Genomic DNA, 115,343 nt, shown 5'->3' with positions numbered 1-115,343 from the left:
TGCTCGTCACGCGAGAACACCCAGAGCACCAGCAACATCAGAATGAGGTTGATCTGCCCGTAGAACAGCGTGGTGCGGACCGGTTCGATGAAGGCGCAGGTGAGTGCGATCAGGGCGCTCGCCGTCGCCAGCCGCGCGTTCCATCGGTAGCCGAGCAGCCGCCAGCTCATCATGACGCAGCCGAACAGGACGCCGAGGTTCAGCGTCAGCCAGGTCGGGCTGAGGAATTCCCAGGGTATGAGGTTGGTCGGCAGGAAGACGATCGCCGAGAACGGCGTGTAGGTGTACAGCAGCCCGCGCAGGGTGGGTTCGGAGTAGAGCGGCTGGTCGTGCAGGATGCGCCAAGCGCCGTCGCGATAGACGTGCACGTCGAGCCCGCCGACCAGAATGCCCGCCTTGTCCAGCCACGGATCGACGGTGGTGAAGAGCAGCGTCACCGCGGTGATCGCGCAGGCGAGCAGGAGGAGAAGAGTCGCGTTGCTCCGCGGGAACTCCAGGGGCGGCGCGCTCGGGGTACGTTCTGTTCGCCGCGACGGGAAGTACCTACCGAGTCGCAGCCACTCGTTGCCAAACCTCATCGACCTCGACGATATCGGCTCGTCGGCTCGATGGTGTCGGCGGATGCGGACGCACTTGCGCCGCAGCGCAATTCGACGCGCGGCTTTATCCGGAGCTACAACTCACTCGATCGCCCGGAACGGAATGGTGTCCGCCGGTGCGGCTTTCGGCAGTTCGTCGCGGCGCAGCGGCAACGTCGGCTGCTCGGTGCGGTGCAACGGCAACGTCGGGGCGGGATCCTCCTCCGCGCGCTCCCTGGCGGGGAGCCGGTAGAAGGCGCGGGCGTTGTCCTCCAGGACCGCGTACATGTCGACGCCGACGACATCGCAGATCAGGTCGACGTCGGAGTCGCGGAAGGGGCGTCCGGCGCGGGTACCGGGCAGATCGGTGCCGAACATCAGCGCCTGTGGGTTCACGGCGTGGATGCGGCGCAAGGTGTCGGCGACGTTCATCGCGACCCGCCCGAATCCGGTCGCCTTCACCCGGGCGCCGCGGTCGACGAGGTCGAGCAGGAACGGCAGCCCCTCCTCGGACATCCCGAGATGATCGACCGACAGGGCGGGCAGCTTGGAGATCACCGGCTGCAAGGAGGCCAGCATCTGGCCGTCCATGTACAGCTCGACGTGCCAGCCCGCCAGCTCGTGGGCACGCAGGGCCTGCAACGTCATCTGGGTGATGTCGGCGGCGGCGCGCTTGAGGTTGAAGCGCAGCGCGCGCACGCCGACGCGGTCGAGTTCGAGGATCTCCTCGTCCGAGGCGTCCAGGTCGAGCCGGGTGACACCGACCCACCCTTCACCGAGCTCGGCGAGCGCCGCCTTCAGGTAGGTCTGATCGGTCCCCTGGAACGACGCGCTGACCACGGCGCCACCGCCGACATCGAAGCGGGACATGCGCTTTCGATAATCGGCGATGGTGTACGGGTCGGGCAGGTAGCCCTCGTTCTCGATCAGCGGAAACCGCGGATCGATGATGTGGACATGGGCATCGAACACTTGTACAGAATGCCTCGAGATCTCTTCGCTGTCGCATCCGCTCGCGGCTACCGGGCGGTCGGTAAAGCGAAAGAGGGGCGCTCGTCGGCGCCCCTCTTCGTGATCACACTTTGTGCGGCTCGCTGGCGCGGAGCATGTCCTCGCGCTCGACGACCTTGACCCGCTCGCGACCCTCGGGCTCGCCGAGCGCGCGCTCGTGCGCGTCCAGGCGGTACCAGCCCGCCCAGGTGGTGAACGGAATGCCCTTGCCCTCGAGGAACTCGGTGACGGCCTGCGGGTCCGGGTTCTCGGCCGGGGCGAAGCCGGGGGCGTCGTCGAGCAGGCAGGCGATGGTCTCGTTGGCGTCGCCCTTGGTGTGGCCGATGAGGCCGACCGGGCCGCGCTTGATCCAGCCGGTCACGTAGGTGGCGGGCATGTAGCGCGCCGGACCGTCGGCGTTCTCGTCGGCGATGACGCGGCCCGCCTCGTTGGGCACGGTGCCCGCCTGGTCGTCGAACGGCAGCTGGTTGATGTTCTGCGACAGGTAGCCGACGGCGCGGTAGACCGCCTGCACGTCCCAGTCCTTGAACACGCCGGTGCCCTTGACGTTGCCGGTGCCGTCGAGCTGGGTGCGCTCGGTGCGCAGACCGACGACCTTGCCGTTCTCGTCGCCGAGCACCTCGGCCGGGGACTCGAAGAAGTGCAGGAACAGCTTGTGCGGACGGTTGCCCTGGTCGCGGATGGCCCACTGCTCGAGAGTGTTGGCGACCATGTCGACCTGCTTGGAGTGCCGCCGCGCGGCCTCCGAGCCCTCGTCGTAGTCGATGTCCTCCGGATCCACGATGACCTCGATGGTCGGCGAATGATCCAGCTCGCGCAGCTCCAGCGGGGTGAACTTCGCCTGCGCCGGACCGCGCCGCCCGAACACGTGCACCTCGACGGCCTTGTTCTGCTTGAGGCCCTCGTAGACGTTCGGCGGGATCTCGGTCGGCAGCAGCTCGTCACCGGTCTTGGCCAGCACGCGCGCCACGTCCAGCGCCACGTTGCCCACACCGAGCACCGCGACCTTCTCCGCGTCCAGCGGCCACGAGCGCGACACGTCCGGGTGCCCGTCGTACCAGGACACGAAGTCCGCCGCACCGTAGGAGCCGTCCAGGTCGATGCCCGGGATCGGCAGCGCGCGGTCGGCGTTGGCGCCGGTGGAGAAGATCACCGCGTCGTAGAAGCGACGCAGGTCGTCCAGGGTGATGTCGGTGCCGTAGTCGATGTTGCCGAGCAGACGCACCTGCTCCTTGTCGAGCACCTTGTGCAGGGCGGTGATGATGCCCTTGATCCGCGGATGGTCCGGCGCGACGCCGTAGCGGATCAACCCGAACGGCGCGGGCATGCGCTCGTAGAGGTCGATGCTCACATCGGCATCGGACTTCATCAACGCGTCGGCGGCGTAGATCCCGGCCGGTCCTGCGCCCACGATCGCGATGCGGAGCGGGCGAGTCGCTGCACTCTGTTCGGTCATCTCTTACGCGCACCCTTATGGTCGAAACGTTCAATGGCGTCCGTCTTAGCTTAGGCTAAGTTGACGGACCGCTTGTTTGCACCCGGCGCCACGAGCTCTGGTGATGCTGGCTCGTGGCTCCCACGGTCCCCAGATCGCTACGACGGTGAACTGCCATATGGCTATGGCAGCAGGTCTCGGTCTCGCGATTCTATCGGTGCTGCCGGTTGTCGCCCGCGCCGGTGCGGTGAACTGGCTGTATGCCCGCCTTCGCGGGCTCGACGCCGGACGGGCCCGCTTCCCACGATAGCGGGGCGGAGCGCGCCGCTGTTCGGCGCGCGGGGGCCGGGCGTCGGATACCCCCGCCGACCAGGGATGATCGATCCATGACCGAGCAGAAGTCCCCCGACGAAGGCGAACCGATCGAGGTCGATCAGACCGACAAGCGCTCCATCGCGCCGTTCCTTGCCGCGGCCGTGCTGGCCGTCATCGTGCTGGTGGCCATCGCGCTCGGCGGCGTGCTCTCCCCCGCTGAGAAAAATGTCACAGAGGCGGAGAAGATCGCGGGCGCCGTCGGCAACTTCGTCGAGGGCGCCAACAACACCGATATGGTGCCGCCACCTGGTACCGGCTGCCCCGATTTCGACCCCGCCAAATCGCCGTTGGCCGGGCAGGAAGGCACCGGTAAGGCAATCGAACTCATAGCCGTCACCGATCAGACGCTCAACGGCGACCGGGCCAAGGCCACGGTGACCACCAAGGTCGACGGCAAGGAGTACACCGCGACCTGGAACCTCACCCGCACGGACGACAAATGGCTCGTCTGCAATGTTTGACACGGTGACCTCGGTGCAGGCAATCTCAGTCCCTAGGTCATGAGAACCAGCGCCAAGCCCCGGCTCAGCTGGTCGGCAACCCTCCTCCGCGGTGGGGTGCTCCGGGTGACGACCTGGCCGCGCACCGAAACAGGTGCGGCAAGTGCGGATTCACAGGAGGTTCGAGATGAGTTACGCCGGTGACATCACCCCGCAGCAGGCGTGGGAGGTGTTGCGCGACAACCCCGCCGCCGTCTTGGTCGACGTGCGCACCGAAGCGGAATGGCGCTTCGTCGGAGTGCCCGACACCAGTTCGATCGAGCGCCCCACCGTGCTGATCGAGTGGGTGGACGGCACCGGCGCGCCCAACCCGCAGTTCGCCGAGCAGCTGAGCAAGGCACTGGAGGGTCGCGACGCGGAGGCGCCCGTCGTCTTCTTGTGTCGCTCCGGCCAGCGCTCCGCGCACGCGGCGACCGTCGCCACCCGGCTCGGCATCGAGCCCTCCTACAACGTGATCGAGGGCTTCGAGGGCTCGCTCGACGCGGCCGGCCATCGCGGCGCCACCGGCTGGCGCGCCACCGGGCTGCCGTGGAGGCAGTCGTGATCACCGGCGGCGCGTTCGACAAGCCGCTGCCAGAGGGCGTCGGACCGGCCACCCTCGGCGTGCGCGGCGGCCTGCGCCGCTCCGGTTTCGAGGAGACCGCCGAGGCGCTGTATCTCACCTCCGGCTTCGTCTACGAGAGCGCGGAGGCGGCCGAAGCGGCGTTCACCGGCGAGGTGGAGCACTTCGTCTACTCCCGTTACGGCAACCCGACGGTCGCCATGTTCGAGGAGCGGATCCGGTTGCTCGACGGCGCGGAGGCGGCGTTCGCGACCGCCAGCGGCATGTCGGCGGTGTTCACGGCACTCGGCGCGCTGCTCGGCGCGGGCGATCGGCTGGTGGCCGCGCGCAGCCTGTTCGGCTCGTGCTTCGTGGTGTGCAACGAGATCCTGCCGCGCTGGGGCGTGGAAACGGTGTTCGTCGACGGTGAAGACCTCGACCAGTGGGAGCAGGCACTCTCGGTGCCGACCACGGCGGTGTTCTTCGAGACCCCGGCCAACCCGATGCAGACGCTCGTCGACGTGCGCCGGGTGACCGAGCTCGCGCACGCCGCAGGCGCGAAAGTGGTGCTGGACAACGTCTTCGCGACTCCGCTGTTGCAGAAGGGCTTCGAGCTCGGCGCCGACGTCATCGTCTACTCGGGCACCAAGCACATCGACGGCCAGGGCCGCGTCCTCGGCGGCGCCATCCTCGGCTCCCAGGAGTACATCGACGGTCCGGTGAAGACGCTCATGCGCCACACCGGCCCCGCGCTGAGCCCGTTCAACGCGTGGACCCTGCTCAAGGGCCTGGAGACGATGCCGCTGCGGGTGCGCCACAGCACCGAGTCCGCGCTGCGGATCGCGCGATACCTGGAGACCAACGAATCGGTCAGCTGGGTGAAATACCCGTTCCTGGAATCGCATCCGCAGTACGACCTGGCCCGCAGCCAGATGTCGGGCGGCGGAACCGTGGTCACCTTCGAGCTGAACGCACCGGCCGACGAAGCCAAGAAGCGCGCCTTCGAGGTGCTGAACCGGTTGCGTGTCGTCGACATCTCCAACAACCTCGGCGACTCCAAGACCCTGATCACCCACCCGGCCACGACGACCCACCGCGCCATGGGCCCGGAGGGTCGCGCCACCATCGGCCTCTCCGACGGGGTTGTCCGCATCTCCGTCGGCCTCGAGGACGTGGAAGATCTGCTCGCCGACCTCGATCACGCCCTTAGCTGAGTCCTCCCGCGCCCCGCACGGCGACGACAACGCTGCGCGGGGCGCGAGAACGGCTACGGCACGAAAACTTCCGCGGTCGCAGGGATGGAGGGGCGGTCGGTTCGCACGGTGAGCTGAACCCGTCCGGGGCCGGTGTCCGCGAGGACGATGGTCGGGCTGAGACGCTGCCCGGCGGGGACGAAGCGGCTGGCGCTGCCGCGCTGGCCGGTGTCCAGGTTGTGCCAGTCGACCACCGCGGTGACGTCGCAGGCGAGCAATTGCGGACCCCACGTGCCGATCGGAGAGAATCCCGGGATGAGGCGCACGACAACCGCGTGTGCCGCACCGGGAGCCTCGGCGTACTCGTAGAGCGGTCCGTCGAAGGCGGTGCCGCCGACCGAGAACATGCCGACGCACACACCGTTGCCGAGTGTGAAGACCGGAGCGAGGTTGAAACTGTTCTGCGCGCACGAGCGAGGCTCGACATTCGACCACCCGAGCTGACAGGGGCCGGGGTCGGCTTGGGCGGGCGCTGCGGCGACGGACAAGCCCGCGCCGAGGAGGGCGGCGGCAGCCAGGTAGTGCATCGTGCGCTTCATGCGTACTCCGTTCATTCGATGGACGGTGATCTACGAGCTGTGTTGCGATACCGGCGCTTTGATCCTGCCGGGGTTGTTCAGCGGCCGACCGACGGCCTCTATCGCGTCAGTCGGTCGAGCGACCAGGTCTGTTACCCACCTGGCTAGGGCATGGGTACCCGATTGTGGTGCGCCTCACCGTAGAACGCCTGCCAGGGCTCGAATTCGACTGTCGCAGCTATAAATCGCATCTCAGGCGAACGACGGTCGCCGGAGGTGCCCCTCTCTTTTGGGATGCGACCAGGTCACACGCCTCGCATACCCGCACGCAAGCGCCGCCAGGACTCCACCCTCGCACGCTCGCTGCGCCCACCGAGCGCGTCCATGGCCGATGATGCCGAGAATCACCCGGCGTCATCGGCCGGGCACTCATGGCCGGCGTCTTCGGCACTACTCCGCCAGTACTCTGTTGCGACGGCGTCCCTGCGCTCGAGCAGCAGGTCGGCGATGCTCGCCATAACTGGCGGAAAGCCTGCCTCGGCGGTTCGACGCAACCACGACTCCGCTTCGGCGGCCTCACCCGGCGAAGAGCCGAGCTACGCGACGAGGGCGCCGGTGATCCAGGTGGCGGTGGCCAAGAGGGCGCCGAAAAGTTCGATCAGCATGGAGAGGCCGACGCCCTTCAGGGCGTGTTTGGTTGCCTGCCAGGCGGGTTGGTTCTGGCCCAGGCGTTGGAGTTCGGAGAGGTAGACGCCGAGCACGAAGCCGACGAACAGGCCGACGACCGGGATGACGAAGAAGCCGACGATGCCGAGCACCGCGCCCAGGAACAGCGCGCGGTTGGAGACTCCCGCGTCCTTCATCTTGCGGCCGGGCCAGGTGTACTTGATGACCCCGGAGAGCACCAGGAAGACCGTGCTGATCGCGAAAACGGTCCACGCCGTCGCCCCGCCGGTAATGATCGCCCAGGCCAGGATTACGCCGAAGACCAGGATCACCCCGGGCAAGATCGGGATGATGATGCCGAGCAAGCCCACCAAGATCAGCAGGCCGATGAGGAGTTCGCCCCCGACGCTCACGCCGCGGTCCCCCGCTCCAGCGTGCGCGTGATGCGCTGACACACGAGTCGCTCCCGCATACTGCGGCCTCGTCGGCGCCCGGCTGCCGCATGCGCGTGGCGCGCTGACACATGGTTCGCTCGGTCCACCGCTGGTTCCTCCCGTTGAGCGCATCGGCACGCCCTACTGGATTCTCACCTACGCCGCGGTCCGGTGCACGACGGAGGGTTCCGATCGAGTGGCAGCGTTCCCGGACGGTCGTACCATCGTCTCGATATGAGACACGATTGTCGACGAACGTTGCACCAAAGACCCAGGCCAGCAGTCATTCCGGATTTTGACGCTACATCCCCAGACGAGTATCGTCGGGTCCGCATAATTACTCCATGGGGGGTTGAACACTGTGCCGGACGACCATAGAGCGAATGAGATTCAACGAATCAACGAACAGCTTGCGGAGATGCGAGGGTCCGCACGGTCGCAGGACGGCAGCGTAAGCATCGTAACCGACGTCGGTGGCCGCATCACGGATCTGTGGATCGCGGATTGGGCAATGGAACAGCATGGTCCGCAACGGCTGGCGGAACTCATCATGGACAGACACCGTGTCGCACTCGACAGTGCGCACAGTGCGGCCCTGCGCGCGTTCGACAACACGGAGGGGTCTGGTGGGGCATCCCTTTAGCGTAGATCCGGCGAAGATGCGAGATCTTGCCCGCCACCTCCGTTCTCACGCGAGCACTATTTCGGTAAAGCAGCCGATCGCCAAGGTCAGTCGCGATTTGGCACGACAGAATATGCAAGAATCGAATCTCGCGGTCAAGGTTGAAGAATCTCTGAAAGCTCTGGATTCCGTAATAAAATACCATGTTCGCCGTCTGAACGAACACGGTGATGCGATCGATACCTCGGCAAACGCGTACGAGCAATCCGACGGCGCGTGGGCCAATGGATTCAAGTAGGTAGGGGGAGACGTGCCGGAGCCACTGACTGTACCGGTAGTGCTCAGTTGGGATCTCAGGTACCTCGGCCAGTGTGTCGACATCATGCTCGAGACAGCAAAGGTGATCGACACCGAAGCCGCGGCCGCCGGCGGAAAAATTGAGCAATCCGAGCCCTATTTCGCGAGCGCGGCTGGCAACGCGTCACGCACCCGTGGAGCGGCTGACAAGAGCGACGCCCTGACTACTTCCGATGTCATCGAGGAAATGGGAAAGAGTCTCCGGTTGTACGTAGGCGAATTGGAATCCAATATCGCTGAGATTCGCGAGCAGAAGAAGGAAGCGGAGGATTCCATATGGGATCTCTTCGTGACCGATGATGGGCATGTAAAGTCACGGAAGTCCAACTGGGAGACATACAAGGACTACTTCCCTTTCGGAGAGGCCGCGATCGCCGCCAAAGAATTCTGGACACGACGGTATGACAACCTCATATCAGCAGCTCTGACGTGGGTTCAGCGCGTCGATCAAGAAGGTACGGAACTATACATCGGAAAAATTGAGAACTTGTCGGACCGAGTCAAGCAGGCGTTGACCGCGCTTCCGAGCGACCCTGAGTTGGCCCGGATTCTCGAGGAGTACCAAACGAGTGCGTCGACCGAGCCTCCCCGGTTGTGGCCCGTCGGATTCGTGGCCGACCTACTCGAAGAGAATGGGATCGAAGTTGCCCCGTCCCTGTACACGGCAAACGAAATCGCCGCAATGGAGCAGCTGTATCACACTCAGGGGATAGAGGCTGTGGGGCAGGCACTGAAGATGCCTGACTTGGCGAAGGAAGCGGCCTTGGAGTACTCTCCTGACACTCAGGCAGATGGCCAGGGCGATGCCTTCAGGCATATGTATTGGAATGCGTTGATGTCGCAGAAGTTCGGCGAAGAGTGGACGCAAACATATGCCACCGCACATGAAAAGACTGGTGGAAACACCCCGCAACGTGAGGCAATGGATCTGTGGAACAACGAGCTCGGCAGAAAGATTGGCGCGGCTAACCCCGATGCCACTCCTGAGGAACTGCAGGCCCTCGTCCGTCAGGAAATCGAAGGCGAGAACGGCCGCGCCGTCGTGATTACTGCGAAAGATCAATCCGGCAATCCGCTCCCGTCGGATCAGGTTCAACTTTCTTGGAGTAGGTCGACTGCCCCAGGATTGACTGGACCGCCGGCAGGCGTTGGAATTCCACTTCCGGGGAGCAAGTGACATGCGTCGCGCGTCGAAGACCGCGTGTGCGTGGCCAGGGCTGATGTTGGTGTGCGCTGCGCTGATCTCCGGATGTGGGCCGAATCAGCCGCACGCTGTCCCGAGCTGCCCGTCGTCGTTCGATTTCAGGGCGACACAAGGATCCCTGGGTAACGGCGCCGGGCTACTGAATGCGGCGAGAACTGCGGCGTTGGGTTCGGACCCCGTAGCGATGCGGGATGTCACACGGGCTGCGGGTTTGAAAGACGACTGGGACCGGATGGTCGTAGTCTTTCCTGGCACCAAAACTCCGGCATTGAATGCGGATACCGGTATTTCCGATACTTGCTGGGAAAATCTACCTCCCGCGTACGGCGATGATACACCACATGCCGCGTACTATCTGTTCGTCAAAGCCGAAAGGCCCGTCCAGGCAGTCCATTGGTTTTTTCCGAACGACCGTGCGTTGGACTTCATGACACCGCGCACAAAAGTGGTCTATCCAGAAACTCTGCTCGCGCCGGTTCACGTTGCGGGAGTAGAGCCATTCTTACGACCGGTTCAGAAATGAAATTCCGGCGTGCAGCCCGGTTGGACCGCGACTGAGGTCATGTCGGGCAAGTCGGCGGGCACTGCCCAATCACGTACGAGGCCAGCCAGCCGCTTCCTGCGGCCGCCATTCCCCACCCGCTGAGGCCGCGACCTCACCGACGCCCTGCTCTGACATCCGCGTGGGGACACTGACGCTCGGATCGCTAGCTCCTCGACGCTTCCCGCATCGGCACGCTGCTTGGATTCTCGCCGACCCCGCGCTGCGGTGCACGACGGAGGGTTCCGATCGGCGGCGTTATTGTCATACTGTCAATACATCCGCGGGCGCTGCCCGGGGGACCGCACCGCCCGGCGGTGCGCAGGGATCAACGACGAACCGAGGTAGGGCGTGACCACACCATCCACCGCCACCAAGCAGGGCCCGCTCGCGGGCATCAAAGTTGTCGAGCTGGCCGGTATCGGCCCCGGTCCGCACGCCGCGCTGTTGCTGGCCGACCTCGGCGCCGACGTGGTGCGGGTGCAGCGGCCGAACATGCTGCCCGGGTTCATGGAGCGTCCGCAGTGGCGCGGGCGGACCATCGTCGAGGCGAACCTCAAGGATCCGGCCGACATCGAGAGGGTTCTCGGGTTGATCGAGAAGGCCGACGTGCTGATCGAAGGCTTCCGCCCCGGCGTCACCGAGCGCATGGGTCTCGGCCCCGACGAGGCGCTGGCGCGCAATCCGCGGCTGGTCTACGGCCGGATGACCGGCTGGGGTCAGGACGGCCCGCTGGCCGACCGCGCGGGCCACGACATCAACTACATCTCGCTGACCGGCGTGCTGAACGCGATCGGCCGCAAGGGCGAACGCCCGGTACCGCCGCTGAACATGGTCGGCGACTTCGGCGGCGGCTCGATGTTCCTCGTGTTCGGCATCCTCGCCGCGCTGGTGGAACGGCAGAACTCGGGCAAGGGCCAGGTGATCGACGCCGCGATGATCGATGGCGCGCTTGCCCTTTCGCACATGATCTGGGGTATGCGCGGCGTCGGCCTGTGGTCCGACGAGCGCGGCACCAACCTGCTCGACACCGGCATGGCCTTCTACGACACCTACGAGACCTCCGACGGCAAGTACATGGCCGTCGGCGCGATCGAGCCGCAGTTCTACGCCGAGCTGCTGAAGGGCCTGGAGATCGATCCCGAAGGCCTGCCGATGCAGATCGATCCGAACGGTCAGGACCAGCTGAAGAAGCTGTTCGCGGAGAAGTTCAAGACCAAGACCCGCGACGAGTGGGCGGCGATCTTCGAGGGCACCGACGCGTGCACCACCCCGGTGCTCACGCTCACCGAGGCCACCGAGAACGCGCACATCGCCGCGCGCAACGGTCTCGTCGACATCGACGGCGTGGTGCAGCACGCGCCCGCCCCGCGTTTCTCGCGCACCCCGGCGGCCATCCCGACTCCGCCGCCGACCGAGGCGACGCCGATCGAATCCGTTTGGGCGGACTGATTTTCGTCGACGGATGCCCCGTGGTCCAAATGGCCACGGGGCTTTCGCTTTCCAACGAATCAGTAGCAGGTAAGGGGATTCAGCGGGTCGGCCGCGCGCGGGGTGAGCCCTTCGTAGGCTGAGGCGACCGCCTTCACCGCCAACCGCAGTTCGGCCTCCTGGTGGGTGAACGGCAGCCGCAGGAACCGCTCGAAAGCACCCTGGACACCGAAACGCGGTCCGGCGGCGAGCAATACGCCGTGGTTGGGCGCGGTGGCGGCGAGCGCGGTGGAGACCGGAGCGGGCAGCTGCGCCCAGACCGACATCCCGCCGACGCCCGCGCTCACCCGCCAGTCCGGCAGCTCCTCGGCCAGTGCGGCGAGCAAAGCCGCGCGCTGGCAACGCAATTGGTCGCGGCGACGGTCGAGAATGGTGTCGGCGTTCTCCAGCAGGTGCACCGTGGCGAGCTGGTCCATCACCGGGGTGCCGAGGTCGACGGTGGAGCGGATGCCGAGCAGCTTGGTGATCAGCGTCTGGTTGGTGCGAACCCAGCCGACGCGCAGACCACCCCAGAACGACTTGGAAGCCGAACCGATGGTGACGATCTCGGAATTCTTGGCGAACGCGGCGACCGGGGGCGGCAGGGTGTCCACATCCAGGCCCAGGTCTACCATCGACTCGTCGACGACGACCGTCATGCGGGTCTCGCGGGCGATGGCGGCCAGCTCCGCGCGCCCGTCGGCGTCGAGCAGCATGCCGGTCGGGTTGTTGAAGTCCGGCACCAGGTAGGCCAAGGTGGCGGCGGTTTGCCTTGCGGCGCTGCGGATTCCGTCCAGATCCCAGCCCGAGTGCGGGCTCTCCGGCAGCAGCGGCACCGGGACGGGACGCGCGCCGACATCGCGGATGGCCTCGATGGCGTTCGGGTAGGTCGGGTGATCGATCAGCACCCGCGCGGCCGGCGCCGTGAGCACGTTGAGCAGCAGGCGCAGACCGTGCTGGGCGCCGAGGGTGATGAGGATCTGATCGGGCTCGGTGGGCAGTCCGCGCTCGGTGTACCGGCGGGCCACCGCCTCGCGTAGCGCGAGCACGCCGACCGGATCCATGCCGTGGGTGCCGAGATAGGCCGGAATTCCTTGCAGCGCTGCGGAATACGCGTCCTGCATCTCGGGCGGCGCGGCCATCGCGGCGTAGGTCATGTCGATGGTGGTCAACTCGGGCTGCGCCATCAGCGCCAGGATGCTGCGCGCCGGTTTGGTGCCGTCGTGCGGCACGGCCGGTGGCAGGGCCACGGTGCTGCGCGAACCCTGACGGCTGATCAGGTAGCCGTGTTCGCGCAGCAGCGCGTAGGTGGACGTGATGGTGGTCCGGCTGACGCCGAGGGTGGCGGCGAGGTCGCGCTCGCTGGGCAATGCGACGCCGAGCGGCGCGCGCCCGTCGTGGATGAGCAGCCGGATCCCTTCGGCCAGTGCCAGGTACGCCGGGCGGGCCGCACGCCGCGCCGGATCGTCGTCACCGGCGCTGCGCCAGTTGCCCAAGTCGCGCGCCAGGCTGGCCGCGCCGATCACTCGTGTCGCCATACAGTCCAGTATTGAGGGATTGGATATTTATTGGCAAGGCCAGTTGGCGGAACGTGTCCAGTATGACCGCTCTGCTCACCTTCCTCGTCGTCACCGCATTCTGCTACGCGATCTACCACTACGCGCCGAACAGGACCAAGGACCTGTTCGAACTCGAGCGTTTCCGGCCGCTCGGGTCGCTCACCGACGCCGGCTTCTCGCGCTACGAAGAGCAGCGGCAATACTCGGATTTGGCGGCGATTCACGGCCGCGCCGACGAGCCGCGGCCGAAGGATTCGCAAACCCGGGCCGCCACCGACGGCCGCGCCGGAAAGCGGGAATCAAAGGTTTCGCCGACGACGACGGCGCAGGTTGCCCACCTCCGACGGAGCCCAGGCGTCTGCCGAAGCGACATCCAGGCCAGTTCTCGAAAACTGGCCTGATCGACGGCTGCCGCCGGATTTGTCGGTGCCGCAGTGCACACTGACGGTATGAGTGTGTCCGCTCGCCAGGCCGCCGCGGCGCTGTTCGACACCACGATCGGCGTCTGCGCGATCGCGTGGAGCGGCGACGCCGTGTTCCGCTTCCAACTGCCCGAGGCGGACCAGGCGGCGACCCGCGCCCGCATCACCCGGTGGCGTGCGGGCAGCGAGGTGCCGGAAGGCGAGCCGACCGCCGTGATCGCCGAGGCCATCGCGGGCATTCGCGCGCACCTCGCGGGGGAACTGGACGATCTGCGCTGGATTCCACTGGACACCAGCGCGATCCCGGAGTTCCACCGCGCGGTCTACGCGGTGACCCGCGCCATCGACCCCGGCCACACCCTCAGCTACGGCCAGGTCGCGAACCGCGTCGGCGCGCCCGGCGGCGCACAGGCGGTCGGACAAGCACTGGGGCGCAACCCGATTCCCCTCGTCATTCCGTGCCACCGGGTGCTCGCCGCGGACAACGCGCTGCACGGGTTCTCCGCACCGGGCGGCATCTCCACCAAGGAGCGCCTGCTGGAGATCGAGCGCACGCCGGGGTTCGGGGAGCCGACGTTGTTCTGAGACGGGGCATGCGCCGTGCGGTGGTGTCGGCTCGGCGGGACGGCGGTGCCATGTGCGGGCAACTGCCGCGGCGGTCGGCGGAGTCTGCTGATTACTCGCGGAACTCGCGAATGCCCGCCGGGCTGCGGGCGGTCCCGTCGATTGGTGGCGGTAGCCGCATCGCCGGGTGGGTGCGTTCTGCCGCCGAGAGGTCGGCTTGATGCGCGCGAAAGCGCTGTGCGCCACAGCACGAAACCGAGCAGGCCAAGCGGGCGCCGCTGCGAAGGCTTCCAGGTCAACCCGCGGATTCTCTGCCGGACCCGGAATCGGCCTTCGACCTCGCGGTCCGTCAGCCGGGCGGGAGGCTGCGGCGATCCAGTCGGCGGTAGGTGCTTGCCGCGACACATCACGGAGCAGCTCGAGAGGCGGAATTGCGCGGCATGCTTCGCGGAGACGGGTTCCGGCGGCGTTGTTCCCACCCGCGGCGGATAGCGTTGCGGGTTGCGATGGGTTCGGTGCGCCGTCCAACGGCTGAGCGAAAGGGAGCGCATACATGGAGACGGTCACTTCGGCGGACGGGACGACGATCGCGTTCGATCGCATCGGCGACGGCACGGCCGGGACGGTGATCCTGATCGGCGGCGCGTTCGGGTACCGGACGTTCCCGAAGATGGTGCAACTGTCGGAGGCGTTGGCCGAGAAGTACGGCTTGACCGTCGTCGACTACGACCGTCGGGGTCGCGGCGACAGCGGGGACTCGCCGGGCGTCTACGACGTGACCAACGAGATCGAGGACATCGCGGCGCTGGTCCAGGCGGCGGGCGGGTCGGCGGCGCTGTTCGGGTGGTCTTCGGGCGCGGTACTGGCGCTGCTCGCCGCGGGTTCGGGTCGAGTGCCCGGCGTGACGAAGGTCGTGGCGTTCGAGCCGCCGTTCGTGGTCGATCGGTCCGGGCACGTTCCGCCCGCGGACTTGGACGTCCGGCTGCACGAGCTGATCGCCGCCGACAAACGCGACAAGACGGTGCGGTTCTACATGTCCAAGGCCATGGGCGTGCCGTGGACGATGGTGACGGCCATGCGCGTCACGCCGTTCTGGAAGAACCTGAAGGCGACGGCGAACTCCACCGCGCACGACTGGGCGGTGATGCACCCGTACATGCGCGGTGAGAAGCTGCGCGCGGCCGACTGGTCTGGCGTGACGGTGCCGACATTGGTCATCTCGGGCGCCGACAGTGCCGCGATGCTGAAGAACGGCGCCAAGGCGATCGCGGCGGTGCTGCCCGATGCCGAGCACCGGGAGCTGGCGAAACTCAGCCACGATCCGAAGATCGACATCCTCGCCCCGGCGGCGGGTGAATTCCTCACCAGGACGCAGCACTGAAAAGGGCACAGCATCGCGCAGCCATGAATCCGGCGCAGCGATGAATTCGCGGGCGGGGTTCCGTCTACACGCGTGACGGCCCGACGCGGCCGAGGCAACCCGCTGAGGAGAACCCCATGAAGACCGAAAAGCTCTTGGCCGCAGGCATTCTCGCCACTCCGATGTTCTTCGTCGTGGCGCTGGCCCAAGCGTTCACCAAGGACGGATTCGACCTGCGCGAGCACATGATCAGCCAACTGGCGCTCGGCCCGCTCGGCTGGATCCAGATCGCCAACTTCCTGGTGACCGGCGCGCTGTTCGCGCTCGTCGCGGTGGGGCTGCGTCGCGGTCTCACCACCGGAATCGGACGAACCTGGATCTCGCGGCTGGTCGGGGTGTTCGCCGCCGGGATGATCGGGGCGGGCGTCTTCGTCTGTGACCCGTATCAGGGTTACCCGGCGGGCGCCGCCGAGGCGATGACCTGGCACGGCACGCTGCACGGCGTGTCCGCTGCTGTCGCCGGGCTGGCGCTGGTCGCCGTCCTCGTGATCATGGCGCGGCGGTTCCGCGCCGAGCAGCGCACCGGCGCGGCTGTGCTCAGCATCGTGATCGCCGTGGTGTACGTGGTGCTTCCGGCCTCGATTCCGGCGCTGACCAGCATCACCTTCCCGATCGCCTCGTTGCTGGCGTGGGGTTGGGTCGCGGTGTTCGCGGCGGAGTCGCGTAGTGAGCTGGTCGTGCGGCCCGCAGTTTCGGCCGGGCAGTTGCAGCCTGCCTGACCGACGGGGCTACTTCGCCACCGCTCGGTCCGACCGCCCATCGGAAGTCCGTCGCAATCCCGCTCAGCCGGGGTTGGCGACGGACTTTTGCGTATCGACGAGTCGACGAGTTCGGCCGCTCGGCGAGGGCTTTCGACCGGCCCGAGGGGCGCTTCGGCGGGGCGCTTGCCGAGGGGCGCTCCGGCGGGCCGCTTGTCGAGGCGCGCTTCGGCGGGGCGCTTGCCGAGGCGCGCTCCGGCGGGGCGCTTGCCGAGGCGCGCTCCGGCGGGGCGCTTGCCGAGGCGCGCTCCGGCGGGCCGCTTGCCGAGGGGCGCTTCGGCGAGGCGCTTGCCGAGGGGCGCTTCGGCGGGCCGCCGAAAGCGGGTCCCGAGCGCCCTGCCAGAGATTTTCACGGCTCCGGCGGATGCTCCCGGTAGAACTCGCACGCCTCGCCGGTCAGATACCCGTCCATACAGGCGAAATACGTCTGGATGCAGCTGTTGGTCGTACAGCCGAGTTCGAGCAGTCGCTCGTGGATGCGCCGATTGCGCTCCTGCTCCGGATTCGGAGCGGGCACCGAACTCACCACCGCGCTGGACGGCACGAACTTCCCCGTCTCGGCGCACCCGGACAGCGCCGCGAGCGCGACCCCCGCCGCCCCCAACGCCACTACCCACCGCGCCATCCTCGACACCCTCCTCGCTCACTCTGTGCTGACCGTACCCCCTCACCCCACCCCGCTCGATCCGACAGCCGATTGCGACCGACCCCCCAACCACCATTTCTCTATCGACGGTAGTCAAATGGATCTCACGGGAGAGAAATGGCGCCTCCAACCCCACCCACAGCCACCATTTCACTCCCGTCGATTTCGAGCGCCACGGGTGTGCCACCGGGGACTGCGCAACCTGCCCGGTCGAGGACAAGCGCGCGGGGGCCGAGGCGGCGAGGAACCTCGAACACTCGGGACAAGGGCGCTGCCGAGCAAACGGCAATAGGAACGCCGGCGCTCTGGAGCACGGCAGGCAAAGCGGCCGACAGCCGGACCGTCTGCCACTCTGCAGACTCCGCAAGCAGACGGAAGCACCCGAAGATGGCGGTCGCGCCGGGGCGATCGACGCAGCCCGGCCACCGCCACCGCAACGCACGCCGTCGACGGCCGCCGCGATCACCGCCGGGCCCGCTGCGGCTCCAAGCCTCGACGCAGCCCGCCGCCCTCCCCGCGCCGCACTTAGGTGGACGCACCGTCGATCCTGCCTCGACGCAGCCCGCCGCGATCGACGCCGTACCTACCGCACTTCGGCAGACGCAGCACCACGCCACCTCGACTCGCCTCCGCCTGGCGCGACCGACACCGTCGCTCGCCGCTCCCGCAAGGGTGCAGGTAGCTTCCCGCCGCCCGAACGCGACGCAGGACAGCACGACCGGCGCAGTCCCCCCGCACTTCGGCGGACGTAGCCTGCATGCCGCACCGGGATGATCAGCCCGCCGCCACGCCCTCGCCAGCGCAGCGCGAAGTCCTCAGGCGGACGACTCACCGCGCATCAGCGCCCCCAGCGACTCGCGGTCGGTGACGTCCATCTTGATGCATGCGCGGTAGAGGTGGCCCTCGACGGTGCGGACGGAGACGGTGAGGCGGTCGGCGATCTGGCGGTTGGACAGGCCCGCGGCGACGAGGTTCGCGATTTCGCGTTCGCGGGCGGTGAGGGGTAGAGGTTGGGCCGCCTTGCGCAGGGCGGGGGTGGCGGCGCCGCCGCAGGCCGCGGCGAGGCGGTTGGCGGCGGCCGCGGATTCGAGGAGGCGGCGTCGGTCGCCCGCTCGCTCGTGCGCGGACGCGGCTTGGGCGGCGGCATCGGCGGCCGAGAGCACCGCGCCGATGGCCTCGAATTCGGCTGAGGCGGCGTCGAGTCCGGGCCCGTCGTGGGCGGCGAGCGCGACCGCGTGTTTGGCTTGGATCTGGACGAGCCTGCCGTCCACCCGAGCCGCGAGGTCCGCGAGCCGGCCTGCCACCGAGTGGTCGCCGAAGCGGGCCGCGGTGTGCAGCGCCATCGCCTCGATCGCGTGCTGGTGCGAACGGGCGGCCGAGTCGGCGGCGCCGATCGCCAAACGGACGGCAGGCGTGACGGTGCCCTCGGCGCCGGCGACGCAGGCCTTGGCGATCTCCAGCTGCGGCTCGTAGACCGCGCTGTGCCGACCGCCGCGCCGCGCCGCCTCGGCCACCGATTCGGCGGCGTCGTGCGCGCGCCCCAGTGCCGAATACGCCTCCGCCAGACGGATTCTCGCCGGGAACAACCACGCCGCCGCGCCTTCGGTTGTCAGCGCGGCGAGCGCCTGCTCCAAGTGCTCGATGCCGTCGATGAACCGCCCCTGCGCCACGTCGACGGTGCCCTGCAGGATCTTCGACAAGCCCCACGCCAGATACTGTCCCGGCGCGGTGTACCCGAAATACGGTGTGGCACAGCGCCTCGCCGCCTCGAACTCACCGCTGTAGATGAGCGCGAGCACCTCGCCGTGGGTGGATATGAATCGGTTGAGCCCGTCGATCTCGCGCTCCACCTCGTGCCCCCGCGCGGCGTACTGCCTGGCCGCCTCGGCCTTGCCCATCAGCGCCAGTGCCAGACCACCGCCGAACGAAGCCCACCAGACCGCCCACGCCGGAGCGCCTTTCGTGGTCATCACCGTCTCCGCCTCGGTGAACGCGTCCTCGATGCGGTTCTCGTTCACCGCGCACGCCGAGGCGAGTCCGCCCAGCGTGGCGATGATCTTCGGATGACGCACCCTGGCCCGAATATCGGCGAGCACCTCGTCGGCGCGATCGGCGTCACCCATGGCCCACAACAGGTTCGACACCCGGGTGCTGCCCCAGCGGGCCAGTTGCACCTCGTTGAGCTGATCGGCGTCGAAGCTGGCGAGCGTACGCTCGGCCTCGATCCGGTGCCCCTGCCACAGCAGCGCCCTGGCCAGCAGGTCGGCCGACTCGACGCCGCCGCGCCGCTCCACCGCGGCCCTGGCGAAGCGCTCGCCGAGGGGCAGGTTGGCCAAGTTGATGGCGTCCGCGGCGGCGGCCTCGAACAGCTCCAGATCGGCGGATTTGTCGCTGTCCAAGGCCAATTCGGCCAACCGGATGCGATCGGCGGCGGAATTGATGCGCCGTTCCTTGAGCGAGGAATACAGCTTGCCGCGCAGCCGCCGGGCCGACGCGATGCCGAGCCTGCGCCGGATGACCTCGCCGAACAGCGGATGGTTGTATCGCACGATGAGCTGGTGCGAGTTCTCCACAACCCGGATCACGCCGCGGGTTTCGGCGGCCTCCACCGCGTCCTCGCCGGCCAGTTCGGCGAGCACGTCGAGATCGATCGGCTCGCAGAAGGTGAGCAGCTCCAGCACCCGCAGCACCTGCTCCGGCAACTGCTCGACCCGATCCTCCAGCAGCGCAGCCAGTTCCGAGGTCACCGCGGCGCGCCCGCGCAGCTGCCAGACGCCGTTCACCTGGCGCAGGGTGCCCGCCTCCAGCGCTCCCTCCACCAAATGCCGCAGGAACAGGGCGTTTCCGCCGGAGGACTCCCACATCAGATTGGCGGTGAAACCCTCGAGCTGACCGCCGAGCATCGACTCGACGAGGTCCACGCTCTGCGGCTGGGTGAACGGGTTGAGGTCGACGCGCAGCAGGTGCCCGTCCTTCCACAGCGAGGTCACCGCGTCGGGCACCTGGACCCCGCTGCGCACGGTGGCGACGATGTGGGCGGCCTTGTCGATGGCCAACTGCAGCAGCAAGGTTGCGGACAGTTGGTCCAGAAGATGGGCGTCGTCGACACCGATGATGGTGTGCCCGTCGGCGAGCAGCGCCTCACGCGCGGCGGACATGAACGTCACCGGATCGTGTGCCGTGTAGACACCGACCATGTGCGCGAACACGCCCAGCGGAATACTGCGGGCCGACTCCGTGCCCGCTACCCACCGAATATTTCCGCCGACCGCCGCGGTCGCCTGTCTCGCCAGTGTCGTCTTGCCCACTCCGGCATCGCCGGTCAGGACAGCACCCACGTACGTCGAACCGGTGAGTGCGGACCGGATCGCTTCGAACTCGGTCTCGCGCTCGATCATCGGCCAGTTCCGAGCCATGCTTCAACTGTAGTTCTTCACAGTTCATGATCGAAGATGAACTGCGAATGGCGGACGTGCTCAGCGCGTCGCGGAGCGGAAAAACGCTGTGGTTCAGCCGAGGACGTCGTGCCTGACGATCGTTTGGTCACGACCGGGACCGACGCCGATGCAGGAGATCCGCGCGCCGGAGAGCTCCTCGAGCCGCCGCACGTAGGCCTGCGCGTTGGCGGGCAGATCCTCGAAGGTTCGCGCCCCCGAGATGTCCTCCCACCAGCCGGGCATTTCCTCGTAAACCGGCTTGGCGTGGTGGAACTCGGTCTGGGTGGTCGGCATCTCGTCCACGCGCTTACCATCGATTTCGTACGCGACGCAGATCGGTACCCGGTCCAAGCTGGACAGTACATCCAACTTGGTGAGGAAGTAGTCGGTGATGCCGTTGACGCGGGTCGCGTACCGGGCGATCACTGCGTCGAACCAGCCGCAGCGCCGCGCGCGGCCGGTGGTGACGCCCACCTCGCCGCCCTGCTTGGCGAGGAATTCGCCGTACTGGTCGAACAGTTCGGTCGGGAACGGGCCCGAACCGACGCGGGTCGTGTAGCACTTGAGGATGCCGAGCACCGTGTTGATTTTGTTCGGCCCGATGCCGGAACCGACGGCCGCGCCACCCGAAGTCGGGTTGGACGACGTGACATACGGGTAAGTCCCGTGATCGACGTCGAGCAGGGTGCCCTGAGAACCCTCGAGTAGCACGGTTTCTCCGCGCTCGAGGGCCTCGTTGAGCTGCAAACGAGTATCGGCGATGCGGTGCTTGAAACTCTCCGCCATGGAGAGCACTTCGTTCACAACCTGCTGCGGATCGAGCGCGCGGCGGTTGTAGATCTTCACCAGCACCTGGTTCTTGAACTCCAGGGCGGCCTCGACCTTCTGGGTGAGGATCTTCTCGTCGAGCACGTCCGCGACGCGCACGCCGACGCGCGCCACCTTGTCCTGGTAGCAGGGGCCGATGCCGCGGCCGGTGGTGCCGATCTTCTTGTTGCCGAGGAAGCGCTCGGTGACCTTATCGATGGCCACGTGGTACGGCATGATCAGGTGCGCGTCGGCCGAGAGCAGCAGGCCCGAGGTGTCGACGCCGCGGTCCTCCAGTCCGGCCAGCTCGGCGAGCAACACACCGGGATCCACCACGACACCGTTGCCGATGACGTTGCGCACACCGGGGGTCAGGATGCCGGAGGGGATGAGGTGCAGCGCGAACTTGTCGCCGTTGGGCAGCACCACGGTATGGCCCGCGTTGTTGCCGCCTTGGTATCGGACCACCCATTGCAGTCTGCCGCCGAGCAGGTCGGTTGCTTTGCCCTTACCCTCGTCGCCCCACTGGGCGCCGATGAGGACGATTGCCGGCATGGTGGTGTCTCCTACGGTTCGACGCGCAACACACCCGTGTTGCAGCTACCTGCCGTACTGAGGCGGTGGCCGGAAGCACAGTTTACCGAATGGCCTAGGGCACCCCGGCGGGAAGGCACCCCGCGCCGGTCACAATGCCGACTCGGCCCGGGCGCGGCGGGTTGAACACGGCTATGGTTGCTGCGGGCGGACCGGGGCAGCGTGCCCGCCCGACAGGTGCGAGGGAGCCGGTGGGGTGTGCCCGGCAGGATTCGAGGAGGGTGTACGGCCGTTTGAGTACCCATGTTCTCCGCTGCGATGGCGCGCCCGTCCCGATCGCCCTCGCCGCACTGCCGACTACTCAGACGGCCGCACTTCCGGACACCGCGGTGATCGATGAACTGCTTCCCGTGCTCGCGGCCGACAGTCTGCCGCGCCTTATCGTGCTCGGCGAGGACGCCGCGCTGGCCGCGGTGCTGACCCATCTGATGCGGACCGAGCGGCTGCACGTCGAGATCGGTTACGTGCCGATCGACAAGACCTACGGCTCGCGCGCCTACCAGACCGGCACCGGCAACGCCGCCGCCAAGCGCGCGATCGAGGGCAAGGCGCGCGAGACTCCGCTGATCCGCGACGACACCGGCAAAGTGCTGGTCGGACGGGCGACCATCACCGGGCCCGAGGGCGGCAAGCTGGAGGGCGAGGCCTACGTGGACGACACCCAGCTGTTCTCCGGCAAGGTCACCGCGATGCACATCTCCCCCAGCCTGCACATGCCCGGCGTCCGGGCGACCGTACGGAAGGGCCTGCGCAAGCGCCGGTGGATCGAGGGCAGGGCCGCGCAACTCGGGACCCCGGGCGCGGTGGTGACCCGCGACGGCATCCTCACCGAGCGCACCGTGCCGCGCTCGACCTTCTACCGGCACAACGAAACCTGGCTGTTGGTGCGATGAATTACTCCTTCCCGCAGCGCCGAACGGGTCTCGGCGCGGTTCGGCCGAGTCCGGTCTTCCTGCTCGTCGTCGCGATCACCGTCGCGGGCGGCGTGCTGGCCTGGGCCTCCGACTACGGTTCGACGCGGGCCAAGGTCGGCGTGTTCGTGCTCGTGGTCGCGGGCTGGATCGTGACGCTGTGTTTGCACGAGTTCGCGCACGCGTACATGGCTTGGCGCGCAGGCGATCACGAAGTGGAGTTGCGCGGGTATCTCACGCTGAATCCGCTGAAGTACTCGCATCCACTGTTGTCGATCGTGTTGCCCGTGGTGTTCATCGCGCTGGGCGGATTCGGTCTGCCCGGCGGCGCGGTGTACGTGCACACGCACAGCGTCAGCCCGCGGATGCAGCGGCTGATCAGCGGCGCGGGTCCGGCGGTCAACGCGGCGTTCGCGGTGCTGCTGCTCGTCGTTGTCGAGGTGTTCGGCAGCCAGACCTCGCATCCCGCATTCTGGTACGGGCTGGCGTTCCTCGCCTTCCTCCAGGTCACCGCGGCGGTGTTGAACCTGCTGCCGATTCCGGGGCTCGACGGGTACGGAATCCTCGAGCCCTCGCTGAGTTATCAGACCCGGCGTTCACTGGACCAGCTCAAGCCGCTCGGCATGCTGCTGCTGTTCGCGTTGATCCTCACGCCCGCGATCAACGAGCCGTTCTTCGACGCCATCTACACCATCTGCGAGGTGTTCGGCGTCGAGTCGTCGTGGATCGCGAGAGGCGCTGGGCTGGTGCGTTTCTGGCTCTGAGACGATGGTCGCCCGGCCTTCGCCGAGACCGGGCGACCTGCTCCGCCCGACGCCGATATCGTCCCTACCCGCCCCGGCCACCACACCATACTGGCCGGTGAGACGCGTCGTCGTGCGAAGTGTCCGACCGTGACACCCCTCGTCGTCGCGGTCATGAAACGAGGTTATGGAGCGCGGCGCGCGAGATCCCGAGTAGTGCACTACCCGAAGATCATCACGGCGGCCGCGCGATGGCGTGAGAAGACTTCGCGGACCGCGTCGTTGGCCGAAATCCGCTGAATAGCCGGGTCAATCCGCCGGGCGCACATAGGGATTCGGCACGGTCGGCGGCAACAGCGCGATCGCCGAGATGCGCTTCATGCCACAGACCTGCATCAGATCGACCACGATCGAACGCACCTGCGCGAACACCACGTGCGCCGAAAGGCCAGCGCCCGCAACCAGTTCCGGACGCGCTTCCTTCGCGACGGTGCGCAGCACCCTGGCCGCCTCCGCCTGATCGGGCTGTTCGCCCGGATCGGCGAGCATCATCTTGCGCACCACCTCGACGGCCTGGGCGAGCCGCTCCACCTCGTCGACGAGCCGGGGGTCCAGGATCTCGTCGTCGCGCACCAGAGTGAGCGAACGGCGCAGCAGCACCCTGGTATTGCGGACCGCGTTGTCGAGCGGATCGGCGGTGGCGCGGATGCGCTCGAGACGGGCGCGCGAGTTCCAGTACAGCGGGGAGATGCGGCTGATCTCGCGACCGCCCTCCAAAGTGGAGCGGAGCGAGTCGATCTGCGACTGCGTCGCGCGGGCGGCGGACAGCGCCTCGCGGATCTTCTCCGGATCCTGCTCGATCAGGCCGTCGGCGCAGCGGGACAGCGATTTGCTCATCACCGCAAGGATTTCCGCGGCGTGCTCGCGGGCGCGGCGCACCGGATGCAGCGGGATCGCGGCCACGATCACCACGCCGACCAAGCCGCCGACCAGCGCGTCGATCATGCGGTCGAAGCTGCCGCCCGCCGAAGGGGGCATCAGGGTGGCGACCAGCACGGCCGAACCGGCCGCCTGCATGGTGATGATGGAACCGCCGTCGAGGAACACCGCCAGCGCCATGGCCACGCCGACCACGAGCGCGATCTGCCAGACGCCGGTGCCGGCGCTGGAGATGAACAGGTCGCCGATGCCGATGCCGACCGCGACGCCGACGACCAGCTCGATGGCGCGCTTCAATCGAGCGCCGAACGAGATGCCGATCGATACGACCGCGGCCGTCGGCGCGAAGAACGGCTGCGGATGGCCGATGACATTGTGTGCGACGAACCAGGCCAGCGCCGCGCCCAGCGCGCACTGCACGATCGGCAGCGCCGACAACCGCAGCCGAGCCCACGCGCCGCGCAGCCGGTCCGCGCCGCCCGCCCTGGCGACGCCGAAACGCGATTGGGGGTCGATCAACTACGACTCAGTCGAGGCCGAGCTCCGCCGCGGCGCGGGGGTCGCAATCCTCGAGCAGGTCGAGGCAGCGCGCGTACTCCTCGGTCTCGCCGATCGCCTTGGCGGCCCTGGCCAGCGCGCCGACGCTGCGCAAGAAACCGCGGTTGGGCTCGTGGCTCCACGGCACCGGGCCGAAGCCCTTCCAGCCGTTGCGACGCAGCAGGTCGAGGCCGCGGTGGTAGCCGGTGCGGGCGAAGGCGTAGGCGGCGACGATGTCGTGGTTCACGACTTCGTCGGCCGTCGCCGCGCCGCCCCGTTCCAGCGCGGCCTCGGCGAGGTGCGCCCAGGCGATCGACGCCGCCGGGTGCGCGGCCGCGACCTGCACCGGATCGGCGTTGTCGAGCAGCGCGTCCTCCGCCTCGGAGTTTTCGGGTAGCAGTACCGGTTGCGGACCGAGCAGATCACCGAACGAGGTCATGCGGTTCATTGTGCACGCCGGTAGGGGTGGGGCGCCCGCGGGGCGCAGGTCGCCCGGCCATGCGCGCGGCTTTTGACGGCCCTCGGCCGACCGCGCCTATTAGGCTTGCGTCCGACTTCACAGATCCGCAGGAGCGAGGGGTAGTAGGTGTCCGACCCGAACGACGAGAAGAACCCGGCACGCGACGCCGGTTCCGCCGATCCGGCGGGAGCGCGGGAACCGCGCGACCAGCGTCCCGTCGTGCCGGAACACCCCCGGGGCACCATCCCTACCCAGCCCATGCCCGCCACGCCGCGCGACGCGGAATCGACCTCGGACGCCTCTGCTTCGGCGGCCGAGTCCGCGCGGGACACGGCGGGTGCGAGCCAGTCGCGGATCATCACCGGTGGAGGTTTCGGCGCGGCCTGGGATCAGGACGAGACCCCCGCCCCGCAGCCGACCCGTGCGAGCGGACAGGCGTCCGGGGCTGCGAACGCCGGTCGGCCCGGACCGGCGGACGCCGCGACGACCGAGCTTCCGCAGAGCACCGCCGCCAGTGCGGGTGCTTCGACGCCCGGCCAGGTGCCGTCCGACGCGGACACGCGGCCCGCTGCGACCGGCCGAGCCGACGCTGGTGGAGGAGAGCAAGCCGCGGCGGGCGCGGCAGTGGATCGACCGAGCACGCCCCACGACCGCCCTGCTACCAGCAGCGAACGCTCCGGCTTGCTGGACGCGGCGACCACCGAGATTCCGCGCCGCGACTCGGCCGCATCCGAGCCGGGTCGATCGACCGGCTCGGGCGGGACAACTGTGGCCACAGGAGCTGGGGCTACTCGCCAAGGCGCTTCCGCCGGACAGCAGGGTGGGCCCGCTTCCGCGCCCGGCGCCCCCGCCGCTGCACAGAGCACGCCCGCAGAAGCCAACGCCGCTCAGCGCGGTGCTGCCACCGGTGCGGTCGGAGCCGATGCCGCGCGATCGGACGCTCCCGCCGCAGGCGGAGCCGCTCGGCCCGGAGCTGCCGGAACCGACGCCGCTGGACGCGGAACAACCGCCGCTGGCGGAGCCGTCACGGCACAGTCGAGGCCTGCTGGCGCGGGTGCGGGTACTCCTTCCGGCAGCGCGGATGCCGCCGCGCAGCAAGGTGAGTCCGGCGGCCGGCCGGGCCAGCGCGACACCGCCTCCGCTCAGCAGACCGCCCCGGCTCAGGCAGGCGGCCAGCGGAGTCAGGGCGCGGTCGGCTCCGCCCAAGCCGCGGGCGCCGGCGCCTCGTCCGCCGCACAGCCGGGCGGGCCCACCGGCCAGCAGAGCCATAGCGCGACTCGTCCAGAGGACACAGCCGCCACAGGCGCTCAGCCCGGAGCGAGCGCGCAGCCGCACGGTACTGCCGCCGCCGGTCAGCAGAGCGGCTCCGGCGGCGAGAGCGGAGCAGTCGATCGACAGAGCGCGCCTACCGCCCAGCGCGGAGCTGCCTCGGTCCAGCAGGGTGCGGCCGGGCAGCAGGGCGGACCGTCGACGCAGCAAGGCGGACCGTCGACGCAGCAGGGCGCGACGGCCGCGCAGCAGGGCAGGCCCGCCGGACAGCAGGGTCCGGGCGCAGGCAGCTTGGGGCAGGCGGCTGCTGCTGCCGCTGCTGGCTCGGCTTCGCAGCCGCAGGGTGCCAGCCCGGTGGGCGGCGCGACCTCTGCGCAAGGCGCTGGTGCTCAGCCGGAGGCGGTCGCCGGTCGAGGTCCGGCTTCCGCGCAAGGTGGGGCTCAGCAGGGAGTAGCTGCCGGGCCGGGCACGACGGCACAAGGTGCTCCCGCTCAGCAGACAGCGGCAGCCGGACAGGGTGCTCCCGCTCAGCAGACGGCGGCAGCCGGACAGGGCTCGCCCACGCAAGACACTTCCCCGCACCAGACGGCAGCGGCCGGACAGGGCGCGTCGACGCAAGGCGCTGCGCCCCAGCAGACGGCAGCGACCGGACAGAGCGCGTCGACGCAAAGCGCTTCACCGCAGCAGACAGCGGCAGCCGGACAGGGCTCGCCCACGCAAGACACTTCCCCGCACCAGACGGCAGCAGCCGGACAGGGCGCGTCGACGCAAGGCGCTGCGCCCCAGCAGACGGCAGCGACCGGACAGAGCGCGTCGACGCAAAGCGCTTCACCGCAGCAGACAGCGGCAGCCGGACAGGGCTCGCCCACGCAAGACACTTCCCCGCACCAGACGGCAGCAGCCGGACAGGGCGCGTCGACGCAAAGCGCTTCGACCCAGCAGACGACGACAGCCGGACAGGGCGCGTCGGCGCAAAGCGCTCCCACTCAGCAGACGACGACAGCCGGACAAGGTGCGTCGACGCAAGGCGCTTCGACCCAGCAGACGACGACAGCCGGACGTGGCACGCCCGCGCAAGGCGCGGCTCAGCAGGGAGTTCCTGCCGGGCAGGGCGCCTCGGCGCAAGGCGCTTCCACGCAGCAGTCGCGGAGTGCCGAACAAGTGGCACGCACGCAGGGCACTTCCACCGAGCAGGGGGCGTCGGCTGGTCGGGGTGCACCTGCGCAAGGCGCTTCCGCTCAGACGGCAGCAGGCCAAAGCGCTTCCGCTCAGACGGCAGCAAGCCAAAGCGCTTCCGCTCAGACGGCAGCAGCGGGGCAAGGTGCTTCCGCTCAGACGGCCGCGACCGGACAAGGTGCGCCCGCGCAACCCGGCGCGGCCGATGCCAAGACCGCGGAGATTCCGCGGGATCGGGCGGGTGCGTCGCAGGAGGCTGTGGATCAGCGGCAGGGCGGTGCGCAACCGTCGAGTGCCGACTACGAGACCATGGTGATGCGGCGGGTCGATCTCGTCGGTCAGGACGACGAGGACGAGCCGGAGACGGGTGGGGCGGATGCCCAGACCGTGGTGATGCGGCGGGAGCCGCAAGGCGAGCAGGCCGATGTGGCCGGGGCCGATGCCGCGACCGTGGCGATGCCGATCGTTCCGCACCCGGGCGACGACGATGCGAAGACGATGGCGCTGCCGATTCAGCGGCCCACGGGCACCGATCGAGTGCAGGGGCAGCGACCGCCGCTGTCGAAGCCGCCGACCACCCCGCGTCCCGCGCCGGGGCCGAAACAAGCAGGTCAGCACGGTCCTTCCAGTCCGCCGCCGAGCGGACCCGCGTCGGCCGACGACGTCGAGGAAACCCGGCCGTCGCCGCAGCGACCGACCGCTAACCCGCGTCCGGTCGCGTCCGCGCCGTCGCCCGCCGACATGAACGCGACCCGCCCCGCGCAGTCGCTGACGGACGGCCCGGGTCAGCGGCCGCCGCAGCCGGGCCAGCCGCAAGGCGCCCACCCGCAGGCACAGGCCCAATCGCCGACGGCCAAGGCTCCGGGGCAGCCGCAAGCACACCCGCAGGCGCAACCCCAGGCCAAAGGCTTGGCCCAGCCGCACCCGCAGGCTCAACCACACCCGCAGGGCCAGGCCCCGGGCCAGCCACAAGCACAGCCGCACCCGCAGCCCCTCACCAAGGGCTCACCCCAACCTCAGGCCAACGCCCCGGCGCAACCGCGCCCAATGGCCCAACCCCAGCGCGTCCCCCCGGCCCCACCGACCCCAACTCCATCCACCGACACAACCCCCGCACCCCGCTCCAAGCGCTTGCTACTCGCGGCGGGCGCGGCAGTCGCGGTGCTGGTGCTCGTCGTGGTCGGCATATTCGCGCTCTCGGGCGGGGAAACCGAGGAGGACAAGGTCCGCACCGCCATCGGCGACTACACCAGCGCGCTGCGCGACGGCGATCTCGAGTCGCTGCGCGGCAGCACCTGCGGACCGCTGCACGACTTCTACAAGAACATCCCCGACGACCAGTTCGCCGGCGTGCATCAACTCTCCAAGGAACGCAAGAACATCCCCGTGGTCGACAGCGTCGACGCGATCAGGATCACCGACGACACAGCTATCGCTCAGGCAACGGTCTACACCGAGGCCGATCCGAGCAAGCGTTCGGCGCGTACCTTCGATTTGGAGCGAACCGACACGGGTTGGAAGGTCTGCGATCCGCCCGCGGGTACTCCATAGGCGTCAAGCCGGGTAAGCGGTGCCAGTGCTCACACTTACCTGGTCAACGGACCGGTACGGCCAGTAGCATCACCCGGATCATGGGCAGGGAGCAGACGATGGTGGAGCCGCGAGCCGTGGATACGGCGGCGCTGGCGGGACGACGATTCCAGGTTCGCGACCACTACGAGGTCGGCCGGGAGAAGGTGCGTGAGTTCGCGCGCGCGGTGCAGAACTATCACGACGCGCACCACGCGGAACCGGACGCGCGCAAGATCGGTTACGACAGCATCGTCGCCCCGCCCACCTTCGCCTCCGTGGTCGGCACGGCGGGCACCCGCGCCCTGCTCGCCGAGGTGCTCACCGACTACGACCTGACCCAGATCCTGCAGACCGACCAGACGTTCGAGATCCACCGGCCGATCCTGGCCGGTGACACCATTCGCACCGAGATCCTGATCGAGTCGGTCCGGCAGTTCGGCGACAACGACTTCGTCACCGTGAAGTTCGAACTGGTCAACCAGGACGACGAGACCGCCCAGATCGGCTCGACCACGATCGTGGCCCGCCGCGGCGCCGAGGTGGACCCGAACCTGGTCGAGGCGGTCGACAAGATCTTCATGCACTCGCCTCCGCAGCACCGGACGGGCGAGCTCTCCGACAGCAGCGCGCTCATCCCGATCGAGGCCGAAGCGAACGAGCACCCACCCGTCGCCCCGCCGCGGCCCGTGCACACCGCCCTGGACTTCGTTCAGCTGTCCGTCGGCGACCAGCTGCCGCCAGGAACCGCCACGCTGACCCGCGGTGACCTGGCCAACTACGCGGGTGTCGCGGGCGATCCCAACCCGATCCACTTCAGCGAGCGCGCCGCCGAGCTGGTGGGTCTGCCGACCGTCGTCGCACACGGCATGCTGACCATGGGCTTGGCCGCCGAGTACCTGACGTCCTGGCTCGGCGATCCGACGGCCTTCGAGAAGTTCAGCGTCCGCTTCTCCGGTTACGTTCCGGTGCGACCCGACGCGGCGAGCACGATCGAGTTCACCGGCAAGATCAAGTCGCTCGATCCCGAGCGGCGCGCGGGCACCATCGTGCTCGGCGGCACCTCGGACGGCCGCAAGCTGTTCGGCCGCGCCGTCGCCGAGGTCCGCTTCTCCTGAGTCTCACTCCTCGATGGCGGCGTGCATCAGGTAGACGTTGTAGTCGCTCCAGGTCGTGATGTTGAAGTAGAGGTCCGAGCCGGTCGACCACGGGTGGATGAAACCGCCGTACAGCTCGGGATAGTCCAGCACGGTCACCGTCGGCGTCCCCGCGGACCACACGCCCTGCGGTGAATCCGCTTCGCACAGCACGATGGCGGCGCGCGTGGTGTCGAGGTAGCTCATCTGCCAGACGTCGCGCGACGCGTCGTAACGGACGGAGAGTTCACCGGCGGGCGCGTCGACGATCGGTGTCGCACCGCCCGATCCGCCGACCGGCGTCCACTGCCCGTCCCGCCAGTACTGGTAGGCGGTGGTGTTGAGGATCTGGTCCTTCGCGACCCTGGCCAGGCCGACGGCGCCGAGCCGGGTGTTGGGCGTACCGAACATGTACACGTGGTCCCCTTGCGGAACCATCGCGCTCACTTGGAAATTCGACAGCCCGAAGATGTTGTCCCAGCGCGCGTGCGGGTCCTTGGTCCAGGTCTGGCCGTGATCGTCGGAGTAGGCGATGCCACCGTAGTTGGTGTAGAAGGTGCCGGGCAGGCTGTGCCAGGTGCGAATCGACATGTAGCTCAGGTACTGCCGGTCGCCGAGCGCGAAACCGGAGGTCGGGATGGTGGTGATCTCGACATTGTCGAGCTTGCGGCTGGACAGCACCTCGGCGGCGTGGCAGCGGTCGTCGGTGACCATCCGGTCGTAGACCATGCCGTCGGAGAGCTCGCGATCGGTGCTGAAGGCGAGCACGTTGCTGCGCCAGTCGCCGCCCATGCCGCCGGGCGGATGGAAACCACGCCCTACCGTGTCGCCGAACGCGACGGCGATCTCGCCCGGCGCGCTCTCCCACATGATGCCGAGATCGGTGCCGTCCACCTGCCAGCGCTTGTCGGTGCGGTTCACCGAGTTGGCGCCGGTCTGCTTGGCCACCTCGCGCACCTCGGCGACCCGCGGCGCCGGACGCGCGGGCGACTGCGCCGCGGGTTCGGCAGGCGGGTCGACCCGCGGCGGTGGCGGCGGGACCGGACCCGGATCCGGGCCGGGGCCCGGCACCCCGAAGTGGAAAGGCTTGGGGCTCAAGAGGATTTCGGGAATCCCGAGCTGCCCCGCCAGGCTGGGCGGAGGCGGCGGACCGTCGGTGAGATCGGGGCACGGGTTGACGCAGGGGTCTTCGGGCAGCGCCATGTCGGTGCGCACCGGCGCGGGATCGGGCTGGCGCGGCGGCAGCACGGTGATCACCGGATACGGGATCGGCACCTCGAGTGTCTTGGGAACCAGCGGCTCGTGCACGGGCCGAGGATCACTCGCGCACGGCCCACTACCCGGCGCACCCGCCGCGAGACCCGGCTCGGGCGCCGCCAGGGCGAGCGACCGATCGCCGTACATCAACGCGCCGGCGCCGAACACCACGGCGCCCACCGCGGCCATCAGCCGCCTGGCCATACACAACCCCTCGACGTTCCACGCTCGGCAAGATCGGATCGACCCTACCGGCCGACCCCCACAGACCAGGCGGTGTTTTCCGAAACCCCCCGCATGAACAGGAGTGTCGGGGCCGAGTTCAGCCGCGCGCCGCGTCCGGCTCGCCTATCGACAGACCACGCCCGGCGGCCGCACGTCGGCAGCGCCTTCGCCGAGCGGTGCGCGAACTGTTGACGGACTCCATCCGGCGGCGCACGTTGGGTAGGTGAGGAATTCCGTGATAAGCCGATGCGCCGCCGCGATCTTCGGCGCCGTGACCATGCTGGGGATGGCCGCACCCGCCATCGCCGAATCGACGCCGTTCTCGGTCGTCTCCGGTCCGAGGGACGCCGATCCAGGGCCGACGTACCGCCCGGGACCGAAGGGCGACAACGTCCCGCCGCCGAAGGACGACGAGCGCCCGCGCCGGTACTACGCCAACTGCGATCAGGTGCGCGCCGAGGGCGCCTGGCCGCTGTACCGCGGCGAACCCGGCTACGCGTCGTACCTGGACTTCGACGGCGACGGCATCGCCTGCAACTAGCGAAGTACCTCCGGGACGGGAGCTACTGCAACGCCTGGAACGTCAGGATGGTTGCGCCGATGCGGATGACGTCGCCGTCGGCCAGCAACGCACCGCTCTCGATCGCCTCCTCGTTGATGTACACGCCGTTGGCCGAATGCAGATCCTTGATCAGGAGTCCGGCCCGGCTCGGCATGATGTGCGCGTGGTAGCGGCTGGCCTTGGGGTCGTCGAGCACCAAATCGTTGTCGGTCATCCGGCCGATCCGCATGCCGCCCAAGGCGATCGGCTGCACTCGCCCGTCCGGCATGCGCAACTGACCGCTGCGCACCGAGCGCGGGAGTTCGGTGACGGTCTCGGTCATCGCGGCGGCCAAGCGTTCGGTGCGCTTGAACTCCATGGTGTTCAACGGTTCCTGGCGCAACACCCGCTGCTCCAGTTCGACGAGCGCGGGACCGGGATCGATGCCGAGTTCGTCGGCCAGCACCGTGCGCACCCTGCGGCACGCGTCGAGCGCGTCGGCCTGACGTCCGGAGAGGTAGAGCGCGGTGATCAGCTGACCCCACAGCGGTTCCCGCAGCGGATGCTCGTTGGTGATCGAGACCAGCTCGCTGATCACCGAAGACGCTCGCCCGCAGGCGATCTCGGCGTCGATACGGGCGGACACGGCAAGCAGCCGTTCCTCGTCCATCGCGGTGGCGAAGCCGTCGGCGAACTGGAGACCTGCCAGGTCGGACAGCGCCCGGCCGCTCCACTCGCGCAGCGCGTTGCCGAACAACTGCGCGGCCGCCGCGTGATCGCCGACGCCGGCGGCCTTGGCGGCGGCATCCCTGGTCGCCTCGAAACGGCCTATGTCGCAGGCCTCTTCGGGGATCTCCAGGCGGTAGCCCGATGACTCGGTGCGCAACACCTGCGCCGGGTCGACACCCGAATTCCGCAGCGCCTTGCGGATATTCGAGACGAACACCTGCAGGCTCGCCGCGTAGGAATCCGGCGGATCCTCGTTCCACACCATGTCGGCCAGTGCGGCCGAGGCGACCGCGCGCCGCCGATTGACGGTCAACGCGGCAAGCAACGCTCGCGGCTTGGGCCCGCCGACCGCCACCGGCTCACCACCGACGAGCAGCCGGACGGGCCCGAGCACACGCACATCAAGACTCATGAGCTCGGGCCCCCGAAGAGAAGAGGGGTCAGGCGCTGATCGACCGCCCCGCAGACTTCAGATCATTGCACGCCTCGAGGACGCGCGCCGCCATCGAGGTCTCGGCCTTCTTCAAGTAGCTGCGCGGGTCGTAGGCCTTCTTGTTGCCGACCTCGCCGTCGATCTTCAGCACGCCGTCGTAGTTCGAGAACATGTGCGCGGCGACCGGACGGGTGAACGCGTACTGGGTGTCGGTGTCGACGTTCATCTTCACCACGCCGTAGCGCAGCGAGTCCTCGATCTCCGACTTCAGCGAGCCCGAGCCGCCGTGGAAGACGAAGTCGAACGGCTGCGCGTCCGAGCCCAGGCCCAGCTTGGCGGCCGCGACGCGCTGGCCCTCGGCGAGCACCTCGGGCTTGAGCACCACGTTGCCCGGCTTGTACACGCCGTGCACGTTGCCGAAGGTGGCGGCGAGCAGGTACTTGCCGTTCTCACCCGCACCGAGGGCGTCGATGGTCTTCTCGAAGTCCTCCGGCGAGGTATAGAGCTTCTCGTTGATCTCGGCCTCGACGCCGTCCTCTTCACCGCCGACGACGCCGATCTCGACCTCGAGGATGATGTTGGCCGCGGCGGTCGCCTTGAGCAGCTCCCTGGCGATCTCCAGGTTCTCGTCGATCGGGATCGCGGAGCCGTCCCACATGTGCGACTGGAACAGCGGGAGGCCGCCGCCGTTGACCCGCTCCTGGGAGATGGCGATCAGCGGACGGACGAAGCTGTCCAGCTTGTCCTTGGGGCAGTGGTCGGTGTGCAGCGCGATCGTCACGTCGTACTTGGCGGCGACCACGTGCGCGAACTCGGCCAGCGCGACGGCGCCGGTGACCATGTCCTTGACGCCGAGACCCGAGCCGAACTCCGAACCACCGGTGGAGAACTGGATGATGCCATCGCTGCCCGCGTCGGCGAAGCCCTTGATGGCCGCGTTGATGGTCTCCGACGACGTGCAGTTGATGGCCGGGAAGGCAAAGGAGTTCGCTTTGGCCCGACCGAGCATCTCGGCGTAGACCTCCGGAGTCGCGATGGGCACTGTGAAGACCTCCGTGTTCGTGCGGCAAAGGACAATTCTGTCAGGCCACACCATAAGGCAGGGGCGTTTCGCGACCTATCCGGCCCAGCAGCCTGGCCAAGCAGCCCGGCCCTGCACAGCCCAGCAGCCCGGCCCAGCACAGCCCAGCAGCCCGGCCTGCAGGGGCGACCGGGGACGTCCCCGCACCGCGGGCCCCCACGGAGCGAGTCTTACGAGCGACCGTTCGCGGCCGTCTCGCTTCCGAGCGGTCGAAGCGCATGCGACGCAGTCGCGAGTCTCGACCGCTCGGAAGCGAGACATGAAGGCCGCGAACACGCGCGCGCCAGCGCGCCGACAACACAGTTAATCGGGGGTAATTTATCGCTCGACGGTGGATTCTCAGCGTTACCCGGTACTGTGGGCCGGGTAATTGCGCTGGCAGCTTCCGACGCGGTGGCAAGCAATGTATGGCCAGCCGCACCCCGGGACAGGAGGCCGCGTGATTCTGCAGGCAGCGACCGAATCGGTGTCGACCAACCTCGCACTGACCCAGTTGCTGGACCCGATGTACCTGCTCCAGGAGACGTGGCTGAAGAACGCGGTGCTCCCCGCGATCCTCGTGATCGTCTTCATCGAGACCGGTCTGCTTTTCCCGCTTCTCCCCGGCGACTCACTGCTGTTCACCGGTGGTCTGCTGGCGGCGCAGGATCCGCCGGTGGTGTCCATCTGGGTGCTGGTGCCCGCCGTCACGTTCATCGCCTTCGCCGGTGACCAGTGCGGTTATTGGATCGGACGAGCCATCGGCCCGGCGATCTTCCGCAAGGAAGACACCCGATTCTTCAAGAAGTCCTATGTGACCGAGACGCACGAGTTCTTCGAGAAGCACGGCCCGAAGACCATCATCCTGGCCAGGTTCGTGCCGATCGTGCGCACCTTCATGCCGGTGCTGGCGGGTGTGTCCAAGATGGATTACCGCAAGTACGTCGCGTTCGACATCATCGGCGCCGTCCTGTGGGGCGGCGGCGTCACGATCCTCGGCTACTTCCTCGGCGGCGTCGCGTTCATCCGCGACCACGTCGAGGCGATCTTCCTGCTCATCGTGTTCGTCTCGATCCTGCCCGGGATCGTGGCGGTGGCGAAGAAGGTGCTCAACCGCGACGCCGAACAGCCCGAGGTCATCGAGCCCGAGCTGACCGCTTCGACGAACGAGACCACCCGCTGAGGCCGGTGTCCAGCGCGTCGTCGCCCCTCGCGGTGGGCAGTTTCGATCCGCTGATCTCGGCGGGCCCCGCGCTCGTCTGGACGGTGGTGCTTACTTTCGTCTTCCTGGAATGCGCCCTGATCGTCGGGCTGTTCCTGCCCGGTGACTCGATGCTGATCACGGCGGGCATCGTGATGGCCTCGCACGCCACCGGCGAAGCGCAGGTGTGGGCGCTCTCGGTGGGCGCCATGGTCGCGGCGATCACCGGCAATCAGGTCGGGTACGTCATCGGGCAACGCACCGGCCATCGCTTGGTGGCGCGCAAGGACGGCCGATACATCAACACGCGCAACCTCCAGCGGGTGTCCGAGCTGCTCCAGCGGCACGGGTTCCTCGCGGTGCTGGTGGCCCGGTGGATCCCGTGGGTGCGGACGCTGTGCCCGATGGTCGCGGGCGCCGCGCAGATGGATCACCGCAAGTACACGATCGCCAGCACCATCGGAGCCATCATCTGGGCGCCGGTGCTGCTGCTCATCGGCTTCTACGCGGGCAACTTCCTCGAGCGCGTGCCGTGGCTGATGCCCGGCGTGATCTGCACGCTGGTGCTCGGTCTCGTCATCGGCACCATTCTCGGCATCCGGCACTACCGGATGGAGATGGCGAAGCCCGCGGAGGAGTTCGACGTGGACGTGGACGCGCCGACCGTGGTGCTGCCGCGGGTCGAGTACTGATCGAGCGCCGGGCGCGGGATCCGGCGCTCGGCGTCGATACTCAGAGTCCGGCCGCGCTCACCTGGTAGGCCGCCTCCATCAGCATCCATCCGGACAGCTGCACCGACAGGTCGCGCTCGGGCACCTTCGAGGAGGTCACCGAGCCGCCCGACGTGAAGTAACCCGCCCCGGCCGGGCCGCCGGGCAGCTGAGCGGGTCTGCTCCAATCGGCCCCGAACAGCGGCTCCCCCTCGACCTCCAGACGATTCGCCCAGGCCGCAGTCGCCGACGCCCGGACGATCGCGGCCGCCGCGCGCCGATCCGCGACCTGCTGGCGGTCGTCGCCGGGCAGCATGACCGCGACGTACGCGAGGTAGCGGGCGAGGATGCCGTTGAACAGTCCACCGTCACCACCGCCGCCGCCCTTGATGACGCCGCCCGCGGTCATGTGGTCCTCCACCGCCACCAGCAGCCGGTGCACCCGCTCCAGGTGACGTTCCTCGCCGGTGTGAATCGCCAGCTCGGCCTCGACGCCGAGCACGACGCCCTGGCAGTAGGTGAACGTCGGGCGTTCGATCACGCCGGACGGCAGGTGGATGCCGTCGAGGATCAGGCCGGTGCCGGAATCACGCAGGGTCGCGTCCAGCCAGTCCGCCATCTCCTGCGCGCGGGTGTGCCGGCCGAGGCGGCTGAGCGCGATCGCCGCGGGACCGTTGGCGGGCGCGTTGTAGTAGTCCGAACGGACCCGCCACGGGATACCGCCGCCGACCTCCGGATTCCACGCTTCGTACAGCTTCTTCTCGAGCGCGACCAGCGCGCCGCGCGCCTCGGTGATGCCCTGGGTCCGCTCCGCCCGCTCCAACGCGATGGCGAGCCAGGCCATGTCGTCGTAGTAGTTGTTGGTCCAACCGGTGATGTTGCGGATGCGATGCGAGCGCACGAGTTCGCCGATTCGCCTGCGCCGCACCGGCATCGGCGATCGGTTCGCCGCGTCCACCGCGCAGTCGATCAAATGCGCCTGCCACCAGTAGTGCCAGGACACGAACGCGCGCTCGCGCTTGGTGGCAGGCCAGCCGACGACGCCGAGTTCCGTTCCGGGACAAGCCCATAACGCTCGCAGGTGCCGAGAGACGATCGCGGACTCCGCCATATCCGCCCGCTCCGACCAGAGCGCGGGCGTCGGTGCAGCATCCTGCCCAGTCCGTGGGCTCCGCGAGGTCATACCTCAATGGTGCCAGTTGGAAGCCGATTCTCGCCGCCGAATTGTTACCCGGCCGACGCCGAATCGTGCACCGCGAAACCGTTCACCACGCGGTCGCGAGATCGGCGTGCTCGCGAATCCAGGCGTGCATGGCGATGCCTGCGGCCACACCCGCGTTGATGCTGCGAGTGGAACCGAACTGGGCGATCGAGACCGTCATCGCCGCCGCGTCTTTCGCGTGCGCGGTGACGCCGGGTCCTTCCTGGCCGAACAGCAGCAGACAGTTCCGCGGCAACCGTGCGGTCTCCAGCGGCACCGAGCCGGGGACGTTGTCCACCGCGACCACGGTGAGACCGGCGCGCTCGGCGAACGCGAGCAGCTCGGCGATGTCGGTGTGGTGCTCGATGTGCTGGTAGCGGTCGGTGACCATCGCGCCGCGACGATTCCACCGCCGCCTGCCGACGATGTGCACCGCGGCCGCGGCGAACGCGTTGGCGGTGCGCACCACCGTGCCGATGTTCGCGTCGTGTCCGAAATTCTCGATCGCGACGTGGAAGGGGTGCCTGCGTGCGTCGATGTCGGCGACGATCGCGTCGCGCGACCAGTAGCGATAGGCGTCGACCACATTGCGGCGGTCGCCGTGCGCGAGGAGTTCGGGGTCGAGTCGCGGGTCGTCCGGCGGCGGGGCGCCGTGCTCCGCCAGCCACGGACCGACCCCGTGCGGGTGCTCGCCCCACTCGGTGGGGCCTGGTAGATGCTCCCCCTCGGGCGGGCGCGCGGTGTCCGACGACGACTTACTCACCTGGACGATGCTATGTGTAGCCGACCAAAGGTCACCTTCAGCGGGCCACACCCGGTCGCGGTCACCTTCTGTCCAGCCGAACCAGTAGCCGACCAAAGGTCACCTTCAGCAGGTCACACTCCGTCGCGGTCACCTTCGGTCGGTGGTCAGTACGACGACGACGAGTTCGCGGCGACGATCGAGATGACGATGACGGCGATGATGCCCACCAGGTAGACGAGCATGATGATGGTGCCGACGATGCCGCAGACGTAGCCCGCCTTGACGTTGCCGCGCCCGCCGATCGCGCCGCCCGAAGCGTCGATCTCGTCGAGCGCGCGCTTGCCCATCACCCAGGCGAACGGCGCGCACAGCTGGCACAGCACCAAGCCGAGAATCCCGAGGACCAGGATGGTGGTGGATTGCGGGTGGTCCGGCGGCGGACCGTACGGGTTACCGTAGGGTTGCTGCGGATAACCGTACGGCGGTGGATAACTCATGCGGGTGATGCTAGTTCCAAAACCCGCCGGGCGGCTCCGATGGTGTAGCTGTCCACACCCTCGATCCGGCGGTCAGCTCCATCGAGAACGCCGCCGTCGGCGCGAAACATGGAGTCCATGACCGAGACGCAAGCCGAACCCACCCTCGTGCTCGACAAGCCGACCGCGCCGCCCGCCCGATCCGTGCTTTCGGACGTCCTTCGCGCGCCGATCCAGGCCAGGACTTGGAAGGAACTCGCCTTCCTGATCACCGCGTTCGTGCTCGGGTGCCTCGCCGTCTGCTACCTGTTCTTCGGCTTCGGCGGCGGGCTCTACGCCTCGATCTTCCTGGTCGGCATCCCGTTGCTCGCGCTCGTCCTGCTCGGCGGCCGCGTCTGGGGCCGGATCTACCGCGCGCTGTGCCACCACCTGCTCGGCACTCCGGTCGAGGCGCCGCCCGCGTTCACACCGCAGCGCGGGCTGTTCGGATTCCTGAAGAGCGCGTTCACCGACCGGGCGAGCTGGCGGGCGATGCTCTTCCTGCTCGCGCAGTTCGTGCTCGGTGTGGTGATCGGCTACCTGGTGCTGGTCACCGTTGCGGTGGTGGTGTTCATCGCGATCTCGCCGATTCCGTGGGCGCTGTTCGATCCGGTCAACATCGACGAGAACGGGGTCGAGCGCCATTCGCTGATGCAGTTCGGCTCGTTCTACGTCGACACCTGGCCGCGCGTGCTCCTGATCTCCGCGCTCGGCATCGTCTGCTGTTTCGCGCTGCCCTGGTTGGTGCGCGGCGTCTGCCACCTGCACCGGCTGCTCACCGTCTGGCTGCTCGCGGCCACCGTGCGGGATCGACAGCTGGTCGAGCTGCGGGCCAGCAGGCGCGCGGCGGTCGAGGACGCGGCCGCCACGCTGCGCCGCGTCGAGCGCGACCTGCACGACGGCACCCAGGCTCGGCTCGTCACCATCGCCATGGCACTCGGCCGGGCCGAGGAACGCATCGCGGCGGGCGGCGACGCCACCGACCTGATCGCCGACGCGCACGCCAGCTCGAAGGAAGCGCTGACCGAACTGCGCGAGCTGGTTCGCGGCATCCATCCGCCCGCGCTCGAGCTCGGCCTCGCGCCCGCGCTGGAGACGCTCACCGCACGCAGCGCGGTGCCGGTGGAGTTGCGGGTGCACCTGCCGCAGCGGCCGAGCCCGGCCATCGAGGCCATCGCCTACTTCTCCGTCGCCGAACTGCTCACCAACGTGGTCAAGCACGCGCACGCCGACCGCGCCTGGGTCTCCGTGCTGCCGGACAGCGTGCGCACCATCGCGGTCACCGTGCGGGACAACGGAATCGGCGGCGTGCTGCCGCCCGCCGAAGGCGCGCGGGCGGCGGGCAGCGGGCTCGCGGGTCTCGCGGCGCGGGCGCGCGCGGTGGACGGGACCCTGACGGTGCACAGCCCGACGGGTGGGCCGACCGTGGTGACCATCCTGCTGCCCAAAGGAGATCCGCAGTGAGCACGCCGTTGCGCATCGTCATCGCCGAGGACAGCGCCATCCTGCGCGACGGACTGGCCGGGTTGCTCGTCGAGCGCGGACACGAGGTGGTCGCGATGGTCGGCGACGCCAGCACGCTGAGCGACGTTGTCGGTGAACACAATCCCGACGTGGCGGTCGTGGACGTGCGGATGCCGCCCACCTTCACCGACGAGGGACTGCTCGCCGCCATCGAACTGCGCAGGAAGTACCCGATGACGGGCGTGCTCGTGTTCTCGCAATGGATCGAAACCCGCTATGCCACCGAGCTTCTCGCCGGTGGCGCGAGCGGCGTCGGTTATCTGCTGAAGGATCGGGTCGCCGACGTGCGCGATTTCGTCGACGCGCTGTACCGGGTGGCGACCGGCGGTACGGCGCTCGATCCCGAGGTGGTGAGTCAGCTGATGGGTGCGTCCCGCCAACAGGATTCGCTGGCCCGCCTCACGCCGCGCGAGCGCGAAGTGCTCGAGCTGATGGCACAGGGCCTGTCCAACAACGCGATCGCCGACGCGCTCACCGTCACCGAGCGGGCGGTGGAGAAGCACATCGGCAATATCTTCGCGAAACTCGATCTGCCGCCGTCGGATACGCATCATCGGCGGGTGCTGGCGGTGTTGCGGTTGAAGGGCTGAGTCAGCGCGCCATCGTGCAGGCCGCGGCGATTTCCTTGGTGTCCCAGTAGAACGGTCGTCGCGAAGAAGCGCTCCAGCCCCGCGTGGCCCCGCCAGATGCCGCCGTACGGCATGCCCTCGGCCTGATGGAGCACCACGTCGTCGGCGAAGAACGGGGCCAAGGTGGTGAACGAGGCGCGGCCGGGGCCGCCCGCGGCGAAGTAGGCAGCCTCCGCGGCATACATTCCGGTGAGGACGTCCGTGGTCGTTGTTTCTGGGGTCGTCGCGCTCGGCATAGGGACAGCGTCGCGCGCGGGGCGGGTCGGCGCCGGCGGAGATCGGACCGGGGCGTTACGGGCGCGGATGTCGACGGTCGGTACCGAGCGTCCGCGCAGGGCCGGCCCGATATTCGCAAGGTACCGAATCGGAGGCCGGTGGCCGCCTATGCTTGAAATGCGAGGTCAGTCGGGGTGTAGGCCGACCGATCCAGCCGGACGAAGTCACCGCGCGCCGCCGGAGCGAAGGCGGTGGCACGCGCCGATCGGAGTCCGCCCACAGCCGCGCAGTGCCGGAACGGAGGTGGCGGTACGCATGGACCACGCACGGATTCTGCGGACGGTGCTCGGCGTCACCGCCGTGTACCTGGTGGTGCTGTGCTTCTGGCTGGGTTGGCTCGTGCACCGCACGCCGCCCGGCACGGTCCCGTTCCAGGTCGTCGCCCTGGTCGGCCTCTTCGGCTCGTGCGTCGGCATCGGCATGCTGCTCGCCGCCCGCCCCTCCCGCGCCGACCGCCGCCTCTGGCGCCACGGGCTCGAAGGATGGGCCACCATCGAAGGCGTGCACCCCCTCGAGCGCACCGATCACTACAGCGAACTCACCGAACTCGACCTCGAACTGACCGTCCCGGGTTCCGAGACCTACCACGGCTCCGTCGTTTTCGACGTCATGCCCGCCGACAAACCGAAACTCGCTCTCGGCGAAACCATTTCGATCCGCGTCGACCCAACGAACCGAGACCGCATCATCCTGGTGCTGTAGAGCGCGAAGGGGTTTGGTTCCCTCGAGTGTTGGGACGCGGCGCGGCTACGAGTGGTTCGGCGGGGTGTGGGCGTGGGGGTCGGCGAGGAGGTATTGGGCTGCGGCGTAAGTGGCGAGGATGACGCCCTCGGTGGCGCGGCGGGAGCGGGGGGTGCGGGCGAAGAGGCGGCGCAGGACGATGAGGCCGTCGGAGAGGGTGAAGAGCAGGGCTCCGAGGCCGAGGCGGCTGCGCGGGTCGGCGTCCGGGATGTTCAGGCCCGCAATCTTTTTCGCGCCGGGGGCGAGGCCGGGATCGGAGGCGAGGACGGCAGCCGTGCCGAGGGTGACGCCGTAGGCGGTGAGCGGGGTCGCGACGGTGGGCGCCTTGGCGCGCAGCAGACCGGCGGCGCCGAGCCAGGCGGCCACCCGTGGCAGGGCGACCGCGGCGGCGGGACGAGCCCCGCGCCGCCACCACAGCGTCGAGTAACCGGCCTGCATGACCGCGAAGGAGGACGCGCCCGCGATGAGGCGGCGATCGTCGTCGGGATCGATGAGCAGGATGTCGCCGACGGTCGCCGCGCCGAGCGAGCCGAGCAGGATGGTGCGCTCGGCGGGCTCGATGTCGACGCCGCTGGTCGCCACGTCGGCGGCGAGCAACGGCATCATCAGCGGTTTGGCGACCCACTGGAGCCGGTCGCGTCCGGTGAGCGCGCCGTAGACGGTCACGGCCGCCGCGGCGAGGAACCCGGCGCGGAACGGACGCGCCGAGCCAGGGAACGATCCGGTCCGCGTCCTGGCCCCGTTGACACCCATGTCAGAAGCTCGCCTCGGCCGGGGCGGGCGGCAACGTCACGACCTGGCCCGCGTAGCTGAGGCCCGCGCCGAAGCCGAGCAGCAGCGCCAGCTGGCCGCCCTTGGCCTTGCCCGTGACCAGCATTTCCTCCATGGCCAGCGGGATCGACGCGGCGGAGGTGTTGCCGGTGTTCTCGATGTCGTTGGCCATCGGGATCTCGTCGGCGAGGCCGAGGTTCTTCTTCATCAGGTCGTTGATGCGGGCGTTGGCCTGGTGCGGGATGAAGACCTCGATGTCCTCCTTGGCCACGCCCGAGGCCTCCAGCGCGTCGGACAGCGCGCGCGGCAGAGTGACGGCGGCCCACCGGAACACCCGCGGGCCCTCCATGCGCAGCGACATCCGGCCGATCGGCTCGACCTCGGGGTCGGTGCCCTGCAGGGCCTGGGCCTTGTTCATGAACTCCAGGAAGTCGACGTCCTGGGCGATCGCCTCGGCGTTCTCGCCGTCGCTGCCCCACACCGTCGGGGAGATGCCGTTCTCCTCGCTCGGGCCGACGACGACCGCGCCAGCGCCGTCGCCGAAGATCATGGCGGTGCCGCGGTCGGTGGGGTCGAGTCCGACGGTCATCGTCTCCGCGCCGATCACCAGCACGTAGTCGGCGGAGCCCGCGCGGATCAGGTCGGCGGCGACGCCCAGGCCGTAGCCGAAGCCGCCGCAGCCGGAGGTCAGGTCGAAGGCCGGGATGCCGTTGATGCCCAGGTCGGCGGCGACGGTGGGTGCGCCGTGCGGGGTCAGCTTCAGCCAGCTGGACGTGCACAGGATGAGCGCGCCGATCTTGGACCGGTCGATGCCGGTGTTGACCAGCGCGCGTTCGCCTGCGGCCGCCGCGATCGACCGCAGCGTCTCGTCACCGCTGATCCAGCGCCGGTTGCGGATGCCCGTGCGCTCGTAGATCCACTGGTCGGTCGAATCGAGAACCTCGCACACCTCGTCATTGCTGACGATGCGCTGCGGTCGGTAAGCACCGATTCCGAGCATCGCAACATTTTCGCGACTCTTGTTTACTGCAATGCTCACCACAGGTGACTCACACGTCCTCTAACTGTCGGACAACCAAACCGTCGTCCAGGCTAACCCAGGGCAAGATCCTTGAGTCCGAGGATGGAGCGATACTCCAGCCCCTCGGCGGCGATCACCTGGTCGGCGCCCGTCTCCCGGTCCACGACGGTGGCAACGCCGACCACGGTCGCGCCCGCCTCGCGCAGCGCGCGCACCGCGGTGAGCGGGGAGTTTCCCGTGGTCGTTGTGTCCTCGACGACCAGAACGCGCTTGCCGACGATGTCGGGTCCCTCGATCTGGCGCTGCATGCCGTGGCTCTTGGCGGCCTTGCGCACGACGAACGCGTCGATGGGACGGCCGGGCGCGTGCAGCACCGCGAGCGCGACCGGGTCGGCTCCCATGGTGAGGCCGCCGACGGCGTCGAAATCCCAGTCCGCGACGAGCTCGCGTAGCAGCTTGCCGATCAGCGGTCCGGCACGGTGGTGCAGCGTCGCTCGCCGCAGGTCGACGTAGTAGTCGGCCTCCTTGCCGGAGGACAGCGTCACCTTGCCGTGCACGACGGCGAGCTCGCGCACCAGCGCGGCCAATTTCTCGCGGTCGGTCGCGGCTTCGCGGTCGGCGCCGAGCACGGAATCAGTGGTTGTCGCCTCGTCGATCATGTCTAAGTCCTTCCGCGTGAATTGAACAGGCCCCGATTCATTCGGACCTGCAGGGTTCGCGGGATGAGTCCGGCCACCGTGGTGATCGCTTTGTACTGCGCTCCGGGCACGCTGATCACCCGGTCCTTGTCCAGATCACTCAGCGAACCGGCGACGACCTGCTCGACGGAAAGCCACAACGGTTTCGGCAGCGAGGACATCTCGATACCGGCTCGCTCATGGAATTCGGTGTGGACGAACCCGGGGCACAACGCCTGGATCCGAACACCGGTTCCGGCGAGACCGCCCGCCAACCCTTCCGTGAAGGATACGACGTAGGACTTGGAGGCCGAGTAGGTCGATCCCCGACCCGGCACCAGACCCGCGACGCTGGCCACGTTGACGATCGAACCTTTCGCCGCGGCGATCATCGACGGCAGCGCCGCGTGGGTGAGCTGGAGCACGGAGGTGACGTTGACGTCCAGCTGCGCCTGCAACTTCTCGTAGGGCAGCGTCCAGAACTCACCGGAGTGCGCGAAACCCGCGTTGTTGACCAGGAATTCGATGCCCTCGGCGGCGCGGGCCGCGACCTTCTCCCGGTCGGCGGCCTGCGCCAGATCGGCGACGAGCACCTCGGAGCGGGTGTCGTACTTGCGCTCGAGTTCGGCCGCGAGCTCCCGTAGCCGTTCGTCGTCCCTGGCGACCAGCACCATGTCGTAGCCGAGCGAGGCCAGCCGCAGCGCGAAGCCGTGGCCGATGCCGGAGGTCGGTCCGGTGATCAGCGCCACCGGACGGGTCGCGCCGGGCAGGCGCGCGGGAACGGAACTGTCGGTCATCGCGGTGTCGGTCCAATCGAGCTGGTCACTGCGGCACGGGGCCCTGATACGGACGGAATCCGGGGTGGAACGGGCCGCCGGGGCGGTCCTGCTCGTCGGGTCGGGAGGCGGGCGGCTCGTCCGCCCAGTCGTCGGCGTCGCCGCGGCGCGATTCCGGACGCCAGTCGTCCTCGGCCTCGTCGTCGTCGGACCAGCGGTCCTCGCGCGTCCGAGCCCTGGCGTCGGGGACGACGGCCAGCGAGGGGCGGCGCGACTGCTCGCCCGCGGTCTCCCGCTCGTCCGGTTCGTAGTCCTCGTCGTAGCGGGACTCGTCGTCGCGGTCGTCGTAGCCGAAATCGCGATCGTCGTCGTCCGCGCCGGGCGGCAGCACACGGGAGGCGCCGCGCACCGGCTCCGAACGCGCCGACTCGGCGCGGTCGCGGGTCCGCGGGTGCGGACGGTCCGGGTCTTGCTCGGACTTGTTCGCGCCGCGCGGGTCGCTGACCGGAGGTAGCACGTGCAGCAGACCGGACAGGCGCAGCACCGCGTCGATGGCGGACTCCCAATCCTTCGCCGCCGTACCGACGTTCAGCATGCCGAGGGTCCAGTTGCCTTCGCTCCAGAGCATCTGCACGGTGTCGGACAGCGTCTCGATGAACGCGACCATCCGCTGATCCACCGCGTGCCTGGCGATCTCCGGGTTCGTCGCGAAGACGACCCGGTCGCCGATGGCGCCGAGCAGCTCCAGATCCGCGTCCTTCGGCGGGGACGCCGTCTTGAGCCGCATGTCGACATCGATGTCCGAACCGATCTGGCGGCGCACCGCGACCAGCGTCGCGGCGTCCTCCAGGTCGAACAGAACGAACTTCTCGCCCTTGCGGATACCGGAGACCACGTCGACCGCCGACAGATAGCCGAGTTTGGCCAGCGCGCCGCGCCGCCACGTCGACGGGAGTGCCGGTTCCACCGACACGTAGGTGTACCCCTGGGCCTTGGCCCAGACCTGGCGCGCGTGACCGGTCCGCTGTCGCTGGACCCGATCGAAATACAGCAGCACGATCGCACCAACGAGTGCGATCGCCGCCAACCCGAACCACATAGCCGTCATCGCGGTCTACCCTAATAGGCCCGGACGGTGGAGGGCCGCCTTTGGTACCGCGACGAGCCGCCGGTCTTGCGCTATCGGACGGAGTCCGGTCTCCGGCACCGCCGGACGGAGTCCGGCCGCAGGCACCGCGCCGCCGCTCATCTTCCGCCGCCGGGCAGCGTGGTGCTGATGATGATCCTCGCGCGGATCGATCCGTCCTGTCCCTTGTCGCCCTGCACCACGACCATGTCGCCCACGGGCAGGTCGGCGGGCTTCGCGCCGGAGAGCGAGATCACCTGGGTGAGTTCGTCGGTCGAGACGTTCACCGTGTTGCCGGAGACGGTGTCGATGGTGAGCTGGCCGCCGTTGTTGGCGCTGATGGTGCCCATGGTCGCGCCCAACTCGTCGATTCCGGGCAGGCCGGGCAGACCACTCGGCGACGGGTCGCGCGGCGACGGGTTCTCCGTCGGGAACGCACGACCGGTGGGGAACGGCGCGGTCGTCGTGCCGCCCGCCGTCGTGGTCGACGAGTCACGACCGCCGAGCACCAGCCCGGCGACCACCCCGGCCACCGCGACGAGCGCGACGACGCCGAGCGCGAGCGCGATCCACAGACCCGTATTGCGTTTGGGCGGCGGCTGATCCATCGGTGGACCGCCCGGCGGCACACCGGCGGGCGGGACGCCCGTGGGCTGGCCCGGCGCGCCCTGCCACTGCGTGCCGTAGGGGCTTTCGTAAGCACCCCACTGGTGCTCCATCGGCGGGAGCTGCTTGGTGGCGTTCGCGGGCGGCGGACCCCACTCGTACTGCTCGGTCGACGGATACCTCGTGGTGTCCCCGGACGGGTCGTAGCCGGACGCACCCGGCGAACCGAGGTGCTCGGTCGGCGCATCCTCCGGCCGCTGTCCCCAGGGATCCTTCGGGTTCGTCATGCCTCCAGGGTATGCGTACCTCCGCATCCGCTCCGGCCATGCGCGAGGTGTTTTCGACGGACTTCGTCCGGCAGCGCCTGGGCTGCGTGTCGACCGTCACGTCCAGGTGACCGAGCCGATTCGGCGAGCCACGCCGAACACCCGGACGCCCCGGCCCGCACCGGGGCCGGGGCGTCCGATCACACTCACCTGCCGACGATCAGACCGTCGCCGTTGCCGCTCACGCCGACCTTGACCGTGTCGCCGTCGGTGACCTCGCCGGCGAGCAGTTCCTTGGCGAGGGTGTCGCCGATGGACTGCTGGATCAGCCTCCGCAACGGTCGCGCGCCGTACACCGGGTCGTAGCCGCGCACCGCGAGCCAGAACCTGGCCGAATCGCTGACGTCCAGCTTCAGCCTGCGCTGCGACAGCCGCTTCTGCAGCTGGTCGAGCTGGATGTCGACGATCCGCTCCAGCTGCTCCTCGTCGAGCGAGTGGAACATGACCACGTCGTCGAGCCGGTTGAGGAACTCCGGCTTGAACGCCGAGCGCACCGCGTTCATGACGAAGTCCTTGTCACCGCCCGCACCCAGGTTCGAGGTGAGGATGAGGATGGTGTTGCGGAAGTCCACCGTGCGGCCCTGGCCGTCGGTGAGCCGTCCCTCGTCGAGCACGGCGAGCAAGATGTCGAACACATCCGGGTGCGCCTTCTCGATCTCGTCGAACAGCACCACGGTGTACGGCCTGCGCCGCACCGCCTCGGTGAGCTGGCCGCCCTGGTCGTAGCCGACGTAGCCGGGCGGGGCGCCGACCAGACGGGCCACCGAGTGCTTCTCGCTGTATTCGCTCATGTCGATCCGCACCATGGCGCGTTCGTCGTCGAAGAGGAAGTCCGCCAACGCCTTCGCCAGCTCGGTCTTGCCGACGCCGGTGGGGCCGACGAACATGAACGAGCCGGTCGGCCGGTTCGGGTCGGCGACGCCTGCGCGCGCCCTGCGCACCGCGTCGGAGACGGCCTGCACGGCCTCCTTCTGTCCGACGACGCGACGCTCGAGCTCGTCCTCCATCCGGAGCAGCTTCTGAGTCTCGCCCTCCATCAGCCTGCCCACCGGGATGCCGGTCCACGCGGACACCACCTCGGCGATGTCGTCGGGGCCGACCTCCTCCTTGAGCATCACCTCGCCGTCGGGCGCGGCGCCGTTGGCCTTCTCGGCCTGCGCGAGTTCCTTCTCCAGCGTCGGGATCCGGCCGTAGCGCAGCTCGGCCGCCTTGCCGAGATCGCCGTCGCGTTCGGCGCGCTCCGACTCGCCGCGCAGGCTCTCCAGCTGTTCCTTGAGCGAACGGACCTGATCGATGGCCTTCTTCTCGTTCTGCCACCGGGTGGTCAGCTGGTTGAGCTTCTCGCGGTCGTCGGCCAGTTCCTGGCGCAGCTTCTCCAAGCGCTGTTTGGAGGCCTCGTCGGTCTCCTTGGTCAGCGCGACCTCTTCGATCTCGAGGCGACGCACCGCGCGCTCGACCTCATCGATCTCCACCGGGCGCGAGTCGATCTCCATGCGCAGCCGCGAGGCCGACTCGTCGACAAGGTCGATCGCCTTGTCCGGCAGGAACCGCGAGGTGATGTAGCGGTCGGAGAGGGTGGCCGCGGCCACCAGCGCGGAGTCGGTGATGCGCACGCCGTGGTGCACCTCGTAGCGCTCCTTGATGCCGCGCAGGATGCCGACGGTGTCCTCCACCGAGGGCTCGCCGACCAGCACCTGCTGGAAGCGGCGCTCCAGCGCGGCGTCCTTCTCGATGTGCTTGCGGTACTCCTCCAGCGTGGTCGCGCCGACCAGCCGCAGTTCGCCGCGGGCCAGCATCGGCTTGATCATGTTGCCCGCGTCCATCGCCGATTCGCCGGTCGCGCCGGCGCCGACGATGGTGTGCAGCTCGTCGATGAAGGTGATGATCTGTCCGGCGCTGTTCTTGATCTCCTCGAGCACGGCCTTGAGCCGTTCCTCGAATTCGCCTCGGTACTTCGCGCCCGCCACCATCGCGCCGAGATCCAGTGCGACAACGGACTTTCCGCGCAGCGACTCGGGCACGTCGCCCGCCACGATGCGCTGGGCCAGTCCCTCGACGATGGCGGTCTTGCCGACGCCGGGCTCGCCGATCAGCACCGGGTTGTTCTTGGTGCGGCGGCTCAGCACCTGGACGACGCGCCGGATCTCGGTGTCGCGCCCGATGACCGGGTCTAGCTTGCCGGAGCGCGCGGCCGCGGTGAGATCGGTGGAGTACTTCTCCAGCGCCTGGTAGCTGCCCTCGGGATCGGGGTTGGTCACCCGGGCGCTGCCGCGCACGGTGGTGAACGCCTCGCGCAGCGCGTCGGCCGTCGCGCCGTGCTTGGTGAGCAGCTTGGTGACGTCCGAGTCGCCCTCGGCGAGGCCGACGACGACGTGCTCGGTGGAGACGTACTCGTCCCCGAGTTCGGTGGCCAGCCGCTGGGCCGCGGTGATGGCGCCGAGCGCCTCGCGCCCGAGGTTCGGCGTCGTGGTCGCGCCGGTCGCCCTCGGCAGCCGGTCGACGATGTCCTGTGCCTCGCGCCGAACCGTCGCGGGGTCGACGCCGACGGCCTTCAGCAGTGGGGCGGCGATGCCGTCGGTCTGATCGAGCAACGCCACCAGCAAGTGCGCCGGACGAATCTCCGGGTTGCCCGCGGCCGACGCCGCCTGGAGGGCCGCGGTCAGCGCCGCCTGGGTCTTGGTGGTGGGATTGAACGAGTCCACAAGTCACCTTCCTCGAGTCGATTCCGCAGCATCGAGTGCCCTTCCCGCGCGCGATCGCGTGCGGGCTCGTGCTGTTCCAATCGGTCCAACGTGCGGGAGGTTGAGTCTGTTCCGCTCAAGTTTAAAAATTTTCCGGCCCGCCACCCGGCCGATTTCCGCGGCTCAACGCTACGCCGCGCCATCGCCGAATGCGATGAATCACGGCGTCGGTGGTGTAGGGATGCATACGAGCACCAAAAGCGGTTAGTTGATGCATCACCCTTCAGCCGAACCGAGGAGCGGAACCGATGCGCGCGATCGTGGTACGGAAGTTCGGAGAACCCGTCGAGCTGGCCGAGATGCCGGTACCCGAGCCGGGCGCGCAAGCGGTCAAGGTGCAGCTCGACGCCGCGGGCGTCAACCCCTTCGACCTGAAGATGGCCAATGGCATCCTGGAAGGCCGGATGCCGCACGACTTTCCGGCGATCCTCGGCGTGGACGGCGCGGGCAGCATCGCCTCGGTCGGCCCCGGCGTCACGAAGTTCACGATCGGCGATCGGGTGGTCGGCAAGTTCCTCGTCCCGCCCGCCGGGCACGGCAGCTTCGCCGAATACTCGGTGCTCCCGGAGGACGCGACGCTGGTACCCATCCCGGAACCGGTCACCACGATGGCCGCCGCGGCGCTGCCGACCGCGGGCGTCACCGCGCAGGACCTGGTCGACGCGGCCCAGATCCGGCCCGGCCAGAAGGTGCTGATCGTCGGCGCCACCGGCGGCGTCGGGTCGTTTCTCGTGCAGCTGGCCAATATCGCGGGCGCGCACGTCATCGCGACGGCGCGCGGCGACACGGCCGACCAGATGACCAGGCTCGGCGCGGCGGAGACGGTGGACTACACCCGCGCGTCCGTCGCCGATTCGGTGCGGTCCACCGAGCCCGACGGCATCGACGTGCTCTTCGATCTGGTCAGCCCGCCCGAAGCGCTCGCGCCGCTGACCGAACTCGTGCGCGCGGGCGGCGCGGTCTACACCACCGTCTTCGCGGCCGACGAGGCCGCGCTGCGTGAGCGCGGTCTACGCGGCGGCAACTTCGAGTCCAAGGGCCGGGCGCCGGAACTGACCCGGTTGCTGGCGCGCGTCGCGGCGGGCGACGTGGTGGTGCCCATCGACGCGACCGTCCCGCTAGAGGAAGCGTCAACCGTGCTCGGCGCCACGGGCGCGCGCGGCAAGACCGTACTCACCATCTGAGCCGCGAGATGAGCGCTCGCCCTGTCGAATTCGGACTTTTCCTGATCCCCGACGCCGACGACTACCACCAGCTCACCCAGGTGGCGGCCTACGCCGAATCCGCCGAACTCGACCTCATCGGCATCCAGGACCACCCCTACCAGCGCCGTTTCCTGGACACCTGGACCCTGATCACCGCGCTCGCGGTGCGCACCGAACGGATCACCTTCTTTCCCGACGTCGCGAACCTGCCGCTGCGCAACCCCGCGGTCCTCGCCAAATCCGTCGCCTCGCTGGACATCATGACCGGCGGGCGGATCCAGCTCGGGCTGGGAGCCGGCGCGTTCTGGGACGCCATCGCGGCCATGGGCGGCGAGCGGCTGAGCAAGGGCGAGGCGGTGCGGGCGCTGGCCGAGGCGATCCACGTCATCCGCGCGATGTGGAGCGACGAGCGCGCCGTCCGGGTGCCCGGCGCGTTCCACCGGCTCGCGGGCGCGCATCCCGGCCCGCGGCCGAGGCACGATCCCGGCATCTGGCTCGGCGCGATGGGACCGCGTATGCAGACGCTGACCGGCACGCTCGCCGACGGCTGGCTGCCCTCGGCCGCCTGGGCGCCGCCGGAGTTCCTCACCGAGGCGGGCAAGCGGATCGACGACGCGGCGGCGGCCGCGGGCCGGGACCCGCACGCGATCCGCCGGGTCTACAACGTCTCGGGCACCATCACCGACAACGGCGTCGACCACGGCTTCCTCGAAGGACCGGTGAGCCGGTGGGTGGACGATCTGACCGCGCTGCACGTCGAGCAGCGCATCGACGGCTTCGTCTTCTGGCCGACCGAGGGCGACCCGGCCGAACAGATCCGCCGCTACGCCGAACAGGTCGCCCCCGCCGTTCGCGCCGCCGTTGCCGGGTGAGCAGGGTTCACGCCCCCGCTGGTGAACTTGTGCGTAAACGGCGCACAAGCGGCCCCTGCCCTCCCGTTGCAGGTACCCGTCCAGAGAACCACACCCTGAGCAGGTACACCCGCCCCCGCCGTTGCCGGGGCGTGAGCAGCTTCACCCTCGCTGGTCGACTTGTGCGTAGACGGCGCACAAGCGGCCCCTGCACTCCCGTTGCAGGTACCCATCCAGAGAACCACACCATGAAAGGTTCGCCCGCCCCCGTTATCCTGGTCGAGGGCCCGACCATGGGGCCGAGCGCAGCAAGGCAACAGCGGGCGCGTGCGCGCCGCGAGAGCCGGCCGGGCCGACATCCCGAGCTGCCGACTTAGCCGAGGGATAACTCGGAGCGGTCGAGAGCGTGCTGCGCATACCCACACGACCACGGACTTTTCGGGGATACTTGTACCCCGATGGACCGCCGGTTACGGGCACGTCCCTGCGCAGCAGTCGATAACGGATGCGCAGCTACAAGCGGGAAGGAAGGGAATCTCGTCGTGGATGCGCGTTCGGCAGCGCTGGTCCGCGCCAACTTCCGTTCGGTGAGCGAGTCACCGGGCGGACCCGAGCGGTTGATCAGTGCGTTCTATGGTCATCTGTTCGCCGAGAACCCGCGTTTGCGCGAGCTGTTCCCGCCCGCGATGGACATGCAACCGAAACGGCTGGCCACGGCCATCCAGTTCGTGCTCGACCACCTGGAGGACTGGGACCGCGCGCAGAAGTTTCTCGAGCAGCTGGCGCGCGACCATCGGAAATACGGCGTCGAGGCCGCACACTACGACCAGGCGGGCCGCGCGTTGCTCGCCGCGTTCCGCGTGTACAACGGCGCGATGTGGAACCGTCAGCTCGAAGAGGGCTGGCGCGACATCACCATTTTGATCTCGGCGTCGATGGCGATCGGCGCCAACTCCGACAAGTCCCAGCCGTACTGGGAGGCGACGGTGGTCGGCCACCGCAGGGTGCTCGAGGACCTGGCGATCGTGCGTTTGCAGTCCGACTCGCCAGTGCCCTACCAAGCCGGACAGTACGTGCCCGTCGCCGTGCCGCAGCGGCCCAAGATGTGGCGCTACTTCTCCCCGGCGATTCCGTCGAATCCCTACGGCGAGATCGAATTCCACGTGCGCAAGATCCGCGGCGGCTGGGTGAGCCCGGCCATCGTCAACGAGACGCAGGTCGGCGATCGCTGGCTGATCGGCGGCCCGCTCGGCGGCCTGCACGTGGACCGCGACGCCGGACGCGACGTGCTGCTGATCGGCGCGGGCACCGGCATCGCCCCGCTGCGCGCCCAGCTCATCGAGATGAGCCAGCGCGGCATCAACCCGCGCGTGCACTTCTTCATCGGCGGTCGCTACCCGTGCGACCTATACGACGTGGAGAACATGTGGCAGCTCTCGCAGAGCAACCCGTGGCTCACCATCGTCCCGGTCTGCGAGCAGAAGACCAACCCGTGGTGGTACCCGCACCCCGCCGCCGACGCGCCCTACGGCATGCACCGCAGGCTGGTCGGCAATCTGGGCGCGGTGGTGGCCAGCTTCGGCGCGTGGGCCGACCGCCAGATCCAGATCGCGGGCTCGGCGCGGATGATCGCCGACACCCGCAGGGCGCTCATCGCGGTCGGTACGCCGGAACACGTCATCAGCTGCGATCCCGTCTGATCCACAGCGGCACGCGCCGCACAACTACAGAGGAGTTCTCATGACGGAGCCGGGCGCGCTCGGCAACGGAGTCGCGCAAGCGGAGTGGACCTCGACCGTCGTCGGCCACCACCGCTTACGCCACGACGTGGCGGTGATCCGCCTGATCGGCGAGTTCGTGCCGTTCGTCGCGGGCCAATCCGTCGAGGTCCGGGTGCCGCAGCAGCCCGGCGTGCGCCGCAGGCTCTCCCCCGCGCTACCGCCCTCGCTGGACGGCAAGCTGGAGTTCCACGTGCGCACCGTGCCGGGCGGCTGGCTCAGCGGCTCGCTGGTCGCCGACACCCAGCCGGGCGACGAGTGGCGCATCGCCGCGCCGCAGGGCACTTTCACCGTCGACCCGGAGGGCGACGAAGTGGTGATGATCGCGGGGGGCACCGGCCTGGCACCGATGCGTTCGCAGATCCTGGAACTGGCGCGGGTGTCCGAGCCGCCGCGCACCTACCTGTTCGTCGGCGGCAGTTCGCCGCGCGACCTGTACGCCGCCGACATGCTCTACCTGCTCGCCGAGGAGCTGGACTGGCTCACCGTCGTCCCGGTGGTGGAGAGCCTGGACGACCCGAACTGGGAAGACGAGTGGTACGAGCAGACGCGCGTCGACATCGGCTTTCCCGCGGACGAACTGCTCCAGGGCACCCTCGCCGACGTGGTCGGCTCGCACGGCGCCTTCGATCACCACCAGGTCCTCGTGTGCGGTTCACCCGCGATGACGCGAGCCACCCTGGATCGGCTGGTCGAGACCGGCACGCCCGCCGAATGCATTCAATACGAAGGACTTTGACAGCCATCGTTCCGGCGAAGGCCGGGATCCAGTCGCAGACCCGCGGATAGTCGTCACCCGCTTGGATCCCGACCTTCGCCGGAACGACGACTCAGAACAGCGGATCGTGGCGAATGTTCTTGGTCTGGGTGCCCGACGCCATCAAGCGGAACTTGGTGGTCTGCACCATCGAAGGCGAGCCGACGATCTGCACGTCGCGGTCGGCCCACGGCCCGTAGCTGGCGACGACCTTGCCGATCTGGCCGGTCATGCGCGGCTCGAGGCCCGGCCATATTCGCTCGACCTCCCCGGCTTCGTAATGCCACCAGGGATTTTCGTCGCTCTCGCTGACCGGTGTGACGGTCAGCCAGCGGTTGGCCATGGCCAGCTTGCTCAGCGTCTCCAGATCGTAGAGATCGCACGGGTGATGCCCGCCGACGAACAGGTGCACCTTCGGATTGGTTCGCCGCAGCGCCATTTGCATGAGCTGGGCGCGCAGCGGCGCGATTCCGGTGCCGCAGCCCACCATGAGCATTTTGCGTTTCGTGTTGCGCGGCACGCCGAGCCCGCCGAGCGGCGAGCCGATCAACCACTGATCCCCCACCTGCGTCTGGCCGACGATGGCGGGGCTGACCCAGCCGCCGAGCACGCCGCGCACGTGGAACTCGATCTCGCCGTTGGCATTCGCGGGCACGGCGGGCGAGAGGTACCGCCACATGCGCGGTCGCGACGGGATCTGCACGCTCATGTATTGCCCTGCGGCGTATTGCATCGGCTGGTCGAGTTGTAATCGCACGATGGCCAGATTGCGTAGGACGAGCCGGTTCTCCAGCACCCGGCCGGACCAGACCGCGGGCGTCACCTCCTTCTCGGCGGCGCCCATCATCGTCTCGCTGATAACCGTCAGGCCCTCGTCCCAGGCCCTTTCGACCTCGTCGGTCCACATCTCGGTGCCCGCGAAGCGCCGCATCGCGGTCTTCAGCGAAGTGGCCACCGCGACGTAGTGTTCGGCCTGCACACCATATTTGCGGTGATCTCGGCCGAGTTGAGCGAGGAAAGGCAACAGCTTGTTCGGTTCCTCGAGCCGGTCGAGCGCGTAGCCGATGGCCTTGACGAGACGGTCACGCTGCGAATCCATCGCGGCGGGGAAGAAATCGCGGACCTGCGGATACTCCGAGAACAGGATCGCGTAGAACGACCTGGCCAGTCTTTCCGGCCCCCCTTCCTCCGCAGCAACCGCCTTGAACGTCGTTCTGATCAAAGCGACAGTCCGCGAATCCATTTGTGTCACAACCTCATTTCGCACTAGAACACAATGCGCGCCGGCGAGTGAGGTGCTGCGGGACACTCGACAGCAGCCGATGCCAAGGAGTGTAAGCGAGGTTAGCCAGCAACGGAATGCCACCTTCGAACATCACGCGTGTAATTCCATGAAAACAAGAATCGAAAGAGTAAAGATCCCAAATAACAGACCGAAAGCCTGTACTAGAGCGGCGGATTCGGACAAACCTCCACCGAATTCGCGCGGCCCGCTTTGCAAGACTCGTCCAGTTGACCGCGGCCGAGCGATCATGTGGCAACCCTTTGTGCGCCACCGCGGTTCGGGCTCGAGCAATTTCCGCGCATCCGACGTATTCGAAAGAAGAGGACCGGTCGGTTCGATACACCGTACGAACGCAACAGCGAAAAGACTTGCGCGCCAGCAAACTCGGGCACTTTCCAGCAAACTTGCACCGATAATCACGGCGAGCTATCCCGCGCATTTCGCGCACCCGTCGAAACTGGTCCAATGTCCAGAAATAGCGAAGGGCCCCGCTCCGACCGGAAAGGCCGGCAGCGGGGCCCGAGAACCCTTCGCCTCAGCGCTTATTACGTGGCTTCCACACCACCAACGCCGTACTGCGTTGCGGCGGCGAGAGATCCGGACGGTAGCCCGCTCGCAGCCGCTCCACCTCCGCACGCGTCTCGGCGAGTTGCTCGCGCAATTCCTCGACCTGATTGGTCAGTTCGATGATGCGTTTGATGCCCGCCAGGTTCACGCCCTCGTCTTGGGACAGCCGCTGCACTTCGCGCAGCAGCTCGACGTCCCGCGCCGAATAACGTCGCCCGCCACCCGAAGTGCGTTGCGGCGTCACGAGTCCCAGGCGGTCATAGGTGCGCAGGGTCTGCGCGTGCATGCCCGCCAGCTGGGCCGCGACCGAGATCATGAAGAACTCGGCTCGCGACCCACCGGACGCCTTCTTCGGATCAGTGGACATCACGCACCTGCCCATCCCGCACGAGGATCGAATCCGCTCGACTTCTCCGCCTCCTGATAGCGCCTCAGCGCTTCGGCGGCATCGCTGTCCAGTTTCTGCGGCACCGCGACCTTGACGGTGACCAGCAGGTCACCGGCACCGCCGCCGCGCTTGGGAACGCCGCGGCCGCGCACCCGCAGGATCCGGCCGTCGGCGGTGCCCGGCGGCACCTTCACGCCGACGCGCCCTTCCAACGTTGGCACGGAAACCGTTGTGCCGAGCACCAACTCAGCGTAGCTGACCGGCAGCACCAGAGTCAGGTCGTCGCCGTTTCGGCCGAAGACCTTGTCCTGGCTGACGTGCACGGTGACGTACAGGTCGCCCGAGGGCGCACCGCGCAGTCCCGCCTCGCCCTGTCCGGCCAACCGGATCCGCTGGCCGTCGCTGACGCCCGGCGGAATCCGGACCGTGATGGTGCGGGTGCGGTTCTGAATTCCGTTGCCGTGGCAGTCGGGGCACGGGTCGTCGATGATCGAGCCGGAACCCCGGCACTCGTCGCACGGCTCGCTGAATCCGAACGCGCCCTGGTTGCGGCTGATCACACCGGCGCCGTTGCAGATGGGGCAGACCCGGGGACTGGTCCCCGGCTTCGCGCCGCTGCCGTGACACGTGGTGCACGGCGACGGACTGGTCATCCGAAGCGGGACGGTGACGCCCTGTGCGGCCTCGCGGAAGCCGAGGGTCGTCTCGGTTTCCACGTCGGCGCCGCGCCGCGGCCTGCTCGTGGTGCGGGTGCCGCCCCGATTGAACAGGCCGCCGAGCAGGTCGCCGAGCCCGCCGTCACCTGTGGTGGCGCCGCCGAAGATGTCGCCGATGTTGAATTCCTGCGAGAAGCCGCCCCCGCCACCGGGTGTGAACCCGCCACGCGGATAACCGCCGCCCGCGAAGAGTTTTCGCGTGTCGTCGTACTCCTTGCGCTTGGCCGGATCCGACAGCACGGCGTGTGCCTCGCTGACGGCCTTGAAGCGCTCCTCGGCCTTGGTGTCACCCGGATTGGCGTCCGGGTGCAGGTCGCGGGCGAGCTTGCGGTAGGCCTTCTTGATCTCGTCCTGCGAGGCGCTGGAGGAGATACCCAGCTCCTTGTAGAAGTCCTTTTCGATCCACTCCCGTTGGCTCACCGAGTATCTCCTCCTTTCGCAGTATTAGTCGTCGGCATTGGCATCTACATCCGATGCCTCGTTCTCGGCCAGATCGGCCACGCCATCGGTTACCCCGACGAGCGCGTGCCGAAGCACCCGATCGCCGAACCGATAGCCCTTGCGCATCACGACACCGAGCACCGGATCCGCGCCGGAACCCTCGTGCTGCACGGCCTCGTGCAGGGTCGGGTCGAAGGGCTCGCCCTCCGTACCGAACTCCTCGAGGCCTTGCTTGCGCAGCGCGTCGACCAGCTTGTCCGCCACCGACTTCAGCGGTCCGGACTCGAGGTCGCCGTGGGCCCTCGCGCGATCCAGATCGTCGAGCACGCCGAGCAGTTCGGTGACCACGGCCGCCTTGGCGCCGTCGATGGCGGCCTTGCGGTCGCGCTCGACGCGGCGCCGGTAGTTGGCGTATTCCGCGGTCAGCCGCTGTAGGTCGGCGGTGCGCTCGGCCAGCTCGACACCGATGGTGTCGGCCAGCGTCTCGGCTCCCTCGGGAGTCCCGACGCCGTTGCCTTCCGCACCGTTCCCGCCCTCGGGGCCGGGCCCGGCCGCGGTGTCCGCGACCGGTTCCCGGACCTCACCGGTGGCCGGGTCGACCTTGCGCTTGTCGACGAAGGTGATCGGCTCCTGTACCGAATCGCCCTGGTTGTCCTCGGTCACTTCTTCTCCGTGTCGACCGGCTCGTCAACAACCTCGGCATCCACGACCTGGTCGTCGTTCGCGGAGCTGGACGCGCCGTTGCCGGACGCGGCCTGCTCGGCGGCGGAGGCCTCGTATATGGCCTGGCCGAGCGCCTGGGACTCGGTGGCGAGCTTCTCCACCGCGGACTTCACGGCCGCGATGTCGGTGCCCTTCAGTGCCTCGTTGGCCTCGGCGATGGCCGCCTCGACCTTGGACTTCACGTCCGCGGGCACCTTGTCCTCGTTCTCCTTGATGAACTTCTCGGTCTGGTGCACCAGCGACTCGGCCTGGTTGCGGGTCTCCGCCTCCTCGCGACGCGCCTTGTCCTCGGCCGCGTGCGCCTCGGCGTCCTTCACCATCCGGTCGATCTCCTCCTTGGACAGGCCGGAGCCGTCCTGGATCTTGATCGTGTTCTCCTTGCCGGTGCCCTTGTCCTTCGCGGTGACGTGCACGATGCCGTTCGCGTCGATGTCGAAGGTGACCTCGATCTGCGGCACGCCGCGCGGGGCAGGCGGGATGCCGGTCAGCTCGAAGGAGCCGAGCAGCTTGTTGTGCGAGGCGATCTCGCGCTCACCCTGGAACACCTGGATCTGCACCGACGGCTGGTTGTCGTCGGCCGTGGTGAAGGTCTCCGAGCGCTTGGTCGGGATGGTGGTGTTGCGCTCGATGAGCTTGGTCATCACGCCGCCCTTGGTCTCGATGCCCAGCGACAGCGGGGTCACGTCGAGCAGCAGGACGTCCTTGACCTCACCCTTGAGCACACCGGCCTGCAGGGCGGCGCCGACGGCGACGACCTCGTCCGGGTTCACGCCCTTGTTGGGCTCCTTGCCGCCGGTCAGCTCGCGGACCAGGTCCGAGACGGCGGGCATACGGGTCGAGCCGCCGACGAGGACCACGTGGTCGATGTCGGAGACGTTGATGCCCGCGTCCTTGATCACGGACTGGAACGGCGCGCGGGTGCGGTCGAGCAGGTCCGAGGTGATCTTCTGGAACTCGGCGCGAGTCAGCTGCTCGTCGAGGAACAGCGGGTTCTTGTCCGCGTCGACGGTGATGTAGGGCAGGTTGATCGAGGTCGACTGCGACGACGACAGCTCGATCTTGGCCTTCTCGGCAGCCTCGCGCAGACGCTGCATGGCCATCTTGTCCTTGGTCAGGTCGATGCCCGAGCTGCCCTTGAACTTGTCGACCAGCCACTTGACGACCCGCTCGTCCCAGTCGTCGCCACCGAGGTGGTTGTCACCGGAGGTGGCGCGGACCTCGACGACGCCCTCGCCGATCTCCAGCAGCGAGACGTCGAAGGTGCCGCCACCGAGGTCGAAGACCAGGATGGTCTGTTCCTTGTCGCCCTTGTCCAAGCCGTACGCGAGCGCGGCCGCGGTGGGCTCGTTGACGATGCGCAGCACGTTCAGACCGGCGATCTGACCGGCTTCCTTGGTCGCCTGGCGCTGGGAGTCCTCGAAGTAGGCGGGCACGGTGATGACCGCGTCGGTGATCTCCTCACCGAGGTAGGCCTCCGCGTCGCGCTTGAGCTTCATCAGCACGCGGGCGCTGATCTCCTGCGCGGTGTACTTCTTCTCATCGATGCCGACGGACCAGTCCGTGCCGATGTGGCGCTTGACGGAGCGGATGGTGCGGTCGACGTTGGTCACGGCCTGGTTCTTCGCAGGCTGACCGACCAGCACCTCGCCGTTCTTCGCGAACGCGACGATCGACGGGGTGGTGCGCGATCCTTCCGAGTTGGCGACCACGACCGGCTCGCCGCCTTCGAGAACGGCGACGACCGAGTTCGTGGTCCCGAGGTCGATTCCGACCGCACGAGCCATGTTTGTTCCTCCTGATTGACGTACTTGGTTGTGTCGGTGCTGGGCGAGCCGGGCCCGCCCTACGGCGTGTCTTGCACCGCCGTGAGACCTCGCCCCTAGCACCTCACGGAGCACGGTCCCAGCAACGCTGAGCGTGGTCGGCTCAATCCTGCACCCGATCCACACCGGGCGTCAACTCAAACTTGAGTCCGACGCGCTCAACGTCGTCGACAAGCTCAACCTCCGACCTGCGCGACCTATTCCCAGAATTTTTAAATTGACCTGTGGGTACAGAACTCGCTAGGCTCGATGGCGTGGGCAGGCCGAAACAGTTCGATCCGGACGCCGCCGTGGCGCGGGCGACCGAGGTGTTCTGGCGCAAGGGCTATGCCGACACGACCCCACAGGACCTCGTCGACGCGCTCGGCATCGGAAAAGGCAGCCTCTACAACACTTTCGGCAGCAAGCACGCGCTGTTCGAGCGGGCGCTCGAGCACTACCGGGACAATCAGGCCGCGGCCATCACCGGGTTGCTCGAGCGACCCGGATCGGTGAAAGAGCGGCTGCGCGACGCGTTGCGGCTGGTCGCGGAGGCCAACCTCGCCGATCCGGACCGTCGCGGCTGCTTCGCGGTGAACACGGCGGCGGCGCTCGGCGGGGCGGACGCGGAGGCCACCGCATTGGTCCGGCGGATGTTCGATCGCACCGAGGCGGCGTTCCAGGCCGCCATCGAGGAAGGGCAGCGCGCCGGGGAGATCGACCGCGGCCGGGATCCACGGGCGATCGCGAGCATGCTGCTCAGCACGTTGGTCGGGATGCAGGTGATGTCCAAGACGGCCGACGGGCCGGATCGCTCGATGCGCACGATCGACGCGGTGATCGACTCGCTCTGAGGTTGTTTCTCTTGCAGGGCTTTCGCGTACCCAAGTTTTGTACCTCTAGTTAAAGAATGGAAGGCGACATGGATCTCCAGCTCAACGGCAAGACCGCGGTGGTCACCGGGGCGAGTCGCGGCATCGGGCTCGCGACGGTGCGCAGGCTGACCGCCGAGGGCGTGCGCGTCGTCGGCGCGGCGCGCAAACCCACCGCCGAACTCGAGGCGACGGGCGCGGTGCCCGTAGCGGTCGACCTCGCCGGGCCCGAGGGTGCGGACGAACTGGTGGAGCGTGCGACGGCCGAACTCGGCGGCATCGATCTGCTCGTCAACAATGTCGGCGGCGGTGACGCGGTGGAGATCGGCGGATTCGCCAGTATCGATGACGCGCACTGGCGAGAAGTGTTCGATATCAATCTCTTCGCCGCTGTCCGGGTCACCAGGGCGGCGCTGCCGTTGTTGACCGACGGCGGCGGGGCGATCGTGAACGTGTCGTCGATCGGCGCGCGCCGCCCGGCCGGACCGCCGCTGGCGTACAACGTCGCCAAGGCCGCGCTCACCGCGTTCGGTAAGGGTTTGGCCGAAGAGCTCGGACCGCAAGGAGTTCGGGTCGCGACCGTTTCCCCGGGTCCGGTGCGGACCGATATCTGGGAGGCGCCGGACGGTTTCGGCGGAAAGCTGGCCGCCGCTGTCGCGGTGGAGCAGGCCGAGTTCTTGAAGCACGTGCCCGCGCGGATGGGGATGGTGACGGGGCGGATCACCGAGCCGGACGAGGTCGCGGCGCTGATCACATTCCTGCTTTCGGATGTGGCAGGGAGCATCACCGGGTCGGATCATTTGATCGACGGGGGGATCGTCAAGTCGGCCTGAGCTCGGCGGCCGCAGGGAATTTCACACCGGACAAAGCTACCCGGACGTCGCGGGCTGAGCTGGGGAACACGGTGGGGATTGTCATCTCAGGGCTCGCGGTACTGGCGTCGGTCGTGTTCTTGGTGCTGGCCTAGGGGTGTCGTGGGCGCCTGCTGGGCGGCAGGCGCGGTTCTGCGAACCGGTGCGCTCGGACGAGCACCGACAGCGGGAGCAGCCGGACGGCACGTCGATCGGCACGCCGGAGGGGGGTCGCGGGTTTCAGAAGTGTGCGTTCAACGCGGTGGTCAGGTTTTGGGCGGCGCCGTGTGCGACGTCGATCCGTTTGCCGTCCAGGAAGAGGTAGTAGCTCGGCGGTTCGACCCGGTCGTCGAGCTCCTGCCCCACGGCGTCGCGGACCGTTTCCAGATCGAGGGCGAAGAACGAGATGTCCGCGTGCTCCTCGGCGAGGTGGTCGAGTTCCTTCTTGATGTCCTGGCACTCCGGGTCCCGCTCGACCTGGCAGTAGACGACGACCTTGGCGTTGTTGGCGAGGGCCTGGCGGAAGTCCTCGGCGGACAGCAGGGTGTGGATCACGGCGGGCTCCGATCGGCGGCGGGCTTGGGAACGGGCAAGAGCTGGTATGCCCGGTGGCTGAGGAAATTCACCTGCCGAGGCACTCTGCTCCCGATCGGGGCAGACCTAGGGACTGCGGTGCGGCTCGCGCCCGAGTCGTCGCCGAACTCGAGTCGCGGAGCACACTCGCGGTCCCGTTGTCCGCTTGTTGACATGGAGCGCACTCCAACTCATAGCGTCCTGTGCCGGAACGTTTTTCGAGCACAGGAGGTAGCACCATGATCGACGGTCGTATCCGGCATCTCGGCGAACTCGCGGTCTCCGCGCAGGGCCTGGGATGCATGGGGATGAGTCACGGGTACGGCGCCGCGGACGACGCGCAATCGATCGCGACGCTGCGGCACGCCCTCGACCTCGGGGTGACCCTCCTCGACACCGCCGACTTCTACGGCTCCGGCCACAACGAGGAGCTGATCGGCCGGGCCATCGCCGGACGCCGCGACGAGGTGGTGCTCGCCACGAAGTTCGGCTTCGCCAACCGCCTCGGCGAGCCCACCCTTATCCGCGGCGACGCCGCCTACGTGCGGCAGGCGTGCGACGCGTCGCTGCGCAGGCTCGGCGTCGACCACATCGACCTCTACTACCAGCACCGCGTCGATCCGCGAGTGCCGATCGAGGAGACCGTCGGCGCCATGGCCGAGCTCGTGCGGGCCGGAAAGGTCCGTCATCTCGGACTTTCCGAGGCGAGCGCCGGCACCGTCCGGCGGGCGCACGCGGTGCATCCGATCGCCGCGCTGCAAAGCGAGTGGTCGCTGTGGACCCGCGATCTGGAGGCCGAGATCGTTCCGGTGTGCCGCGAACTCGGCATCGGTATCGTCCCGTTCTCCCCGCTCGGCCGCGGTTTCCTGACCGGCAGATACAACTCGGTGGACGAACTGGCGGCGACCGACGTGCGCCGCGGCCAGCCGCGCTTCGCCGACGGCAACCTCGAACAGAACCTGGCGATCGTCGCGAAACTCGACGAACTCGCCGCGGCCAAGGGCGTCACCGCGGGCCAGCTCGCGTTGGCGTGGGTCCAGCACCGCGGCGACGACGTCGTCCCCATCCCCGGAACCCGACGCCGGCGCTACCTCGAGGAGAACCTCGCCGCCCTCTCCCTCACCCTCACGCCCGAAGACCTCACCGCCATCGAATCCGCCGCCCCGGCTTCGCAAATCGCAGGCACCCGCTACGACGCGACCAGCCTCACCTTCGTCAACGGCTGAGTTCACCGAGTCGCGGCAGTGCTCATCGCCGGAATTCGATCAGCCCCTGGTGCGGCGGTGATAGGTTCGGCGCTGGGGGCCGAGAGGAGTTTCGGTATGCGTGCCGCGGTCGTGACGAATACGAAGTTCCAGGTCGAGGAGTTGCCGACGCCGCGGCCCGGGCGCGGGCAGGTCTTGCTCGATGTGGTGCGGTGTGGGATCTGCGGGTCCGATCTGCATGCTCGCACGCACGCCGACGAGATGGCCGACTTGGCGCGCGCGACCGGGTACGACGGGTTCATGCGGTCCGAGCAGAGCGTGGTGCTCGGGCACGAATTCAGCGGGACGATAGTCGAATACGGTCCGGACTGCCGGAAGCGGTGGAAGCCGGGGACGAAAGTGGTTGCCTTGCCGATCGTTCGGCACGACGGACAGCCACATCTCACCGGACTGACGACGGCCGCGCCCGGCGGTTACGCCGAGCAGGTGGTGGTGCAGGAGTCGATGACGATGCCGGTGCCGAACGGGCTTTCGGCGGAGCTGGCCGCGCTCACCGAACCGATGGCGGTGGCCTGGCACGCGGTTCGCAAGGGGCGAGTCGGCAAGGGGCGGACGGCCTTTGTGATCGGTTGCGGGCCGATCGGTCTCGCGGTGATCAGCATGCTGAAGGCGGCGGGCGTCCGCACGGTGATCGCGAGCGATTTCTCGCCGCGCCGCCGGGAGCTGGCCACCGCGTGCGGTGCGGATGTCGTGGTGGATCCGGCGGCCGAATCCCCTTGGGAAGCAGCGCCCAAGAAAGGGATCGGTAGCGTCACGGATCTGCTGGGACTCGGATTCGACACCATGCGGCGCCTGCGTCGGGTCCCGAATCTGCCGTGGTGGTATGTCTTTCGGCTGGCGCACACGTTCGACGCCGGACCCGCCGGGCCGGTGATCTTCGAGTGCGTGGGCGTTCCGGGCATCATCGACCAGATACTCACCGCCGCTCCGCCGCTTTCCCGGGTCGTCGTGGTCGGCGTGTGCATGGAGACCGACCGCTTCCACCCGGCGATGGCGATCAACAAGGAGATCGAGCTGCGCTTCGCGCTCGGCTACGACCCGGGCGAGTTCCGCGACACGCTGCACATGATCGCCGACGGCAAGGTCGACCCGGCGCCGCTCGTCACCGGCACGGTCGGGTTGGAGGGCATCGACAACGCCTTCACCGCGCTCGGCAATCCGGAGCGGCACGCCAAGATCCTGATCGACCCGACCAGCTCGGCGGTCACTCCCTAGAGGTCGGGTCAGGTCGGGAGGTCCTCGGCCACCTTGTCGTCCAAAGTCACGCGGACCAAGGCGGCGGCGAGGTCGGCGGTGCGGTCGCGCGGGGCCAAGGCGGCGAGTTTCTCCGGGGCGGCGGGGAGACCGACGCGGCGGGCGCCGCGAAGGGCGCGGTCGTCGAAATGGGGGCGGGCCCATGGCCAGGTGTCTTGGACTTCGCGCAGGAAGATGTCGCTGCCGGTCGGGCCGATGCCGTCGAACTCTTGGAGCAGGTCGGCGGCGCGCTCGGCGTCGCCGTCCGCCGCGGAGGCCAGTTCGCGCAGGTCACCGTGGTACTGGTCGAGGACACGGTGGGCGTTCGCGCCGAGCCGGGTCGCGGTGCTCTCGTCGTAGCGCTTGTAATGGGCGCGGCCGAGGGCGTCGACGAGGTCTTGCCAGTCGGCGTCGGCCACCTTCTGCGGCGTGCTGTAACCGCTGTCGATCAGTTCCTTGGCGGCGGAAACGGCGATATCGGCGGAGATCCTGGTGCTCAGCAGTTCGGCGAGCATCAGTAATTGGAACAGCGGCGCGGGTTTGTCCGCGAGTTCGATGCCCGCCTCGGCGGCGTATCCGGTGCCCGCGCGGTCCAGCAGGGTCCGTACGACTTCGCGATCGCTCATCACGGCCTCCTTACTCGGCTACCGGACGCGTACCCCGGGTCACCGCGTTGATACCCGGGAACCGGACAGCTCGTCGGGACCGGTTCAGCTGGGGCTCGGCTTGTCGGGATGGGACATCTCGTCGATTTCGTCGCCCAGCATTCCCGGGGTGTCGGGCATCAAGTCCGAGTCGCGCTGGTGAGCGTGCTTGTGTTCGTCGTCGGTGGCGTCGGTCTCCGCGGGGACCTCCGCATCCTCGGGTTCGTACTGGTCGTCGGAACTGCGGGTCATGCGATGCTCCTCTCCTCAACCATTGCGGAACGGATATACCCACGGTGGTCGCCGAGCAACAGCACCGCCGGCATTCCGACGATCGGCGCGCCCGATGACCGCGCGCGTGCACCTCACGACGACACCAGCCGGGATGGCAGGCGTCAGCGATCGGCGGGCAGGAAGGAGTCAGCAGGGCAGGGGCCTGCGGTCGGTCCGAGTCAGCGGCGGCCCATGCGCATCTCCGGCGCCGGGGGCAGCATGCTCAACGTGCCCTCGGCGCTGCGGGCGGCGGTGAGGCAGGCGAGGGTGGTGAGCTGGTCGGCCATGGGGTGGCGGGCCCGTTCGCGCCATTTGCGGACCGCGGCGACGGCCTGCGCGCGCTGTGCCTCCGGGCCCGCGTTCGGCGGGAGGCCGAGGCGCAGGTGGGGCGCGATGCCCGAGCCGCCGATCAAACGGTGCAGTTCGGCGAGATCCGCTGGGGGCAGGGTCAATTCGTCGGTGCGCAGGCGCCCGAGCAGGCGCAGTTCGGCGAAACCGTGCACGTCGGCGAGCAGGGTGCGGACGCGGGGCAGCAATTGGTCGGCGGAGGTGCCCGGGTAGGCGGTCAACACCCTGGCCAGAGCCGTCAGTGCCGAATGCGCCTTGAGTTGATCGGCGCGCTGGCCGAACTGGACGTCCAGCACCGAGCGCAGTTCGTCGACGCCACTGCGGCTGGTCAATTCCGCGGCGAGCGTCGCGGAATCGCGGACGCCGAGCCGAATCAAGGTGACGGCCATGCGAATACCGAACATGCCGAAACGCTCGGCCAGCTGGGCGCGCAGTTCCGGCGCGACGGGCAGCGGAATGTCGGGGCGCGCGAAGCGATCCGCCGACAACATCGCCGCGGTCAGCTCGTCGACCGGGACGCTCGCCAAGGCCTGGAACGCGGTGAATTCCTGCTGGCGCAGCGTCTCCGCGGCGAAGGCGAGCAGACCAGCGACGGGAATCACCGCCTGGCACAACCCGGTTCGCTCCAGCTCGGTGGCGAACCGGGACGCGACGTCGCGAGCCGAATGCAGTGCGTCGATGCGTCCGGCACCGATCTCGTCGGCCCGCGAGACGACGCCGACCACGCCGAGTGGACCGGTCAAACCCGAAGCCCCCTGCCGCGCAGCGGTTCCCGAGCCGATGCGCTCCAGGAAGCCGATGTCGGTGGCGTCCAACCTGCGCAGCAGGTAGACGACCGCGTCGGCGCCGGGGACGGAGAGGGTGGCTTCGGCCTCCTCGTCGTCGGGGGTCAGCAGGCGGGCGGTGCGGCGGGACACCTCGCGCGACAGCGAGGACGTGCCCGGCGTATCGATGATGGTGGTGTGGGCCAGCGCGGCGGCGGGCCATTCGACCTCGAGGTGGTCGACCTCGCGCGGGCCCGGCGCGTTCCAGTTCAGCCGTTCCAGGTCGAAGGTCAGACCGTGCGCACCGCCACCGCGGCGGACCACCACGTTCGCGGTGGCGCCGTCGGGGGCGTACGCGGTGACGCTCGGCGTCGGGCCGTTGCGATACCAGGTGACAACCCTGGTGCACTCGGTCGCGTCGGTCGGCGCGATGTCTTGGCCGACCAGCGAGTTCAGCAATGTCGACTTGCCAGCCTTCAGCGACCCCGCCAGCGCGACCCGCAGCGGCTGATCCAGCCTGCGCGCGCAGTCCGCGAGCAGAGCCCGCGGGCGCGGTTCGCGCGCGAACGCCTGCCTGGCCGCGTCCACCAGCCGATGCGCCTCGACGACGATGCCGGGCGCGACTCTCGTGGTCACCGGCGCCCCGCGGCGCGAACGCCGATTCGGGCCCCGACGGGCGTGCACCGGAAGGACGCGGCGCCCCTGGTCGAGCGCGAGTGGGGTCTCGTGATCACCCCGATACCGTACCGAGAGCTCCCCGGACGGGCGCGGCGGCGATGGGCTGTTGCATCGCGTCGGCGTAGCGGCGCAGTTCGGCGACGAAACGCAGCTGCCGTTCCAGCACGGTGCATCGCTCGGTTCGGCGTGCGGTCTCCATCGTGGCCGCCTCCTGCGCGGCGCGCAGGGAGTCCTCGAGGGAGCGGAGGCTGCGCTCGGCGACACCGCTGTAGTGGTCGCGCAGGGCGCGGTGGATGCGGTGCAGGCGGTCCTTGGACTCCTTGCCCGCCTGGAACGCGACATCGTCGACGAAACGGCGCACCGCGTTCTTCGCCTCGACCCGGCGGCGCGCGAGGCGGGCTTGCTTGTCGTCGCGAAACGCCTTGCCGCCCACGATGACACCCGCGCCGATGGAAATCGGATTGAGCATGGCCAGTCCGGCGAAGGTGCTGGCGAGACCGACCATGAGGACACCGCCGTAGGAGCCGCGCATGCCGACGAGCAGCTTGCTGGCGAAGCCGATGTCCGGTTCCAGATCGGCGAGGGTGCCCGAGATCGGGTTGTCCTCGGCGTTCAGTCCGCTCTTCACGTCGGGCAGGTCGACCGCGCCGAAGTGGATGAAATGCTCGGCGACGTGCTCGGCCAGCTCGATCGCGCGCTTGTGCGTCCACAGCAGGTTGTCGGCGAGCGCGCTGTCGACGGTGCCGGTGAGCCATTCGGAGATGGCGTCCCAGTGCCTGCCCGGATCGTGCTCGTCGATCCACTCCTCGCCGGTTCGGGTCAGGTGGCGCAGGCGATCTCGCAGATCGTGGTCGACATCGCTTGCGAGGTCCGTGATTCCGTCGGAAAGCGTCTGCTGCCAGGCGGCGGTGCGCCGATGCAGGTCTTCCGCAGCGGCTTTCGCGGCCTGGAGTTCGCGGATCGCGGCCGCGCCCTGGTTCGGATCGCGCAGCGCGACGAGTTCGCTGCCCAGTGCGAGCGCCAGATGCTCTGCGGCGGATTGGATGTCGCGTGCGACGGCGGCGCGGGTCGCGGCCTGATCGCGCGCCACCACCTGCTCGCGCAGAAACTGGTACAGCACACCGAAACCCGACTCCTGGCCGAGCTGTGCGTCCTGTAAACGCATGGCGTGCTCGCGCAGCAGCGCGGACACCGGGATGATCGGCACCTCCAGCCCGGCGCGGTGCAGGTGGCCGAGATTCGCCTCGTGGACCCGACGCCAATGCGGGTACAGATCGGTCTTGGTGAGCAACAGTGCGACCGTCGGGCACAGCTCGCGGACCTGGCGCAGGAAGGCGAGCTCGGGTTCGGTGATCTCGGTGGAGGCGTCGGACAGCACGAACACCGCGTCGGCAGCCGGGACCATGCCGAGAACCGTTGTGGCGCTGGCATTTCCGTGTCCGCCGACGCCGGGGGTGTCGACCAGGACGATGCCGTCGGCGAGCAGCGGGTTCGGCAGCTGGATTTCGAGGCGAAGCATCCGCCTGCCGTCGGCGAGCGGGCTGCGGGCGTCGACCGTCGGGATCTGTTCGATCGGGACCGGCACCCGGGATTCGCTGCCGCCGCGCGGTTCGGTGAGCAGGAACTGCGCTTGCGCGTAATCGCCGTGCGACAGCGTGGCGGGGACGACGGTGGTCGCGTCGTCGCCGACCGGGCAGATGTCGACGTTGAGCAGTGCGTTCACGAAACGGCTCTTGCCCTGGCCGAGCTGGCCCGCGATCACGATGCGACGCCGCGGGTCGCGGACCCGGTCGGCCGCCGTTTCCAGGCGGCCGACGAGGTCGGTGCGACCCGCGGCGCGCGCCGCGGCGATGGTTTCACCCAGTACCGACAGCAGCGGCACTCCGGGCGCGGAAGCAGGTACGGGTGTCCCCATCGCGTTGTCGTCCTCTCTCAGTGCAGGAACGCATCACCCGACAGGTCCGTCGACCCGCCGAGCTCGGCGCTCGACTCGCCCTCGGCGAACAGCGAGGTCTCGCCGGTCGCGCCGAGGCCGCCGTCGAAGCCGGAGCCGAATGCGCTCGAAACGTCCAGCGACGACCAGGTGTTCGCGGTGGTCTCCGCCGTGGATCCGATGCTGCCACCCAGGTCCGAGCCGCCGCCGAGCGCACCCTGCGCGCCGAGCGAACCCGTTGCGTCCGCGGCGCCTTCGAACGCGCCGGAGGCTCCGGTGGAGAGGCCACCGCCGAGGCCGGAGTCCAGACCGGCGCCCGCGTTGCCCGCGGCGCCCAGGCCGGTCTCGAGACCGCTGTTCAGGCCCGCACCAGCATTGCCCGCGGCGCCGAGACCGGATTCCAAGCCACCGGACAGACCCGCACCGGCATTCCCGGCAGCACCCAGACCAGCTTCGAGACCGCTGTTCAGGCCCGCACCAGCGTTCCCCGCGGCGCCGAGACCGGATTCCAAGCCACCGGACAGACCCGCACCGGCATTCCCGGCAGCACCCAGACCAGCTTCGAGACCGCTGTTCAGGCCCGCACCGGCATTCCCGGCAGCGCCGAGACCGGCCTCGAGGCCACTGTTCAGGCCGGCGCCCGCGCTACCGGCGGCGCCCAGTCCGGCCGAGAGACCCGACTCGAGTCCGGCGCCCGCCTGACCCGCCGCGCCGATCGCACCCTCGAGTCCGGCCGTGAGACCGGCGCCCGCCTGCGCGGCCGCGTCGACGCCCGCCGAGAGACCCGCCTCGAGCCCGGTCACCGCCTGGCCGCCCGCTTCGAGCGCGCCGCCGAGACCGCCCGCCAGATCGGCACCGGACTCGATGCCGCCGGAAAGGCCTGTCTCCAAACCGGTTCCGAATTCGCCGCCGGCCTCGACGGCGGCTTCCGCGCCACCGGACGCGTCGCCGCCGAACCCGGTAACACCACCGACCAGGCCCTGCAAACCGCCGCCAAGTTCCGCGCCGCCCTGCGCGCCACTGGCGAGCACACCGCCGAGTTCGCTGTTCAGCCCGCCGCCGATCTCGTGCTCCGCGCCGAGCACGGTGCCGAGGCCGGCCGACATGCTCGTCTCCAGGCCGGTGACCGCCTGACCACCAGCGTTCGCGCTGCCGGACACACCGGACCCGACGCCCGCTCCGGTTTCCACCGCGCCCTGCAAGGCGCTCTCCAGCCCGGCGCCAAGCCCCGATCCGGCCTCGACAGCCCCGCCGATGCCGCCCGCGAACTCACCGCCGAACTCCGCCGCGGTCCCGAGACCGGCCGCCGCTCCGGCTCCGGCCTGCGCACCCGCGCCCAAGGCGCCTTCGACGCTACCGGCCAGTTCGCCGCCCGCTTCGAGCGCGCCGTCCGCCGCGCCTTCCAGCCCACCGGCCAGACCGGCGCCCGCATCGAGCGCGCCATCGAGGCCGGCCGCCAGATCAGCGCCGAACCCGCCACCGAGACCGGTCTCCAAACCAGTCCCCGCGTCGAACGCGCCGCCCAAACCGGTTTCCAGACCGGCGGCGGCTTCCGCACCGGCGCCCAGCGCACCCTCGAGGCCGCCGTTCAGACCCGCGCCCGCACCGGCGGCCAGATCGCCGCCGAAGTCGGCACCCGCGTCGAACGCGCCGCCGACACCGGCAGCCAGATCATGACCGAACCCGGCACCGGCATCGACCGCACCGCCGAGGCCGGACTCGAGCCCGCCGCCGAAGCCGGCACCCGCCTCGACACCCGCGTCGATCGCGCCGCCGACACCAGCGGAAAGATCACCACCCAGCCCGGCACCCGCGTCGAGCGCGCCATCCAGCCCGGCCGACAGATCTCCACCGAACTCGGTCCCCGCGTCGACGGCACCTTCCAGACCGGCACCCAGGCCGGCGCCCGCATCGAGCCCGGCATCCAGCGCACCGTCCAGACCACCGGCGAGATCGCCGCCGAAATCCGCGCCCGCGTCGATCGCGCCGCCCAGGCCCGCACCCAAACCGGCACCGGCCTCAGCGCCCGCATCCAGCGCACCGCCCAGACCCGCGCCCAGATCGGCACCCACCTGGGTACCCGCGTCGAACGCGCCACCGACACCAGCGGAAAGGTCACCACCCAGTTCGGCGCCCGCACCGAGGCCCGCATCGAACGCGCCGTCCAGACCACCGGCCAGATCGCCGCCGAACTCGGCACCCGCATCCAGCGCACCACCCAGGCCAGCGCCCAGATCGGCACCCACCTGAGTACCCGCGTCGAACGCGCCGCCGACACCAGCGGACAGGTCGCTACCGAACCCGGCACCCGCGTCCACTGCACCGCCTACGCCAGCGCCGAGGTCCGCACCCGCCTGAGCACCCGCGCCGAGAGCACCTTCGAGTCCAGCCGACAGGTCACCACCAAGCTCGGCGCCGGCACCGAGGCCCGCATCCAGCGCACCGTCCAAACCACCGGCCAGGTCGCCGCCGAAGTCCGCGCCCGCGTCGATCGCACCGCCCAGACCGGCGCCCAGATCGGCACCGACCTGGGTACCCGCGTCGATCGCACCACCGACACCAGCGGACAAGTCACCACCGAACTCGGCACCCGAGTCCAGCGCACCGCCAAGGCCAGCGCCCAGATCGGCACCGACCTGGGTACCCGCGTCGATCGCACCGCCGACACCAGCAGACAGGTCACCGCCGAACTCGCCGCCTGCGTCCAGCGCACCGCCCAGGCCAGCGGCCAGGTCACCGCCGAACCCGACACCCGAGTCCAGCGCACCACCCAGACCCGCGCCCAGATCGGCACCGACCTGGGTACCCGCGTCGATCGCACCACCGACACCAGCAGACAGGTCACCGCCGAACTCGCCGCCTGCGTCCAGCGCACCGCCCAGGCCCGCGCCGAGGTCGGCACCCGCCTGAGCACCCGCGCCGAGGGCACCACCGAGACCGGCCGACAGATCACCGCCGAAGTCCGCACCCGCACCGACGGCACCCTCGAGACCCGCGCCCAGACCAGCGCCCGCACCGAGGCCCGCATCCAGCGCACCTTCGAGGCCACCGGCCAGATCACCACCGAACCCGGCACCGGCATCCAGCGCACCACCCAGACCAGCGCCCAAATCGGCACCCACCTGGCTACCAGCGTCGAACGCACCACCGACACCAGCAGACAGGTCGCCGCCGAAGTCGCTGCCGAACTCGCCGCCTGCGTCCAGCGCACCACCCAGGCCAGCACCGAGGTCGGCACCCGCCTGAGCACCTGCATCGAGGGCACCACCGAGACCGGCCGACAGATCACCGCCGAAGTCCGCACCCGCACCGAGGGCACCCTCGAGACCCGCGCCCAGACCAGCGCCCGCGCCCAGGCCCGCATCCAGCGCGCCTTCGAGGCCACCGGCCAGATCGCCGCCGAAGTCCGCGCCCGCATCCAGCGCACCGCCCAGGCCAGCGCCCAGACCGGCACCCGCCTCGGCGCCCGCATCGATCGCGCCGCCCAGGCCCGCGCCCAGACCGGCACCCGCCTCGGCGCCCGCATCGATCGCACCGCCCAGGCCCGCGCCGAGATCGGCGCCCACGTTGCCGACTGCGCCGAGTGCACCACCGAGACCGGCCGACAGGTCACCGCCGAGTTCGGCGCCCGTGCCGAGTGCGCCCTCCAGACCAGCGCCGAGACCAACGCCGAGGTCGGCGCCCGCGTCCACGGCGCCCTCGAGGCCGGCCCCCAGGCCAGCGCCCGCGCCCAACGCGCCGTCCAGGCCCGCGCCGAGGGAAGCTTCGAGGCCCGCGCCCAGACCAGCGCCCGCACCGAGGCCCGCGTCGAGCGCACTACCCAGACCCGCACCGGCCCCGGCAGCGATGTCACCGACACCGTCCAGCACGCCGCCGACGGCACCACCCAGACCAGCGCCCACACCCGCGCCAGCACCGAGAACCCCGTCGAGCGCGCCACCCAGACCCGCACCCGCCCCAGCAGCGATGTCACCGACACCATTCAGCACGCCGCCGACGGCACCACCCAGACCAGCGCCCACACCGAGGACTCCGTCGAGGCCCGCGCCGATCGCGCCGCCCAGGTCGAGGCCCGCGCCGAGGTCGCCGTTCAGGCCGGTGCCGAGGCCGAGGTCGATGTCGGTGTTCAGGTCCGCGCCGAGGTCGATATCGGTGTTGACGCCGGCACCGAGGTCGACATCGGTGTTCACGCCCGCACCGAGACCGATATCGGTGTTCACACCGGCACCGAGATCGACGCCGGCGCCGACCGCGGCGTTCGCACCCGCGACGGCGCCGACACCCGCAGCCGCACCTGCCGACGTGCCCGCCGCGACGATCGCCGACAGCTGCGAGCCGCCGGCCACCAAAGCCGACTCGGCCACCATCGGCGCCACCGCGGCGATGTCCTCCGGCGTGACCGCGGACAGTCCCGCGGCAGCCAGCGCGCCTTCCGGGTTGGCGCAGTAACCCACCGCGGCCTCGCGGTCGCGCAGCAGGCCGAGGATGAACTCGAGAATCACATTGGGGGTCATCGAGGATCGTCTCCTGGGATCGGCGGACCACGCGTCCGCACTCGTTGGAATGCATTTCACGCTAGGCACGCGTCGCGTTACGGGGGAACGGGGCGGACCCCCACCAATCGCGGGAGCGACCCATTAGGGGCGCGCCCGCCATTAGGGGAATATCCCCGCTCTTTCCCCTACCCCGGTAACGGCGGCCGCTCAGCAACCGACAGATCTGGCAGGCCGGATCACACGGCTATCTCGGACAATCGAACAACAGCAGCGACTACCGGATCCCACGGTTTTCCCCATACGAGGTCACCAATGACACAGCGTCTGGCGCTCGGCATCAAGGTCGGAGCGTCGAATTCGGTCGCCGTGGCGACGACGGGTGAGATCGGCGACACCCAGGCATGCCCGGCCGCGGGCGGCGCCGTCGTGAGCCACCCGAGTGTGTTGCGTCTGAGCCAGGACGCCCCGCCCGCCTTCGGGTCCGGCGTCGGCCGCACCGGAAGACACTCCAGTGACGCGGTGCTGGAAGGGTTTCTGGCTCGGGTCGGCGATCCGGTCGACATCCTGGCCGAAAACGGTTCCGCGCACGCGGCGGAGGACTTGGTCGCCACGGCCGTCACCTGTCTCATCGACGAAATCGCCGATGCCACAGGGGATCAGCCCGCCGCCGTCGTCGCCTGCCATCCGGCGTGGTGGTCGCGGCACACGATCGACGTGCAGCGCGCCGCGTTGGACACGGCGGGCCTACACGAAGTGACGCTCGTTCCCGAGCCGACAGCGGCGGTGCAGTGGCTCGAGGCCGCGCACGGTCCGCTCGGCGATGGCGCGCTGGTGGTCTACGACCTCGGCGCGACCGGGTCGACCGTCTCGGTGGTGCGCACCGGCAGTCAGACGGCCCTGCTCGCGTCGCTGCGCTCCACCGAGGTCGCCGGTTCGGAATTCGATCTGCTGACGATGCGTTACGTGCTGGCTAACGCATTGCGTGGAAATGATTTCGATCCGTTCGACCCGGTCGTGGAACGTGAATTGTCGGTATTACGAGAGCGCTGCAAAAATGCGAAAGAAGAGCTTTCCATAAATACCGCTACGGTCGTCCCCGTCCGCCTCGATCCGACTTCTCCCGTGGGCGACCAGATCCGCTTGGTCCGCGGCGAGCTCGAAGAACTGCTCCGCGGTCCGCTGCTCACCTCGATCGACCTGATCCGCGACACGGTGCACCGCGCCGGACTCGACATCGGCGATATCAGCCGGGTGCTGCTGACGGGCGGCGGCGGCGCGATCCCGTTGGTAGGTGAGCTGATCTCGAGCGAGTTCGGTCTCCCGCTGGTCGCCGCGCCCGAACCAGCCAACACCAGCGCACGCGGGGCGGCCGCGCTGGCCGCAGACCTGCTGGACAGCGCGATCGACACCGCGCCGGTCGCGGCGCTCGCCCAGACCCCGGCCGCTCCGAAGACCAAAGAGCTGCCCGCCCTCGAACGGCCCAGCCGTCCCGGCGGCAAGGAGAACGCGCTGCCGGTTTCCCGTATCCGCAGGCTCACCGGCCGCCAGCGCGCCGCGATCGTCGCGGGCGCGGCCCTGGTCATCGGCTTGCTCGCCACCGGAACCGTCGCGATCGGCACCGGCGCGCACTCCCCGGCGAACTCGCCGACCGCCGAGCAGTCCACGCCGACGGGACCCGCCGACGTCGCGGCCCCGGGCGGCACGGGCGCACCCGTGACGGACGTCCCCGTCACCGATACTGGCAACGGCGCACCGCAACAGCCGAAACCCGGTGCCGCACAGCCGGGCTCGACATCGAACCCGGCCCCCGGCTCGAGCACCGTCGCGGTGGTGAACAACCAGCCCGCGCCCGGACAACCGGCGCCGGGACAGCCCGCACCCGGAGAACAGCCGGCGCCGCAACCAGTGCCGCAACCCACTCCCGGCCCGAATCCCCCCGCGCCGCAACCGGTGCCGCAGCCGCAACAACCGCAGGCCCCGGACCTCCCCACCGAAGTGCTGACCGAACCGCTCGGTGAGGTGGTGGACGGAGTGGGCGGCGCGGTCGGCACAGTGCTGCGCGCGCCGGGCGAGATCCTCGGGGGGAACGGTGGCTGACACGGCGTTCGACACCCTGCCGAGCGCCCGCGACATCCTGCGCGAACTCGACAGCGCCGAGCAGGAACCGGCGGTCTACCTGATCCGCGGCCGATCGGGCACCGGCAAGTCCACCTTGCTCTCGGTGATACGGACGCGCCTGCGCGGACGCGGGATTCCCTTGCAGGACAACGTCGCCGCACCCGGCCCGACGGCGGCGACGAACGGCGCGCACCACGGCCACGTGGACAGCGTCGACCCGGACGCGCCCCGCCCCGCGCTCGTCATCGACAACGCGCACACCTTGGGCGCGGCGGAAATGGAAACGCTCTGCGCCGCAGTCGAATCCGGCAACTACACGGCGGTGATCGCGGTGCAGCCGCGCCCGCACGACCCGCAGCTGCGCACCCTCGCCGAGGCGGTGGCCCGGCGCGGGCGCATCGTCGACCTGCGACCGCTCGGCGTCGCCGACATCCTGCCCTTCGCAAGGGAATTGGGCATGATGGTGCCGCGACCCGTCGCCCAGCACATCCACCAGCAGACCGGCGGCATCCGCGGCGGCGTCGTCGCGGCGCTCACCGCGGCCTGTTCGGCGCGCCTGGACGCCGGGATTCGCGTCGTGGACGAGGCGGTGGCCGACTGGTCGCGCTCGCAGCTGGACAACCTGGAACCCGACCTGCTCGAGACCCTGGTCGTCGCGACCACCGGAACCGGCCTGGATTCCAGCGAACTCACCGAGGTGCTCGGCGTCGAATCCGCGGCCGCCCAGTCCCTCATCGACCGCGCCCGCGCCACCGCCCTGGTGACCGACGCAGACCTCTTGCTCGCTCCAGCGGTAGCGCCGCTGCGCACCATGCTCGGTGACCGCAGGTTCGTCGCGGTGCAGCGCAGGCTGCTCACCGCACGCCTGGACGCGGGCCTGCTGCGCGACCACACCGCGCTGCTGCTCGCCGAGTCCGGCGTCCGTGACCCAAGGCTCGCCGAATTCCTCTGCGCCGCAGCCGAAACCGCCGGGCGCGAGGCCGTCCGCTACTACGCCGCCGCCGCGTCGGCCGGCGCCGACGCGAACCAGATCGCGCTGCGCTGGGCCGAGGCCGCCGCCCGCACCGGCGACGGTGAGACCGCCATGCGGCTGGCCGAACCCGTACTGGCAAGGGCCGGCGTCGACGGACCCGATCTCGCCGACGCCGTGCGGATCTGCGCTGGCGTCCTGACTCGCCGCGGCCTCATCGGCCGCGCCGCCCAGCTCTACGGCTGGCTCGGCCCGAACCGCGTCGGCCCGGACTGGGCGGTGGGCGCCACCGTGCTGTATCTGGCGGGCAATGTGCCCGCCGCGACCGAGCTGTCCGGCACGGCGGGCAACTGGCCGCCCACCCAGGCGGGCGCGCACGCCCAACTCATCGCGACCGCGCTCGCGAACTCCCTCACCGATCACGGAAGCGGAACGCCCACGGCGGTTTCCGCGCTCATCCAGGCCGCGCACGCCGACTCCGGCGTCGACCGTTTCCTGCCGTGCACGGCCGTCTCCATCGCGACCCTGCTGTGCCTGAGCACGGGTGAGCCCCGCCGCGCCGGTGACGCGCTGCGCCGGGCGACCACCAGCGGGCTGCGCTGCCACCAGCTCCAAGTGCTCGCCGCGTGGGCGGCCATGCTCGGCGGTGACGAACAAGCCGCGGCGAACACCGTCGCCGCCTTCGACTGGGACCAGCTCGATGTCCGCGACCGGCTGCTCGCGCACGGGGTCGCGGTGGGCCTGGCCCGCCGCGGCGGCGACCACGCCGCACTGACCCGCGCCTGGCAGGCCGCGTACCCGCTCTTCGACGACGTCGACGCCGACCTACTCACCGTGCTGCCGATCGGCGAGCTCTGGCTCGCAGGCATCCGGCTGCGCGACGAACGCCGCATCTCGCCGCTCGTCGACGCGACGCTGGCCCTGCTCGAGCGCCTCGATCAGCCGCCCGCGTGGGCCAACGCCTTCCACTGGTACGGCGTGCAGGCCGCCATCGCGCACGAGAGCCCCGCGGAACTGTTGCCGCACGCGCGCCTGCTCAAGGCCGCCGCGGAGGCCGGTGACCGGCACGCCGCCGTGCTGGTGGACGCGGGCCGCACTTGGGTGCTGGTGCTGCGCGGACAGGTCGAGGTGAAGCCGGTCGAGGTGGCCGTCAACGGGTTGCGCGAGATCGGCCTGACCTGGGACGCGGCCCGGCTGGCCAGCGAGGCCGCGCTGTCGGCCGCCGAATCCTCGACCGCGACCGCGCTGCTCAAGCTGGCCCGCATGGTGCGCGCCGAGTCGAAGCCGCAGGAGCAGCCGGTGCCGCCGACCGCAACGCCGCGCGCCTCGAACACCCCGGACGCCCCGGCGGACGGCGCCGCGATTCTGAGCGAGCGGGAACGCGAAGTCGCCGAACTGGTGCTGCTCGGATTGACCTACCGCGAGATCGGCGCCCGGCTGTACATCTCCGCGAAGACGGTGGAGCATCACGTCGCACGGATCCGACGTCGGATCGGTGCGCGATCCCGCTCGGAGTTATTGTCAATGCTCCGCGCCATGGGACACGGCTCGTTGCTCGTGTGATCGCCTCTGGGCGGCCCGATCGACGTCGAAACGAGGAATGTGATGGCCACAGGGGTGGGCCTGCGGATCGCCGATGAGGACTGCACCGCCGCGATCGTCACCGACTCCGGCGACCTGCACTACGTCGTCCGGGAGTCGGTGCTGCACATGTCCGACGACGGCGACACCGTGCTCGGCGGCGAGGCGCCGTCGGACCACTCGCACTCCATCACCGATTTCGTCGGCGCGGTAGGCAATCCCGCCGGTATCTCCGTCGACGACGGCGAGGCTTATCGCGCCGAAGACCTGGTCGCCACCGCCCTGTTCTGCCTGATCAACCTGACCACCGAGCACCTCAGCGGCGCGGCCGAGTTCTACGCCACCCACCCCGGCGCCTGGCCGGCCCAGCAGGTGCAATCGCTGCGCGAGGCGCTGGACTATCTGGGCCTGAAGTCGGTGGTGCTGGTCAGCGAGGCCGATCTGCCCGCGGTCGACACCGCCGAACCCGGCAAGTCGTTCGCCTACGACGCCGCACGCGCCGCGCTGGCCTCGGTGCTCGCCACCCCCGCGGGCGCGACGCCGCCGGATCCGAGCGCCGCCGAGAACTCGACCGTGGTGACCGACGTGATCCCCGCGGTGCCCGTGCCCGAACCCACCGCGCAGGCGTACTCGGCGGCCATGCCCGCGACGCCGCTGCCCACCGAGCTGCTCACCGAGGCGACGCCGGTCGAAAAACCCGCGGCGCCTGCCGAATCCGGCGATCGTCGTCGCGTCACCCTGCTGATCGCGGTCGCCGCGTTCATCGGCCTGACGCTCGGCGGCCTCGGCGTCGCCGTACTGTTCCGCGGCGACGAATCGCCCGCCGTTCCGCAGGTGCGCGACGCGCAGTCCGGCACCTCGAGCACCGCCCTCCCGCCGCCACCGCCCGCGCCGATCACCGCGCCGCCGGTCGCCGAGCCGCCGGTGGTCGTCACCGAGACCGTAGAACCGGAGCCGACCACCGAGCCCGCGCCGCCGCCCCCGACCACCACCGAGTCGACCACCACGCCGAGCGCCACCGCGCCGCCGACCACCACCGCGCCCTCGCGCCGGACGACCACGCGTCCCACCAACCCGTGGTACCCGTACGACTCCGAGAACCCGTACGAATGGTGGACTCCGCAGTGGCAGCCGCCCGGAAACAATCGCCCCCGCTGATTCGCAGTCGTTTAATAGCGAACGGAAGCGGTTTGTGCCCTAGAGTGAAGCGCTGACCGGTTCGTCCGACGTTTCTCGGCCGAATCGGTGTCGCTGGACGAGGACTGTGCGCCAACGGGTTCGCCGCCGACGGCCCACGGATTTAGCTGGCACTTCCGTGCCGACGAAGGGACTTCATGCGCAAGTTGGTGGCGCGTCGCGCCGCGGTCAAAGCAGCCTCTCTCGGAGCAGCGGCGACCGTTCTCCTGGCCCCCTTGTCCGGCACGGCGACGGCGGAACCCGCACCGCCACAGCTCAGCGCCGACGCCCTGCCCGCGGAGCTGGTCGAGGCGATCGCGCGCGATCTGAAGATGACGCCCACCGAGTACCTCGATCGCGCGGCGCGCGCCCAGCAGCTCAGGGAATACGCCCGCGACTTCCGTTCCGAGCGCCCCGATTCCTTCGCGGGCGCGTGGATGGCCGCCGACGGCAAGGCCGTCGTCGCGGTGACCTCGCCGGACGCCGCGAGCATCGCCGCGGCCGACGGCTACCAGACCCGGCTCGCCCCGATCTCCGCGGACAGCCTGGAAAGCTCGCTGATGCAGCTCAACCAGTGGATCACCGCCCTGCCGCGCGAGCTGTCCGAGGCGATCAACTCGGTGGCCATCGACTTCCTGAACAGCCAGCTCGTGCTCAGCGTCGCGAACACCCCCGCCGGTCACGTGCTGAACCTGCCGACCCTGATCGCCAACATCAAGGTCATCCTCTCCCCCGGCAGCGGCGGCCCGGTCGAGCGCAGGCCGATGGGTGGCGACACCTACATCAGCGCGCCCAGCTCGCTGCACGATTCCTCGCTGCGCAACGTCGACGTCTGCTCCTTCGGCTTCAACAGCGTGGACGCGGAAGGCAACGCGCTCAACATCAGCGCGGGCCACTGCGACCCGAACCTCGGCAAGGCGAACCAGGAGGCCGGTGTCTACCTGCCCAATCTGAAGGACCTCCCGAACAGCCCCGAGCTCGGCACCTTCGTGAGCGCCACGCTCGGCGGCGAGAACGCGCTGGACTACTCGGTGATCAAGCTGAACGACCGCGCCGTCCGTGCGGGCATGGACCAGCCCTCGGTGCGCGGCGCCAACGGCACCACCCTGGCGATCACCGGCACCGCCGACCCGATCACCGGCGCCCCGGTGTGCAAGTCGGGCCAGTCGTCCACGTTCACTTGCGGTTTCGTGGTCGCGGACCGGGTCGAGACGCAGCTCTACACCGCGGAGGGCGAGTCCAAGACGATCCGCGGCTTCGCCAGCTCCGCGTGCACCCTCGGCGGCGACAGCGGCGGCGCGATCGTCTCCGGCACCCTCGCGCTCGGCATCACCAGCGGCTCCAACGCCGCCGACGCCCCGGACTGCAACGAGGCGAACGTCGCGCTCGCGCCCTACGGCGGCACCGCCACGCTGGGCATTCCCATCCGCGCGATCCTCGCCGACATCGACGCGACGGCGGGCGGCGGGATCGGCAGCGGCATCCAGGTACGGACCCGACCGAACGCCGGATAGCCGATAAGTCCGATTCGGGCAAAAATGGGGTCCCGGTCGGGTGGGAATACCGGCCCGGACCCCATATAGTCTGGTCATGCTCCTGCCACGTATAGGTCAGTTCCGATCCGCTGCGCGACAGACCAGGTTCCGGAAATCAGTGATCGCCGCTTCGGCGGCGATCTTGCTGTTCGGGCCGACGGCGGCAGTGGCGAATGCGGAACCCGCCCCGGGCCTGCCCGCGGATCTCATCGCCGCGGTCACCCGTGATCTGAAGATCTCCCCCGAGGAGTACCTGCGCCGCGCCGAGCTCGGCCAGCAGGTCGCGGCCTTCGCCACGTCGGCGCAGCGCCAGTACCCGGAGGTCTTCGGTGGCGCTTGGCTCGACGACGCGGGCAAGGCCGTCGTCGCGATCGCGCAGGGGCCGGGCGCGGAGGAAGCGCGCAACGCCGCCGCGTCGGCCGGGTTCGAGGTCCGCAACGTCGCCAAGAGCGAGGCCGCGCTGCGCGGCGAGAAGAGCGCGTTCGAGCGGTGGCTGGAGGGCCAGCCCGAGGCGGTCGCCGCCCTGGTGCGCGGCGTCGTGATCGACACCGTCAACAACAGCATCGCGGTGCGGGTGGACCAGGCGGGTCTGCCGATGCCCAGCTTCGTCGACCCGGCGCGGGTCATCGTGATCGCGCCGCCCGTTGCGGCCGAGCAGCTGCCGCAGGGCACCGCGATCGCCGAGGGCGACAGCCGGGCCGCGCTCGCGGGCGGCGACGGATACGCGTCGGTGGGCGGTGGGAGCCAGCTGCGCTGCTCGTTCGGTTTCAACGGCACCGATCGCGCGGGCAACGTCGTGAACATCTCCGCGGGCCACTGCAACCCCGATCTCGACAACGCCTCGGCCGTGCACGAGCTGCTGCCCCGGGAGCAGCGCGGCGCACAGCTCGGCGTGTTCCAGAAGTCGGTGCTGGGCAACCAGGACTACTCGATCATCCGGATCAACGACGCCTTCACCGACCGCTTCAGCAACAACAGCGTGCGGGTTCCCGGCGCCGCGCCGGTCGCGATCGACGGTGTGGCCACCCCGGTGGTCGGCGCCCCGGTCTGCAAATCGGGTTCGCGCACCGGATTCAGCTGCGGCATCGTCAACGCCGTCGACCAGACCGTGCAGGTCGGCGATCGTGAACTGACGCAGAGCTTCTCGGCCAACATCTGCGCCCTGCCCGGCGACAGCGGCGGCCCGATCGTCACCGGACGTCTCGCGCTCGGCATCTCCAGCGCCTCGTCGGTGGCCGACTACCCGATCTGCGAGATCCCCAACCTGATCGGCGCGCTCACCGGCAACACGCCGCAGCTGTTCGCGCAGCCGGTCAGCGTGGTCCTCTCGGACAACCCGGGGCTGCGCATCCGCACCAACTGACCTTCGGGTCCGCGAAAGGCCGTCGACGTCCGCGTCGGCGGCTTTTCGCTGTCTCCGGCGCCGTTCCGCTGCCCTTTCCGGTGACCGAGCGGCGGGTGTTCCGGCATTCTGGACCAATGTGTTTGGTGTTGATCGGCTGGCGCGCACACCCGGACTACCGGTTGATCGTGGCCGCCAACCGGGACGAGTTCTACCTCAGGCCTACCGAATCCATGCGGTGGTGGCCGGAGGTCCCCGGACTGCTCGCGGGGCGGGACACGGGCGCGGTCGGCAGGGCCGAGGGCGATCCGCCCGGCACCTGGCTCGGCGCGAGCGTGGCGGGCGCGCACAATCGCTTCGCCGCGGTGACCAACGTCCGAAATCCGAATGACGAACGGATCGGCGCTCGTTCACGCGGCGCGCTGTTGATGGATTTTCTGCGCGGCGGCGACGACCGGCATCCTTCCGGCGAATTCCCCAGTCCGGAAAAGTATGTTCGCGAGGTCGCCGCGGCGCCCGACGACTACAACGGCTACAACCTCGTCGTCTCGGACCTCGCCGCGCTGTGGTGGCATTCGAACCGCAGCGCGAATCCTCCGCAACCGCTCGCACCGGGGTTCCACGGGCTGTCCAACGGCACTTTCGTCACGTCGGCGGGGCCGGCGCCCGGCGCCGAACTGGAAGCGCCGCAGCGGATCTGGCCCAAGGTGCGGGAAGGCCTGACCGAGCTGCGCAAGGTGGTGGAATCCGATCCCGGTGCGGTGGACCGGTATTTCGACGTCCTCTCCGATCGCAACGAGGTGCCCGACGACGAATTGCCGCACACGGGCGTGCCGCTGGAGATGGAGCGGGCGCTGTCGGCTCGGTTCATCGCTCACCGTGTGCACGGCACCAGGGCCAGCACGGTGCTGCTGGTGCGGGAGAACGGCACGTTCGAGATGGCGGAGCGGTCCTACGGTGAGATGGGGGCTCGACTGGGGGCGGTTACCTTCCACGGCTCGATGGAACTGCCGCGCTGAACCGCTCGACGCCGAACGCCCGCGGCACTGGGCGTTCGGCGCCGGGCACCGGGCACCGGGTAGACCTACTGCGCGAAAACGAAAACCGGCCCGCTCCCCGAAGGGAACGGGCCGGTCGTCCGTTCAGAGCCGGATCAGTTCGCGGGCTGACCAGCCTTCGGCTTGTCGGCCCACTTGGTGGTGCCTTCCGGAGCCTGCAAGGTGTTGATCAGGTCCATACCCGCGAGCGCCAGAGCCGGACCACCGAGCGCGATGGTGCCCAGGATGCCTCCGATACCGGCGAAGGCGGCGATCGTCGGAATCGCCGCGATGCAGCCGATAATTGTGAGGCACTCGACGAGGCCGACCGCCGTGCCGATCACACCTCCGGCAACGACACCGATAGCGGTGCCGAGAAAGCCGCCGACAGCCGTCGCGATACCGAACTGGCTAGCGAACTCGTTCTGCGCCCGCTGGTTTTCCATCGGGGAGGCGACCGGCTTGAGGGCCAAGCCCACCGAGTTGACCTTCGCGTCCGCCTTCTTGTCGGCCGGGATCGCGTTCTGGTCCGGCGTCAGCTCGAGCACCGCGCCGTCGTTCTTGACCTCCGGCTTCACCGGCACCGCGATGTCAGCGACCTTGAAGCCGAGCGGCAGCTCGAGCACGGTGTTGCCCGCGCCGTCCTTGATCAGATAGATGTCGTTTTCCTTGACATCCTCAGACGACTTGGCGAGCTCGAAGGTCCCCCCCTTGAGCGTCGTGACAACCGTCTTGTCCACAAGCTTGACCGAGTAGTTGATGCCCTCGGCCGGGGCGGGCGCGGCGGGTTCGGCGTGAGCAGTCCCCATACCGATGGTCATCGCGCCGACGACCAGCGCGGCAGCCGCGGTGGTTCTGCGGAGATTCAATGCAGTTTCCAATCCATCAAGGTTGTTGTTGTTCGCGCGCCCGCGCCTACACACGCGAGAGCGCTCATTCAACCCGAAAGGCGGTCGGCCCCTTCGGATTCTCCCCGAGCGGTGTGAAGACAGGCGTAGCAAACAGAACGACGTGAGCGTAATCGAACGAACGCCCAGAAGCGAGATCGATAACAAAATCCGCCGAGTAAGCCTGTCCTTACCAAATACGACGACTTGCTCGGCGTTTACGGTGGTTACCGGCCGATCGCACAGCGAAGCACAAAGATTCTATGTGAGATTGATCACAGGTAAATTTCAGGTCAAGCCCCAGTAAGCAGGGCTAGGCCTCAAATGCCGATCGTACGATAGAGACCAGAAGTTACCGGTGGGTAACTTACTGGCGGTTACGATACGAGCCAACCGGTGTGGCAGGCCTGCCGCACCAGAACGCTCGTGTTGCCTCAAAGAAAGGTCGCGACATGAATGCCCTGACAGTGACGCTGGGCACGATTGGGGCGGCGCTCAGTCTGCTGTGCTGGGCGTCGTTCTTCGGCGGCGTCAGGAACATCGCTCGCACCATCATGGTCGGACAGGGCGCACCGGATCGGTGGCGGCCGTTCTTCCCGCGCTTCAAGCAGATGCTCGTCGAGTTCCTCGCGCATACGCGGATGAACAAGTTCCGCACCGTCGGCTGGGCGCACTGGCTCGTCATGATCGGCTTCATCGGCGGCGCGATGCTGTGGTTCGAGGCATACGGTCAGACCTTCGACCCGGCGTTCCACTGGCCCATCATCGGCGACACGGCGATCTACCACCTCTGGGACGAGATCCTCGGCATCGGCACCGTGGTCGGCATCGGCACGCTGATCGTCATCCGGCAGCTGAACCACCCGCGCCTGCCCGAGCGCCTGTCCCGCTTCAGCGGCTCGAAGTTCGCACCGGCATACGTCATCGAGGCGATCGTCCTTCTCGAGGGCCTCGGCATGATCTTCGTGAAGGCCGGCAAGATCGCGACCTACCACCACTCCAACGCCGCGACCGACTTCTTCACCATGCAGGTCGCCAAGCTGCTGCCCGCGAGCCCGACCCTGGTGTCGATCTTCGCGTTCATCAAGCTGATGTCGGGTATGGCCTTCCTCTACCTGGTCGGCCGTAATGTCACGTGGGGCGTGGCCTGGCACCGCTTCTCGGCCTTCCCGAACATCTACTTCAAGCGTGAGGACGACGGCGGCGTCGCCCTCGGCGCGGCCAAGCCGATGATGTCCAACGGCAAGGCGCTCGACATGGAGAACGTCGACCCGGACAACGACACCCTCGGCGCGGGCCGGATCGAGGACTTCTCCTGGAAGGGCATTCTCGACTTCACCACCTGCACCGAGTGCGGTCGTTGCCAGTCGCAGTGCCCCGCGTGGAACACCGGTAAGCCGCTCTCGCCCAAGCTGCTGATCATGTCGCTGCGCGACCACACCTACGCCAAGGCGCCGTACCTGCTGGCCGGTGGCCGCAAGGACATGGGCGGCGACGAGGTCGGCCTGGTCGACGCCGAGGGCAAGCCGAACGAGGCCGCGCTGGCCAAGATCTCGGAGGCGGCCAAGGCCGAGGCCGAGCGTCCGTTGGTCGGCGGCGAGGACGTCAACGGCATCATCGACCCCGAGGTGCTGTGGAGCTGCACCACCTGTGGCGCGTGCGTCGAGCAGTGCCCGGTGGACATCGAGCACGTCGACCACATCATCGACATGCGCCGCTACCAGGTGCTCATCGAGTCGGAGTTCCCCTCCGAGCTGGCGGGTCTGTTCAAGAACCTGGAGAACAAGGGCAACCCCTGGGGCCAGAACGCCAAGGACCGCCTGAACTGGATCAACGAGCTCGACTTCCAGATCCCGGTCTACGGCAAGGATGCCGACAGCTTCGACGGTTACGAGTACCTGTTCTGGGTCGGTTGCGCCGGTGCTTACGAGGACCGCGCCAAGAAGACCACCAAGGCCGTCGCCGAACTGCTCGCCACCGCGGGCGTGAAGTTCATGGTGCTCGGTGACGGGGAGACCTGCACCGGTGACTCGGCTCGTCGCGCGGGTAACGAGTTCCTGTTCCAGCAGCTCGCCCAGCAGAACATCGAGACCCTCAACGAGGTCTTCGACGGCGTCGCCGACAAGAAGCGCAAGGTCGTCGTCACCTGTGCGCACTGCTTCAACGCGCTCAACAACGAGTACCCGCAGGTCGGCGGCACCTACGAGGTCGTGCACCACACCCAGCTGCTGAACCGCCTCGTGCGCCAGAAGAAGCTGATCCCGGTCGCCTCGGTGACGCAGAACGTGACCTACCACGATCCCTGCTACCTGGGTCGGCACAACAAGGTCTACAACGCGCCGCGTGAGCTGATGGAAGCCTCCGGCTCCACCCTGGTGGAGATGCCGCGGCACGGCGAGCGCTCCATGTGCTGTGGCGCCGGTGGCGCGCGCATGTGGATGGAAGAGCAGCTCGGCAAGCGCATCAACATCGACCGCGTCGACGAGGGCCTGTCGACCCTGGCGGCGTCCAACGGCTCCGCGCCGGGGAAGATCGCGACCGGTTGCCCCTTCTGCCGCGTGATGCTCAACGACGGTGTCACCGCGCGTCAGGAGAAGGGCGAAGGCGAGGGCGTCGAGGTCGTCGACGTGGCCCAGCTGATGCTGGACGCCATCGAGCGCGTCGAGCCGGCCACGCTGACCGAGAACCTGACCGTCATCCAGGAGCCCAAGGCCGAACCGGAGCCCGAGCCGGAACCGGAGCCCGTCGCCGTGGCGACCGAGACCCCGGCTGCCGCCAAGGCGGCGCCGACCGGTGGTGGCCTGGCCATGAAGGGCCCGGCCAAGGCACCCGGTGGTCTGGGTATGAAGGGCGCGGCCAAGGCGCCCAGTGCCAAGGCCGAAGCGGCTCCGGCCGCGGAAGCAGCCGCGCCCGCCAAGGGTCTTGCCATGAAGGGTCCGGCCAAGGCGCCCGGCAAGGGCCTGGGCATGAAGGGTGCCGCCAAGGCGCCGGGTGCGAAGGCCGCGGCTCCGGCCGCCGAGGCTCCGGCTGCCGAGGCTTCGACCGCTCCTGCCGCGCCCGTCAAGGGCTTGGCCATGAAGGGTCCGGCCAAGGCGCCGGGCAAGGGCCTGGGTATGAAGGGTGCCGCCAAGGCGCCGGGTGCGAAGGCCGCGGCTCCGGCTGCGGAAGCCGCCGAAGCTCCCGCCGCGGAAGCGCCCGCCGCCCCGCCCGTCAAGGGTCTGGGTATGAAGGGTGCGGCCAAGGCGCCCGGCGGTAAGGGTCTGGCGATGAAGGGTGCCGCGAAGGCGCCCGGCGCCAAGGCCGAGGCTCCGGCCGCCGCGGAACCCGCTGCGGAAACCCCGGCCGCGGAACCGGCTTCGGCTTCGGCTCCCACCGAGACCAAGCCGACCGTCCCGGCCAAGGGCCTCGCCATGAAGTCCGGCTTCAAGCGCCCCGGTCCCAAGGCCCCGGGCACCGCCGCGACCCCGGCCCCCGCCGAACCGGCTGCTGCCGAACCGGCCCCGGCCGCGGAAGCCGAAGCCCCGCAGCCCGCACCGGAACAGCCCACCAACGGCACTTCCGGCAACGGCGCCGTCGCACCCCCGACCGCCAAGCCAGGCGGCCTCGGCTTCAAGTCGGGCGCGAAGGCCCCGGGCCGCAAGAACTGACACGGCCCCCAACTGAACACAGCACTCGGCCCGGGTTCGATCAGAACCCGGGCCGAGTGCTTTCGGGTGCGGCTGACGATCGCGACCTCCGCCCTACTCCGTCTCCTTGGGATGCCCGGGGAGGCAGCGTTCGAGCAGGACGCGGCCCGCGGTTCGGCTGCCTTCCGGCGCATGTTCGACGAAGTACCAGAGTCGTCCGCCGTCGCTGAATTTGTACTGGTAGCGCTCGAAGGTTTGGCCCTGGTAGCTCCCGTAGCGCAGCTCGCCCTTCAGCGGGTACAACCTCGCCGACCGGACCTCGGGTTCGCGGGTCAGCAGGTCCCAGGCGTCGACCATCGCGTTGCGCGCCGCGGCGAGGCAGTCGGTCCAGCCTTTCTGCGCTTCGCTGGTGATGAAGACGATCTCGTATTCCGTGCGTTTGAGCGGCCTCGTGACGTCCCGTCGCTTGCTCACTCGTCGCCCTCGGGGTTCGGTACCGGGACCGGTTCGTCCAGGTAGTCGAGGTCGGAGGCGTCGACGCGGATGCGGGGGTCCGCGTAGGCGGCTGCGGTGTCGCGCCATGCGGCGAGCGTCGCGGTGAGCCCCGAGAGGCGGCCGACCGAAAGGCCGCCGCGGGCGTTGTTCAGGAAGTCCGCGACGAACTCCGGCCGCTGGTCCGCGGGCAACAACTCGATCCACGGGAACGCGATGGTGAGCCGGTCGACGAGCCGCTCCAGCAGCTCGTCGTCCATCGCCAGGGCGAGCAGTTGGGTCAGCGCGCCGAGCGTCTCTTCGGTCGCGGCGGCCTCGGCCGCATCCGACAGCCGTACGGGCGGTGCAGATCGACGAACGAGGGTTACATCCCCGTTCTCCTCCATCGCCTCGATGACCCGATTCGGGTCACGTAGGAACTCCGACCATGTAGCTGTCGCACCCATGCGACAAGTATGTCAGAACTAGTTCTGATGTCACTCGGATAGCGCAGAGGGCCTGGTCAACCGCGCATAGCGGGCGCGGTGGTGGTCGGTGGTGCCGAATTCGCGTTCCAGGGCGGTGAGGCGTTTGAAGTAGTGGCCGATGGCGAGCTCTTCGGTCATGCCCATGGCGCCGTGGAGCTGGACGGCGTTCTGGCCGATGAAGCGGGCGGCGCGGCCGATGGTGACCTTGGCGGCGGAGAGGGCGCGGGCGCGGTCGGCCGGGGCGGCCGAGAGGGCGTGGGCGGCGAGGTGAGCGGCGGCGATGGCCTGCTCCAGTTCCATGTACATGTCGACCATGCGGTGTTGCAGGGCCTGGAAGCTGCCGATCGGCACGCCGAATTGCTGGCGCTGCTTGGCGTATTCGACGGTGTCGGCCAGCACTCTGCGCAGACAGCCGACGGCTTCGGCGCAGATCGCGGCGATCGCGACGTCCACGGTCGGTTCGATCGCGTCCCATGCCGCGCCTTCGGCGCCAAGCAGCGCGTCGGCGGGGAGCCGGAATCCGGTGAAGGTGAGGTCGGATCCGACCCGGTCGTCGATGGTGCGATAGGAGTGCACCTCGACTCCGGCGGGCGGATTCGCCGCGTCGAATTCGGTGAGGAACAAGGAGATTCCGGCTCGATCGCGCCGCTCACCGGCGGTGCGCGCGGTGACGAGCAGATGGGTCGCGAGCGGCGCGCTGGTCACCACGCATTTGGCTCCGTCGAGCACCCACGAGTCACCGTCCCGGCGCGCGACGGTGCCGACGTCGTGCAGCGTCGGACCGGAAGTCGGCTCCAGCGACGCGAACGCCGTCCGAACATCGCCCGCGACGATCCCGCGCAGCACTTCGTCCGCCCGCGCGCCGCCCGATCGCTCCAGCAGACCGGCGCCGACCACCACGGTGTCGACGAACGGCTCGACGACCAGCGCGCGCCCCAATTCCTCGGCGATGACCATCAATTCGGCGGCGCCACCGCCCATTCCGTCGACCCGCTCGGGCAGTGTCGCGCCGAGAATCCCGAGCTCCTCGGCGAATCCGCGCCAGATGGCGGGCTGCCAGCCCTGCGCGGATTTCGCTGCGGCCCTGCTCTTCTCCAGGTCGTAGCGGACGCCGAGGAATCCGGCGACCGCGTCGCGCAGCAGTTGCTGCTCCTCGGTGAGCGTGAAGTCCATCAGAGCCCCAATGCTGCTTTGGCGAGGATGTTTCGCTGAATCTCGTTGCTACCGGCGTAGATCGATCCGGCGCGGTCGTTGAAGTAGCGCAGCGGCGCGACGGCCTGCCAGTCGTCGCCGCTGTGGTAACCGTCCGCGGGCGGCGTGAATTCGGCGATCGGCCCGCCCGGCGCGGTGGCATGCGGCTGGTAGACGCGTCCGACCGTGCCCGCGGCGTCCAGCGCGAGTTCGGTCAGCTGCTGACTCAACTCGGTCGCGAGGATTTTCAGCATCGACGAGGCCGGGCCCGGGTCCTTGCCCTGCGCCATCGCCGAAATCGTCCGATATTCCAGCACTTCCAGCACGTCGGTGCGAATCCTGGCGTCGGCCAAACGCAGAGCGAAGCCGGGATCGTCGATGAGCGGAGTACCGTCCGGCCCGGGCTGTCGCGCCGCCGCCTCGGCCAGCTCCTGACCCATGACCTGCAACATCGGCGCCGCCGCGCCGCCGCGCTCGTGCACGAGCAGGTACTTCGCCACGGTCCAGCCGTCGTCGATGCGACCGAGCACGTTGCTCTTGGGCACCCGGACGTTGTCGAAGAACACCTGGTTCTGCACCTGCTCGCCGGAGGTCATGACCAGCGGCCGGATCTCGATGCCCGGGGTGTTCATGTCGATGAGCAGGAAGGTGATGCCCTGTTGTTTCTTGCCCGTGCGCGAGGTACGCACCAGGCAGAAGATCCAGTTGGCCTCGGTGGCGTGCGTGGTCCAGATCTTGCTTCCGGTGCAGATGAAATCGTCGCCGTCGTCGATCGCCGCCATGCTGAGCGAGGCCAGGTCCGAGCCCGCTTCCGGTTCGGAGTAGCCCTGGCAGAAGAAGATCTCGCCGGTGAGGATGCGCGGCAGGTAGAAGGCCTTCTGTTCGGGCGTGCCGAACGCGATGATGGCGGGCGCGACCATTCTGATGCCCATCGGCGACAGCGTCGGCGCGCCGGCGAGTGTCGATTCCCGGCTGAAGATGTAGTGCTGGGTCAGGCTCCAGTCGCATCCGCCGTGCTCCACCGGCCAGTGCGGCGCCGCCCACCCCCGTTCGTGCAGAATGTGCTGCCACTCCATGCTGGCCTCGTGGTCCGGATAGACGCTCGTCGCCAGCCGCCCGGCCCGCCGCAACTCCGGCGTCAGCTTCGCGTCGAGAAATCCCCGCACCTCGTCCCGAAAGGCCAGATCGGCCGCTGACCAGTCGTAATCCATCTGTCCTCCCGGCGGGGTATGCCACGGTGCACCACTATTGGCCACCGGCCAACATGACCCCAATGTAGGACGCCCACCACCGGGAAATCAAACTGAAGCACCCTGCCCGCAGTTTAGAGACAAGACCCGGTCTTTGGTCCCGCCGCCCGCACAAGGACCCGGAGGATGTCGACGGCGCGGACCTACGGCGCGCTGTAGAGGCCCTTGGCGAGGACCGGCCAGGAGGACTTGAGGTCGTCCTGCCAGTAACCCCAGGAGTGGGTGCCGGTGTCGCGGTAGACGAAGGTGGCGGGGATGCCGAGTTGGTTGAGGCGGTTGTTCAGGTTGCGGGTGGACCAGTTGACGCCCGCCTCGATGACGCCGCCGATGGCGACGGTCTTCGGGGTTTCCTCCGGCGGTTCGAGGCGGAACTCTCCGCCCGGCTGGTCGTAGATACCGGGGATGCCGTTGCCGGTGGAGGCGAAAATATTTGTGCCGCGCAGTTTCTCGGCGTTCAGGATCGGATCGTTGGCCGCCCAGAGCGGGTCGTCGACGGCGCCCCACATGTTGCGGGTGTCGCCACCGCCCCAGATCTCGACCGTCGCGCGCACCATGCGCTGACCGATGGGGTCGCTGGTCTGGGCGATGCCGCTGTAGACGGCCACGCTGCGGAAATGGCCCGGCTTGGCGATGGCCATGTTCAGCACCGACGTGCCCGCCATCGAAAGCCCCGCGATGGCGTTGACGCCATTGCTACCGAGCGCCGCGTCCACCAGCGGCGGCAGTTCCTCGTTGACGAATGTCTGCCATTTGTTCACACCGAGCACCGGGTCCTCGCGCACCCAGTCGGTGTAGAAGCTGAACGGTCCGCCGATGATCTGCACGACGTTGATGTTCTTGTCCGCCAAGAACTCCAGCGCGTCGGTGTTGCGCTTCCAGGTCGCGAGATCGATACCGCCACCCGCGCCGTTGAGCAGATACAGCACCGGCCTGGGCTCCGAAACATCCTCGGGCCGAAGCACATCCACCGGATAGGTCTTGTTCATCGCCGCGGAGTGCACCAGCAGCCGCACATTCCGGCCGTCCTGCACCTCCACCTTCTCGATGTACGACCCATCCGCCGACCGTACCGAGGTCGCCACCACCCCCGGACTGCTCACCGGCTCGGCCCAGGCCACCCCACCCCCGATCACCGCGGCACTCACCAACGCCGCCAACGCGACCCGTAAACCGTTCCGGTGGTATCCCATACCCTCCCCTGACGCTCGTCTCGCGGACCTGATCGAAGATCGACTCGGTCGCGTTACCGAGGGAAGAAACGAGGCAGAGTCGGGCCGATCAGGACGGCAGCGTGCCCATAGCCCAGACGGGCGCGGTTTCGACGCGCGCGAATCGCCAGCCTTCGGGGGTTCGGACGGCGTCGAAGCGGTAGGCCCCGCCCGACGTGAACAGGGGTTCCGGTGCGAACTTGCCGTCCGCGGTGGATACCGGAACGATGGCGAGGACCGCGTTCGCCCGGACCGCCGCGCGATCGCCCGCCAGGTCGATCTGCACGTTGCTGATGTAGTGCGGCTGCCGGTGTTCGTTCGAATGGTTCCGGCTGATCAGCGCGATCACGGCGTCACGTCCTCGCACCTCACCGCCGGGAGACTTGGCGTACACGTCGGCGGTGTAGATCTTGTCGAAAGTGTCGAATCGCCCTTCGCCGAGCGCGGCCGCGAGACGGTCGACCAGGGCATGGATCTTGTTGCGGTCCAGCAGTTCTCGCAGCTGACGCCGGGTGGAGTCGTCCTCGGTCGCGGTGGCGCCGGTCGAACATGCGGTGGCCAGCAGCGCCAACGGCAACGCGAGGATCGGAAGTGCGCGGCGGAGCTTGTTCATCGAACGGCCCTTTCGACAATTTTGTTGGTTCGTCCAACGTGGGAGCGCCCAACGATAACAGTTGTGGGTGTCACCAACAAGTGCCGGAAGATCGGCCAACGGACACCGGCCGAACGATCAGCAGTCCTCGAAGACGGCCTTCGCATACCCCGCCGACTGGTAGACGTAGTCGTACGCCCACCGGAACACCGAGAGATCCGGTTCCGGATCGACGAAGAGAAGTTCACCGTCCCAACACTTTTCGAGAACGAACCGGGCGCGGGAGATGTGCGGGGTGAAGGTGACGACGATGACGCGGCGCCATCCTTCGGCGCGCGCCCGGCGAGCGAGCTCGCGTCCCTCGCCGCGGGTGGTGCGCGGGGACGGGTCGAAGCAGATGACGTCGAAGCGGTAACCGCCGTGACAGATGCGGTTCATCCGCGCGCTGTACTCGTAGGGGTCGGAGAACAGCACCCGCGGCGCGTAACCCGCCGCGGCCAGGCGCAGGCCGAGCTGCTCGCGGCCGTCGTGCGCGCCGCCGAGCACCAGGATCGCGTCGGCCGCCGCGGGCGGGTCGGTGCGCGGCCGGACATAGACCGGCCAGAGCGCGACGACAGCGACGACGAGCACGGCGACGAGACCGATCACGGCACGGGTCACCGAACGTCGTCGCACGCCCCCGATCGTATCGGCACCACATCACCGCAGGTCACCGCCGCCGAGCAGGAGCTGTTTCCACCTGTACATCTGCTGTTGCCGAGACCCTTGCCTCGCTGACGTGGCGCGGCCATCGTGGGGGCTTACCAATCGATCATGCGATGCACAGTCTTCGGAACCGGGTACCTGGGGGCCACGCACGCCGCCTGCATGGCCGAGCTCGGGCACGACGTGATCGGGGTGGACGTCGATCCGGGCAAGGTGGCGAAGCTGTCCGACGGCGTGGTGCCGTTCTACGAGCCCGGCCTCGAGGAGGTGCTGCGCCGGAATCTCGACGCGGGCAGGCTCAGGTTCACCACGTCCTATCCGGAGGCTGCCGCGCACGCCGACGTGCATTTCCTCGGCGTCGGCACGCCGCAGAAGAAAGGCGAGTACGCCGCCGACCTGAAATACGTGCACGCCGTGGTGGATACGCTCGCGCCGATGCTGGAGCGGCCCTCGGTGCTGATCGGCAAGTCGACCGTTCCGGTTGGCACCGCGGCCGCGCTCGGCGCGCGCGCTCGGGATCTCGCGAGCACCGACGTCGAAGTGGCGTGGAATCCGGAGTTCCTGCGTGAGGGTTTCGCCGTGCAGGACACGCTGCGCCCCGACCGCCTGGTGCTCGGCGTCGACCACGCCAGGGACAACGCCGCCTGGGTCGAGGACCTGGTGCGCGAGATCTACGCCGATCTCATCGCGGCCGAGGTCCCCTTCCTGCTGACCGATCTGGCCACCGCGGAATTGGTGAAGGTCTCCGCGAACGCCTTTCTGGCGACGAAGATCTCGTTCATCAACGCGGTCTCGGAAGTATGCGAGGCGACCGGCGCCGACGTCACCGTGCTCGCCGACGCGCTCGGCTACGACGCGCGTATCGGTCGCCGATTCCTCAACGCGGGCTTGGGTTTCGGCGGCGGCTGTCTGCCCAAGGACATCCGGGCCTTCATGGCGCGCTCCGGCGAACTCGGCGCGGACCACGCCGTCGCGTTCCTGCGTGAGGTCGACAACATCAACATGCGCCGTCGCACCAAAGTGGTGGACATGGCCGCGAAGGCCTGCGGCGGTTCGCTGCTCGGCGCGAACGTCGCGGTGCTCGGCGCGGCATTCAAACCGGAATCCGACGACGTGCGCGACTCCCCCGCGCTGAACGTCGCGGGCATGATCCAGCTGCACGGCGCGGTGGTGACCGTGTACGACCCGAAGGCGCTGGAGAATTCGCGCCGGGTCTTCCCCACCCTGAACTACGCGACCTCGGTGGCCGAGGCGTGCGACCGCGCCGACGTGGTCCTCGTGCTCACCGAGTGGGACGAGTTCACGGCGCTGCGTCCGCGAGATCTCGATCGGGTGGTGCGCGGTAAGTCGATCATCGACGGTCGCAACTGTCTCAATCGTGCCACCTGGAGAGAGGCGGGATGGGTGTACGCCGGACTCGGCACACCGTAGAGTTGCCTGGCGAGGCCGCGCCGGATCCCCCGATCCTGCCTGCCTCGTGTGCGACTGAGCGCCGCCGGTAGGGTCCCGGGAGCGGGTCGCGTCCTTGGCGACGCGAACTCGCTTTGTCGTGAAGCGTGAAACGAGATGGGCAGTTGATGAGTTCGGTATTGGGAGTTTCGGTGGGGGCCGGCGCTGTCCGTATGGCGCGACCACACGCCGGTAATCCCCCCGGCCACGTCACTCCCGACGCGTTCGACTTGCAGACCATCACGGTGACCCACCATCACGCGGAAGAACTCGCCGCCGAGGCGGTCGGCGTCACGCTGGCCACCCACCAGATCGGCGCGACCGCGTTCGCCTATCGCAGCGAACAGCAGGCCAGGGCGGTCCGCGCCGCCATGGCGCGCCAGCAGATCACGAACTACGAGCTGGTTCCCGAGGTCTTCGCCGCGCTCGAATTCGCCCAAGCCACCGGCGATATCCGTGGCATCTCCTCGCTGGTGGTCTACGACCTCGGCAGCACCGGACTCTCGGTGAGCGTGGTCGACACCCAGACCAGGGAGGTCAGGCACAGCGAGCGCACCAGCGACATCAGCGGCGACTACCTGGATTCGCTGATCCGCGAACAGCAGATCGCCTCGGGCCGCATCGCGCATCCGCAGGACCCGGCGGGGCTCGCCGCGCTGGACGCGCTGTGCCGGGAGGCCAAGGAACAGCTGTCCAGCAATACCGCGGTCGCGTTGCCCAGCGAGCAGGGACTGGTGCTGCTCGCGCAGGAGAACTTCGAATCGCTGATCATGCTGGCCATCGAGTCGTCGGCACGGATGACGCGGGATGTGATCGTGCGCTCCGATCGTCCGGTGCACGGTGTGCTCGCGATCGGCGGTTGCGCCAGGATTCCGCTGATCGGCAAGGTGCTCGAGCGGTGGATGGGCGTGCCGGTCATCGTGCCGGAGAGCCCGGAGACGGTGGTCGCCCGCGGCGCGGCGCTGCTCGCGCGACCGGTCCGCCCCGCGGCTCCGGTCGGTCAGCCCAGCCCCGCCCCGAACCAGGCGCCCGTGGGCGGCTACCACGACGAGGATCTCTCACCGGCCTGGCTGTCCGCGCCGCCCAAGCGCCGCCCGAAGCGCCCGAAAGGCAAGCCGCAGCCGGACGACATCGACGATATCGACGGTCTCGCCGACGACTGGCTCGCCGCCAACCCGCGCCGCCGCGAGAAGCGCGAACTGAACGGCGCCGTGCTGACCGTCAGCGCGTTGGCCGTCGTCGCCGCGATCGGACTGGGCCTGGGCTACGGACCCCAAGTGCTGGAACGGGATTCGCAGAGCAGCGAGGGGTCCACGTCGGTCTCGCCGAGCGGCGTGCCGCGCACCACCACCCTCGATCCGCAGATCGCGGTCGCACCGGCCACCACGACGGAGACCGAGGAATCGCTCGCCGCACCGCCCCCGCGCCGCCAGACGACCACGACCGCACCGCCGACCCAGGGACCGAACACCTTCGTCGTCCCCGGCCTCCCGCCGATCGTGGTGCCGACCATCCCACCCGAGGTCTTCCCCTTCCCCCCGCCCCCGCCACAGCAGCGCTGAACCCTCCGTGGCGCGCTGAACGGGGGTTTGCACGCCGTTCCGAGCGATGCGCGTCACCGAACACGCGCGCATCGTCCCCCTCACACCCGCGAATGCCGCCCGTGCCGAGGCGCGGGCGCTGCCACCTTCTTGTGGCCGAACGGCCGCGCGAGCAGTGCCGCGATGCCGGTGGTCAGCGGCACCGAAAGGGCCAGCGCGATGCCACCGACCGAGGATCGCGCGATCTCGATGGCGACCGCGTCGCCTGCGAGCACGTCGCGGATCGAGCGGCCCGCCACGCTGAACAGCAGCAGCAGCGGCAGCGCACCACCGGCGTAGGCGAGCACGAGGGTGTAGACGGTGCTGGCGATGTGGTCACGGCCGACCCGCATGGCGGCCGCGAAAACCTCGCGGCGCGAGGCGGATTCGTCCAATGCGGCCAGCTCGAAGGCGGCCGAGGCCTGGGTGATGGTGACGTCGTTGAGCACACCGAGCGAGCCGATGATGAAGCCCGCGAGCAGCAGGCCGGTGATGCTGACGTGCTCGATATAGGTGGCGACGTTGGTGTTCTGTTCCTCGGACAGACCGGTGAGACTGGTCATCTCGATCACCAGCCAGGACAGCCCCGCCGCGAGCAGCATCGCCGACAGCGTGCCCAGCAGCGCGGAACTGGTACGCAGGTTGACGCCGTGCGCGAGATACAGCACGGCGTAGAGAATCAGCGACCCGGCCGTCAACGCGACCGGAACCGCGGGCTTGCCGTCCAGCAGCGCGGGCAGCAGGAACATCACCAGCACCGCGAACGCGAATCCCAGACCGATCAGCGCGCGCAGGCCGCGCCAGCGCGCCACCACGATGATCACCACCACGAAGGCGAGAGCGATCAGCGTGAGCGGCAGCCCGCGCGAATAGTCCTCGAAGGAGTAGAGCGGCGTGCCGTTCGGATCGGTCTGCCGGACCAGCCGGATCTCGTCACCGGCGCGCAGATCGGGTTGCCCAGGGCCCGGCGCGATTTCGAGCAGCGTCTTGTTGCCCTCGTGCGGACCGGAGTCGATGGTGATCAGGCTGCGCTGGCAGGTGTAGGCGTTGGTGCGCGGGGGCTCGGGCTTGTCGGCGAACACCTTGCCGATGGACGGACTGCCGCACGGCCCGACGTCCTGCGCGATGACCGTGCCCGCCTCGGTCACCACGGCGCCGCCGCCCGCGTTCTGCATCGGCAGCGGAATCTCGACGTGCTGACGGCTGGGCCACAGCCAGATCGTGGCGATGACGGTGAGCACGCCGATGACGGTGAGCAGCCCGACCACAACGCGCGCGGCGGTGTCGCCGATCGCGATCGGGCCGGAGTGATCGTGGTGGTGGTGATGATGGTGGTCGGTCACCGGGTTCCTGTCTATCCGTCGTGACCCCGGAAGCTCGTGCCGGACGGCAAGGGCTGGCTGTTCCGAGGCAACTGCGCGGTGCCGAGCTTAAAGGATGTCGTTTTCAAGAGCAGTCGCCAAGCACCACCAAACAACGACACGCAACAACTGATCTCGCAAGACCCGGGTAACTCACCGGGAACGGGCTAACTCGACCACCTACCTACCGCCAGCCGCCAACGCGAATCACCACGCACCTGAATCTGGCCTGAAACGCGGAGAGGCGGGACTGCGAGGCGGGACTTATTGCGGGGCAGGCGGCGGAGAGCAGGGGGATGTCTCCGCCGCCCGCAGGGCCGGCGGCCCAGGGGGGTAGGCGGCCGAACCCGAGGCCAGGTTGCCCAGGGGGGGTAGGCAACCCGACCGGGCACTCGAAGTGCCAAGAGCCACTGTACACAAAAGTTGCTCTTTTGCGCTAGCGGGTCTTCAAAACTCGCTTCTATCCATACATTCGGTATGTTTCCGGCCCAGAAGCGGGGCGATTGGGCCTTAGGGGCCCGCGACGCAGGTCACTGTCGGTAGCTCGCCAGGAAGTTGCCAAATCGCTCGATCGCGACCGCGAGGTCGCGCGCCCACGGCAACGTGACGATCCGCAGATGATCGTGGTTCGGCCAATTGAAGCCGGTGCCCTGCACCATCAAGATCTTCTCCTGGAGCAACAGATCGAGCACCAGCTTCGAATCGTCGTAGATGTCGTACACATTCGGATCCAGCCGCGGGAACGCGTAGAGCGCGCCCTTCGGCTTGACGCACGACACACCCGGGATCATGTTCAGCCGCTCCCACGCGACATCGCGCTGTTCGAGCAACCGCCCGCCGGGCAGGATCAGGTCCTCGATGCTCTGATGTCCGCCGAGCGCGACCTGAATCGCGTGCTGCGCGGGCACATTCGGGCACAGCCGGGAGGAGGCGAGCAGGTCGATGCCCTCCAGGAAGCCCGCGGCGTGATCTTTCGGACCGGTGATGGCCAGCCAACCCGAGCGGTATCCGGCGACCCGGTAGGCCTTGGAAAGGCCGTTGAAGGTCAGGCACAGCAGGTCGGGCGCGAGGCTGGCCAGCGAGATGTGCTTGGCGTCGTCGTAGAGGATCTTGTCGTAGATCTCGTCGGCGAGCAGCAGCAGCTGATGCTTGCGCGCCAGGTCGACCAGTTGCTGGAGCACCTCGGTCGAGTACACCGCGCCGGTCGGGTTGTTCGGATTGATCACCAGCAGCGCCTTGGTCTTGTCGGTGATCTTCGACTCGATGTCGGCGACGTCGGGCTGCCAGCCGTTGGACTCATCGCACAGGTAATGCACCGGAGTGCCGCCCGCCAGGCTCGTCATCGCCGTCCACAGCGGATAGTCCGGCGCCGGGATCAGCACCTCGTCGCCGTTGTCCAGCAGCGCCTGCATGGTGATGGTGATCAGCTCGGAGACGCCGTTGCCCAGGTAGACGTCGTCCACGTCCAGTTCGGGGAAGCCGGGCACCAGCTCGTAGCGGGTCACGATGGCGCGCCGGGCCGACAGGATGCCCTTGGACTCCGAGTAACCCTGGGCGTAGGGCAGCGCGGCGATGATGTCGCGCATGATCACATCGGGCGCCTCGAAACCGAACGGCGCCGGGTTGCCGATGTTCAGCTTGAGGATGCGGTGGCCCTCCGCCTCCAGCCGTGCCGCGTGCGCGTGTACCGGTCCACGGATCTCGTAGACGACGTTCTGCAGCTTCGTGGACTGCTCCAGAACGCGCGGCGGATGGTGGGGGAGATGATGCGGGCTCACCTTCCCATGGTGCCATCCCCCTGCAAGGGCATATCAGGCGCTGCCGACGGAGTCCGTCGCTAGCCGCGCATGGCCGCAGCGAAGGCGGAGGTACGCATATCGAACCGCGTCAAGGTGCGGAATTACCGGGCGGGATGCCCTTGGCCGCGGTCGACCCGCAGAACTCCTCGATGCGTTCGTCCAGGAAACGGGCTTCCACGGCGTCGCGGAACGCGGGCTGGGCGATCCGTCTTCGCACTCCGGTGAGCCGCTCCTCGAGCTGGGCGATGCGCTTGTCCTCGGCCAGTCCGAGCACCGGGTGCAGGGCCTCGGCGGCGCCGTCCAGGCTGCCGTTGATCAGATGCGCGGCCGCGCAGTCCACCCGCGCCAGCGCCTCTGCGCCGTAGGAGCGCTTCTCCGATGGACCGTTCGAGTAGAGGTCGATGGCGCGCTCGGTGGCGGTCAGCGCGGGTTCGGCCTGACCGAGGTGGATGTAGGTCGCGCCCGCGTAGTACTGGGCCTTGGCGTCGGGGAATCCGAAGACGCCGCCGACCTCGTCGTGCAGGTCGTCGGTGGCGGCCAGCTCGCGCGCCTCGTCGGCGGCGCGGACGCAGCGGTCGGTGTCAGCGGCGCTGCCGATCTTGGACCAGATCCTGGCCTCGATATTGAGCAGCCGCACCTTGGCGGTCGCCGAGTCGGCGAAGTCCTGCCCGCTCTGGGCGAGCAGCACGGCCCGGCGCGGACGCTCCGACCAATACTCGATGAGCGCGTGCATGCCGCGCGTCCAGGCGCGTAGCCCGTTGTGCCCGCATAGCTCGGCGTAGGCCCATGCCGCTCTGGCCTGCTCACCCGCGGCGTCGTAGTAGCCGAGGTCGGTGCTCGCGTTCGCGAGCAGCCCGGACAGCGTGCCGGCGAGCAGATACAGGTGGCTGGTGTCGGACGGGCGCTGATGACCCTCGAGCAGTCGATACACCCGGCGCCGTACCCGCAGCATCTCCACCATCATCGGAACCGGCGGGATGTGCACGTATTCGTTCGCGATGCGCGTGACATCTGCGTCCAGCTGTTCCAACGTGGACGCACCCACATTGGTACTCTCGGCCCGGCCTGCGTGTTCGCTGGCCTCGTGGGCAGCCGCCATGATCAGATCCCTCTCCGAAATCGCTGCTAACGCATCACCTCTCATCGCACCGGCGTCTATGAGAGCAAGAAGGTCCGCGTCGCTCGAATAACTCGCACGCGCCCCCGTTGCGGAACGCACGTCGAATCCGGCGCCAGATCCATCGACCGGCGATTCGCCGATCAGCGCCGCGAACCGCGCCCGCACAACTTCGTCGGACCTGGCAAGGGATGTATCGAGCGCGGCTTGGTTGACGGGGCGCGGATGGACTCGGTCGCCCCCCGCCTCCCACTTGGACACCAGGCGTTCGTGGACACCCAGATGCGCCGCGAATTCCCGGATACTCATCCGCTTGGCATCGCGAAGGGCGCGGGTCTCTCTACCTGACCAGTGCCGGACCACGATGTCATCCCTTCCGCACGAACTTTCATCCAGGGTACGAGGGCACAGTGGCGACTGCCACACATAATTCGCAGTTGCTATGGGCGCTGCGCGTTTTGGCGGCCCAGGTCGGCGAGACCCTCCCGGTCAAGGGCAGCGGATTGGCAGTAGAAGGCGGGCATGGGGGCGATGCCGAGTCGCGGTCGATGGCCCGACCCTGGTAACAGGAGGCAAGGAGTTGGCCGTGAACGTGGACAAACTCAGGACAGTCGAGGATTGGGTGGCCTTCTACCGGCACGAGTTCGGGCTACCGGTAACCGAGCGTGGCGGTTTCGTGATGCTGCCCATCAGCGGCCGAGTCTGCGTCGTTCATCTGCCGACCGTCCGGGCCGAAAAGGTCAGGGCGGCACTGGAACAGCAGGGGACGAGGGGTCCCATGCTGGCCAGGCAGATCCGTTGGAGCTTCCTTGCCGAGCCGGACAGCCGTCCCGGCGCGCAGGTGCTGGAGGTGCTGAACCGTCTCGATATCGGGATACCTGCCATCGGCAGTGCAGTGATGTTGCCGACGGGGCTCGGACGCTTCACCCGGGAAGGGTGCTTCTGGGTGAACCCGCCGAGCCGCGGCGACACGCTTCCGCCGCTGTCCACCGTCATCACGACGGCGCTGGCGGTGGGAGCGGGCGGCGGGGACTGAATGCGTCGTCGGTCCTCGCCGCCGATCGGCGGCCGAATCCGCCCCCTTTGTTGGCAGTCGGCGGGGCGGATTCGGTCGTGGGTCGCGGTGTGCGCGACCTACCGCGATTCCGCGGCGTCGACCACTTCGGTCGGCAGCGGGAAGTTCAAGTAGGAACGCGAGGGAGTCGGCCCGCGCTGGCCCTGGTACTTGGAACCGGCGACCGCGCTGCCGTACGGGTGCTCCGCGGGGCTGGTCAAACGGAGCAGGCACAGCTGGCCGATCTTCATGCCCGGCCACAGGGTGATCGGCAGGTTCGCGACGTTCGACAATTCCAGCGTGATGTGGCCGCTGAAACCGGGATCGATGAAGCCCGCCGTCGAATGCGTGAGCAGGCCCAAGCGACCGAGACTCGACTTGCCCTCCAGCCGCCCCGCCAGATCGTTCGGCAGCGTGCACACCTCGAGCGTGGAGCCGAGCACGAACTCGCCGGGGTGCAGCACGAACGGTTCGCCCGGTGCGGGCTCGACCAGGCTGGTCAGCTCGTCTTGGCGCTGCGCGGGGTCGATGTGGGTGTAGCGGGTGTTGTCGAAGACGCGGAACATCCGGTCCAGGCGAACGTCGATACTCGACGGCTGGATCAAGCTCTCCAGCAACGGCTCGACCCCGAGACGGCCAGCGGCGATCTCCGCACGGAGGTCACGATCGGAAAGCAGCACGGGCACGAGCGTAGCGTTCGGCGAATCGGGTCGTTCGGCGGCACGGCCGCGGACGCGGTGGTCGCCGCTCTTCAGTTAATTCTCAGCGCGAGCGGGCAACCTAGGACCAGTGACCTCGAATCTCCGCAGAACGGTGCCAACGGTCCCGACGCTCGTCGCGCTCGGCGTGCTCCTCGCGGCGTTCATCACCGTGCTCACCCGCAATGTGCTCGACAGCAGCGGGCTCGCGACGATGGATCCGGAGATCTCCGGATGGGCCGTCGACAACCGCAACGGGGTGCTCACACCGACCGCGCAGATGGTCAGCAACTGCGGTGACACCTTGTCCATGACGATCCTCACCGTGCTGGTCTGCGCGGCGCTGCTGCGCGAGCGCGACCGGTTGCGCGCGGTGCTCATCGCCGTGACCGGGCTCGGGGCCGCACTCATCGTCGCGATCGCGAAGCGACTCGTCGGCCGGGAACGCCCGCCGGTCGCCGATCGCCTCGCGGTGGAGAACAGCCTGTCCTATCCGTCCGGCCACAGCACGGGCACCTTCGTGGTGGTCGGGATCGTGGCCATCGTGCTCATCCCCAAGCTCGCGCACGCGGCGGCCAGAGTGGGAGCGGCGCTGATCGCCGTCCTGTTCATCGCCGCCGTCGGCGCCTCCCGCGTCTATCTCGGCGTGCACTGGCCCACCGACGTGCTGGCGGGCTGGTCCATCGGAGCGCTGTGGATCCTGCTCTGCCTGGCCGTGTTCCGCTACCTGACGCCGCGTTCCCGGGCCGCCGCTACAGTCGATCCGTGCCACGAACAAAGCAGGTCTCCGACAGCATCGTCGTCGCGATCGACCCGGTGACGGCCTACGACCGCGTCAGCGACGTCACCCAGATCCACCGCTGGAGCCCGGAGAACACCGGCGCGGTCGTCGCCGAACCCGGCGCGCCCGTCCGCGTGGGCATGCGCTTCGTCGGCACGAACATCCGCCGCGGCGTGCGCTGGTCCACCGGCTGTGAAGTCACCGCCGCCGAGCGCGGCAGCCGCTTCGCGTTCAAGGTCCGCCGCTACGGCCTGCGCAAGCCGGTCCTTCCGGTCGCCATCGCCAGCTGGGAATACCGCTTCGAGGCCGTGCCCGAGGGAACCCTGATCACCGAAACCTGGACCGACGACCGCCGCGGCTGGCCCGACCTGCCGACCCTCTGGTTCGACAAGATCGCCACCGGCAAGCCCGGGTTCGCGGAGTTCCAGCGCGGGAACATCCGGCGGACGCTCGAGCGGTTGAAGGCGGACCTGGAAACCGCGGCCTGATCCGCATGGCGCTCGCGATCCGACGGGCGCGCGGCCGTGCTCGACAGGCCTTTGGGTAGGTAGGACCGCTGACCGTACAAAGCATCTGCGAGGAAGAGGCTGGGGCAGGTCAGTCGGCAGGTTCGATCCCGACCGCGTGGATGCCCGCGAGAATGACGCGCAGGCCGTCGGCGAACTCCGCGTCGGTGTCGCCCACGAAAACCTCGCTCACCAGATGGGCGGTGAGCGGGAAACGCTGGGCGTCGACCAACTCGGCGAGGCGCTCGGGCCGGTAGGGGTCGCGGTCGCCGTACTCGCCGCCGGTGCGCGCCTGTTCTTCGATCACGAAGCCGACGGTGTAGTGCAACAGGATCGGAAAGACCCGCGCGGCTCGTCTTCTCGAGAATCCCGCGTCCTCCAGTGTGCGCAGCGTCAATTCCACCGTGCGCCACATCGATTCGTCGCTGATATAGGTTCCCGCCAGCACTTTCGCCCCGTCTCGATAGCCCAGCATGGCTCGGCGCAGCCGACCGGCGAGCGCGATGAGCCAGTCGCGCCAATCCTCGCCGCGCCGCGGCGCCTCGACGTCCGCCACCGCGGAGACGAAGACGGACCGCGCCATCACGTCCAGCAGCTCCCGCTTGTTCGCGACGTGCCAGTACAGCGCGGGCGCCTGCACGTTCAGCGCCGCCGCGACCTTGCGCATGGTCAGGCCGTCGAGGCCGACCTCGTCGAGCAGGGTCAGCGCGGCATCCGCGATCACCTCGGGGTCCAGCTTCACCTGACCGGTTCTGTTCGACACCTTGACAGCTTAACAATGTTCTTGTTCTCCTTAACATCGTTAAGGATTTAACGTTGTTAAGGAGGGTTTGTGGACGCGACCGATGTGGTGATCGCCGGAGCCGGACCGACGGGCCTGATGCTGGCGTGTGAACTGCGGATCCTCGGGCTGGAGGTGACGATCCTCGACGCGCTGCCCGCGCGGACCGGCGAATCTCGGGCGGGCGGCATGCACGCCAGGACCATGGAAATCCTCGATCAGCGCGGCATGCTCGACGGCATGCTCGCGCAGGGGCGTCCGCTCCAGGTCGGGCACTTCGCCGGAATCCCTTTGGACTTCAGCGATTTCCCGACTCGTTACCCCTTCACTCTCGTGATACCGCAGTCGCTGATCGAAACAGAATTGGAGAACCGCGCAAAGGAACTCGGCGCGACCGTGGCGTGGGATTCGCCCGTGCTCGGGTTTCGTCAAGACGGCTCCGAAGTGGAGGTCGAGGTCGGCGGCGCGCAGGGCATCCGTCGGCTGCGCGCGGCCTACCTCGTCGGCTGTGACGGCGGGCGCAGCACCGTGCGCAGGCTGGCGGGCATCGCGTTCGCGGGCACCGACGCGACGATGACCGGCATGCTGGCCGACGTCGAACTGGCCGAACCGCCGGCCCAGCCCTTCTTCAGCCACCGTCGCGGCGCGGGCGATTTCTCGGTCGTGCAGCTTCAGCCGGGGTGGTACCGGCTCCTCGTCCAGCGGCACGACCGGGTGCTCGGGCGCGGGACGGAACTCTCCTTCGCGGACTTCCGCGCCAACTTCCGCGAGATCGCGGGCGAGGATTTCGGCATGCACAGTCCCCGCTGGGTCTCGCACTACGGCGACGCGGCGCGGCAGGCCGGCCGTTATCGCGCGGGCCGCGTCTTCCTGGCGGGCGACGCGGCCCACATCCACTATCCGGCGGGTGGTCAGGGACTGAACCTCGGGGTCCAGGACGCGGTGAACCTCGGCTGGAAGCTCGCCGCCGTGCTACGCGCCGACGCACCCGGCAGCCTGCTCGACACCTACCAGGCCGAACGCCATCCCGTCGCCGCCCGGGTGCTGCACAACACCCGCGCCCAAACCGCGCTGGGCCGTTCCGGCCCGCACACCGATGCCCTGCGCGACATCATGAGCGAGCTGATCACCTCAGACGAGATTCGCCACCGCCTCGGCCTGATGATCACCGCCCTGGACATCCGCTACGCCACTGGTTGCGATCACCCGCTCGCCGGGCGCCGCATACCCGACGCCGACCTCGTCACCGCCGCCGGCCCCGCCCGCGTCCACGAACTCCTGCGCCCCGCCCGCCCGCTCCTGCTCCGGCTCGCCGGAACCGAGCCGCTCGACACCGATTGGAACCGCCACGTCGAGGTCGTGACCGCCCGGAGCCACGCCTCCCGCTGGACCATCCCCGGCGTCGGCGACATCCCGACCCCCGCCACCGTCCTCATCCGCCCCGACGGTTACACCGCATGGGCCACCGACCATCCGGAGGCCGACGGCCTCGCGGAACTTCTCCGCGACTGGACCGACGCCGTGGCGGCCCAGACCTACTGAACCGACATCCCAGCTCGGCGGCTGCCGCGACCCGTCACTTTCCCTCGCGGCCCATCGGTGCGGGGCAGTCGGCGTCGGCGGGCGCGGTGGGGGAATTCGGCGAAGGTTTGGGAAGATTCGGCCCCGTACGCCCTCGAATCCGGCCGAACGGCACCGTCGAGCTGGACCCGTTCGGGGGCGTCCGACGGTTTCACCGCCGCGGCATCAACGCAGGTCAAAGGCATCTAGCTGGACTTTTCCCGCCGCAACGCCGCTTCTGCTACAGTCTCGGGTGGTACCTCGGTACCGTGCCGATGTAGTTCAATGGTAGAACTTCTGCTTCCCAAGCAGACAGCGCGGGTTCGATTCCCGTCATCGGCTCCAGTTTCCGAAACCCGCTGCCCCACAGCGGGTTTCGTCGTTTACGGGGCCTACTCCGTCTGGGCCCAGGCGGCGACGGGCATGGTGAGGTAGATGCCGAAGTCGGTGAGTGGGGTGTGGGCGGTGATCGCGCGGTGGAGGGCGTCGACGCGGGATTGGCGGGTGGCGGCGCGGGAGTCGAAGTACTTGGAGCGGATCTCGATGACCGCGTCGAGGCCGCTGCGGTCGTAGGGGCCGAGGGGGCGGAAGCGGAGTTCGACGTCACCGGGTTGGAGGTTGCCGTCGTAAGGCTCCTCGGGGCACTCCACGGCGACCGAGACCAGGTGTGGAAGGTGCTCGGCGAGGGCGTGCAGGGTCGACTCGGGGACGTGAGGGGCGTAGGTCACCTCGACTAGGGGCACCGGCCCAGGTTAGGGCCGGGGATGATCAGCTCGCCACGTCGGTGATCTCACTCGGTTCGGCGTGCAGGCGGCGGAAGCGGCTGCCGTGGAAGACGAGGGGGTCGACGTCGTGACGGGTGGCCAGGCGGTGGATGCGCAGGATGACGACGAGATGGTCGCCCGCGGGAACCTGCGCCTCGGGGACGCCCTCGATCCACGCGGACGCACCGTGGAGGAAGACGGCGTCGCCGGTGCCGCGGTGTAATTCGCTGGCGCGGAAGCGGTCGCCGTCGCGGGCGCCGAGCGCGCGGGCGGCGTCGGTCTGATCCGTGCCGAGCAGGCTCAGGCCGAGGTGGGACGCAGCGGCCAGGCGCGGCCAGGTCGAGGAACTGTTCTGCACGCAGAAGGAGACCAGCGGCGGATCGAGCGAAACGGGCACGAAGGTGCTGACGGCGAGGCCGTGCGGTGTGCCGTCGACCTCCGCGCAGACCGCGACCACACCGCTCGGGAAGTTCGCGAACGCACGACGCAAACCCCTTCCGTCGGCGGGAGTTTCGAAAAGGTCATGCATGTTCCACCGCCTTGCTCGTGTGTACGTCCGAATTCGGCCGGCCTGTTCCCGCATCCGAGCGACCCGCGTTCTGATTCGGATCGCTCGTACCGGGACCGCCCGGGCTCGCATCGGCCGCGCCCGAGCGACTCAGCGCTCGGACAACGGGACGCCAGCGCTCGGCATAGGCATCGATCGCACCGTCCTCGGCGAAGGTCCGGTCGGCCAGGTAGAGACCGGGCAGGGCGGCCGTCGCGCCGAGTTCAACGAGCACCGGCTTGAGCAGGAGGTCCGGCGCGAGTGCGTGCGCCGGTCCCGCACCGAGCATCACCGGGACGGCCAGCACTCCCGCCAATCCCGTTCCGCCGTCGAACTGTTCGAGGAACAGCTTGAGCAGTCCGGTGTAGGTGGCCTTGAAGGTGGGGCTCGCGAACACCACCAGTTCGGATTCGGCCACGGTCCGCACGGCATCGGCCACGGCCGGATCACCCCAGCTGAGCAGGGCCGGGCCGTAGGAAGCCAGGTCGAGCACGGTGGGTTCGGTATCGGGCCGGAGGCCGCGTGCCACGAGGGTGCCCGCGGCCAGGGTGCGGGACGCGGGTTTCGGGTTGCCGACGACGACGGTCACTGTCACCGCTGTGTCCTTCCTTTCGTGGTTTCCCTGTCAGATGACGCCGTGCAGTGGTGGCGCGGTCTCGTGCAGCAGGGCGCGGCCGATGTGCTGGTATTTCCAGCGGACCGGGTCGTGCAGTGTGTGCGTGCGGGCATTACGCCAGAAGTGGTCCAGGTTCAGATCACTTGCTGTGCTGCGTGTTCCGCCGACCTCGAAGAGCGCCGAGGAGACATCGTTGGCGGCTCGATCGGCCAGCACCTTCGCCGCCGCGACGGCGAGTGATGCTTCGGCAACGGCCTCACTCGGGGCACTCGGCACGGCGGACACCGAACCGTTCTGCGCCGGAGAGCCGGAGCGATGTGTGTCCGCCACGGTTTCGTTCGACAGCGCGGGTTCCGAGGTGACCGCACGATCGACCGCGAGACCCGCGGCCCGCAACGTCGCCTCCGCCGCGACGACCGCCACGGACAACTCGCCGAACCGCTGAATCAGCAACGGATCATCGATCGCACGGCCCACGCCCGACTCGAACCAAGGCCTGCTCTTCGACCGAACGAATTTCGTTGCGGCGGACAATGCTCCACGCGCAATGCCGGCGTCGATGGCAGCATGCAGCAGCTGCGCGAAAGCTCCGTAGCCGGTCGGCGCGTGCACCGCATCGGATCTGAAGATCAACTGATCCGACTCGACCACCACACCGTCGAATTCGACCGTGCCGCTTCCGGTCGTTCGCTGCCCCAGCGCATTCCAGTCGTCGATGATCCGTACGCCAGGGGTATCGGCGGGCAGATAGGCGATGTATTCGCCCGCGGGCAGTTCGCCATCGGGATCGTCCAGCCGGGTCAGTACCGCGAGCAGATCGGCGAACAGCGAGCCGGTGCAGTAGTACTTCGTACCGTCGACGCGAAACCGGGTGCCGAGTGGGCGCACCGTCGTGGCGATGTCGGCGACCGTCGCACCGCCGCGCTCGGATTGCGCGTTGGCGATCCGCGCGCCGTCCAGCACCTGGGCGAAGTAGCGCTGCTTCTGCTCGGCGGATCCGGCCAGCCGCAGGAGATTCACGTAGACGAAGTGGCTGTGCGGAATCTGCGCGATATTCGGATCCGCGGCGGCCAGAATCCGCACCACATCGGCCACCACGCTGGGCGGCAAGTCGGCGCCACCGAACTCGGCCGGGACCGTGATGGCCAGCAGTCCGCTCGCGGCGAGCCGCGCGACCTCGGCGTGTGGCAGCCTTCGTCCGCGGTCGCGGTCGGAAGCCTCCACAGCGAATTCGGCCGCCAGTCGGTTCGCGACCGAAAGCGCTTGGGCGGCGGACGCGATGCGGTCGGCGGCGACCGCGGTCATCACCGCACCGCCGCGACCGGTTCGCGGGCGGCCTCCAGCTCCCGCACCAGTGGAAGGACTTTCGCGCCGAAGTACTCGATCTCCTCCTGGAAGTGCAGGAATCCGCCGAGCACCAGGTCGACGCCGAGTTGGCGGTAGGCCACGATCCGCTCCGCGACTTGTTCCGGCGTGCCGATCAGCTTCGTGCGGAAACCGTCGTTGTACTGGACGAGGTCCTCGAAGGTCGAGTCCGCCCACATGCCCTTGCCGTCCTTGGTGGACGCGCCCGCCTGCTGTACCGCGTCCCGGAAACCTTCCACCGCGGGCTTGTTCGCCTTGGCGATGATTTCGCGGAGGGTGTCGTGCGCTTCCTTCTCGGTGTCGCGGGCGATGATGAATCCGTTCAGCCCGAACTTCACCTCACGGTCGTGCGCCCTGGCCACCGCGCGTAGGTCGTCCAATTGTTCGGTGACGCCGTCGAAATCCTTGCCGTTGGAGAAGTACCAATCGGCGTAGCGACCGCCGTTGCGGCGCGCGGCGGTGGAGTTACCGCCCTGGAACAGTTCGGGATTCGGCCGTTCGGGGGTGTTCAGCGGCTTGGGCTTCAAGGTGAAATCGCGGATTCGGTAGAAGTCGCCGCCGTAGTTCACGTTGTCCTCGGTCCAGATCTTGCGGATCACCTCGAGGAATTCGGCGCTGCGCCGGTAACGTTCGTCGTGTTCCAGCCAGGGCTCGCCCAACGCGGTGAATTCGCCTGCGAACCAGCCGGATACGACGTTGATCGCGAACCGTCCGTTGGAGAGATGATCGGCGGTGGCGCCGAACTTGGCGAGCACGGCCGGATGCCAGAGGCCGGGATGGACGGCGGCGATCACCTTCAGCCGCTCGGTCGCGCCGAGCAGGGCCAGGCTGAACGAGGTCGATTCGTGCTGGTACTCCGCGCCGTAGGACGCGGTGTAGCGGACCTGTGAGAGCGCGTAGTCGAAACCGTTGCGCTCCGCGGTCTGCGCCAGCTTCTTGTTGTACTCGAAATCCCAGCTCGTCCGCTGTTCGATGTCGCTGGTGACCAGGCCGCCGCTGACATTGGGCACCCAGTAGGCGAACTTGGTCTGCTCCGCGATCCGCTCCGTGGTCATGGCCGCTCCGTGGGTTTCGTGGGGATCGCCGGGTGCGGCTGCTGGTGCACCCGGCTGTTCCCAGTGCAACACCGGGGCGGGGGCGAGACGAGGGTTTGAATCTGTGCGATCGCATGGGCTGACTGGTGTGAGGGGTGGATTTGGGTTCGTGGGATTGGTGCGTTGCGTTGGGGTGACGGTTCCCGATGTTGCGGGTGCCCAAGGGGGTGGGCCTACCGGTGTTTTCGCCCAATGTTGCGGGTGTTCAAGGGGGTAGGCCTACCGGTGTTTTCGCCCAATGTTGCGGGTGCCCAGGTGGTTGGCCTACCCAGGTTTTCCTCGGAGCGGTGCTGGGCGCGTCGTGTGCCGTACCCGGCTTACCTCCCGCAGTTGGCGGGCGTGGGGTTCGGCTTCCGGCGTGGTCATCCGGCTGTGGTTGCGTCTAGGGAGGGCAAGCGAAAAGAGCTCTTCGGCCGGTCGAGCTTTGGGGAGGGCTGTTGGCCTGTCAAGGGCGCAACCACCATTTGACTACCGTCGATAGAGAAATGGATTCGACGGTAGTCATATGGTGGCTTTGCAAGATCAAATAGCAACCATTTGACTACCGTCGATTTCCAGTGGTCCGTGCGCCCGGGCGGTAGCGACGGCACGCCGCCCCGGGACGAGGTGCTGTTTCGACCGGCGGGCAGGAACGACGCGCTGTTCGACCTGCGGACAGGGACCAGGCACTGTTCGAGCTGATGACAGAGACGACACGCTGTTCGACTGCGGGCAGGACAAGGTGCTGTCCGGAGCTGCGGACAGGACAAGGCGCTGTCCGGAGCTGCGGACAGGACGAGGGGCGCTGTTCGAGCTGCGGGCGGCAGGTGCCGCTCGGGATCGCAACGCGGACTCGCCTGCACCGCCTGGTCCGCCGCGCCCGGCATCGGGTGCTCCTCGTGTCGCGCGACGAGCTGGTGCTGAGCGGCTGCGCGGGCGTGCTGCCGCGCACCGAACCGGTACAGACCACAGTGCCGGGTCCGGCGCCGCGCGACCGCCAGCAGCGAGGTGCCGAGCCCGTCGGCGGTGGTGACCAGTGCGTCGACCACCCGCGGCAGGCCGCGATCAGCTGCTCCTTGCGGGGAGACGCCGCCACCAGGAACGGTGGCGACGTCTCGGTTCGAGGGTCAGCTGGTGGCCAGGGTGTCGGCGAAGGTGGAGCGGGTGAACCGGCCCGCGGGGGTGAAGCGGGCGAGGAGGTCGGCCGCGTTTTCGCCGGTGACGCGGGTGATGTAGGCGTTGGCCGCTTCGAGCGAGTCGATCTCGAGTAGCGGTTGCGGGCGGTGCAGGAGGCCGACGAGGGCGGAGGCGAAGCGGGGGTCGACGGCGGCCGCGGCGAAGAACTGGTTGCCGATCTCGGCCAGTTCGGGGTCGCCGAGGAAGAGACGGGTGACCTTGCTCGCGGCGTCGCTGCGGGCGGCGAGGAATTCCGCGTACCGGGCGCTCAGCCAGTCCTCGTCGAACGGGCCGTCGTGCACCGCGGCCGCCGCGACCAGGCGCTGCGCCTGGATCAGTCCGCTCTGCGCGCCCTGTCCGGCGATCGGGTCGTAGGCGACCGACGTGTCACCGAACGACGCGACCACGTGCCCGCCCGCCGTGCGGCCGACACCGGCGCGGACCAACGGGCGCACCGCGCCCTTCAGCCAGGATTGCGGGTCCTCGGCGATCACCTGCGCGGCCTGTACCTCGGGCAGGTCCCAGTCGATGTAGTCGCGGTAGAGGTCTTGCACGATGCGCAGCGCGGACTCCGCGGAATCCGCTGCGGCGAAACGCTTTTCCCAGTCGCTGCCAGGACGGGCCCAGCCGAGGAACGCCCAGCTCGGGCCGACGTCCTTGTGCAGGTACGGACCCCACCAGCCTTCGCCCTGGTCGGCGAAGATGGAGAACCCGCTGTGCCCGCCGCCCGCCGGGCTGCGGTGCGCGAAGACGCTCGTGTCGTGGCCGAGGCCGGTGACGGTCACAGTGAGCAGCGAGCGCTGCGGTGCGTCGTAGACGGTGCGCCGCTGGTCGATCGGGAAGAGGTCGGCGAGACCGGCGCGTCCGGTGGCGACCAGGGTGAGGTCGTTGGCGGCGGCGATCGGGTCGAGGGTTTCGGCGGTGACCTGCTCGACGACGAAGCGTCCGCCGCGCTCCTGGAAGGCGGTGAGCCGCTCGTCGGCCTTCAACCGGGTGTCGACCGCGACGCCGACGTAGCCGTCGAAGTTTCCGTCGAAGGCGATGAGTTCTTCGCGCTCGGGTCCGGCGATCCGCACACTGAGGCCGGTGTGCCGCGGCGCCCGCGCGGTGTAGCTGTCCAAGCCGAGCGCGGCCTCCGCCTGTTGCGCCTCACCGAATTCCAGCGCGGTGCCGGTCGCCGGGACGTCGTCGCGGAGCGCGCGCTGATCGCGATCGCTGTAGAGGGTCACCTCGAACCCGGCGTCGAGCAGACCGAGTGCCGCAGTGACGCCGGCTTGGCCCGCGCCGATCACCGCGGCCGAACGAGTGGAACGGGATACGGAATTCTGCGTTGTCATGTCGGGATCGTGCGCCCCCCGCGCGGTCGGCTGGAGTATTGCGATCAGCGAGAATCAATGGGCAGACAAGATTTCCGCAGCATCTACCATTCCCCTATGTCGTTCACCGTCGAAAACCTCACCGGCGACCGATCCGAGCAGTACCGACAGCTGATCGCGCAGGCCCAGGCACTGGTCGCGGGCGAAACCGATCGCGTCGCCAATGCGGCCAATCTCTCGGCGCTGCTGTTTCACACGCTGCCCGAATTGAATTGGGCCGGATTTTATTTCTACGACGGCACGGAATTGGTCGTCGGACCATTCCAAGGGAAACCCGCGTGTGTGCGCATCGCGCTGGGTCGAGGGGTGTGCGGGACCGCCGCGGAGACCAAGGCGACTCAGATCGTTCCCGATGTGCACGAGTTCCCGGGACACATCGCCTGCGACGCGGACTCGCGGTCGGAAATCGTTGTGCCACTGGTGCATAGAGGTCGTTTGGTCGGCGTACTGGATCTGGACAGCCCGAAGCCCGGCCGCTTCGACGACGTCGACCGCACGGGTTTGGAAGCGCTGGCCGAGGTCTTCCTGGCGACGCTGCCCCAGCCCTAGCCGGTCATAAACCACTGCGCCCCGCACCCTCACGGCGGGCGAAACCCCGGCCGCGCTTCCGCGTCAGGCACGTGCCGGTCCGCGCCGCCTTGAAACCGCCCCCACCCCACGCCGATCACCACGCGCACACCGTCGCGTACCACGCCCGACCACGCGTGCCAGCACCAGCGTCCCGCACCCGTTCACGGCACGAGCACCACAGCCCCGCCCGCGATTCCGCATCGGGCACGTGCCGGTCCGCAACGCCCCGAAACCGCCGCAACCCCACGCCCAGCGACCACGCACGCA

General features: G+C 68.8%; 98 protein-coding genes, 1 tRNA gene, 2 pseudogenes and 1 riboswitch (1 of these 102 running past the window's edge). Of the genes and pseudogenes, 45 read left to right on the top strand and 56 right to left on the bottom strand.

The genetic code is table 11. From position 1 onward, the window contains the following. The 3 genes from FB390_RS07920 to FB390_RS07910 form a co-directional block, all read right to left on the bottom strand. Positions 1-578, bottom strand: the 5' portion of a protein-coding gene (locus FB390_RS07920) for a glycosyltransferase 87 family protein (RefSeq protein ID WP_246123912.1). The gene continues 760 nt to the left of window position 1, outside the view; only the first 578 of its 1,338 coding nucleotides appear in the window; the start codon lies at positions 576-578; its stop codon lies off the left edge, out of view. A gap of 102 nt (positions 579-680) precedes the next feature. After that, positions 681-1,550 (bottom strand): amidohydrolase family protein, encoded by an 870-nt coding sequence (locus FB390_RS07915; RefSeq protein WP_141808365.1) that lies wholly within the window; start codon positions 1,548-1,550, stop codon positions 681-683. Positions 1,551-1,653: 103 nt separating this feature from the next. Then, complete coding sequence (locus FB390_RS07910) at positions 1,654-3,045, bottom strand: FAD-dependent oxidoreductase (protein ID WP_141808364.1); 1,392 nt, start codon at positions 3,043-3,045, stop codon at positions 1,654-1,656. 365 nt (positions 3,046-3,410) lie between these two features. On the opposite strand from FB390_RS07910, the gene FB390_RS07905 reads away from it, so the two are divergent. The 3 genes from FB390_RS07905 (at position 3,411) to FB390_RS07895 (ending at position 5,654) form a co-directional block, all read left to right on the top strand. After that, positions 3,411-3,860, top strand: coding sequence for an Rv0361 family membrane protein (locus FB390_RS07905; protein ID WP_141808363.1), 450 nt, complete (start codon positions 3,411-3,413; stop codon positions 3,858-3,860). 35 nt (positions 3,861-3,895) lie between these two features. Next, positions 3,896-4,011, top strand: a riboswitch (SAM riboswitch). A gap of 15 nt (positions 4,012-4,026) precedes the next feature. Next, positions 4,027-4,443, top strand: coding sequence for a rhodanese-like domain-containing protein (locus FB390_RS07900; protein ID WP_141808362.1), 417 nt, complete (start codon positions 4,027-4,029; stop codon positions 4,441-4,443). Next, on the top strand, positions 4,440-5,654 hold the full coding sequence (locus FB390_RS07895; RefSeq protein WP_141808361.1) for an O-succinylhomoserine sulfhydrylase: 1,215 nt from the start codon (positions 4,440-4,442) through the stop codon (positions 5,652-5,654). Before FB390_RS07900 ends, FB390_RS07895 begins: the two co-directional genes overlap by 4 nt. Positions 5,655-5,707: 53 nt before the next feature. Here FB390_RS07895 and FB390_RS34130 read toward each other — a convergent pair whose 3' ends face one another. Beyond that, complete coding sequence (locus FB390_RS34130; protein ID WP_246123911.1) at positions 5,708-6,232, bottom strand: hypothetical protein; 525 nt, start codon at positions 6,230-6,232, stop codon at positions 5,708-5,710. A gap of 575 nt (positions 6,233-6,807) precedes the next feature. Then, positions 6,808-7,290 carry a DUF456 domain-containing protein gene (locus FB390_RS07885; protein ID WP_141808360.1) on the bottom strand — a complete coding sequence of 161 codons (483 nt, stop codon included), beginning with the start codon at positions 7,288-7,290 and terminating at the stop codon, positions 6,808-6,810. 382 nt (positions 7,291-7,672) lie between these two features. Here FB390_RS07885 and FB390_RS34825 point away from each other — a divergent pair, with 382 nt between their 5' ends. From FB390_RS34825 to FB390_RS07860, 5 genes are all read left to right on the top strand, one after another. After that, positions 7,673-7,954, top strand: coding sequence for a YbaB/EbfC family nucleoid-associated protein (locus FB390_RS34825; RefSeq protein ID WP_141808359.1), 282 nt, complete (start codon positions 7,673-7,675; stop codon positions 7,952-7,954). Then, positions 7,938-8,231: a type VII secretion target gene (locus FB390_RS07875; RefSeq protein WP_141808358.1), complete on the top strand. Its 294-nt coding sequence runs from the start codon at positions 7,938-7,940 to the stop codon at positions 8,229-8,231. Before FB390_RS34825 ends, FB390_RS07875 begins: the two co-directional genes overlap by 17 nt. A gap of 39 nt (positions 8,232-8,270) precedes the next feature. After that, complete coding sequence (locus tag FB390_RS07870; RefSeq protein ID WP_141808357.1) at positions 8,271-9,467, top strand: DUF6973 domain-containing protein; 1,197 nt, start codon at positions 8,271-8,273, stop codon at positions 9,465-9,467. 211 nt (positions 9,468-9,678) lie between these two features. Then, positions 9,679-10,017, top strand: a complete 339-nt coding sequence (locus FB390_RS07865; RefSeq protein WP_141808356.1) for a hypothetical protein — start codon at positions 9,679-9,681, stop codon at positions 10,015-10,017. Between the two features lie 369 nt (positions 10,018-10,386). Then, complete coding sequence (locus tag FB390_RS07860; RefSeq protein WP_141808355.1) at positions 10,387-11,487, top strand: CaiB/BaiF CoA transferase family protein; 1,101 nt, start codon at positions 10,387-10,389, stop codon at positions 11,485-11,487. A 59-nt stretch (positions 11,488-11,546) separates the two neighbouring features. Here FB390_RS07860 and yczR read toward each other — a convergent pair whose 3' ends face one another. Then, entirely contained in the window at positions 11,547-13,043 is a 1,497-nt protein-coding gene (gene yczR / locus FB390_RS07855) for a MocR-like transcription factor YczR (protein ID WP_141808354.1), read from the bottom strand. 62 nt (positions 13,044-13,105) lie between these two features. Here yczR and FB390_RS07850 point away from each other — a divergent pair, with 62 nt between their 5' ends. The 4 genes from FB390_RS07850 to FB390_RS07835 all read left to right on the top strand — a co-directional run bounded on the left by FB390_RS07850 (position 13,106) and on the right by FB390_RS07835 (position 16,189). Next, a complete protein-coding gene (locus FB390_RS07850; RefSeq protein ID WP_141808353.1) occupies positions 13,106-13,465 on the top strand; it encodes a hypothetical protein in 360 nt (119 codons plus the stop codon). Positions 13,466-13,513: 48 nt separating this feature from the next. Further along, on the top strand, positions 13,514-14,071 hold the full coding sequence (locus FB390_RS07845) for a methylated-DNA--[protein]-cysteine S-methyltransferase (RefSeq protein WP_141808352.1): 558 nt from the start codon (positions 13,514-13,516) through the stop codon (positions 14,069-14,071). A gap of 532 nt (positions 14,072-14,603) precedes the next feature. After that, complete coding sequence (locus FB390_RS07840; protein ID WP_141808351.1) at positions 14,604-15,431, top strand: alpha/beta fold hydrolase; 828 nt, start codon at positions 14,604-14,606, stop codon at positions 15,429-15,431. Positions 15,432-15,547: 116 nt separating this feature from the next. Continuing rightward, the gene (locus FB390_RS07835; protein WP_141808350.1) at positions 15,548-16,189 is read left to right on the top strand and encodes a DUF998 domain-containing protein; all 642 of its coding nucleotides are present in this window, start codon (positions 15,548-15,550) and stop codon (positions 16,187-16,189) included. A gap of 388 nt (positions 16,190-16,577) precedes the next feature. On the opposite strand, the gene FB390_RS07830 is transcribed toward FB390_RS07835, so the two are convergent. The 3 genes from FB390_RS07830 to FB390_RS07820 all read right to left on the bottom strand — a co-directional run bounded on the left by FB390_RS07830 (position 16,578) and on the right by FB390_RS07820 (position 21,673). After that, a complete protein-coding gene (locus tag FB390_RS07830; RefSeq protein WP_141808349.1) occupies positions 16,578-16,853 on the bottom strand; it encodes a hypothetical protein in 276 nt (91 codons plus the stop codon). An 836-nt stretch (positions 16,854-17,689) separates the two neighbouring features. Beyond that, positions 17,690-20,290 carry a helix-turn-helix transcriptional regulator gene (locus FB390_RS07825; RefSeq protein WP_141808348.1) on the bottom strand — a complete coding sequence of 867 codons (2,601 nt, stop codon included), beginning with the start codon at positions 20,288-20,290 and terminating at the stop codon, positions 17,690-17,692. Positions 20,291-20,383: 93 nt separating this feature from the next. Next, the gene (locus FB390_RS07820; RefSeq protein ID WP_141808347.1) at positions 20,384-21,673 is read right to left on the bottom strand and encodes an adenylosuccinate synthase; all 1,290 of its coding nucleotides are present in this window, start codon (positions 21,671-21,673) and stop codon (positions 20,384-20,386) included. A 272-nt stretch (positions 21,674-21,945) separates the two neighbouring features. Between FB390_RS07820 and FB390_RS07815 the strand changes: the two genes are divergently transcribed. After that, a complete protein-coding gene (locus FB390_RS07815) occupies positions 21,946-22,605 on the top strand; it encodes a hypothetical protein (RefSeq protein ID WP_246123910.1) in 660 nt (219 codons plus the stop codon). After that, positions 22,602-23,387, top strand: coding sequence for a site-2 protease family protein (locus FB390_RS07810; protein WP_141808345.1), 786 nt, complete (start codon positions 22,602-22,604; stop codon positions 23,385-23,387). The genes FB390_RS07815 and FB390_RS07810 overlap by 4 nt, the downstream gene beginning before the upstream one ends. A gap of 288 nt (positions 23,388-23,675) precedes the next feature. On the opposite strand, the gene FB390_RS07805 is transcribed toward FB390_RS07810, so the two are convergent. Further along, the gene (locus FB390_RS07805) at positions 23,676-24,824 is read right to left on the bottom strand and encodes an FUSC family protein (protein ID WP_185756972.1); all 1,149 of its coding nucleotides are present in this window, start codon (positions 24,822-24,824) and stop codon (positions 23,676-23,678) included. 7 nt (positions 24,825-24,831) lie between these two features. Continuing rightward, positions 24,832-25,281 (bottom strand): DUF3151 domain-containing protein, encoded by a 450-nt coding sequence (locus FB390_RS07800; protein WP_141808344.1) that lies wholly within the window; start codon positions 25,279-25,281, stop codon positions 24,832-24,834. Between the two features lie 2,724 nt (positions 25,282-28,005). On the opposite strand from FB390_RS07800, the gene FB390_RS07795 reads away from it, so the two are divergent. Next, on the top strand, positions 28,006-29,298 hold the full coding sequence (locus FB390_RS07795) for an Rv0361 family membrane protein (RefSeq protein ID WP_141808343.1): 1,293 nt from the start codon (positions 28,006-28,008) through the stop codon (positions 29,296-29,298). Positions 29,299-29,396: 98 nt separating this feature from the next. Beyond that, on the top strand, positions 29,397-30,434 hold the full coding sequence (locus FB390_RS07790; protein ID WP_246123909.1) for a fused (3R)-hydroxyacyl-ACP dehydratase subunits HadA/HadB: 1,038 nt from the start codon (positions 29,397-29,399) through the stop codon (positions 30,432-30,434). A gap of 3 nt (positions 30,435-30,437) precedes the next feature. Here the strand turns inward: FB390_RS07790 and FB390_RS07785 are convergent, their stop codons facing one another. Next, positions 30,438-31,913: a glycoside hydrolase family 183 protein gene (locus tag FB390_RS07785; protein WP_141808341.1), complete on the bottom strand. Its 1,476-nt coding sequence runs from the start codon at positions 31,911-31,913 to the stop codon at positions 30,438-30,440. 256 nt (positions 31,914-32,169) lie between these two features. Here FB390_RS07785 and FB390_RS34710 point away from each other — a divergent pair, with 256 nt between their 5' ends. Further along, the gene (locus tag FB390_RS34710) at positions 32,170-32,475 is read left to right on the top strand and encodes an excalibur calcium-binding domain-containing protein (RefSeq protein ID WP_342780398.1); all 306 of its coding nucleotides are present in this window, start codon (positions 32,170-32,172) and stop codon (positions 32,473-32,475) included. A 22-nt stretch (positions 32,476-32,497) separates the two neighbouring features. On the opposite strand, the gene FB390_RS07775 is transcribed toward FB390_RS34710, so the two are convergent. Both FB390_RS07775 and fbaA read right to left on the bottom strand, forming a co-directional pair. Then, on the bottom strand, positions 32,498-33,616 hold the full coding sequence (locus FB390_RS07775) for a BTAD domain-containing putative transcriptional regulator (protein ID WP_141808340.1): 1,119 nt from the start codon (positions 33,614-33,616) through the stop codon (positions 32,498-32,500). Positions 33,617-33,644: 28 nt separating this feature from the next. Then, complete coding sequence (fbaA, locus tag FB390_RS07770) at positions 33,645-34,679, bottom strand: class II fructose-bisphosphate aldolase (protein ID WP_141808339.1); 1,035 nt, start codon at positions 34,677-34,679, stop codon at positions 33,645-33,647. A gap of 544 nt (positions 34,680-35,223) precedes the next feature. Between fbaA and FB390_RS07765 the strand changes: the two genes are divergently transcribed. Together FB390_RS07765 and FB390_RS07760 are read left to right on the top strand one after the other, a co-directional pair. Continuing rightward, the gene (locus FB390_RS07765; RefSeq protein WP_425465901.1) at positions 35,224-35,880 is read left to right on the top strand and encodes a DedA family protein; all 657 of its coding nucleotides are present in this window, start codon (positions 35,224-35,226) and stop codon (positions 35,878-35,880) included. 5 nt (positions 35,881-35,885) lie between these two features. Then, positions 35,886-36,590, top strand: a complete 705-nt coding sequence (locus tag FB390_RS07760) for a DedA family protein (RefSeq protein ID WP_141808338.1) — start codon at positions 35,886-35,888, stop codon at positions 36,588-36,590. A gap of 40 nt (positions 36,591-36,630) precedes the next feature. Here FB390_RS07760 and FB390_RS07755 read toward each other — a convergent pair whose 3' ends face one another. The 3 genes from FB390_RS07755 to FB390_RS07745 all read right to left on the bottom strand — a co-directional run bounded on the left by FB390_RS07755 (position 36,631) and on the right by FB390_RS07745 (position 39,051). Then, positions 36,631-37,719, bottom strand: a complete 1,089-nt coding sequence (locus FB390_RS07755) for a glycoside hydrolase family 76 protein (protein WP_141808337.1) — start codon at positions 37,717-37,719, stop codon at positions 36,631-36,633. A gap of 154 nt (positions 37,720-37,873) precedes the next feature. Beyond that, a complete protein-coding gene (locus FB390_RS07750) occupies positions 37,874-38,572 on the bottom strand; it encodes a TrmH family RNA methyltransferase (RefSeq protein WP_141808336.1) in 699 nt (232 codons plus the stop codon). Between the two features lie 146 nt (positions 38,573-38,718). Further along, entirely contained in the window at positions 38,719-39,051 is a 333-nt protein-coding gene (locus FB390_RS07745; protein WP_141808335.1) for a DUF4190 domain-containing protein, read from the bottom strand. A 117-nt stretch (positions 39,052-39,168) separates the two neighbouring features. Between FB390_RS07745 and FB390_RS07740 the strand changes: the two genes are divergently transcribed. Further along, complete coding sequence (locus tag FB390_RS07740) at positions 39,169-40,533, top strand: sensor histidine kinase (protein ID WP_141808334.1); 1,365 nt, start codon at positions 39,169-39,171, stop codon at positions 40,531-40,533. Beyond that, positions 40,530-41,183, top strand: coding sequence for a LuxR C-terminal-related transcriptional regulator (locus FB390_RS07735; protein WP_218018483.1), 654 nt, complete (start codon positions 40,530-40,532; stop codon positions 41,181-41,183). Before FB390_RS07740 ends, FB390_RS07735 begins: the two co-directional genes overlap by 4 nt. On the opposite strand, the gene FB390_RS33900 is transcribed toward FB390_RS07735, so the two are convergent. Beyond that, complete coding sequence (locus FB390_RS33900; protein WP_246123908.1) at positions 41,144-41,458, bottom strand: nuclear transport factor 2-like protein; 315 nt, start codon at positions 41,456-41,458, stop codon at positions 41,144-41,146. The genes FB390_RS07735 and FB390_RS33900 overlap by 40 nt on opposite strands. 295 nt (positions 41,459-41,753) lie before the next feature. On the opposite strand from FB390_RS33900, the gene FB390_RS07725 reads away from it, so the two are divergent. Then, on the top strand, positions 41,754-42,200 hold the full coding sequence (locus FB390_RS07725; RefSeq protein WP_141808333.1) for a DUF4175 domain-containing protein: 447 nt from the start codon (positions 41,754-41,756) through the stop codon (positions 42,198-42,200). Positions 42,201-42,245: 45 nt separating this feature from the next. Here FB390_RS07725 and FB390_RS07720 read toward each other — a convergent pair whose 3' ends face one another. From FB390_RS07720 to clpB, 7 genes are all read right to left on the bottom strand, one after another. Next, entirely contained in the window at positions 42,246-42,992 is a 747-nt protein-coding gene (locus tag FB390_RS07720; RefSeq protein WP_141808332.1) for a lysoplasmalogenase family protein, read from the bottom strand. Position 42,993: 1 nt separating this feature from the next. Then, positions 42,994-44,052, bottom strand: a complete 1,059-nt coding sequence (locus FB390_RS07715) for a beta-ketoacyl-ACP synthase 3 (protein WP_141808331.1) — start codon at positions 44,050-44,052, stop codon at positions 42,994-42,996. 50 nt (positions 44,053-44,102) lie between these two features. Further along, positions 44,103-44,690 (bottom strand): orotate phosphoribosyltransferase, encoded by a 588-nt coding sequence (gene pyrE / locus FB390_RS07710; RefSeq protein ID WP_067791751.1) that lies wholly within the window; start codon positions 44,688-44,690, stop codon positions 44,103-44,105. Positions 44,691-44,692: 2 nt separating this feature from the next. Continuing rightward, positions 44,693-45,505, bottom strand: a complete 813-nt coding sequence (locus FB390_RS07705; protein ID WP_141808330.1) for an SDR family NAD(P)-dependent oxidoreductase — start codon at positions 45,503-45,505, stop codon at positions 44,693-44,695. A gap of 25 nt (positions 45,506-45,530) precedes the next feature. Continuing rightward, entirely contained in the window at positions 45,531-46,592 is a 1,062-nt protein-coding gene (locus FB390_RS07700) for a type III secretion system chaperone family protein (RefSeq protein ID WP_246123907.1), read from the bottom strand. Positions 46,593-46,729: 137 nt separating this feature from the next. Further along, positions 46,730-47,503: a DUF5666 domain-containing protein gene (locus FB390_RS07695; RefSeq protein ID WP_141808329.1), complete on the bottom strand. Its 774-nt coding sequence runs from the start codon at positions 47,501-47,503 to the stop codon at positions 46,730-46,732. 185 nt (positions 47,504-47,688) lie between these two features. Further along, positions 47,689-50,244 carry an ATP-dependent chaperone ClpB gene (gene clpB / locus FB390_RS07690; protein ID WP_141808328.1) on the bottom strand — a complete coding sequence of 852 codons (2,556 nt, stop codon included), beginning with the start codon at positions 50,242-50,244 and terminating at the stop codon, positions 47,689-47,691. A gap of 287 nt (positions 50,245-50,531) precedes the next feature. Here clpB and FB390_RS07685 point away from each other — a divergent pair, with 287 nt between their 5' ends. The 4 genes from FB390_RS07685 (at position 50,532) to FB390_RS07670 (ending at position 54,856) form a co-directional block, all read left to right on the top strand. Further along, a complete protein-coding gene (locus tag FB390_RS07685; protein WP_141808327.1) occupies positions 50,532-51,467 on the top strand; it encodes an NADP-dependent oxidoreductase in 936 nt (311 codons plus the stop codon). A gap of 8 nt (positions 51,468-51,475) precedes the next feature. Continuing rightward, positions 51,476-52,360 (top strand): LLM class flavin-dependent oxidoreductase, encoded by an 885-nt coding sequence (locus FB390_RS07680; protein WP_141808326.1) that lies wholly within the window; start codon positions 51,476-51,478, stop codon positions 52,358-52,360. 521 nt (positions 52,361-52,881) lie between these two features. After that, positions 52,882-54,039 carry an FAD-binding oxidoreductase gene (locus FB390_RS07675; protein ID WP_141808325.1) on the top strand — a complete coding sequence of 386 codons (1,158 nt, stop codon included), beginning with the start codon at positions 52,882-52,884 and terminating at the stop codon, positions 54,037-54,039. Between the two features lie 40 nt (positions 54,040-54,079). After that, entirely contained in the window at positions 54,080-54,856 is a 777-nt protein-coding gene (locus FB390_RS07670) for an FAD-binding oxidoreductase (RefSeq protein WP_141808324.1), read from the top strand. 91 nt (positions 54,857-54,947) lie between these two features. On the opposite strand, the gene FB390_RS07665 is transcribed toward FB390_RS07670, so the two are convergent. The 5 genes from FB390_RS07665 to dnaK form a co-directional block, all read right to left on the bottom strand. Then, positions 54,948-56,117, bottom strand: coding sequence for a globin domain-containing protein (locus FB390_RS07665; protein WP_141808323.1), 1,170 nt, complete (start codon positions 56,115-56,117; stop codon positions 54,948-54,950). Between the two features lie 577 nt (positions 56,118-56,694). Further along, positions 56,695-57,093, bottom strand: coding sequence for a heat shock protein transcriptional repressor HspR (locus FB390_RS07660; protein ID WP_141808322.1), 399 nt, complete (start codon positions 57,091-57,093; stop codon positions 56,695-56,697). Beyond that, complete coding sequence (gene dnaJ, locus FB390_RS07655) at positions 57,093-58,250, bottom strand: molecular chaperone DnaJ (protein ID WP_141808321.1); 1,158 nt, start codon at positions 58,248-58,250, stop codon at positions 57,093-57,095. The genes FB390_RS07660 and dnaJ overlap by 1 nt, the downstream gene beginning before the upstream one ends. 24 nt (positions 58,251-58,274) lie before the next feature. After that, on the bottom strand, positions 58,275-58,934 hold the full coding sequence (gene grpE / locus FB390_RS07650) for a nucleotide exchange factor GrpE (RefSeq protein ID WP_141808320.1): 660 nt from the start codon (positions 58,932-58,934) through the stop codon (positions 58,275-58,277). After that, the gene (dnaK, locus tag FB390_RS07645; RefSeq protein WP_141808319.1) at positions 58,931-60,778 is read right to left on the bottom strand and encodes a molecular chaperone DnaK; all 1,848 of its coding nucleotides are present in this window, start codon (positions 60,776-60,778) and stop codon (positions 58,931-58,933) included. The genes grpE and dnaK overlap by 4 nt, the downstream gene beginning before the upstream one ends. A gap of 293 nt (positions 60,779-61,071) precedes the next feature. Here dnaK and FB390_RS07640 point away from each other — a divergent pair, with 293 nt between their 5' ends. Next, positions 61,072-61,650: a TetR/AcrR family transcriptional regulator gene (locus FB390_RS07640; protein ID WP_141808318.1), complete on the top strand. Its 579-nt coding sequence runs from the start codon at positions 61,072-61,074 to the stop codon at positions 61,648-61,650. 56 nt (positions 61,651-61,706) lie between these two features. Continuing rightward, positions 61,707-62,501, top strand: a complete 795-nt coding sequence (locus FB390_RS07635; protein WP_246123906.1) for an oxidoreductase — start codon at positions 61,707-61,709, stop codon at positions 62,499-62,501. 258 nt (positions 62,502-62,759) lie between these two features. On the opposite strand, the gene FB390_RS07630 is transcribed toward FB390_RS07635, so the two are convergent. Then, positions 62,760-63,074, bottom strand: coding sequence for a thioredoxin family protein (locus FB390_RS07630; RefSeq protein ID WP_185756971.1), 315 nt, complete (start codon positions 63,072-63,074; stop codon positions 62,760-62,762). 272 nt (positions 63,075-63,346) lie between these two features. On the opposite strand from FB390_RS07630, the gene FB390_RS07625 reads away from it, so the two are divergent. Together FB390_RS07625 and FB390_RS07620 are read left to right on the top strand one after the other, a co-directional pair. Beyond that, positions 63,347-64,318, top strand: coding sequence for an aldo/keto reductase (locus tag FB390_RS07625; protein ID WP_221639384.1), 972 nt, complete (start codon positions 63,347-63,349; stop codon positions 64,316-64,318). Positions 64,319-64,414: 96 nt separating this feature from the next. Then, positions 64,415-65,572, top strand: a complete 1,158-nt coding sequence (locus FB390_RS07620) for a zinc-binding dehydrogenase (protein ID WP_141808315.1) — start codon at positions 64,415-64,417, stop codon at positions 65,570-65,572. A gap of 8 nt (positions 65,573-65,580) precedes the next feature. On the opposite strand, the gene FB390_RS07615 is transcribed toward FB390_RS07620, so the two are convergent. From FB390_RS07615 to FB390_RS34820, 6 genes and pseudogenes are all read right to left on the bottom strand, one after another. After that, a complete protein-coding gene (locus FB390_RS07615; protein ID WP_141808314.1) occupies positions 65,581-66,216 on the bottom strand; it encodes an HhH-GDP family DNA glycosylase in 636 nt (211 codons plus the stop codon). An 84-nt stretch (positions 66,217-66,300) separates the two neighbouring features. Beyond that, complete coding sequence (locus tag FB390_RS07610) at positions 66,301-66,486, bottom strand: hypothetical protein (protein WP_141808313.1); 186 nt, start codon at positions 66,484-66,486, stop codon at positions 66,301-66,303. A 200-nt stretch (positions 66,487-66,686) separates the two neighbouring features. Next, positions 66,687-68,255 carry a dynamin family protein gene (locus FB390_RS07605; protein WP_246123905.1) on the bottom strand — a complete coding sequence of 523 codons (1,569 nt, stop codon included), beginning with the start codon at positions 68,253-68,255 and terminating at the stop codon, positions 66,687-66,689. A 94-nt stretch (positions 68,256-68,349) separates the two neighbouring features. Next, positions 68,350-70,212 carry a dynamin family protein gene (locus FB390_RS07600; protein ID WP_141808312.1) on the bottom strand — a complete coding sequence of 621 codons (1,863 nt, stop codon included), beginning with the start codon at positions 70,210-70,212 and terminating at the stop codon, positions 68,350-68,352. A gap of 17 nt (positions 70,213-70,229) precedes the next feature. Then, positions 70,230-71,336, bottom strand: coding sequence for a hypothetical protein (locus FB390_RS34115; RefSeq protein ID WP_141808311.1), 1,107 nt, complete (start codon positions 71,334-71,336; stop codon positions 70,230-70,232). Between the two features lie 3,309 nt (positions 71,337-74,645). Beyond that, positions 74,646-74,744 (bottom strand): annotated as a pseudogene (locus FB390_RS34820) (hypothetical protein); the annotation flags it as partial. Between the two features lie 294 nt (positions 74,745-75,038). Between FB390_RS34820 and FB390_RS34815 the strand changes: the two are divergent. The 6 genes from FB390_RS34815 (at position 75,039) to FB390_RS07565 (ending at position 84,467) form a co-directional block, all read left to right on the top strand. Next, positions 75,039-76,823, top strand: coding sequence for an Hsp70 family protein (locus FB390_RS34815; RefSeq protein ID WP_221639227.1), 1,785 nt, complete (start codon positions 75,039-75,041; stop codon positions 76,821-76,823). Further along, positions 76,816-79,377, top strand: coding sequence for a LuxR C-terminal-related transcriptional regulator (locus FB390_RS07585; protein WP_141808309.1), 2,562 nt, complete (start codon positions 76,816-76,818; stop codon positions 79,375-79,377). The genes FB390_RS34815 and FB390_RS07585 overlap by 8 nt, the downstream gene beginning before the upstream one ends. Before the next feature lie 42 nt (positions 79,378-79,419). Next, positions 79,420-80,553, top strand: a complete 1,134-nt coding sequence (locus tag FB390_RS07580; RefSeq protein WP_141808308.1) for a hypothetical protein — start codon at positions 79,420-79,422, stop codon at positions 80,551-80,553. Between the two features lie 176 nt (positions 80,554-80,729). After that, positions 80,730-82,085, top strand: coding sequence for a S1 family peptidase (locus tag FB390_RS07575; protein WP_141808307.1), 1,356 nt, complete (start codon positions 80,730-80,732; stop codon positions 82,083-82,085). A gap of 139 nt (positions 82,086-82,224) precedes the next feature. Further along, a complete protein-coding gene (locus FB390_RS07570) occupies positions 82,225-83,469 on the top strand; it encodes a S1 family peptidase (RefSeq protein WP_246123904.1) in 1,245 nt (414 codons plus the stop codon). A gap of 116 nt (positions 83,470-83,585) precedes the next feature. Next, the gene (locus FB390_RS07565; protein ID WP_141808305.1) at positions 83,586-84,467 is read left to right on the top strand and encodes an NRDE family protein; all 882 of its coding nucleotides are present in this window, start codon (positions 83,586-83,588) and stop codon (positions 84,465-84,467) included. A gap of 134 nt (positions 84,468-84,601) precedes the next feature. Here the strand turns inward: FB390_RS07565 and FB390_RS07560 are convergent, their stop codons facing one another. Next, positions 84,602-85,366 (bottom strand): DUF8020 domain-containing protein, encoded by a 765-nt coding sequence (locus FB390_RS07560; RefSeq protein WP_342780397.1) that lies wholly within the window; start codon positions 85,364-85,366, stop codon positions 84,602-84,604. A gap of 458 nt (positions 85,367-85,824) precedes the next feature. On the opposite strand from FB390_RS07560, the gene FB390_RS07555 reads away from it, so the two are divergent. Further along, on the top strand, positions 85,825-89,019 hold the full coding sequence (locus FB390_RS07555; RefSeq protein WP_141808304.1) for a (Fe-S)-binding protein: 3,195 nt from the start codon (positions 85,825-85,827) through the stop codon (positions 89,017-89,019). A 93-nt stretch (positions 89,020-89,112) separates the two neighbouring features. Here the strand turns inward: FB390_RS07555 and FB390_RS07550 are convergent, their stop codons facing one another. The 7 genes from FB390_RS07550 to FB390_RS07520 all read right to left on the bottom strand — a co-directional run bounded on the left by FB390_RS07550 (position 89,113) and on the right by FB390_RS07520 (position 94,873). Continuing rightward, positions 89,113-89,472 (bottom strand): hypothetical protein, encoded by a 360-nt coding sequence (locus FB390_RS07550; RefSeq protein ID WP_141808303.1) that lies wholly within the window; start codon positions 89,470-89,472, stop codon positions 89,113-89,115. Then, positions 89,469-89,936 (bottom strand): hypothetical protein, encoded by a 468-nt coding sequence (locus tag FB390_RS07545; protein WP_141808302.1) that lies wholly within the window; start codon positions 89,934-89,936, stop codon positions 89,469-89,471. Before FB390_RS07545 ends, FB390_RS07550 begins: the two co-directional genes overlap by 4 nt. Before the next feature lie 30 nt (positions 89,937-89,966). Continuing rightward, positions 89,967-91,130, bottom strand: a complete 1,164-nt coding sequence (locus FB390_RS07540) for an acyl-CoA dehydrogenase family protein (RefSeq protein WP_141808301.1) — start codon at positions 91,128-91,130, stop codon at positions 89,967-89,969. Next, positions 91,130-92,359: an acyl-CoA dehydrogenase family protein gene (locus tag FB390_RS07535; RefSeq protein WP_141808300.1), complete on the bottom strand. Its 1,230-nt coding sequence runs from the start codon at positions 92,357-92,359 to the stop codon at positions 91,130-91,132. The genes FB390_RS07540 and FB390_RS07535 overlap by 1 nt, the downstream gene beginning before the upstream one ends. Positions 92,360-92,541: 182 nt before the next feature. Beyond that, positions 92,542-93,588 carry an alpha/beta hydrolase gene (locus FB390_RS07530; RefSeq protein WP_141808299.1) on the bottom strand — a complete coding sequence of 349 codons (1,047 nt, stop codon included), beginning with the start codon at positions 93,586-93,588 and terminating at the stop codon, positions 92,542-92,544. Between the two features lie 88 nt (positions 93,589-93,676). Beyond that, a complete protein-coding gene (locus tag FB390_RS07525; protein WP_141808298.1) occupies positions 93,677-94,219 on the bottom strand; it encodes a nuclear transport factor 2 family protein in 543 nt (180 codons plus the stop codon). 117 nt (positions 94,220-94,336) lie between these two features. Next, positions 94,337-94,873 (bottom strand): YdcF family protein, encoded by a 537-nt coding sequence (locus FB390_RS07520; protein WP_141808297.1) that lies wholly within the window; start codon positions 94,871-94,873, stop codon positions 94,337-94,339. A 138-nt stretch (positions 94,874-95,011) separates the two neighbouring features. On the opposite strand from FB390_RS07520, the gene FB390_RS07515 reads away from it, so the two are divergent. Together FB390_RS07515 and FB390_RS07510 are read left to right on the top strand one after the other, a co-directional pair. Beyond that, on the top strand, positions 95,012-96,334 hold the full coding sequence (locus FB390_RS07515; RefSeq protein ID WP_141808296.1) for a UDP-glucose dehydrogenase family protein: 1,323 nt from the start codon (positions 95,012-95,014) through the stop codon (positions 96,332-96,334). 146 nt (positions 96,335-96,480) lie between these two features. Then, positions 96,481-97,914, top strand: coding sequence for a DUF7159 family protein (locus tag FB390_RS07510; protein WP_484213830.1), 1,434 nt, complete (start codon positions 96,481-96,483; stop codon positions 97,912-97,914). 80 nt (positions 97,915-97,994) lie between these two features. Here FB390_RS07510 and FB390_RS07505 read toward each other — a convergent pair whose 3' ends face one another. From FB390_RS07505 to FB390_RS07495, 3 genes are all read right to left on the bottom strand, one after another. Then, positions 97,995-99,275, bottom strand: a complete 1,281-nt coding sequence (locus FB390_RS07505; protein ID WP_141808294.1) for a YibE/F family protein — start codon at positions 99,273-99,275, stop codon at positions 97,995-97,997. Between the two features lie 548 nt (positions 99,276-99,823). Further along, a complete protein-coding gene (locus FB390_RS07500; protein WP_141808293.1) occupies positions 99,824-101,071 on the bottom strand; it encodes a pyridoxal phosphate-dependent aminotransferase in 1,248 nt (415 codons plus the stop codon). 109 nt (positions 101,072-101,180) lie between these two features. Beyond that, positions 101,181-102,518 carry an NsdA family TPR-like regulatory protein gene (locus tag FB390_RS07495; protein WP_141808292.1) on the bottom strand — a complete coding sequence of 446 codons (1,338 nt, stop codon included), beginning with the start codon at positions 102,516-102,518 and terminating at the stop codon, positions 101,181-101,183. Between the two features lie 277 nt (positions 102,519-102,795). Here FB390_RS07495 and FB390_RS07490 point away from each other — a divergent pair, with 277 nt between their 5' ends. After that, on the top strand, positions 102,796-103,245 hold the full coding sequence (locus FB390_RS07490; protein WP_141808291.1) for a hypothetical protein: 450 nt from the start codon (positions 102,796-102,798) through the stop codon (positions 103,243-103,245). Positions 103,246-103,343: 98 nt separating this feature from the next. Here the strand turns inward: FB390_RS07490 and dcd are convergent, their stop codons facing one another. After that, entirely contained in the window at positions 103,344-103,943 is a 600-nt protein-coding gene (gene dcd, locus FB390_RS07485) for a dCTP deaminase (RefSeq protein WP_141808290.1), read from the bottom strand. Positions 103,944-104,052: 109 nt separating this feature from the next. Here dcd and FB390_RS07480 point away from each other — a divergent pair, with 109 nt between their 5' ends. Continuing rightward, positions 104,053-104,781 carry a phosphatase PAP2 family protein gene (locus FB390_RS07480; protein ID WP_141808289.1) on the top strand — a complete coding sequence of 243 codons (729 nt, stop codon included), beginning with the start codon at positions 104,053-104,055 and terminating at the stop codon, positions 104,779-104,781. Then, a complete protein-coding gene (locus tag FB390_RS07475) occupies positions 104,727-105,230 on the top strand; it encodes an SRPBCC family protein (RefSeq protein WP_141808288.1) in 504 nt (167 codons plus the stop codon). Before FB390_RS07480 ends, FB390_RS07475 begins: the two co-directional genes overlap by 55 nt. Before the next feature lie 109 nt (positions 105,231-105,339). On the opposite strand, the gene FB390_RS07470 is transcribed toward FB390_RS07475, so the two are convergent. Next, positions 105,340-106,011, bottom strand: coding sequence for a TetR/AcrR family transcriptional regulator C-terminal domain-containing protein (locus FB390_RS07470; RefSeq protein WP_246123902.1), 672 nt, complete (start codon positions 106,009-106,011; stop codon positions 105,340-105,342). 69 nt (positions 106,012-106,080) lie between these two features. On the opposite strand from FB390_RS07470, the gene FB390_RS07465 reads away from it, so the two are divergent. Further along, positions 106,081-107,571, top strand: a complete 1,491-nt coding sequence (locus FB390_RS07465; RefSeq protein ID WP_141808287.1) for an FAD-dependent monooxygenase — start codon at positions 106,081-106,083, stop codon at positions 107,569-107,571. Positions 107,572-107,860: 289 nt separating this feature from the next. Then, positions 107,861-107,934 (top strand) — tRNA-Gly (locus FB390_RS07460). 47 nt (positions 107,935-107,981) lie between these two features. Here the strand turns inward: FB390_RS07460 and FB390_RS07455 are convergent. The 6 genes and pseudogenes from FB390_RS07455 to FB390_RS07430 form a co-directional block, all read right to left on the bottom strand. After that, a complete protein-coding gene (locus tag FB390_RS07455) occupies positions 107,982-108,332 on the bottom strand; it encodes a hypothetical protein (RefSeq protein WP_141808286.1) in 351 nt (116 codons plus the stop codon). A 25-nt stretch (positions 108,333-108,357) separates the two neighbouring features. After that, positions 108,358-108,882, bottom strand: coding sequence for a flavin reductase family protein (locus FB390_RS07450; RefSeq protein ID WP_141808285.1), 525 nt, complete (start codon positions 108,880-108,882; stop codon positions 108,358-108,360). Between the two features lie 118 nt (positions 108,883-109,000). Then, positions 109,001-109,495, bottom strand: a pseudogene (locus tag FB390_RS07445) (NADPH-dependent FMN reductase); the annotation flags it as partial. A 30-nt stretch (positions 109,496-109,525) separates the two neighbouring features. Next, positions 109,526-110,821, bottom strand: coding sequence for an acyl-CoA dehydrogenase family protein (locus FB390_RS07440; RefSeq protein WP_141808283.1), 1,296 nt, complete (start codon positions 110,819-110,821; stop codon positions 109,526-109,528). Next, positions 110,821-111,936 (bottom strand): dimethylsulfone monooxygenase SfnG, encoded by a 1,116-nt coding sequence (gene sfnG, locus FB390_RS07435; protein ID WP_141808282.1) that lies wholly within the window; start codon positions 111,934-111,936, stop codon positions 110,821-110,823. The genes FB390_RS07440 and sfnG overlap by 1 nt, the downstream gene beginning before the upstream one ends. 1,145 nt (positions 111,937-113,081) lie before the next feature. Beyond that, a complete protein-coding gene (locus tag FB390_RS07430) occupies positions 113,082-114,467 on the bottom strand; it encodes a styrene monooxygenase/indole monooxygenase family protein (protein ID WP_141808281.1) in 1,386 nt (461 codons plus the stop codon). A 96-nt stretch (positions 114,468-114,563) separates the two neighbouring features. On the opposite strand from FB390_RS07430, the gene FB390_RS07425 reads away from it, so the two are divergent. Beyond that, a complete protein-coding gene (locus FB390_RS07425) occupies positions 114,564-115,055 on the top strand; it encodes a GAF domain-containing protein (protein ID WP_141808280.1) in 492 nt (163 codons plus the stop codon). The last annotated feature ends 288 nt before the right edge of the window (positions 115,056-115,343 follow it).

The sequence above is a fragment of the Nocardia bhagyanarayanae genome, from assembly GCF_006716565.1.
Classification (GTDB): Bacteria; Actinomycetota; Actinomycetes; order Mycobacteriales; family Mycobacteriaceae; genus Nocardia; species Nocardia bhagyanarayanae.
The sequence above is the reverse complement of the archived record's forward strand: the minus strand, read 5'-3'. Positions and strand labels throughout refer to the sequence as shown.

Coding starts and splice junctions, on each gene's coding strand:
- FB390_RS07910 (WP_141808364.1), bottom strand. CDS start 3,045: ATGACCGAACAGAGTGCAGCGACTCGCCCGCTCCGCATCGCGATCGTG.
- FB390_RS07905 (WP_141808363.1), top strand. CDS start 3,411: ATGACCGAGCAGAAGTCCCCCGACGAAGGCGAACCGATCGAGGTCGAT.
- FB390_RS07900 (WP_141808362.1), top strand. CDS start 4,027: ATGAGTTACGCCGGTGACATCACCCCGCAGCAGGCGTGGGAGGTGTTG.
- FB390_RS34130 (WP_246123911.1), bottom strand. CDS start 6,232: ATGAAGCGCACGATGCACTACCTGGCTGCCGCCGCCCTCCTCGGCGCG.
- FB390_RS07865 (WP_141808356.1), top strand. CDS start 9,679: ATGCGGGATGTCACACGGGCTGCGGGTTTGAAAGACGACTGGGACCGG.
- yczR (WP_141808354.1), bottom strand. CDS start 13,043: ATGGCGACACGAGTGATCGGCGCGGCCAGCCTGGCGCGCGACTTGGGC.
- FB390_RS07850 (WP_141808353.1), top strand. CDS start 13,106: ATGACCGCTCTGCTCACCTTCCTCGTCGTCACCGCATTCTGCTACGCG.
- FB390_RS07845 (WP_141808352.1), top strand. CDS start 13,514: ATGAGTGTGTCCGCTCGCCAGGCCGCCGCGGCGCTGTTCGACACCACG.
- FB390_RS07840 (WP_141808351.1), top strand. CDS start 14,604: ATGGAGACGGTCACTTCGGCGGACGGGACGACGATCGCGTTCGATCGC.
- FB390_RS07835 (WP_141808350.1), top strand. CDS start 15,548: ATGAAGACCGAAAAGCTCTTGGCCGCAGGCATTCTCGCCACTCCGATG.
- FB390_RS07830 (WP_141808349.1), bottom strand. CDS start 16,853: ATGGCGCGGTGGGTAGTGGCGTTGGGGGCGGCGGGGGTCGCGCTCGCG.
- FB390_RS07825 (WP_141808348.1), bottom strand. CDS start 20,290: ATGGCTCGGAACTGGCCGATGATCGAGCGCGAGACCGAGTTCGAAGCG.
- FB390_RS07820 (WP_141808347.1), bottom strand. CDS start 21,673: ATGCCGGCAATCGTCCTCATCGGCGCCCAGTGGGGCGACGAGGGTAAG.
- FB390_RS07810 (WP_141808345.1), top strand. CDS start 22,602: ATGAATTACTCCTTCCCGCAGCGCCGAACGGGTCTCGGCGCGGTTCGG.
- FB390_RS07800 (WP_141808344.1), bottom strand. CDS start 25,281: ATGACCTCGTTCGGTGATCTGCTCGGTCCGCAACCGGTACTGCTACCC.
- FB390_RS07790 (WP_246123909.1), top strand. CDS start 29,397: ATGGTGGAGCCGCGAGCCGTGGATACGGCGGCGCTGGCGGGACGACGA.
- FB390_RS07785 (WP_141808341.1), bottom strand. CDS start 31,913: ATGGCCAGGCGGCTGATGGCCGCGGTGGGCGCCGTGGTGTTCGGCGCC.
- FB390_RS07775 (WP_141808340.1), bottom strand. CDS start 33,616: ATGAGTCTTGATGTGCGTGTGCTCGGGCCCGTCCGGCTGCTCGTCGGT.
- FB390_RS07765 (WP_425465901.1), top strand. CDS start 35,224: ATGTACCTGCTCCAGGAGACGTGGCTGAAGAACGCGGTGCTCCCCGCG.
- FB390_RS07755 (WP_141808337.1), bottom strand. CDS start 37,719: ATGGCGGAGTCCGCGATCGTCTCTCGGCACCTGCGAGCGTTATGGGCT.
- FB390_RS07745 (WP_141808335.1), bottom strand. CDS start 39,051: ATGAGTTATCCACCGCCGTACGGTTATCCGCAGCAACCCTACGGTAAC.
- FB390_RS07740 (WP_141808334.1), top strand. CDS start 39,169: ATGACCGAGACGCAAGCCGAACCCACCCTCGTGCTCGACAAGCCGACC.
- FB390_RS33900 (WP_246123908.1), bottom strand. CDS start 41,458: ATGCCGAGCGCGACGACCCCAGAAACAACGACCACGGACGTCCTCACC.
- FB390_RS07725 (WP_141808333.1), top strand. CDS start 41,754: ATGGACCACGCACGGATTCTGCGGACGGTGCTCGGCGTCACCGCCGTG.
- FB390_RS07720 (WP_141808332.1), bottom strand. CDS start 42,992: ATGGGTGTCAACGGGGCCAGGACGCGGACCGGATCGTTCCCTGGCTCG.
- pyrE (WP_067791751.1), bottom strand. CDS start 44,690: ATGATCGACGAGGCGACAACCACTGATTCCGTGCTCGGCGCCGACCGC.
- FB390_RS07705 (WP_141808330.1), bottom strand. CDS start 45,505: ATGACCGACAGTTCCGTTCCCGCGCGCCTGCCCGGCGCGACCCGTCCG.
- FB390_RS07700 (WP_246123907.1), bottom strand. CDS start 46,592: ATGACGGCTATGTGGTTCGGGTTGGCGGCGATCGCACTCGTTGGTGCG.
- FB390_RS07695 (WP_141808329.1), bottom strand. CDS start 47,503: ATGACGAACCCGAAGGATCCCTGGGGACAGCGGCCGGAGGATGCGCCG.
- FB390_RS07685 (WP_141808327.1), top strand. CDS start 50,532: ATGCGCGCGATCGTGGTACGGAAGTTCGGAGAACCCGTCGAGCTGGCC.
- FB390_RS07680 (WP_141808326.1), top strand. CDS start 51,476: ATGAGCGCTCGCCCTGTCGAATTCGGACTTTTCCTGATCCCCGACGCC.
- FB390_RS07670 (WP_141808324.1), top strand. CDS start 54,080: ATGACGGAGCCGGGCGCGCTCGGCAACGGAGTCGCGCAAGCGGAGTGG.
- FB390_RS07665 (WP_141808323.1), bottom strand. CDS start 56,117: ATGGATTCGCGGACTGTCGCTTTGATCAGAACGACGTTCAAGGCGGTT.
- FB390_RS07660 (WP_141808322.1), bottom strand. CDS start 57,093: ATGTCCACTGATCCGAAGAAGGCGTCCGGTGGGTCGCGAGCCGAGTTC.
- dnaK (WP_141808319.1), bottom strand. CDS start 60,778: ATGGCTCGTGCGGTCGGAATCGACCTCGGGACCACGAACTCGGTCGTC.
- FB390_RS07635 (WP_246123906.1), top strand. CDS start 61,707: ATGGAAGGCGACATGGATCTCCAGCTCAACGGCAAGACCGCGGTGGTC.
- FB390_RS07620 (WP_141808315.1), top strand. CDS start 64,415: ATGCGTGCCGCGGTCGTGACGAATACGAAGTTCCAGGTCGAGGAGTTG.
- FB390_RS07615 (WP_141808314.1), bottom strand. CDS start 66,216: ATGAGCGATCGCGAAGTCGTACGGACCCTGCTGGACCGCGCGGGCACC.
- FB390_RS07610 (WP_141808313.1), bottom strand. CDS start 66,486: ATGACCCGCAGTTCCGACGACCAGTACGAACCCGAGGATGCGGAGGTC.
- FB390_RS07600 (WP_141808312.1), bottom strand. CDS start 70,212: ATGGGGACACCCGTACCTGCTTCCGCGCCCGGAGTGCCGCTGCTGTCG.
- FB390_RS34115 (WP_141808311.1), bottom strand. CDS start 71,336: ATGTCGGCCGGCCTCGGCACCGTGCTCGGCGCGGAGCACGAGATCGGC.
- FB390_RS34815 (WP_221639227.1), top strand. CDS start 75,039: ATGACACAGCGTCTGGCGCTCGGCATCAAGGTCGGAGCGTCGAATTCG.
- FB390_RS07580 (WP_141808308.1), top strand. CDS start 79,420: ATGGCCACAGGGGTGGGCCTGCGGATCGCCGATGAGGACTGCACCGCC.
- FB390_RS07575 (WP_141808307.1), top strand. CDS start 80,730: ATGCGCAAGTTGGTGGCGCGTCGCGCCGCGGTCAAAGCAGCCTCTCTC.
- FB390_RS07565 (WP_141808305.1), top strand. CDS start 83,586: ATGTGTTTGGTGTTGATCGGCTGGCGCGCACACCCGGACTACCGGTTG.
- FB390_RS07555 (WP_141808304.1), top strand. CDS start 85,825: ATGAATGCCCTGACAGTGACGCTGGGCACGATTGGGGCGGCGCTCAGT.
- FB390_RS07545 (WP_141808302.1), bottom strand. CDS start 89,936: ATGGGTGCGACAGCTACATGGTCGGAGTTCCTACGTGACCCGAATCGG.
- FB390_RS07540 (WP_141808301.1), bottom strand. CDS start 91,130: ATGGACTTCACGCTCACCGAGGAGCAGCAACTGCTGCGCGACGCGGTC.
- FB390_RS07535 (WP_141808300.1), bottom strand. CDS start 92,359: ATGGATTACGACTGGTCAGCGGCCGATCTGGCCTTTCGGGACGAGGTG.
- FB390_RS07530 (WP_141808299.1), bottom strand. CDS start 93,588: ATGGGATACCACCGGAACGGTTTACGGGTCGCGTTGGCGGCGTTGGTG.
- FB390_RS07525 (WP_141808298.1), bottom strand. CDS start 94,219: ATGAACAAGCTCCGCCGCGCACTTCCGATCCTCGCGTTGCCGTTGGCG.
- FB390_RS07515 (WP_141808296.1), top strand. CDS start 95,012: ATGCGATGCACAGTCTTCGGAACCGGGTACCTGGGGGCCACGCACGCC.
- FB390_RS07510 (WP_484213830.1), top strand. CDS start 96,481: ATGAGTTCGGTATTGGGAGTTTCGGTGGGGGCCGGCGCTGTCCGTATG.
- FB390_RS07495 (WP_141808292.1), bottom strand. CDS start 102,518: ATGAGTATCCGGGAATTCGCGGCGCATCTGGGTGTCCACGAACGCCTG.
- FB390_RS07450 (WP_141808285.1), bottom strand. CDS start 108,882: ATGCATGACCTTTTCGAAACTCCCGCCGACGGAAGGGGTTTGCGTCGT.
- FB390_RS07440 (WP_141808283.1), bottom strand. CDS start 110,821: ATGACCGCGGTCGCCGCCGACCGCATCGCGTCCGCCGCCCAAGCGCTT.
- sfnG (WP_141808282.1), bottom strand. CDS start 111,936: ATGACCACGGAGCGGATCGCGGAGCAGACCAAGTTCGCCTACTGGGTG.
- FB390_RS07430 (WP_141808281.1), bottom strand. CDS start 114,467: ATGACAACGCAGAATTCCGTATCCCGTTCCACTCGTTCGGCCGCGGTG.
- FB390_RS07425 (WP_141808280.1), top strand. CDS start 114,564: ATGTCGTTCACCGTCGAAAACCTCACCGGCGACCGATCCGAGCAGTAC.